Below are 114,007 nucleotides of genomic sequence, written 5' to 3'. Positions count from 1 at the left end.
AACAGGTCATTGAAGTCGCAACCGTACTTTGTTCCGTATCGAAAATCGGAATCTGTCATCGGCTCGCCTCGCCAAAGACGAAGGCGGCGACAAGGCCCGCGCGATCACGCTTGATTCCGAGGCGGCGGATCAGAAAACACGCTTGAAGTTCAGCACGATTTTCGCTAGGAAAATTTGTATCGAGGGCCGGCAAGCAATCGATATTCCAGAACCCCGCCGATGCCCCATGCATCGCGGGGTTCGACCGTTTTGAAGGCATGAAATTTCATTCCTAAAACGCTCCCATGTCGGTAACCGCGTCGCTCCATCGAAAGTTGTCTGTTTAGCATGCCGCTCAACAGCGCATTTGATAGCCTCCGCGAGTCTACACGGCCTCTCGCGCAGACCCTGCCAGCGGCGGCCGTCCGCGCCGGGCGGCAGACGCGTTGCGCACTTCACGCTTCGTATTTTCATAGGGTTCGGCCGCCCGCGCAGCGATCATCTCTTTGATGCTTTCGACGATCACAAGTCGGCGGCCGGCGAGCTTGATGGATCGAAGCTCGCCGCGCGCAATTGCATCAATCACGGAATTTCGGCCGAGGCCTGTCATATAACATGCGTCAGTAAGACTGACTGTCAGACGCTCTTGATCAGAGGTCATTCTCATACGTGTCACCTCTCATTTATGGTGACACACCATTAATCACAGACCCGCTCAATTCACAGCAAATATTTCGGGTTTATTGATCCGATCTTTATGTGGGCGAAGTACAAAACGCCGCCCAAGCGTCCATCAGCGCACGTCGTTTTTCGAGTGCGTCGCCACGCCTATAGGCTTGTTCTGCTTTATCGCCGATGACATGGGCGAGTGCGGCCTCGGCAATTTCGCGCGGAAAATGAGTTTCTTCTCCTGCCCAGTCGCGAAAAGCAGAGCGAAAACCATGCACTGTTGCGCCTTCAATTTTCATCCGGCGCAATGCCATTTCCATGGCCATATTCGAGAGCGGTTTTTGTGCCTTCTGACCCGCAAAGATGAAATCGGATCGTCGCGCCCTGGAGAACTTTTCGACGATGGCGAGTGCCGGTTCTGAAAGGGGCACGCGATGCTCACGCGCCGCCTTCATGCGCGTGGCCGGCACCGTCCACACTTTGGCGACGGTATCGATTTCTGACCATAGCGCGCCAAGCACTTCCCCGCTTCGTGCGGCAGTCAGGATCGTAAATTCCAGGGCCAGCGCCGCCGTAGAATTTTCGGAGACGCGGCGCAATTCGCCCAGGAACTTCGGCACCTCGGCAAAAGCCATTGCCGCGTGATGGCCGCGTGAAAGCTTCGCCGGGCGCGGCAGGATCATCTCGAGATGCCCGGCCCATCGTGCCGGATTTGGCGCGCCTTCAATGATGTGACCAGCTGCTCGGGATGAGTCGATCACTGCTTCGATCCGCCCTCTTAATCGGCTGGCGGTCTCGGGCTTTTGCTGCCAAAGCGGTTGCAAGACCCGCAGCACGTCTTGCGGCGACAGAGAGCGATCGGAGCGGCGCGGCATATTTTTCAAGCGTCATCGCCCATTGCGCGCGATGCTTTTCGTTGCGCCATGCCGGCGACTTCGCGGCGAGCAAAGCGTCTGCGCACTGGCCGAAAGTCAGCTGCGCCGCCTTGGCCAGGCGTTGCGCCTCCCTGCCGTCGAGCGGGTCGATTCCCTTGGCAAGCGATTCGCGCATCGCTTTGGCAAGCTCCCGCGCCGTGGCGAGGCTCACGACGCTGGCGGAACCAAGTCCAGCTTCGCGCTGGCGTCCCCGCCGCGCGTGTACATGAACACCCAGCGCTTGGCGCCGGAGGGCTCGACGCGCAGGTAGAGGTTAGCGCCATCCGAATGACGGCCTACCTGATTCTCGAGCGACGGCTCGAGCCGTCAATCGATTGATTTTGCTAACCACCGATTTTCTTCCGCCGAACTCCTTTGTCCTAGCGGCTATCCTAGTCGAAAACTAGGATTGGCGCAAATGCTGGCAAATGTCGATAAACGACAAAGCCACTCAACTTTCTGATTTCATGTGGAAAAATACGCTGCGCGGACGTTCGCAAACATGCCGTTGGCGGAGGGAGCGGGATTCGAACCCGCGATACGGTTTCCCGCATACACACTTTCCAGGCGTGCGCCTTCAACCACTCGGCCACCCCTCCGCATTTTCGCTAAAAGATTGGACGGATGTCCCTTTTCCTGCTCGGCCTGGACTCTCTAAGAGCTCCCGGCGCCGCAGGCAACGCGAATCCGCGCACTATAGTGTCCCGCGCGGCGAGCGCAACCCGGTGAATGCAGCTTGCATTTGGGCGCCCCCCGCCCTCGATTGCGCCCTTCACCTGATGAGAAGACGCACCAGGAACTTTGGGGCGCCGCGGCCGCCCGATCAGACGAGGTCTGGATATGCGGCTCAAAAAGGCGCATCGACCTGCCCGTGGACGGCCGATTTTGGGCCTTCCTCATGCCCCTTTGCCCTTTTTTGCATCAAGGACCCTGCGATGTCGTGACCTCCCGCTCAAACTGCGCGATGCTCCCGAGCATGTTCAGCATGAGCCTGCTCTATTAATAGAGATTAATAGAGCCGAGGCCTAACGGTGCGCCAAGCCCGGCCTCTCAAGAGCGGGTGTGAAGGATCAATGGGATAGGGCGCGAAGGTGGCGTTATGTGGCGTGAAGTGTGGCGAAAGGGCCTGCGCGGCCCTGAGAGAGGCCACGAGGAAGGCCTTTAAGCCATCGCTCGGGCGCACGCAGGGAGACTCAAGCGCGGGCTGAGAGGCCTGAGTGTTGGATAGTAGCGTAGAGGTCAATGAAGCGAGTCAGCGAGAGGCGTGGTACGGACGATGCTTGGCGTGAGGCCGCAGCCCGATGGCCTTTGGTGCGAAGACATCAATCACCGCCCGCGTTGTTCCCCGCGTTGATCTTGCCCGCGCCTGCGCTCGCGATACCACTGCGCGCGCCCGCACGGTCTATCTTCGCCGCCACCATGATCTTCAAAAAGGACTTAGATTTTTTCAGCAAAAACATTTCTCCTGTGGACGGACTGCTCGCTTTCCCGCGAAATCTTGAGGGAAGCATTACATTAACTTCGATCCGGATCCGTCATGTGGGGTAATGTGTGGCAAAACGGCGTAATCGGCGGCACGCACAAAAACAACAAAAGCAAGTGGTCGCGGAGGAATTGAAAAAGCCTGCGGGTAAGCCGGTAGAGAGGCGAAGGATCCTTCGTATCGTCGGAAAGTTCGTAGGCTGGGTTTTGGCTTTGCTTGGGGCAATTACAACTTTCAACGTGTTTTACCCAAGCGTTTCAGTTGGTCTCGAAGGGCCAGCCAATCCAGACCTCCCGGTAAGTGTTTCAGTCAATATAAAAAATACGACACAAATAAGAATGCCAGTCACTAACGTGAAGGTGTTTCTTGGATTATGTCAAATTAAATTCATGTATAGAGGTTTCGAGAGCTCTGTAAATTCAACCGACTGCGAGACTCATTTGGCGTATTTCGCTGATCGTGAGAAGGACGTGAAGATTTTACATTATGATGAGACTGATAATTTCAGATTCGATGATATAATAAAAAATATTGTTCCACCGGAATCAAGCCTTACATCGGCAATAATATCGGTGAAGGTCTTGTACAACGTGCCTATAATTCCGTATGACTTCCCAACAGAGTTTGGCTTTAAGGGGCGTTTAGAAGCGAACGGAAAGTTGTCCTGGGCTCCTATACCGATGGAGAAATAGTGTCGAAACCTTCCTTGGGTGGGCGTGTCGAAGCCAACCAGCCGCTCGCCATCCGGGCCGCGGTCGAAGCAATAGATAGGATCGCTGACGCGCCTTGAACTCGCCGTGCAAACGAACGCAATGCTTGTCGATCAAGACTGGATCGACGTGTTTCAGGGGCATTCCCTCCGTGTTGGGGTGAGCCTCGACGGCCCGCCCGAATATAACGACGAGTTGCGCGTCGATCACCGCGGCGGCGGCACTTATCAGAGGGTTTGCAAGGGGCTTCAGTTACTCCAGGAGGCCGCCAACGCCAAACGCATCAACTCGGTAGGTGTCTTATGCGTGATTGATCCAAGACGAGACGCCAGAAAAATATACAGACATTTCGTCGATGACTTAAAAATCGAGCATTTCGACTGTCTGTTGCCTGACTTCAACCATGCTCATAAACCGCCCTCTCCGATTTCCGAATATGGCCGGTTCCTCTGCGATCTCTTTGACGAATGGTCCTCGCGCGAGGATGCGGAAGTGGACATTCGCATCCTCATGAATTGACCGAGACGGAAGAGTCCGAAGAGGGATTCCGCTGGGCGGCAGCATGTGGGAGTCTGGCACATGCGCAATGGAATATCGATCACTCTCGGCGAGGCTGACCGGCGGCGGCTCGACGCTCTGGTCGCAGATCGCAACACCCCACAGAAACACGTCTGGCGCGCCCGGATCGTGCTGCTGAGCGCCGACGGTATCGGCACGAGCGCGATCATGACCGAGACTGGCACGGCGAAGACGACCGTCTAGCGCTGGCAGGCGCGCTTCATGGAAGAAGGCGTGGACGGGCTCTTGCGTGACAAGACGCGCCCTCCCGGCCAGACACCCGTTGCGGATGACAAGACCTCTGCCGTAGTCGCCATGACACTGAAGCCGCCACCCTTTGAGGCGACGCACTGGACGGCTCGCGCCATGGCCAAAGTCGCGGGCTTGGCCGTCTCTACGGTTCAGAAGATATGGAGAGCCCATGGTTTGGCTCCGCATCGGTGGCGCCTGTTCAAGCTCTCCAACGATCCCGCCTTCGTCGAAAAACTGCACGATGTCGTCGGGCTCTATGGCAGCCCGCCGGCTCATGCCATGGTCCTCAGCTTCGACGAGAAGTCCCAGATCCAGGCCCTCGATCGCACGCAGCCGGGGCTGCCGCTGAAGAAGGGGCGCGGCGCCACCATGACCCACGACTACAAGCGCAACGGGACGACCACGCTGTTCGCGGCGCTCAATGTCCTGACCGGCGAGGTGTTCGGGCAGAACATGCAACGCCACCGGCATCAGGAGTTCATCCGTTTCCTCAATGCCCTCGAGCGTGACATCCCGGCCGGAAAAATCGTCCACGTCATCCTCGACAACTACGCCGCCCACAAGCACGAGAAGGTGCGCGCCTGGCTCGACCGCCATCCCCGTTGGACGTTCCATTTCACGCCGACCTCCAGCTCATGGCTCAACGCAGTCGAGGGCTTCTTCGCCATCCTGACGCGCCGACGGCTCCAGAACGGCGTCTTCCGATCCGTCGTCGATCTCCAGTCCGCCATCAACCGTTTCATCGGCGAACACAACCAGACCCCCAAGCCATTCGTCTGGCGAGCCGACCCGGAAGCTATCATCGCCGCCCGAAAACGAGGGTTCCAAGCGTTGGAGTCAATCCACTCAGTTCGATAGTCTCACTTCTTGTCGGCGGCCCCAGCTTTCTCGCCAGCCTCGGCCGGTCCACGGCGACGACCTTGACGATAGAAACAGACGGCGCAATTGGCGCTGACGATATTCTGCGCTCGTCTTCGCCAGGCGAAATGTGGCATGGAGGCTCCGTGTCGGATGTTTCATTCGCCGATCTGCTCTCCAGCGAATGGATGCGCTCCCATCGCGCCAGTCGCAGTGCGCCGTCCGAGTGTCGCAAATGCGTATGGGTATCGGCCTGCAATGGCGGATCAATGCTGCACCGCTACGAAGATGAGCGGCGCTACGACAATCGGTCGGTCTATTGCGACGCCTTGCGAATGATATATGTGAAGGTCGCCAACTACCTGATAGAGCGGGGACTTTCGGCCGGCGCCCTGGCGAGAGCTCTGGCTCAATGAGCCCGGCGTCGCGAATCATTCGTGGCTTCGCCAACGAGAGCGGCCGAATAAAGCAACTCACGTCCTGAGCTTGCCGGCGCGTCACCTTGGCGCTTTGCGGCGTGGCGCCGCGCCTATCGCCGCAGCGCGCCGATGTTGGAATCCCCTCTCGTCTGCCCTAAGGTCCAGGCCCCGAATCGACGAGGACACGACCCGAATGGCTGCTGCAATCGACCGCATTTTGAAGACCATCGCCTCCGAAATCGCCGCTCGGCCGGATCAGGTGAAGGTTGCCGTCGATCTGCTCGATGAAGGCGCAACCGTTCCCTTCATCGCCCGCTACCGCAAGGAGGCGACCGGCGGCCTCGACGACACACAGTTGCGCCAGCTCGAGGAACGGCTTGCCTATTTGCGAGAGCTTGAAACGCGCCGCGCCGCCATCCTTGAATCGATCCGCGCTCAGGACAAATTGAGTGAGGAACTCGCAGGGAAAATCGCCGCGGCCGCCACCAAGGCCGAACTTGAGGACATTTATCTGCCCTTCAAGCCGAAACGCCGCACCCGCGCCGAAATTGCCCGCGAGCGCGGTCTTGGCGCGCTCGCCGACCAGATTCTGGCCAATCGCGATTGCGTTCCGGCGGAGCTTGCGCTGGCTTTCCTGACCGGCGACGTGCCGGACGTGAAATCGGCGCTTGAGGGCGCGCGCGATATTGTGGCCGAAGCTTTCGCCGAGAATGCGGATCTCGTCGGGGCCCTGCGCGCCTATCTCAAAAGCAAGGCCATGCTTCGCGCTCGCGTTATTGAGGGCAAGGAGGAAGCTGGGGCAAAATTCTCGGACTACTTCGATCACAGCGAGCGCTGGGCGACGACGCCGAGCCATCGCGCGCTCGCCATGCTGCGCGGCCGAAACGAGGAGACGCTATCGCTCGAAATCGAGATCGACGCGGATAGCGTCGCGCCGGTGAAGCCGGTCGAACAGATGATCGCGCAGCATTATTCAATATCGCTCCAAGGCGGCGCCGCCGACGCATGGCTGTTCGACGTTGTGCGCTTCGCCTGGCGGGTCAAGCTCTCGCTTCACCTGACGCTCGATCTGATGAACGAACTGCGCGAGCGCGCCGAGGCCGAGGCGATCGAAGTGTTCGCCCGCAATCTGAAAGACCTTCTTCTCGCCGCGCCTGCCGGCCCGCGCCCGACCATGGGCCTTGATCCCGGCATCCGCACCGGCGTCAAGGTCGCCGTCGTCGACGCCACGGGCAAGCTGCTCGACACATCGACGATCTATCCGTTTCAGCCGCGCAACGATGTGATGGGCGCCGAGGCGGAACTGGCGCGTCTGATCCGCAAGCATCGCGTTGAACTGATCGCGATCGGCAACGGTACGGCGAGCCGCGAAACCGACCGTCTCGCCGGCGACGTCATCAAGGCCCTGCCCGCGCCGCAGCCGACCAAGATCGTCGTCAGCGAGGCTGGCGCCTCGGTCTATTCCGCCTCGGCCAGAGCCGCAGCGGAGATGCCTGATCTCGACGTGTCCTTGCGCGGGGCGGTCTCGATCGCGCGGCGCTTGCAGGATCCGCTCGCCGAACTCGTCAAGATAGACCCGAAAGCGATCGGGGTCGGCCAATATCAGCATGACGTCAATCAGACCCGCCTTGCCCGCTCGCTCGACGCCGTCGTCGAGGACGCCGTCAACGCGGTCGGCGTCGATCTCAATATGGCCTCGGCGCCGCTGCTGTCGCGCGTATCCGGCCTCACCGCTTCGCTGGCCGACGCCATCATCGTGCATCGCGATCAGAACGGCGCCTTCAAATCAAGGCGCGATCTTCTGGCGGTGCCGCGCCTCGGGCCCCGCGCTTTCGAACTCAGCGCAGGCTTTTTGCGCATCACGAACGGCACGGAGCCGCTCGACGCCTCTTCCGTCCATCCTGAGGCCTATGGTCTTGCACGGAAAATCATCACCTCGTGCGGACGCGATATTCGCTCGCTGATGGGCGATTCGGCGGCCTTGAAATCGCTCGATCCGGCGCGCTTCGTCGATGAGCGTTTCGGCCTTCCGACCGTGCGCGACATTCTGCTCGAACTTGAAAAGCCCGGCCGCGATCCGCGTCCCGAATTCAAAACGGCGACCTTCGCTGAGGGCGTCGATGACATCAGCGCCTTGAAGCCCGGCATGATGCTCGAAGGAACGGTGACCAATGTCGCCAATTTCGGCGCTTTCGTCGATATCGGCGTGCATCAGGACGGGCTCGTGCATGTGTCACAACTCGCCGATCGCTTCATCAAGGACCCGAGCGCCGTCGTCAAAGCCGGCGACGTCGTAAAAGTGCGCGTCGTCGACGTCGATTTGAAGCGTAAGCGCATCGCGCTTTCCATGCGCAAGGATGACGGCTCCGCTTCGGCCATTCCTAGCTCAGCCAGGGGCGCAGGCGGCGATCCGCAAGTACGGGCGCAGCAGCAAAGATCGACGCGGCAGGAAAAGAGCGCGACCCAGAGCGCGCTAGGCGCGGCTCTAAGCGAGGCTTTGAGGCGCAGATAGGCGGCGCGTCCGCGCTGGCCCTATTTCGCGCGATTCATGAATGCTTAATTTTAGAGGTCCTCTCTGGGAACTTCCTGCTCAGAGGGGCGCGAATCAAATGTGCGCAATGACGCAGCGGCGGCAAGGCGCGCCTATATAATTAAAGACACGACATCACCCCGGGGACGGAGCGAATCATTATCGTTTTCGGATCTCAATCGATGCGGATCTCCTCCGCAAAGCGAACTCCACGGAGACGGCGCCATGACCGAGGGTTGTTTCGACCGGCCTTTCGAAGAAGCGTCCGAGGCTTCACCGACAACGCTCGCGCTGGCGACGACCCGCTCCATTGAACTCGCCGCTGTTCCGACTCGGCGCGAGCACGACCTTCTTGGGGAAGCCGAGATCCCGGCCGATGTCTATTGGGGCATTCATACGCTGCGAGCTGTCGAAAATTTTCCCATCACAGGCGTGCCTGTCGGGCATTTTCCTGAACTTGTGCGCGCCCTGGCGCTCGTCAAACAGGCGGCCGCGCGCGCCAACCGGCGTCTTGGCCATTTGGCTTCCGGCAAGGCGGAGGCGATCGACCGGGCCTGCGGCCTCATCATCAAGGACAAACGTTTTCTCGACCAGTTCGTCGTCGACGCCGTGCAAGGGGGAGCCGGCACGTCGACCAATATGAACGCGAACGAGGTCATCGCCAATGTCGCTCTCGAACTGATCGGCCGGCCCCGCGGCGACTATGGCGCGCTCCACCCGATCGACGACGTCAACATGGCCCAGTCCACCAATGACGCCTATCCCAGCGCGTTGCGGCTTGCGGTGATCTTCGCCACCGAATCACTCGTCCACGCGCTGCAGGATCTCGCCTTCGCGTTCAAGGCCAAGGCTGTCGAATTCGGCGACGTGCTGAAGATTGGCCGCACCCAGTTGCAGGACGCCGTGCCGATGACGCTCGGCCAGGAATTCGACGCCTTTCATGTGACGATCAAGGAGGACGTCGATCGTCTGCAGGAGGCCGCCGCGCTGTTTCGCGAGATCAATCTCGGCGCGACGGCGATCGGCACAGGCATCAATACCGATCCGCGCTATGCCTCGCTGGCCGTCGCCGAGCTGGCGCGCCTGTCCGGCCAGCGCCTGACCCTCGCCGCCAATCTCATTGAAGCGACGTCGGACATGGGCGCTTTCGTTCTGTTCTCCGGCGTTCTGAAACGCATCGCGGTGAAGCTGTCGAAGATCTGCAACGATCTGCGCCTTCTATCATCCGGCCCGCGCGCGGGTTTGGGTGAAATCCGCCTGCCGGCGGTGCAGGCTGGTTCGTCCATCATGCCGGGCAAGGTCAATCCGGTCATCCCGGAGGTCGTCAGCCAGGTCGCTTACCTCGTCATTGGTCATGACCTGACCGTGACGATGTGCGCGGAAGGCGGCCAGCTTCAGCTCAACGCCTTCGAGCCGACCATTGGCTATGCGATCCTGACCTCGCTGCGAATGTTGACGGCTGCGATCGAAACCTTGGATCAGCGCTGCGTCGTCGGCATCGAGGCGGATCGCGAACGCTGCCTCGAATTGGTCGAGAACAGCATCGGACTTGTCACCGCGCTCGGGCCGATGCTCGGCTATGAGACGTGTTCACATATTGCGCGGCGGGCGCTGCGCGAGGGGCGCAAGGTCGCCGACATTGTTCTCGAAGAAGGCTTGATGACCGAGGCCCAGCTTGGCGATTTGCTGGGCGTCGAAAATATGACGCAGCCCTCGCCGCGCAAAGCCTCGCCCGTGTTCGAGCCGAAGCATTGAAAACTCACGCCGCGGCGGCAGCGGCTGCGATGAGCGACTTGAGCGGAACGGAGTCGTCGGCGAGGTCCTTTGCGCTCACCTTCGCCCGATCGGCGATCAGCCTTTTCGAGGCCATGAATTCGGCGGGGCGGTTGATCGCGTCGGCGGCGATCACGCGGCCATCCTTCAGATAGAACGCGATGAAGGACGCGCCTTCCGTCGAGCCACGGATGGCGAGTTCGTCATAGCCTTCCGAGATGCCGGCCATTTGCAGCTTGAGGTCATACTGATCGGACCAGAACCACGGCGCCGTCGCGGCCGGAGCCGGCTTGCCAGCGATGACCGCCGCGACCGTCCGCGCCTGCTCGAGCGCGTTCGGCACTGATTCGAGCCGCATCTTGCGCTGCAGAAATCCATGCCGCGCATGGACGGCGCAATCGCCGATTGCGAAAATATCCGGATCGCTGGTGCGCGAGACGTCGTCGACGAGAATGCCGCCGTCGATGACAAGTCCCGCCGCCTCTGCAAGCTCCGTGTTGGGAACGAGGCCGATGCCGACGAGAACGAAATCCGCCGCGACCGAGAGCCCGTCGCCGCATTGCACGGCGCCGACGTTCTCGCCGTCCGGCCCCGGCGTAAATCCGCTGACGGCGACGCCGGTGAGGATCTCGACGCCTGCGGCGCGGTGAAAGCGCTCGTAAAACGCCGAGACCTCCGGCGCCGTCACGCGCGCCAGCACGCGCGGCGCCCCCTCGAGCACAGTGACTCTGAGACCGCGCTTGATGGCGACGGCCGCGAACTCGAGTCCGACATAGCCGCCGCCGACGATGACGAGGCGGCGGCCAGGCTGCAGCTGAGGCTGCAAAAGCTCGACGTCGGCGATCGTGCGCAGATAGAAGATGTTGCGCAGCTTCGCGCCGGGAACGCTCAGCTCGCGCGCCCGGCCGCCAGCGGCGATGACCAGCTTGTCATAGGCGACGCTTTCGCCGCTTTCGAGCCGCAGCCGGCGCGCCTCGCGGTCGATGCCGGCGACGCGCTGGCCGAGGCGCAATTCGACGCCTGCTTTCTCATAGGCGACCGGCGCCTTGTAGATCAGCGCGTCGGCGCCGATCTCGCCGGCGAGATAGGCCTTGGAGAGCGGCGGCCGCATATAGGGCAGATGCTTCTCCTCTCCGAATAAAATGATGCGGCCCTTATGGCCGTTTTGGCGGAGTAGCGTGGCGGCTTCCGCGCCAGCCTGCCCGCCGCCAATGATGGCGACGGTCGATCCCGCGTCGATGTCGGTGGCTTGTGACACGATGGTCTACTCTTTCCTGAAGCAGTCCTGCGCAGCTTTCGAGAACGCAAATGACTCAAAGAGAGGCCTTGACGCAAGATCAAAGTGATCTCCGGCGCTCGCCCCGTAGCGGCGCCGTTGAGGATTTCTAAAGCATGTTTCGAGAAATGACCGGCTCTAAAAAGGCACATCAACCATTGGGTTACAGAAAAGAAAGCATCATCGCTCCAATTTGAAACGATCGAGCGCGAGCAGCGTCTTTGGGTTCTATAGGAGGGCTGCGGCTTTTCAAACGGAGTCTTCACCTTTGCAGGGCCGCTTTTCGCCGGCAAAGCCGGATCAGCGTTCCAACCTCAGGCAAGGTTGCTTGGCCATATTTATGACATGGAACGAAATATCGCGTCTTAAGTTGGATGGATCAACAGGCCGCACGATAAGGTGGCAAGATTCTTGCCGCGTTAAAACCCTAGTTTGGTCAAATTGATGGATCAAAGGTTAATGATCGGGCGATCAAGAAGCAGTGATCATGAATAAGATGTTGAAACAGGGCAGCTTTTTCAGCCAGGGCCCAGCCACCTATCAGAGCCGCTTCGAAATGCCGGAAATGGACTTTTCGGGCGCGGGCCCCATGTGCGCGCAATTCGGCAGCCGTTTGCGCAGGGTGTTCGAGCTTCCGTGCCCTGAAAGCCAGCCGGATCGGTTCCAGATTCTTTTGAACCAGATCGAGGAAAAGCTGGGTTCAAAGCTCTGACCACGCGGCCGGCGGGAGACCCGATTCCCCCGGCTTGAGTCTTTACGACGGTTGCAGTTCAGAAAAAAGGCCGCCCGATCGGGTGGCCTTTTCCGTTTTATCCGCGTCGTCGGACGCCCCTTCTCAGTCCTTGGCGCGCTCGACGTAGGAGCCGTCCTCGGTCTGCACGACAATGCGCGTGCCAGGGGAAATATGTGGCGGCACCATCGCCCGAGCGCCATTCGAGAGCTTCGCCGGCTTATAGGAGGAGGACGCCGTCTGGCCCTTCATCGCCGGCTCGGTCTCGACGACTTCGAGCGTCACGCGCGCCGGCAGCTGGATAGCGACGGCGACCCCGTTGAACATCGAGAGGACGCAGTTCATCCCTTCCTGAAGATAAATTGCCTGGTCGCCGATCACCGCGGGCGGAACGATGACCTGGTCAAAATTCTCGCCATTCATGAAAGTATAGCCGTCGGCGTCCTGATAAAGGTAACTGAAATTGGAATCTTCGACATAGGCGCGCTCGACCTGCTCGGTCGTCTTGTAGCGGTCCGTCGTCTTGACGCCGTCGGAGAGGCGGCGCATGTCGATCTGCGTCGTCGGCGTGCCCTTGCCGGGGTGAAAGCTTTCAGCGGTCAAGACGACATAGAGCTGACCGTCGTCTCTCTCGATAATATTGCCTTTGCGAATCGAACTGGCGATGACTTTCACTGGTTTTCCTTTATACGATCAAACGATGCGAACGCCGGCCTTCGCCGCTGGGGCGTCCGGGTTCTCGAAATTGGAGCCGGATGCGATGGCCTTGCAGGTTTGCTTCAGTGCAACCATGGACGGAGCCATTCGCGGGCGAACTGAAGAAAACTTGGGTCGGCGGTGCGCGTCCGCGCTTGCGCCTATCGCTAGCCATGTTCCGCCGCGCTTTTCAAGCGAAATAGCATGGTGAGCGCGCGATCGCCCTGGTGGCGGCCGGATATCCATGCGGACCGGCGCCCCTTCCTCAAGGCGCGCGTGAGGATGCTCGCTGGCCTGCGGGCGTTTTTCGGCGCGCAATCTTTCGTCGAGGTCGACACCGCCATTTTACAGATCTCGCCGGGCAACGAAGCCCATATCAGCGCCTTCGCCACTCAAATGCAGGATGGGGCGGGAAGGGCGTCGCCTCTCTATCTGCATTCGTCGCCGGAGTTCGCCGCCAAAAAGCTGCTGGCGGCCGGCGAGGAGCGGATATTTACCGTCGCCCACGTGTTCAGAAATCGCGAGCGGGATAGGCTCCACCATCCCGAATTCACGCTCCTCGAATGGTATAGGGCGCACGCGCCCTATCAGCGGCTTATCGAGGACTGCGCCGGGATTCTCGCCGCGACGGCCAAGGCGGCGGGCGCGGATTTATTGACCTATGGGGGCGCGATCGCCGATCCGTTCGAGGAATTGGAGCTCTTGAGCGTGACGGAGGCCTTCGATCGCTACGCCGGGATTGATCTGCTGGCGACGATCGACGGATTGACCCCAAACCGCGAGGCGCTCGCGGCAAACGCGCAAAAATGCGGCGTCCGGGTCGTGCGAGACGACAGCTGGTCGGACATTTTCAGCAAGCTGCTTTCCGTCAAAATAGAGCCTCATCTCGGACACGGTCGTGCGACAATCCTCATGGATTATCCGGCCAGCGAGGCTGCCTTGGCGAATTTACAAGAGGATCAGCGGCTTGCTGAGCGCTTTGAACTTTATGCTTGCGGCGTTGAGCTCGCCAATGGGTTCGGCGAATTGACGGACGCCGACGAGCAGCGGCGCCGCTTTGAGGCGGAGATGGCGGAGCGCCAGCGCATCTATGGCGAGAGCTATCCGATCGACGAGGATTTCCTCGCCGCCCTGGCTGTGATGCCGCCGGCAAGCGGCATCGCGCTCGGCTTTGACAGGCTCGTCATGCTTGCGACCGGCGCGCCCCACATCGAGCAGGTGATCTGGACGCCTGTCGCCGAAGGCGTTTGGGCGAAATGAGCCCGTCGCCTCCGACGCTTCGCAGCGCCGCCGACCTCATCGGCGCTGGCCTCGCGCCCGAGGCGCGCCGGGCGGAGCTTGAGAGCATCGCGAGGTCCTACGCGATCGGCGTGACGCCAGCGGTCGCGGAACTGATCGACCCGAAGGATGCGCGCGATCCCATCGCGCGCCAATTCATTCCCGATCTCGCCGAACTCTTTCCCCGCCCCGAGGAACTCAGCGATCCGATCGGCGATAGCGCCTTCAGCCCGGTTGAAGGCGTCGTTCATCGCTATCCCGACCGTGTGCTTTTGAAGCTTTTGCATATTTGTCCGGTCTATTGCCGCTTCTGCTTCCGTCGCGAGGTCGTCGGACCAGGTAGCCCCACGCATCTTGCGCCGAAAGCCCTCGACGCGGCGCTTGCCTATGTGGCCGCGCAGCCGCGCATCTGGGAGGTAATTCTGACCGGAGGCGATCCGCTCACCTTGTCGCCGCGACGCCTCGCCGACGTCATGAAGCGCCTTGAGGCCATTGAACACGTCAAGATCGTACGCCTGCACACGCGTGTGCCCTGCGTCGATCCTGACGCCGTCAGCGCCGATCTGATCGAAGCCCTGCGGCAATCCGCCAAGACGGTTTATGTCGCCTTGCACGCCAACCATCCGCGCGAATTGACGCCATCGGCCCGCGCGGCCTGCGCGCGCCTCATCGACGCTGGCGTTCCGATGCTGAGCCAGAGCGTGCTGCTCGCAGGAGTGAACGACGACGTCGAGACCCTGAGCGCTCTGATGCGTGGATTTGTCGAGACGCGCGTCAAGCCCTATTATCTGCACCAGCTGGATCTCGCGCCCGGAACGGCGCATTTTCGTGTCGAAATCGAAAAGGGCCGCGAGTTGATGCGCCAGTTGCGCGGCCGCCTTTCCGGCCTATGCCAGCCAGCCTACGTTCTCGACCTGCCCGGAGGTCACGGCAAATCGCCGATCGGCCCCAATTACGTCGATGAAACCAGCGCCAAGCCGGCCTATAAGATCAGTGATTACAAAGGCCGAGCGCATGTTTATCCGCCGGGTTCCGCGAGCCCTGACGCCAGCGTAGCCGCAGAGAGCGCTTGCGATCGCGTGCGGTGATCTCATTTGGCGCATTTGGGTTGCGGCCCGCGCGGCGCGGGTCCTGTTTTGAAAGGAAGCATTATTGAAATATCTCGCTTGCGTTCTCGGCATAATGACGCTGCTGGCGATGACTCCAACGCGAGCGCAGACGCAAGCTCCGCCGCCCGCAGCGCCTGCCCCAGCCAAGGCGGCTCCAGCCCAACCCGCGGCGGCGGCCGCTCCGGCGCCGGACCTCGCGCGCCTCGCCGACACGCTAGACAAGGCGAACGCCGCCCTCAATAATATCTCGACCGCCCTCGACCGCCACAATCAGACCGATAGCGACCTTGCCGGCGCTCGCCAGCAGATCGGCCCGATCGCGGATTCCGTCAACACCGTCACCGAGCGCATCACGCCACGCATCGCCGAGATCAAGGCGAGGCTGGACCAGCTCGGCGCGCCGCCCGACGACAAATCGCCGCCTGAAAATCCAGCCGTCACCGAGGAGCGAACTGCGCAGCAGCAAAGCTTCAGCAACGCTGACGAACTCTTGAAGCGCGCCAAGCTGCTCTCCGTTCGCGCAGACCAGATGAAAACCGACATCTCGGCCAGACGGCGCGCCTTGTTCACGAGATCACTGTTTCAGCGATCAACCAGCATCGCCAACGCCAAACTCTGGACCGACGTCTGGCGCGAGGCGCCCGGAAATATCGAAGACATCGGCTCATTGTTCAGCGATTGGGCGTCAAGGATCAGAGCCCGCTTCGATGGCTGGAGGCTGGCGGCGTTCTGGCTTGGTCTTGGCGCCGTCTTTCTCGCCTACATTCCGCTCGCCGTGCTCGCCAAACGCGTTCTCGCGCGCAGCAGCGCCGTCGAAAAGCCGGACCGCCTGCTGAAAATTCTCGGCGCCTGGTGGATCGCCCTGGTCATCGCCGTTCCGCCCGTCGCGCTGACCTACATCGTCGTTTTCGGGCTCGACGCCGCTGACCTCGCCACCTTGCGCCTGCAAGCGGTCTTCGAGGCGATCGGCAGCGGCGTTCTTCGCATCGCGGTCGCCGCCGGCATCGCCCGCGGCCTGTTTGCGCCGACGCGGCCGAACTGGCGCGTGCCTCCGATCGGCAACAGCGCCGCGGCGCTTCTCGTCGGCGTCGCGACCGCCGTCGCCTCGATCGTTTCGGCGACGCGCCTTTGTGAAGCTTTCAACGACGCCGTGGACGGCTCGCTTTCATTTTCGGTCGCGACGCGCGGCCTTGGCGCGCTGATGGCGGCGATCGCCCTCGCTGTGGGGCTTTGGCGCGTCGGCGCCGATGCGACCGATGCCGACTGCTTCGGCCCCGCGCTCACGAGACGCTGGAACTGGTTCGGCATTTTGCGCGCCGCCGCCATGGTCGCCGCGTTCGTCGTCGCAATCGGCGTCTTTGTCGGCTATCCGACTTTCGCAAGTTTCTTCCTCGACCAGACGCTCTGGACCACCGCCGTCGTCTCCCTTTACTTTATGGCGAGCATATTGATCGAAGAGGCGATCGCGACCGGGTTCAAACCGGCGGCGAAATTCGGGCATTGGCTGATCAACCGCATAGGGCTTCAGCGCGATTCGCTGGAACTGGTCGGCATCCTGCTCTCGGGCGTCCTGCGGCTCACCCTGTTGATCGTCGCGGTCATAGCGGTGCTGGCGCCGTGGGGCTTGCAATCGACCGACGTCCCCTTCGATCTTCGCTCCGCGTTCTTCGGCTTCAAGATCGGCGATGTCGTCATTTCTCCGGCCTCGATCGTCATTGCAGCAGTCATATTCGGGCTCGTCTCGGCGGCGATCCGGGGCTTGCAGGGCTGGCTCGAGTCATCCCTGCTCCCGCACACCACGCTCGACTCCGGACTGCGCAATTCGATCACGACAAGCCTTGGCTACGTAGGATTTATTCTCGCCGCGGGTCTGTCGCTCGGCTATCTCGGCCTCAGCTTCGAAAAACTCGCCATTGTCGCCGGCGCCCTTTCGGTCGGCATCGGCTTCGGGCTGCAGTCGATCGTCAATAATTTCGTCTCGGGGCTGATCCTGCTCTGGGAGCGCGCCGTGCGCGTCGGCGATTGGATTATCGTCGGCGGAGATCAGGGTTTTGTCCGCCGCATCAATGTGCGCTCGACCGAGATCGAGACTGTCGACCGCGCGCAGGTGATCATTCCGAATTCGAGCCTCATCACCGGCGTCGTGAAGAATCTCGTCCGCAATGACAGAAGTGGACGGATCGTCATCGCCGTGACCGTCAACGGCGCCGCTGATCCCGAAAAAGTACGGGAGGTTCTCTTCGCCGCGGCCAGGGGCAATGACCGCGTATTAAAAATTCCCGCGCCGCAAATATTCTTTACGGGCATGTCCGGATCGACCCTCAGCTTCGAACTCGCAGCCTTTGTCGCCGACGTCGAGATCATGACGCGCGTGCGCAGCGACCTCCATTTCGAAATATTCAAACAGTTCAAGGAGCATAAATTTTTCGACGGACCGCCGGTCGACCCTCAAAAGATCCAGATCGTCGGCGCGGAGAAACTCGGATTTCAGGCGCCGGGAAGAAGCGCACAGGATCAGCCTGGCGCGAGCGCGGCGGTCAGCTGAGACGTTATCCTGCGCCGGAGGCGGCCTCATCGGCCATCCGCGCCGCGGCAGCCGCCGCCGCAAGATGGCCGGTCTTGACGAACAGCGTGCATCCGTCCGCCGAAAACAGGCGCTGCACCCGCCCGCCGGGATCGCGGATCCACGTCCCCGCCGGATAGTCTCCCTCGGCGTCGGCGCAGGCGCCAGCGAGAACGACCATCTCTTCGCCGTCGGGGTGGATGGCCCGGTTAAGGGTCGCGCCTTGATCAAGCCGGACAAGGAAGGTCGTGACCCCGGCAAAATGATGCAGCGGTTGAATCGCAAAGCCTTCCGGCGCTTTGCGCCATTCGCCGGACGCCGTGTCGATTTCGACGTGATCGTGATCGTCCTTGTCGAATTGCCAGAGCTTGACGAAAAGCGTGCAGCCTTGCGCGCTGAATGGCGCATGGGAGGAGCCGATCGGGTCTCGAATATAGGCGCCAGCCGCGTGGAGCCCATTTTCATCCTCGAACGCGCCGTCGATGACGTAAACTTCTTCGCCGCCGCCATGCGTATGACCAGGAAAGTCGGTTTCCGGCGCAAAGCGCACGAAGCTCGTCGCCCGGGCGACTTCCCCGCCGATCCGGTCGAGCATCAGCCGCTCCACGCCCTTCTGCGGCGAGGGCGTCCATTGCGCATCGCCACGGCGCACCACAATCCGACGCGTGAAATCAGCGTTAATTCTCATGAACGGAGCCCTGTTTCCTTCGACGCCTATCGAAAATGCTCAATATTTCAATGTTCAGCCTACGGTCTTGCTAGGGAAAAACTGCGGCTTTCCGAACACACCTCCTTAAAATCGCGTCACGATATCGGCGAGCGCCGGCCGCACGCGATCCTCGCGCCTCCAGTCATTGCGGCCGATATGGACGAACCCCGCGATTTTTTCTCCGGCCCCAACGCCAAGCCGAGCCAGAACCTCCTGATTATAGCTATACCATTCGGTCAGCCAGGCGGCGGCGAAGCCAAGCGCATTTGTCGCGACGACGAGGTTCATGCAGACCGCGCCCGCGGATAAAACCTGCTCCCATTCGGGAATCTTCGGGTGAGGCGCCGCGCGCGACACCACCGCGATCACCAGCGGCGCGAGGCTAAGGCGCGTTTGCTCGGCGGCTTTGCGTTCAGCGCCCGCCCCCGGGTTCGCTTGCGCATAGACGTCCGCGATGATGGCTCCGGCGCGCTCGCGCGCATCTCCTTCGAAGACGATGAAGCGCCAGGGCGCGAGCTTGCCATGGTCGGGCGTCCGAGCGGCAATCGTCAGCAGGGTTTCGATCTCTTGGGCGGTGGGTGCGGGACCTGACAAGGTCGCCGGCGGCGCCGAGCGCCGGGTCTTAAGCATTTCGATCAGTTCGTTCATGGCAGGTTCACTGAACTCGGCATAGAAGGGGTGGCGGCGATCAAATCCCGCCGCGCCGACAGACACAAGCGCGCCTCGATGACATCTGGCGATTTTATTTATGGAACAAGCATAATTGACCGGGAGAAGGGAAGGAAATGGAGAGGCCAGCTTCGGGACGCCCTCGGGGCATATGCTGGTCAGATTGAAGCGCGTTCCCAAGTCGAGGGTCACAATACGTTCAAAAATCCGCGATGCTCGGACTTCGCTTCATCCGCTCCTTGAAAACGCCGTATAATTTGGCGAATTGGCACGCTGCCAGCCTCAATGTGCCCAATCACGCAGCAGTTTGCTGAGACGCTGCGAGAACTCGCTTGCCTCTCCATTACGAACCCGCCCATCGGAACTCCATCCTAATGTCGTTTTTCGATACGCTCCCCTACCCTTCAACCACGCTCGGCCGCCATGCGCGCCGAGGGCTTTCCGAAGCGGAGGAGCGGCTTCAGGCGCCGGTCTGGACAGGCCGGGCGAGCTTCTTCGCCGTGATGGCCCTTCTGGCGTTCCTTGGCCTCGCCCTCGCCTGCTGGCTGGTAAGCGGAGCGGTGGTGCCCTGGGATTCCAAGAATCATTTCTATCCGATGTTCCGTTTTCTCGCCGACGCCCTTCATCGCGGCGAGATCCCGCTTTGGAATCCCTATCATTTTGCCGGACACCCGTCCGTAGCCGATCCGCAATCGCTGCTCTTCACGCCAAGCATGGTGCTGTTCGCGCTCATTGCGCCCAACGCTTCGATGCAGCTGTTTGACGGCGTCATACTGGCTCATCTCGCTTTCGGCGGGCTCTGCATGCTGGGACTGTTCCGCCGGCGGCGCTGGAGCCCCGCTGGCGCGGTCCTCGCGGCGCTGATTTTCATGCTTGGCGGCGCGGCCTCGTCGCGACTGCAGCACACTGGAATGATCATTTCCTATTCTTTCTTTCCGGCGGCGCTTTGGTGCCTCGAAATCGCGCTGGAGCGGCGGTCCTATCGGTTCGCCGTTCTGTTCGGCGTCTTCGCGGCGCTGATGACGCTGGGGCGGGATCAGGTCGCCTATTTGCTCTGCATGGTTCTGGCCGGGCGCGTCATTTTCGCCATCGCGCAATCCGGCGCCGCTTTCGCCTATCTTCGCGCGAGACTGGGCGTGCTCGCCCTCGCAGCTTGCGTGATCGGCGCGATTCTCTTCGTTCCGGCCCTGCTGACGATGCAGTTTCTCGGTGATTCCAACCGCCCCGGCATCGCCTTTGGCGTCGCGGCGGCGGGATCGCTCGCCCCCGTCAATCTCATTACGCTCATCGTGCCAAATTTCTTCGGCTCTCTTGATCATCTTTACGATTATTGGGGCCCGGACTACGACACGATGACGCGGGCCGACTGGACCGACCGCGCCGTCGATTATCTCTTCGTCGGCACTTTGCCGATTCTCCTTTTCGTGTGGCATGGGCTTGCAGCCGGTCGGATCTTCGCGCGCGGCATTCGCTTTTTCCTCATTGTCCTGGTCGTGGCGGCCTTGTATTCGCTCGGCCGCTACACGCCGTTCTTCTCGCTTGCTTTCGATTGGATTCCAGGCGTTTCGCTCTATCGCCGGCCGGCCGACGCCACCTTTATCCTCAATATCGCCCTGGCTTTCGGCTCGGGCTATTTGCTGCATCGCTATGTCGTCGACGGTCTGCCGGGCTTTTTCGGCGCACCGCCGCGATGGTTCGGCTGGGCGCTGGCCGCGGCGACCACGCTCGCCGTCGCCGGTCTGATCGGCACTGGCCTCGCCTTTTCCCTCCGCGAAGGCCGGGTCGCGACTTCGATCGGCCAGCTTGGCGTCTCCGCCGCGATCGGCCTCGTTGGAGCGGCGCTTCTGTTCGCCTTGCAGGATCGCCGCAGGCGGGCCCTGGCGGCGGGCTTGTTCGTTCTCATCACCGGGGGCGAGATCGTCTGGCGCAACGCCGCCTCGTCGCTCAACGCCGAGCCGGTCAGCCGCTATAGCGTCTTCGCGACGATGACGCCGGGCGAGGCGGCGGGCGTCGCGCTGCTGCGTCGCGAAATCGCCGCCAAGACGCATGATGGCGAGCATCCGCGCGTCGAGATCCTCGGGCTGCCTGGTCCATGGCAAAACGCCTCGATGGCGCTGAAGCTGGAAAATACCGTCGGCTACAACCCCCTGCGCATCGACGGTTATGAGCGCGCCGTCGGCCCCGGCGACAATGCCGGCGATCCCAATCTGCGCCATTTCCCCGGCACGTTTCGCGGCTACAAATGCCGCCTCGCATCTTTGCTCGGGCTTGAATATCTGGTCCTCGATCGGCCATTGACGCGCTTGCCGCGCCACGTGCCGCGCCCGAAGGCCGCCTTGATCTATTCGAGCGACAATATGTATATTTATAAGCTTGGCAAAGCCGCGCCCCGCGCCTATTTCGCGCCAGACGTCAAAATTGTCGATAGCGAACAGGTGCTGGACGAACACGTCATGCCGGACTTCGACCGCACTCACGAAGCGCTGATCGATCAGGCAAACCTTGATGATCTCCGGCAGGTCCGCGACCGCGTTTCCGACGCAAGCTTCAATGCGCCGCCGGTCGCGACGCCAGATCCGTCGCGTGTGGAGATCACAAATTACTCCGACAATGCGGTAACGCTCGACGTTGACGCCGACAAAGCCGGCATTGTCGTGCTCCACGATCTCTTTTATCCTGGATGGGAGGTTCGCGTCGACGGCAAGCCGCAGCCGATGCTGAAAGCCAATATTCTGTTCCGCGGCGTTGAAGTGCCGGCGGGACGCCACAGCATTGAATTCGCTTTCCGGCCGCTGTCATTTGCAAATCTGTCGGCGGCGTTTTCGACCATCCTGCATAAGACCGAGGAGTAAGGGATCACGTGAAGCCCGATTGGCGCGCCGCGACCGGCGCATGTTTGCGCGCAGCGGGCGCGGATTTGCCTAAGACCACTGCGATGAAAGCGCTCTTGAGCTTTGCCGGCGCCCTGTTCGCCTGCGTTTGGCTCACGACGGCGGCTATGGCGCAAACTCCGAATACGGCCCCGTCGGACGCATCGAAGATTCCGCCCTTGCGCCTGCCCGCGGGCGAAGAAGCGGCGAAGCCACAGGCGGCGCAGGGCAATATTCTGCACCTTAGCGCTTTTCTCGGCGCGACCGACACGCAACCGCTGCGCGCCGGCGTTCACTGGCGCGTCTTTGATGAAAAGGCCGAACTCGACGGGTCCCACACACTCGTCGCCGACTCAACGGACGCGGCGCCGGCGCTCACCCTTCGCGACGGCAATTTCATCGTCCACGCCGCCTTTGGCCTTGCTGGAGCAACAAAAAGAGTCGAGATCAACGGCAAGAGCGTGACCGAGAAACTGGTTCTCAACGCCGGCGCGCTGCGCGTTGTCGGCATGCTCGGCGATGCGCCGATCGCTCCTGCGAAAACGCAAATCTCAATCTATGTTCCGGAGCGAAACAACTCCGAAGCAAAGCTCGTCGCCAATGGAAAATCCGGCGATATGATTGGCTTGCCGGAAGGCAATTATCACGTCGTTTCGACCCTGCTCGACCAGCAAAGCAATGGCTCGGTCAACTCGACCAATTCGGTGATTAGCGCCGATCTGCACGTGCAGCCAGGCAAACTGACTGACGCGACCTTGCGCCATCGCGCGGCGACGATGACGTTGAAGCTCGTCAGCGGTCCAAGCGGCGAAGCGCTCGCCAACACTTCCTTCACGATCCTGACGCCCGGCGGCGACGTCATTCGCGAAATGATCGGGGCCTTCCCCTCGCTGGTTCTCGCGGAAGGCGAATATGTCGCCATCGCAAGGCACGACAGCAACGTCTATCAAACCAATTTCAAGGTCGAATCGACGGTCGACAGAGATGTCGAGGTTTTGGCGAAATAGGGTTGCGCTTGCCGCGGTCTGGAAAAGCTTCGCCGGGGATCGCGCCGACCGCCAGGGTGGGCGGCCCGCACGATCCAATATGAGCGCCAGCCCGCTGCGGTCCGGCTCAGGCCGCTTTCAGATTAGAAATTTCGTGCTGGGCCGCTTTGATCGCGTCCGCCTTGGGGTCCGGCCCAAAAGCGATGCCTTCGGCGCGCAGGATTTCGACGCCGGCAATGCCTATGAAGCCGAAAACGGCGCGCAAATAGCTTTCCTGATGATCGAGCGCCGCCGCAGGGGCGCCTCCCGAGAATACGCCGCCGCGCGACGAGGCGATGATCACTCTCTTAGGCCCGGCCAGCCCCTCGGGGCCTGTCTCGGAATAGCGAAAGGTTTTTCCGGCGATGACCACCCGGTCGATCCAGGCCTTGAGCTGGCTTGGGATTGCGAAATTATACATAGGCGCGCCGATCACCACGATGTCGGAGGCAAGAAATTCGTCCAGAATTTTGGCCCCGAGAGCAACGTCTTGCCGCATCTCAGCGTCGGGCGCCGGAGCTCCTGGCTGTTGCGCAGCGAGGTAAGAACCTGAAAGGTGAGGCGTCGGCTCCGCGGCGAGGTCGCGGTAGATGATCTCAAGGCCGGGGGTGATCTCGCGCAGCTTCGCGACGATATCGGCGGAGAGCTGACGACTGACCGAATAGCCGCCGAGAATGCTGGAATCGATGTGCAGAAGTTTCATGGACCGATGCTCTTTCATAGTATAGGTTTGTAACCAAGGCACTATGCGTACCTGTAAAGAAGGCGCAAGGAGGCACATTTTTGGAACAGAGTCACACGCATGTGCCTAGCGAATGCGCCCGCGTCGCGCCGGTGCTGTCCCGCATCGGCGACAAGTGGAGCGTTCTGGTCGTCATGCTTTTGGGCGATGGTCCGATGCGTTTTAACGAACTGCGCCGACGCGTCGGCGGCATCTCGCAGCGCATGCTGACCCTGACTTTGCGCGGCCTCGAGCGCGACGGCTTTGTGACGCGAACGGTTTTCCCGACCATCCCGCCGCGCGTCGACTATGAATTGACGCCGCTCGGGCATTCCCTGCTGGTTCCGGTGCGCGAACTCGGCGCCTGGGCCGTGCGGAATGTCTCGGTCATCGAAGACGCCCAGCGACGTTTCGATCAGGCGGCGAAAGGCCAAAGCCAATCCTTCGAGCAGGCCGCGCCGATGAGCTTCGCTAAATGAACAATGATCTTCGCTCCGCCATCGTCGCGCCGCGCGCGCGCATATGCGAGGCCAATGCTGCCGGCATCGCGGCGGCTGCGAGCCTTCTGCGCGCGGAAAAACTCGTCGCCTTCCCGACGGAGACGGTCTATGGCCTTGGCGCGGACGCAACCTCAAAGGCCGCCGTCGCGCGCATCTATGCGGCGAAAAGACGTCCATCCTTCAATCCGCTCATAGCCCATGTGTCGAGCCTCGAAGAGGCGAAGGCGCAGGGTGTGTTTTCACGTGAGGCGAACCAACTCGCCGAGCGCTTCTGGCCGGGCCCCTTGACGCTGGTGCTCCCCCTCGCCCCCCATGCGACGGTCTGCGATCTCGCGCGGGCAAGCCAAGCGACGATCGCCCTTCGCATCCCTTCCCATCCGGCGGCGCTCAGCCTCATCGCCGCCGTGGGGCGCCCTCTCGCCGCGCCCTCCGCCAACCGTTCCGGCCGTGTCAGCCCGGTCAGCGCCGCCCATGTTTTTGAGGATCTCTCGGCCGACATCGACCTCATTCTCGACGCGGGGCCCTGCCCGGTCGGCGTCGAATCGACGATCGTCGCGTGTCTCGACGGGCCTCCGCGCCTCCTGCGGCCGGGTGGTCTCTCCCGCGCGCTGATCGAAGAAACCTTGGGCATCGCGCTCGGCGGCGCCAGAAGCGAAGGCGCGACCATCGCGCCGGGATCCCTCTCCTCCCATTACGCGCCGCGCGCGCGCCTTCGTCTTGACGCGTCGGGTGTCGAACATGGCGAAGCCGGGCTCGATTTCGGCGGTCGATTTTCTGCGCAAGACGCTGTACTCGACCTGTCGCCGGGGCGAAATCTCGATGAGGCCGCGGCCAATCTCTTCGGTTTCCTGCGCGAACTCGACGCGATGGGGCCGCCCTCCATCGCCGTTGCGCCGATCCCGCATTTTGGCCTTGGCGAGGCGATCAATGACAGGCTGAAACGCGCGGCCGCGCCAAGACCTTGAACATTGCTTCGATGGCTTGAGCGCCGCACGTAAAATTTGGCGATGGATTCACAGCTTACACAGGTTCGCAACGTGCCGGACGGCCTTACTCAACTGTTACGCTGGTACGCCGACATGGGCGTCGACATCGCGCTCGACGAGGCGCCGCATGATCGGCTGGCGGAAGCGCAAGCTTCGGCTTCGCCGATAGCGCGGGAGCCTGAACGTGTCATACAAAGGGAGGAGCCGCCGCGCCAGCCGCCCGCGTCCGCCACTCCGCCGCGCGCAGCGAGCACGGCCGCATTCGCGGAAGAAGCCGAGCAGGACGCGCGGGCGGCCGCGGCGTCGGCTCAAACCCTTGCGGAACTGCGCGAGCAGCTGCTGCGATTTACAGGATGCGGCCTCAAGACCACGGCGACCCAGCTCGTCTTTGGCGACGGCGAGGCTGGGGCCGAAATTATGTTCGTCGGCGAAGCGCCGGGCGCGGACGAGGATCGGCAGGGCGCGCCTTTCGTCGGCCGCGCCGGTCAATTGCTGAACAAAATGCTGGCTTCAATCGGGCTTGAGCGCAGCCAGGTCTATATCGCCAACATCGTTCCGTGGCGCCCCCCTGGCAATCGAACCCCGACCCCGATCGAGACCGCCGCCTGTCTGCCGTTTATACAGCGGCAGATCGAACTCGTTGGTCCAAAAATCCTCGTCTGCCTCGGCGCCCCCTCGGCGCAGACCCTGCTTGGCTCGAAAGACGGGATCATGCGATTGCGCGGGCGCTGGTTCAACTATGCAGCCGGAAACGCGACGATCAAGGCGATCGCCATGCTTCATCCGGCCTATCTTTTGCGGCAACCGGCGCAGAAGAAACTGGCCTGGCAGGATCTGCGGCTGCTCGCCAGGGAGATCGTCCGGCTGCGCGCGCAGATTTAGGAAACCCCGCTTGAAAACGAACAAAAACATGGCCTTTAGTCATCGCGACGCCGATTGCGCAGCTTAAAGGCGATGGCCGCTATTCAGATATCGCGCGTTTGTTTGTTCCCTGTTGCAACGAATGAACTCAATCGAAACCATTACGAGCGTTTCGAGCGGTCGCCTGGGCCGAAATTGATGTTTACGTTGCATCCCTCATTCGCTTTATCTCATGATTTGAATGCATGATCCGATCCAGAAACGGAATCATGCCTTAGCCGGGAGCCGCTTATGAGATGGGAAGATTTTCGCCGTTCCGATAATGTCGAAGATCGGCGTGGTGAAACCGGATATGCCGGCGGCGGCCCAAGTTTTGGCGGAGGCCAGCTCGGCATCGGCGCCATCGTCGTGCTCGGTCTGATCGGTTGGGCGCTCGGCATCGACCCGCGCCTCCTGATCGGGGGCGCCGAGATGTTGAGCGGAGCGCGCCATGGCGGTCAAACGCAGAGCGCCCCGCCGCCGTCGCGGCAGGCTGGCGCTCCCTCGGACCAAATGGGCCAGTTCGTCGCGGCGGTTCTCGCCGAGAATGAAGATGTCTGGACCGATATCCTGCCGTCCCAGAAAGGGGTCGCCTACGTCAAACCGAAACTCGTGCTCTATAACGGCTCGACGAGATCGGGCTGCGGCGGCGCGAGCGCGTCGATGGGGCCTTTCTATTGTCCCAATGACCAGAAAGTCTATCTGGACACGTCTTTTTTTCGCGACATGAAAGAGAAGCTCGGCGGCGGCGGCGATTTCGCATACGCCTATGTCATCGCGCATGAGATCGGCCACCATGTCCAGAACCTGCTAGGCATCCTGCCGAAGGTTCAGGCGGCGCAGCAGCGCGCTTCGAGTAAAGCCCAGGCGAACGCCATTTCGGTGCGCGTCGAACTCATGGCCGACTGCCTGGCCGGCGTTTGGGCCGCCAATGCGCAAAAAAAATACCAGATCCTCGACCCTGGCGATATCGACAAGGCGGTGAGGACCGCTCAGGCGATTGGCGATGATCGCCTGCAAAAGGCCGCGCAAGGCTATATCGTGCCGGATTCCTTCACGCATGGCTCGGCGGCCCAGCGTGAGCAATGGCTCAACACCGGCCTGAAATCCGGTGAGGTCGACGCCTGTAACACTTTTGCGCGATGACGCCGCGAACGCGCGTCACCCCACGCGGCGTGCATGAGTTCGCAAAGTCGTCGCCGGAGTGACGCATCGCGCCAGGGCGGCCAGCCGGCCGGCCGAAGCCTCAAGACAACGCTGGCGCGAAGCAATGAGACCAACCAATGGCGCGGCGTTTGGAAAGACGCGCTCGATGAATGTCTCCGGCGCGGCGCGCAGCAGCGCAGTCGGGGCGCGGTCGCTGAGGCTGGCCGATCGCGCTTTGATGAAATCGCCCGCCTCTTCGATGAACCCCGCCTGCGGCGCGAAGCCCGATCGCAGCAGGAAAAGGTGCGGCCCACGCGCCGCCTCGATCGCGCGGCGCAACCATTCGGCCTCGTCCGTCGCCTCGATCAAGCCGCAGCCGGCATGATCCGCGATGAAGCCAAGGCCCTGCGCCGCTGGTCCCGCAATGGCGACATCGCCGAGAAGTCCCTCGACGTTCGCCTTCACGAGCGAACTCAAGGTTCGCACAACGCTCTCCGCGGGATCGATGCGGCGCGACGGGTCAGTCATTTCATAAAGGACGATGGTTGAAAGCATGAGCCAGCCTGAAACGCGCGCCCGCAATAATTGATCAGATAGAGTTGGGAATAGTGCAATCGCAGCCTAATCGCAAAGTGTGGCGCGCCGTCGCTGGGAAATGATTGTTTGGCGCGCCCTATCGGTGCTACCCTCTCGGCTCCGGCGGGCGATTGAACGTTTTCATCTCTTTTTGATTTTAGAAGTCATAGCGCATCATACGCGAGCCGACCGGGCAGCCTTTCGTTTGTCTCATCCGCCGGCAATCATGGCGCCGCCCGCCCGCTCGTTAGCATGTGTTTTGCTTGCCATTTAAGGCTTGCGATGATGATTCGGCGACCTGGCATGATGAACGAGTTTGCTCCATGAGCCGCGTGCGCGACCAATTCGAAATTACAGTCGACATTCTGCTTCGCGCCTATTCTATCGGCCTGTTCCCTATGGCTGAGAGCGCCGAGGACGCAAATCTGTTCTGGGTTGATCCAGAGGTCCGGGGCATTTTTCCGCTCGACGGCATCATCGTATCGAGAAGCCTCGCTAAAACGGTTCGTTCGGATGTTTTCGAAGTCCGGGTCGATCATGATTTCGACGCTGTGATCGACGGCTGCGCCGCCTCTTACCCCGATCGTGACAAGACCTGGATCAACCATCGCATCAGGCGTCTTTATCGCCAGCTTTTCGACACCGGGCGCGTACATACGGTCGAGGCCTGGCAGGAGGGCGTTCTCGTCGGCGGCCTTTATGGCGTCCATCTTGGCGGCGCATTCTTCGGTGAAAGCATGTTCCACCGCAAGACCGACGCGTCCAAAGTCGCTCTCGTGCATCTTGCCGCGAGATTGCGTAAAGGCGGCTTCAGCCTCCTCGACGCACAATTCGTAACGCCGCATCTCGCATCGCTCGGGGCGATCGAAGTACCGAAGGAAATCTATCGAAGGCGGCTGGCGGACGCGATGGCGCAACCGGCGGATTTCTGGGCCTGGCCGAAGGGCCGCCGCGTCTTCGGCGCCGAAGCTCTCGAAGTTCTGCTGAACAAAGGCGCGAGCGGCGCGGCGCCGGTCAAGACGCCTCGCGATCAAGCAAACTCTTGAGTCGTTGGCCTTCGCTATCGCTCAAGGGGTGCGCAGCCGGCGGAGCAGCGCGCCGCCGGCTGGCGTTGAGGAAAATCGCCGCCCCTCCGACGAGAAGAATCGCAAAAGGGCCGCCCCAGAGCAGCGCCGTCTCGACCTTGAAGGGCGGCTTCAACAGTATGAAATCGCCATAGCGCCGCACCAGATAGGCGCGGATCTGATCGTCGCTGTCGCCGGCCTTGAGACGTTCGCGAACGAGCAGCCGCAGGTCCTTGGCGAGAGGCGCGCCGGAATCGTCGATCGACTCGTTCTGACAGACCATGCAGCGCAATTGCGTCGAAAGGCTGCGCGCTCGCGCTTCGAGCTTTGCATCGGGCAGGATTTCATCGGGCTCAACCGCCCGCGCCGTCAGCGGGGACAGCGCCACAATTGCGATCAAAGCCCATTTGCGAAGACAAAAGCCCATGTTATTCGGCCGGGAGAGGATTTGCCGCGACGCTTTTGCGGGCGCGGCGGGCGATGCCGACCCGGAAACTCGTGTCGCTCAGCGACAGGCCGCCGCCGAAAGCCATGATGAGGGCGCCGATCCAGATGAAAGCGACCAGCGGCTTCCAGAAGATGCGGGCGTTGACATTGCCGTCAGGCGCGACGTCGGCGATGCTCATATAGACTTGGCCGAGGCCAAGGGTTGCAATCCCCGCTTCTGAACGGCTCGTCTTGCGCGACGGATAACTGCGTGTCGAGGGCTCGATGACGGCTTTGACGACGCCGCCGGAGCGGATGGCCGTCGTGCCGACAAGCTCCGAATAGTTCGGCCCCTGACGGCCCGAAATGCCCTGGTAGGTCAGCTGATAGGGGCCAATTTCGACTGTATCTCCGGGCTTCAGGGCCGTGATGCGTTCAGCGCCCCAGCCGGTGGCGGCTAGGCCAAGCAGAGTGACGCCGATTCCGGCATGGGCGAAAGCCGTGCCGAAGGCCTGCCGCGGCAGGCCAACAACGCGATGGCCGAGTGAACTCAGCGAAGGCCCGCCGGCGAACAGGCGCCGCCCGAGGTCGGCAAAAGAGCCGAAAATGACATAGGCGGCGACGCCGCAGAGAATGACGCTCAACGCCGGCCCGCCGCGTGAGGCCGCAAGAGCCAGCATGACGATGAGGCCGGCGCCAACGGCGTAGGTCAGCCTCTGCGCCGCGGCGAGGAGATCGCCCCGCTTCCAGGCCAATGCCTGGCCAATCGGCATGAGCAGGAACAATGGAATGAACAGTGGAACGAAGGTCAGATTAAAGAAGGGCGCGCCAACCGATATTTTTTCCCCCGTCAGAGCTTCGAGTGCCAGCGGATAGAGAGTCCCGACAAAGACCGTCGCGCAACAGGTGGTAAGAAGGAGATTGTTGAGGACGAGCGCCCCCTCGCGCGAGATCGGAGCGAACAGGCCGCCCTGCTTCAAGCCGCCGGCGCGGGCGGCGAAAAGCGTCAGCGACCCTCCAATGAAAAGCACGAGGATGAGGAGAATGAAAACGCCCCGTGTCGGATCGCTGGCGAATGCGTGCACCGAGGTCAAAACGCCCGAGCGAACGAGGAAAGTGCCGATCAGCGACAGCGAGAAGGCCAAAATGGCGAGGAAGATCGTCCAGATCTTCAAAGCCTCGCGCTTCTCCATGACCAAAGTGCAGTGGAGGAGAGCGGTCGCCGCGAGCCAGGGCATCAGCGAGGCGTTCTCGACCGGGTCCCAAAACCAGAAGCCGCCCCAGCCAAGGGTGTAGTAAGCCCAATAGGAGCCCATGGCGATGCCGAGCGTCAGGCAGATCCAGGCGATCAGCGTCCACGGCCGCACGAAGCGCGCGAACACCGCGTCGATGCGGCCGGAAATCAGCGCCGCCGCGGCAAAGGAATAGGTGATCGAGAGCCCGACATAGCCAAGATAAAGCAAGGGCGGATGAATGGCGAGGCCGGGGTCTTGCAACAGCGGATTGAGGTCGTTGCCTTCGGCCGGCGGCATCGCGAGCCGCGCGAAAGGATTTGACGTCAGCAGAATGAACAGGAGGAACGCCGCGGCGATCCACGACTGAACGCCAAGCACATTGGCGCGCAAATCCTCCGGCATGGTCGATGAAAACAGGGCGACGGCGGCGGCGAAAACCGACAGCACCAGCACCCACAAAAGCATCGAGCCCTCATGATTGCCCCAGACGCCGCTGATTTTATAAATCAGCGGCTTGGCCGAATGCGAATTCTCGACGACGTTCAAAAGCGAGAAGTCAGACGTTACATGGGCGTAGGTCAGGGCGAAAAACGCATAGCCGATGAGCCCGAAACTCATCAACGCCACTGACGGCGCGACCGCCATCAAACGCCGGTCGCCGATCGCTGCGCCCCATATCGGCACGACCGAATTGATGAGCGCCAGCGCCAAAGCGAGGACGAGAGCGTAATGGCCGGTTTCAACGATCATGTCAGCCTCATTTTGCGTTCGCCGCCTGCGCGCCGCCCTTGGCGGGGGCCGCCACAGCGGAGCCGTTCTCCTGCCAGACGCCCTGCTTCTTCAACGCATCGGCGACCTCACGCGGCATATAGCGCTCGTCGTGCTTGGCGAGAACGCTGTCGGCGCGGAAGACATGATCCTGTCCGAGAGCGCCTTCCGCAACGACGCCCTGCCCTTCGCGGAAAAGGTCCGGCAACAAGCCGGTGTAGGTGACCTCGATGTCCTGTTTCATATCGGTCACGACGAAACGAACCGTCTGATCGCCTTCGCGCTGAAGCGAGCCCGCCTTGACGAGGCCGCCAAGCCGCAGCCGCGCCCCGCCCGGGGTCGCCTTTTGTGCGAGTTCAGTCGGCCCATAAAAGAAGACGATGTTGTCGCGCAGGGCGAACATCACAAGGCCCACGGCGACGCCGAGCGTTGCAAGCCCGGACAAAATCAAAGTGAGACGTCGTTGTTTGCGCGTCATGTCAGTCTTCAACCCTCAAGGCCAAGTTCGCGGGCAAGCGTTTCGATGCGGCCCTTCGCGGTCGCGTCGGCCGCCAGATTGCGTTTGGCGTCCATCAAGGCGGAACGGGCCTTGTCGGTTTCATTGAGGACGGCGTAGGCGCGAATAAGGCGCAGCCACCCCTCGACGTCCTGTCCATTTTGTGCAAGCCGCGCGGCGAGCCGGTCAACCATGCTGTGAATGGCGCTCGCCTGGTCTCCCCCCGACATCGCCTCGATCTTGGCGGCGAGGGCTGGGTTGGCGGCGGGACCGCTCGGCGGCTGCGCGGCGGCCACGGCTTGTTCGGGCGCGCCGGTCAAGGCGGCGAGCTGCTGGCGCAGCGAGGGGGCCCAGGGCGCGTCGGCCGGCGCCTCGGCAAGGAGCTTCTCCCAAATCGCCTGCGCGCCTGCCTTATCGCCATTTTGCACGGCGGCGAGGCCAAGATAGAAGCGCGGGCGCGGCAAGGCGGGATCCTTGGCGGTCGCAGCCTCGAAGACCTCCTTGGCGGCCGCCGTCACCTTGCCGTTCGCGGCGGCGACCAGAGCTTCGCCATAACGAGACTGGCGTTCCGGCGTTTCTCCCAGAAGGCGCGAAGCAGCGGCATAGGCTTTGACGGCGTCGTCATAGCGGCCAAGGCGCATATAGACCGGGGCCAGAACGTCATAGCCTCGGCCGTCATTCGGATTTTGCACGAGATGGGCTTCGATCCTCGCGATCGCCGCCAGAATATCCGTGCGCGCCGGCGCTTCCTGTAGCCGCGCGGAGAGCGGCAGATCGGGCAGCCCCGGATGACCGACGAGCCCATAAACGCCGAGCGCCAGGGCGGGCACGAAAATAGCGGCCGCGATCGCGGCAAGGCGGACTTTTTTTCCCGCCGCCGCCGATGGCTGCGGTCCGGAGGCGTCAGCGACAGCGAGCAGGCGCCGGGCGGCCTCGGCCTTGGCGCCTTCGGCGTCGCCGGCGGCGACGAGCCCGCCTTCGGCGTCACGGTCTATTTCGGCGAGCTGCGCCTTATAAAATGCAATGTCGATCGCGCTGCGCGAGAGGCCGCGCGGCGTCCGCGCGAGAGGCCAAAGGACGCTCAGCACCGCAACGCCTGTCAAAAGTGCAAATATCAGCCATATCATAGGCACTCTCTTAGTCATCAGCGGGATGCTTGCAAAGGACCTTTCGCTCACGAACGCGTTGGCGAGGGCGGGTTTGGCGTCGCAGGAAGCCGCAGTTCGGCGCGAAGACCGCCCATGGCGCTTCCAGCAAGGCTCAGATCGCCGCCATACATCGCCGCGAGATCGGCGACGATCGACAGTCCGAGGCCTGATCCCGGCTTCGTTTCATCAAGGCGGCGTCCGCGGGCAAGAGCCGCCTCGCGCATCTCAGGCGCCAGCCCTGGTCCATCATCCTCGATGATGACGCGGAAGAACGAGCGCTCCGCCCCGGTTTGGGCGAACTCGGGAAAGACGGCGACGGCGACGGCGCTTTTCGCCCATTTGCCTCCATTGTCGGCGAGATTGCCGATCATTTCCTCCAGATCCTGACGCTCCCCGAGAAACCGCACTGGCTGCGGCATATCCAGCGCGAAGCTTATCGCGCGCTCGGCGTATATTTTTTCGAACGCGCCGAGGAAGGATCGCACGACCGGCTCGACGTCCGTCGCGCTCGTCACCGCGCCGGCCCGCACCGCCGCGCGCGCGCGGTCGAGATAATAGGCGACCTGGTCGCGCATGATCGCCGCTTGCTCCTCGACCTTCGCGGCGAGTGGGCCGGACGGCGCGGCCGCTTCGTTGATGATGACGCTGAGCGGCGTTTTCAGGGCGTGCGCGAGATTGCCGACCTGAGTGCGCGCGCGCTCGACGACAGCCCGATTGGCGCCGATGAGGAGATTCAACTCGCCCGCGAGCGGCGCTATGTCCGGTGAAAAGGCGCCGGCGATCGTTTCGCTTTCACCGCGGCGAATCGCCGCGACGCCCTCCTGCAGCTGACGCAGGGGAGCAAGGCCATAGCGCAACTGAAGGACGGAGGAGGCGACGAGCGCCAGCCCCAGCAATATGAATGTGACGACGAGATAGATCTCGAAGCGATTGATCGCAGTTTCTATCTCGTCGGTCTTCGCGGCGACCTGGACGAGGTAGACGCCGTCATCGCCGGTGTCGATTGTCCGTTCGACGATTCTGAGGCGCCTGTCGTCCGGTCCCTTGGCGTAGCCTTTGCGAGCGCCGCCCAAGCCTGCGGGAACGCCAATGTCGGCGAGGCGCGGCAGCCGCGCCGCGAACAGCGAGCGCGAACTTCGAATGTCAGGCTTGCCGGCGTCGAGGCGCGTAATCTGCCAGTACCATCCCGACAAAGGCAATGCGAACTCGGGATCGTTTAATTCATCTGGATCTATTCGAGCGTTCTCGCCCGAGACAGCGATGTCGGCGACGAGTGCGCGCAAATAGACGCCAAGGCGCTCATCAAAATTGCGCTCCGCGGCGTGCTCATAAAAAGTCGAAAGAAGGACTCCGGCGGCGAACAGTATGGCGAAGCTCAAAATCGCCGCGGACAGGAACAGCCGCCCGGCAATCGAAATTTTCTGTGTCGTCAGCGTTCTGGCGTCGCCCGCGCTTCGATCCTTTGACGCGAGAGCCATCAGCGGCTGACGGCGGGGTCGGGGCGATCGAGCAGCGCTCCTCCGCTCTTGCCGTCAGGCGTCAGGACATAGCCAAGCCCGCGCACCGTCTGAATGACGTCGACGCCAAGCTTCTTGCGCAGCCGCCCGACAAACACCTCGATCGTATTCGAATCACGATCGAAATCCTGATCGTATAAATGTTCGACAATTTCCGAACGCGAGACGATCCTGCCCTGATGATGCATCAGATAGGCAAGAAGCCGGTACTCGTGAGATGTCAGCTTGACCGGACTGGCGTTGACCAGGACGCGTCCGGCGCGCTCGTCGAAGCTGACCGGCCCGCATGAAAAAACGCTTGACGCATGCCCCGCGGCGCGGCGCATCAGGGCGCGCAGTCGCGCGAGCAGCTCCTCCACATGGAAGGGCTTCGTCACATAGTCGTCGGCGCCGGCGTCAAAGCCCCGCACCTTTTCGCCCCAGCGGTCTCGCGCGGTGAGGATCAGAACAGGCATCGAGCGCCCCGCCTTGCGCCACTCGGTCAAAACCGACACGCCATCTTTGCTGGGCAGACCGAGGTCAAGGACGACGGCGTCATAGGGCTCGGTATCGCCGAGAAACCAACCCTCCTCCCCGTCGAACGCCCGATCGACGGCATAGCCGGCCTGCTGTAGCGCAGAAGCTATCTGACGATTGAGGTCCTTATCGTCTTCGACTACGAGCAGACGCATGGAGAGTGTCCGGCGGTTTGATCAGTCAATCTTCGTGCTTTTTTTCGTTTTTGGTTTCGATAATCTGACCGGTCTTCGCGTCGACATATGTGCGAATGATCCGTCCGTCGCGACGCAACAGGCTGATCTCGTATACGAAAGCATCGCTCCAGCGACAAAGTTTCGCGCCGAGCGCTTCGGCCTGCAGGCGCGCCGCTGCTTTTTGCATGGCGCGGAAAGGTTCGGAAAGGTCATTGGCGACGATCTTTTCGCGTGTCTCCCCCGTCGAAAAACATCGGCGCCCCTCCAAAGGCTGCGCCAGAGCGGCGACGCAAAAACCAACGCAGGTCAGCTGAACAAGGGAAGAGATCAAAACGCCCATGCAACCCTGCTACGGCAACGACGCTGAACGTCGGATGAATAGGAAAGCCCCGCGGCCGTCTCTCCCGCGCAAGCCCTCGCCAGCGCGACGCGGATCGCGGGAGTTTCAGCCTTCCTGCCGCAATAGCGGCAAAACCGGATTTCGAAGCGCGAACTTTCGCAATGTTGTCCTCGCGGCGGCCCTTAAGCAAGCATAATGGAAATGAAACGCGCACCGCTCAAAGGGCTTTTTCCAGGTCGCGCCACATTTGCCGCCCCTTACATCTTGCGGCCCGATATGAAAAAACCCTTCGCATCCGAATCTATTTCACGTCGGGCGCAAGCCCTGATCTCCACGACGACGATAAAAGGCGGCGACAAATGACTGCGGGCTCCTCATCGGCATTCTTCGTATCGGCCAGCTGGCTGGCCGAGCATCTCGACGCGCCGGATCTCGCGATCATCGACGGCAGCTTCTTCATGCCGGCTGAAAATCGCGACGCGAAGGAAGAGTTTCGCGCAAGCCATATCCCCGGCGCCGTGTTTTTCGACATCGACGCCATCGCCGACCATTCGACCAGCCTTCCCCATATGCTGCCCTCGCCAAAGGACTTCGCCGAAGCGGCTGGCAAGCTCGGCCTTGGCGACGGCATGCGTTTCGTCGTTTATGACAGCTCGAGCCTCGTCGGCGCAGCGCGTGTCTGGTGGACGCTGCGCCTCTATGGCGCAAAGAATGTGAAGATTCTGGAAGGCGGTTTTCAGCAGTGGCGAGACGAAGGGCGTCCGCTTCAATCCGGCTGGCCTGAACCCGCCCCGCGCGTCTTCACGCCGAAATTTGATGCTTCAGCAGTCGCCGCCGCGAAAGATGTCCTCAGCGCGAGCGAAACAGGGTCGGCGCAGATCGTCGACGCCCGCAGCGCGGCGCGCTTTACAGGCGAAGCGCCCGAGCCTCGTCCGGGATTACGCTCCGGACATATTCCGAAGAGCAGCAACGTGCCCTGGAGCCTTGTCGCCGCGGAGGGGCGGATCAAGGCGCCGGAGACGGTCGAAGCCGCCTTCACTCAAGCCGGCGTCGACCTCGCCCGGCCGGTCATCACGACCTGCGGCTCAGGAGTGACGGCCTCAATCCTCTTGCTCGCTCTCGAAACGATCGGCAAGAAAGACATTCGTCTCTACGACGGGTCCTGGAGCGAATGGGGCGGCAGCCCCGATCTGCCCGTCGCCACCGGGAAAGCGGCGCCCTAAAGCTTTTTGCTCCCCGACGCGGAAACGCGCCGGGCGGCTTCGTCGAAACTCATAAGCTTGCCGCGAACTTGACGAGCGAAGGGAAATCGCTGGACGCTCAGCCAAAAGGGCTTGACGCCACAAAACACTGAGCTACCATCAGTTTAAGCGCGATGAGTCTGAAACCTTGAGGGGTTTACAGCGTTCGCAGCGTAAGTGGAGCGTCCGGCGACCGCCGGATGTGGCATCGATCCGCGCAGGCACGCGCCAGCGTTTTTCAGGATCGAGCCAGCTGGCCCTGAGAGGCTTCCACATTCCCCTCCCTTCTTGGGGGGCTGCCATCTTCACAGTCGATGCTTAAGCTCGCCGCAAAGTCGTGGCGAGAGAGCCTCCGCGTGGAAGGGGAACATTCCGCATCTCGAGACATTAGGAGTGACACACATGTGTGACTATTCGCTTGAAATGTACGCCTCCCGGCCTGCTCGCGAGTCCGAGAAATATGTGACAACCCGCTTCCCTTCAGGAAGCATCGGCCTCGCCGCGCCAGGCGACTGCACGACCGCCGTCTGCGTCCAATATGACACCCACCTCAACCTCGAAGGAATTTCGAGCGACCTGCAGACCCGTCTCGGCGTGCAGCCGGCTGAACATGTGGTATTCGCCCGGCTTGAGCACGGCGCATATCGGGATGGAGTGAAATTCGGCAACGGAAAAGAGATCTCGTTGCAGCTTCTTGGCTCGGGCGTTGGCGTGACGCTGGTCGACATGCACGTCGCTCCGAAAGCCGAAGCCCCCGCGCAGAAGCACGACGTATTGGAGCCGGCCGAATAATAAAGCCGCTTCTTGACGACGACCCGCTCCGTGTCCTCTCGGAGCGGGTTTCCTTTGCCGCCGCTTGACGGATCATATCGCGCCGACAGCTTATTTTCTGTGCAGAGACGCGATTTTTTGAGCTTTCAAAGCCCTAATGGCGTCGCACGGCGATCTGTTTTCAGCGCTCCCGGCGCTGCAGCCGCCTCCCGAACTCCCCCCATCACCGCCATCCAGCCTCGGTCAAGCCCGCCAAACACATCGGCGCGCCGCCGCAGCCGCTTTTTGGCCCGACGATTGCTTAATCAAACCTGTTGCGAAAACGACAAAAAAGGCGTCTCGGACGACGATTTTCTAGGATCGGATGGCATTTTTGCCCCGCAGGTGGTAAGTGCCGCTGACTTCTCCCTGAGTTCATCGAACAATGCGACGTAAGAAACGCCAATGAAGAAGATCGAGGCGATCATAAAGCCTTTCAAGCTCGACGAAGTGAAAGAGGCGCTCCACGAAGCCGGCGTGGCCGGCATCACCGTGATCGAAGCCAAGGGCTTTGGGCGGCAAAAAGGCCATACCGAACTGTATCGGGGCGCGGAATATATCGTCGATTTCCTGCCCAAAGTTAAAATCGAAGTCGTCGTCGCCGACGGCATCGTCGACGGCGCTGTCGAAGCGATCCGCAAGGCGGCGCAGACCGGCCGCATTGGCGACGGCAAGATTTTTATTTCAAACATCGAAGGCGCGATCCGCATCCGCACCGGCGAAACGGGACCGGACGCCATCTGATGTCCGGCTTTCGCTTGGGGCCCGGCGCCGCCGCGCCTTCGCAAATCCAATACGCTTTCTAATCAGATCGAGAGGCTTTGAAATGACGAAGACCGCCAAAGACGTGCTTAAGGAAATCAAGGACAATGACGTTAAATACGTCGATTTCCGCTTCACGGACCCGCGCGGCAAGTGGCAGCATGTGACGTTCGACATCACCCTCATCGATGAAGAGATCTTCGAGGAAGGGACGATGTTTGACGGGTCCTCGATCGCGGGCTGGAAAGCGATCAACGAATCCGACATGCTGCTTATGCCCGACCCCTCGACCGCGGTGATGGATCCCTTCTTCGCAGCGCCCACGATGGTCATCGTTTGCGACATTCTGGAGCCGGGCAGCGGCGAGCCCTATAGCCGCGATCCGCGCGGCATCGCCAAAAAGGCTGAGGCTTTCGTCGCGTCCTCCGGCATCGGCGACGCAGTCTATGTCGGCCCTGAGGCCGAGTTCTTCGTATTCGACGACGTGCGCTTCCGCGCCGACCCCTACAACACGGGTTTCGTGCTCGACTCGGCGGAACTTCCCTCGAACTCCGACACCCCCTATGAAGGCGGCAACCTCGGTCACCGCATCCGCACCAAAGGCGGCTATTTCCCGGTGCCTCCGCAGGACGCCTCGCAGGACATGCGCGGCGAAATGCTCGCCGCCATGGCCTCGATGGGCGCCAAGGTCGAAAAGCATCACCACGAAGTCGCTTCCGCCCAGCACGAACTTGGACTGAAGTTCGGCCCGCTCACCAAAATGGCGGATGATCTCCAAGTCTATAAATATTGCATCCATCAGGTCGCGCAGAGCTACGGCAAGACCGCGACCTTCATGCCGAAGCCGATTTTCGGCGACAACGGCTCTGGAATGCATGTTCATCAATCAATCTGGAAGGCTGGCAAGCCGCTGTTCGCCGGCGACAAATACGCCGACCTCAGCCAGGAATGCCTCTGGTATATCGGCGGCATCATCCGGCACGCCCGCGCCCTGAACGCCTTCACCAACCCGTCGACCAACTCCTACAAGCGTCTGGTTCCCGGCTATGAGGCTCCCGTCCTGCTCGCCTATTCGGCGCGCAATCGCTCGGCCTCCTGCCGCATTCCGACGGCGTCGAACCCGAAAGCGAAACGCGTCGAGGTGCGCTTCCCCGACCCGATGGCAAACCCCTATCTCGCCTTCGCCGCGATGCTCATGGCGGGCATCGACGGCATCATCAACAAGATCGATCCCGGCCCGGCGATGGACAAGGACCTTTACGATCTGCCGCCGAAGGAATTGAAGAAGATCCCGACCGTCTGCGGCTCGCTGCGCGACGCGCTCACCAATCTCGACAAGGACCGCGCCTTCCTCAAGGCCGGCGGCGTCTTCGATGATGACTTCATCGATAGCTATATCGAACTGAAGATGATCGACGTGATGCGCTTCGAAATGACGCCGCATCCGGTCGAATTCGACATGTATTATTCCTACTGAAAAGCTCTCTCCGGGGCGAAGCATGGGCGGCCTTCAGGCCGCCCTTTTTCGTCCGCCAGACGCTCCCGCTGGCGCCGCCGGAACAAGTTTTTTACCCCGCATCGCGGCGCTATCCCCTTAAATATGTTTCTGTTCCGTTCCCTTTCCGCCGCGTTCATGTCATAAGGACCCCAACGTTGAGGGACAGACGAATTCATGGCCAATCATGGTGATCTTTTCGGCGGCGCGGCCCGCAAGCAGGCTCCCGCCCGGCGCGAGGCCAAAAGCGTAGCGCCCGCCGCCAAAGCCGAGGCGCTCACCCGGGAGCCGAGCCGTGGGACTCCAGGAGAGTCCGGCTACACCGCCGCCTCCATCGAAGTGCTGGAAGGGCTGGAGCCGGTGCGCCGGCGCCCTGGCATGTATATCGGCGGGACGGACGAAGCCGCGCTCCACCATCTGTTCGCGGAGGTTCTCGATAACGCCATGGACGAGGCCGTCGCTGGCCACGCCTCTTTTATCGACGTCAATTATGAAGCCTCGGGTTTCCTCAGCGTCACCGATAATGGCCGCGGCGTCCCGATCGACCCGCATCCGAAATTTCCGAAGAAATCGGCGCTCGAAGTCATCATGACGACGCTCCATGCGGGCGGGAAATTCGATTCTGGCGCCTATCAGACCTCCGGCGGCCTGCATGGCGTCGGCGTCTCCGTCGTCAACGCGCTCTCCGAACAGGTCGAGGTCGAAGTCGCGCGAGGCCAGATGCTCTACCGGCAAAGTTTTGCGCGGGGCGTTCCGACGAGCAAGCTGGAGCAGGTCGGCAAGGCGCCGAACCGGCGCGGGACGCGCGTGCGCTTCAAGCCAGATGATCAGATTTTCGGCAAAGGCGTCCATTTCAAGCCGGGCCGCCTGTTCAAAATGGCGCGAGCCAAAGCCTATTTGTTCGGAGGCGTCGAAATCCGCTGGCATTGCGCTCCAGAATGGCGCGATGCGAATACGAACGTCCCGGCCGAGGCGGTCTTTCACTTCCCTGGCGGCCTCAAGGACTTTCTCGCGCAGGACATCGAAGGCAAGGAGCTCGTTATCGAGCCGATTTTCACGGGCAAGATCGAAAAGCCCGGTGGTCATGGATCGCTCGAATGGGCGTTGTCATGGCTCAGCCTCGACGATGGCTTCGTGCATTCCTATTGCAATACGATTCCGACCCCGGACGGCGGCACGCATGAAGCGGGGCTGCGCACGGCTTTGCTGCGCGGCCTCAAGGATCACGCCGAACGGATCGGCCAGGGCAAGCGCGCGGCATCGATTATCAGCGACGACATTATGACGTCCTGCGCCGCGATCATCTCGGTTTTCATTCGGGAGCCCGAGTTTCAAGGCCAGAACAAAGGCCGCCTGATGACGACGGAGGCCTCACGCATTGTCGAATCCGCGGTCCGCGACGCTTTCGACCATTGGCTCGCCGCGGCGCCGTCGCACGCCCTCAAACTGCTGGACTGGACCGTCGAGCGCGCCGAAGACCGTTTACGCCGCCGCGCGGAAAAGGACGTCGCGCGCAAAACCGCGAGCCGCAAGTTACGGCTGCCGGGAAAGCTCGCAGACTGCTCGAATAACTCGGCGCAAGGCTCTGAAATCTTTATTGTCGAAGGCGATTCAGCAGGAGGATCAGCCAAACAGGCGCGCGACCGGGCCAATCAGGCGGTCCTGCCCTTGCGGGGCAAGATCTTGAACGTCGCCAGCGCCACGCGCGACAAATTGGCCGCCAATCAGCAATTGAGCGATCTGATCCAGGCGCTCGGATGCGGCCTCGGCGCCCATTACAAGGACGAGGACCTACGCTACGAGAAGATCATCATCATGACGGACGCCGACGTCGATGGGGCGCATATCGCCTCGCTGCTGATTACCTTCTTCTACCGGCAGACGCCGAAGTTGATCGAAGGGGGCCATCTCTATCTGGCCGTGCCCCCGCTTTACCGCCTGACTCAGGGCGCGCGTCATGTCTATGCGCGCGACGACGCCCACAAGGATCAATTGATCGCCCGGACACTGACTGGACGCGGCAAGGTAGAAGTCAGTCGTTTCAAAGGCTTGGGGGAAATGCTTCCCGCGCAGCTTAAAGAGACGACGATGAATCCCAAGAGCCGCGGTCTGCTACGCGTGGTCGTGCTGCCCGAGGATCGGGAGGGCACGTCGGATTCCGTTGAGCGCCTGATGGGCAATAAGCCCGAGGCGCGTTTCGCCTTCATCCAGGAGCGCGCCGCTTTCGCCAATGCGGCGGAGCTGGTGGTCGTGTAGCCGCAGGTTCGATCAGCATCCGGCGCCGAGGCAGTTTGGACCGCGAAGCTTCGGCGTCGTTGAAAAAATCGGATGGGAAACATCGGACCGCTCGGCCCAACGCATGTCTGATGCCGGAAGTCCCCTGCCGTCCCGCCGCTGGACCCGGGCTCGGCCTATCAAACTCAGAACCTGAAACGCCGCCGCGCGCAAAAATGCCGGCGAAGGTGGCCGGCGGCAAGTAGCGTTTCGAGGAGGCCACTCCTACTACTTGCGCGCCGGCCGACCCTACGGACCCAGGAGATGCGGCGGACCTGAGCACTCCGTAGGGTAACTTCCAGTCAAGTCGCCAAATGCGCGTGATGCGCAGGGACGCGGGTGGACATTTTCTTGCAGGAACCCCTCCCGCGCCGCACCCGATTTTCTCGAGCTCAGCGTCTGAACGTTAGCGCGCAGGGCCGACTCAATGCAACGACTTGTTGCGGCCGATTTCTCTCTTTCGTTAACGGGACGATTCTGGCGCGGCTCATGACGAACGGACGACGCGAAGACCCGTCATCCGTTCTAGGCGCACCGGCGCCGCCGCATCGATGAAGACACGGTTGCGGCCCGACTGTTTTGATCGGTAAAGCGCTTTGTCCGCGCGGCGCAACAAATCCGCCGCGTCCTGGGCGCTCTCCGCCAAGCCGATGGAAATCGTCACCGAAAGGGGCCGCTCCCTGGCTTCGACTGGAATCCCTTGGCTTTCGACGCCGGCGCGCACACGCTCGGCGACCCTGGCTGCGACGTCGAGACGCGTCTCAGGCATCAATATGACGAACTCATCGCCGCTGAGCCGGCAGAAAAGATCGGCGCTGCGGATCAAACCCTTGATCCGCGCGGCCAAATTTTGCAGGAGTTGGTCGCCGGCCTCGTGTCCATGCACGTCATTCACGGTCTTGAAGTGATCGATGTCGAACATCATCAAGGTAAGCGGCTTCGCCTTGCGCTTTGCTTCCTCAAGGAGAGCGGCGAGAGCGCCGTCGAGATAGCGCCGGTTGTGAAGGCCCGTCAGAGCGTCGACCACCGCCATTTCGATCGAGGCCTCGACATTCTGGCGCAAGCCGTCCGCGTAGCGTTTGCGGCGCAGCTGGGTGCGCACGCGGGCGATGAGCTCGTTGCGGTCGATCGGGCGCAGCAGATAATCATTCACGCCAAGGTCGAGACAGCGCAGGATTTTGGCGCGGTCCTCCGGTTCGGCGATAGCTAGAATCGGGATATGCCGGGTCGCCTCGACTGAGCGAATCTGGCTGCAGAGCCGGAGCCCGTCATAGGCGTTGAGGCTGAGGCTGACGATAAAGAGATCATAGCGCCCAGCGGCGCCTTCGACGAGCGCCTCCAGCGCGTCCGGCTCGAGTTCGACGTCGTGCAGAGCGCGCAGTGCGCCCGTGACCGTCTCGCTCGACGAACGGCGGTCGTCGACGACAAGAATGCGCCCCCCGGAGCCATTCTCGTTCATCACAGAGGCGAGCGGATTGTTAATTCCAAGTTGCGCCGCGCGCATCGCGCGGGTGCGCAATTCGTCGAGAGCGAGCCTCAGACGGGCGAGCGAGCGCACGCGCGCGAGAAGCGCGATCTCGTCGATCGGCTTGGTCAGAAAGTCGTCCGCGCCGGCCTCAAGGCCTGTCAGCCGGTCGGAAGTCTGATCGAGAGCCGTCACCATGACAACCGGAATGTGCGCCGTTGCCGGATCAGCCTTGAGGCGGCGGCAGACCTCAAATCCATTCATTCCCGGCATCATGACGTCGAGCAGAACGATATCGCAATCTCCCTTGGAGCAGACCGAAAGCGCCTCCGGGCCGTTTGTGCAGGTCACGACGTCGAAATATTCGGCCGTGAGCCGCGCCTCGAGCAGCTTGAGATTGGGGAGAATATCGTCGACGACCAATACGCGTGCGGTCATATGGCTCCCCTTCGAGCATGCGGCCGGCAAAGGCGGGGGCGCCGCAAGCAACGGCGCGACAATTATTGTTCGTGCAGGTAACTGCGCACGGTTTCGAGAAATTTGACGATCGAGATCGGCTTTGAGAGATAGGCTTCGCATCCGCCCTGCCGGATCTTGTCCTCGTCCCCCTTCATCGCGAAAGCGGTGATGGCGATGACCGGAATATGGCGCAATCCCTCATCCTCCTTCAGCCGGCGCGTGACCTCCAACCCCGAAACCTCCGGCAGCTGGATATCCATCAAGATCAGGTCCGGCATATGCTGGCGGGCGAGTCCGACGGCCTCGACGCCGCTGCGCGTTTGCACCGTGCGGTAGCCGTGCGCTTCAAGGAGGTCGTTGAACAGCTTCATGTTCAGCTCATTATCTTCTACGATCAGGATAGTTTTTTCCATCGAAGACCCACTTCCACCCTTGCAGAGGGCGGACCGCCCTGGCTTTCGAGCCATCCGATCATAACTGCAAGGCTTAACGGATAGAAATTGACGAAAGGGAAATCGCCAATATGCAAAATGGCGGTAATCGGTCGAATCCCGGCAAGGCCGCCGGTCCGCGGGAAGCCGCCAAGGAGAGCGCCGAGGCGCTCGCCATTGAGGTTTTGGGCTATATCGCGGCCGATCCGGCGGCGCTCGAACGTTTCATGAGCCTCTCGGGGCTCGAAATTGGCAATCTTCGCGCCGCCGCCGCCGAACCTGGATTTTTTGTCGGCGTTCTCGATTTTCTGGCGTCCAATGAGGCGTTGTTGCTGGCCTTCGCGGCCAATGCGGGCCGCGATCCCGCCGCGGTCCTCAGGGCGCGGCATCTCCTCGCTCCCCCTGAGGAGATGATCTAGGGCGCGAAATCATGCGAGGCCGCTGGTGAGGCGCGCGCGGTCATGCGGCGCGGAAAAATCGATTCTTGGGCCAACGGGAACGATCCCGGTCGGATTGATCTGTAAATGGCTCTGATAATAATGCCCTTTGATGTGGTCCGGGTGAAAAGTCGCGGCGATGCCGTCAGTCTGATAAAGGTCGCGGACATAGCCGAAAAGGTTTGCATAATCGGCGATGCGCCGGACGTTGCATTTGAAGTGGCCGACATAGACGATGTCGAAGCGCAGCAGGGTCGTCAGCAGCCTGATGTCGGCTTCGGTGATGCGGTCGCCGCAGAGATAACGGCAGTCCGCGAGCCGGGCGTCGAGAAAATCCAGCGTGTCGAACAAGGGTCCGATCGCTTCCTCATAGGCCGCTTGGGTCGTTGCAAAGCCGGCCCTGTAGACGCCATTGTTGACCGTCGGATAAATGCGCGCGTTGAGCGCGTCGATTTCGCCGCGCAGATCCTCCGGGTAAAAATCGCCGGCTTTCGCCCCCACGCCGTCGAAGGCGGAATTGAACATACGGATGATTTCGGAGGATTCGGTCGAGACGATCGTCTGCTTTTCCTTGTCCCAAAGGACTGGCGCCGTGACGCGGCCGGAATAATGGGGCGCGGCGGCGCGATAGACCTCGTACAGAAAGCTGGCGTGATGGATCGGATCGCCGATGACGCCCTCGCCCGGAGCAAAGGTGATGCCGTTCTCCCGCATCAGCCAGTTGACGATCGACAGTCCGATCATCGGCGCGAGGCCTTTCAGCTCGCGGAAAATCAATGTCCGATGCGCCCAGGGACAAAAATAGGCGGCGTAAAGATGATAGCGGCCGGGCTCCGCCTTGAAGCCGCCCTCCCCGCTCTGCCCCGGCGCGCCATCCGGCGTCACCCAATTGCGGAACTTGGCGGCGTCGCGCTCGAAGCGCCCGCCCGTGCTCTGCGTGTCATACCATTGGTCGCGCCATACGCCGTCGACGAGCAGTCCCATCATTCACCTTTTTGATTTGGAGGATGCGCGATAGGGTCGCGGCCGCGGCTAGAGCTGCGCCCGCGGCTTGCGATGAAGGATGGCTGAGCTTACACATCGATCGCGTCCGAGCCGAGCCTGACGCGGGAGATTTTTGCATGATTTGGCCGCTCAATCCAAAATCAAAACGTCAGCCGACAACCGAACTGCTGGCGCTCGCGCCGCCTGCGAGCGCCGAAGCGCAGCCGCGGCCGGCGCCACGCGGCGAACCCCTGCTGCGTCTGCGCCGGAACCGCAAAGCCGATTGGGCGCGTCGTCTCGTACGCGAGAATGTTTTGACCCCCGCCGATCTGATCTGGCCGATCTTCGTTTGCGAAGGCGTCAATCTGCGCGAGCCGATTTCCTCTCTGCCAGGAGTCGACAGGCTTTCGATCGACGCGGCCGTCGATTCCGCGCGCGAGGCGCAGGCCTTGGGAATTCCAGCGCTCGCGCTTTTTCCCTATACCGATCCGGCGCTGCGCGACGAGACCGGCAGCGAGGCGCTGAATCCCGAAAACCTTGTCTGCCGCGCCGTGCGGGCGATCAAGGAAACGACGCCGGATCTTGGCCTTATCACCGATGTCGCGCTGGATCCCTATACCAGCCACGGCCATGACGGGCTAATGGCCGGCGAGGAAATTCTGAACGATGAGACGGTCGAGGTGCTGGCGCAGCAGGCGCTGAATCAGGCCCGCGCGGGCGCCGACATGATTGCGCCGTCCGACATGATGGATGGCCGCGTCAGGGCGATCAGGGCGGCGCTCGACGCCGAAGGTTTTCACTCCGTGCAGATATTGGCCTATGCGGCCAAATACGCGTCGGCTTTCTATGGCCCATTCCGCGACGCCATCGGCACCAGGGCGACGCTCATCGGCGACAAGCGCACCTATCAGATGGACCCCGCGAATTCGAACGAGGCGCTGCGCGAGGTCGCGCAGGATATACTGGAAGGCGCCGACATCGTGATGGTGAAGCCGGGCCTGCCCTATCTCGACATCATCTGCCGGGTGAAAGACAAATTCGGCCTGCCGACCTTCGCCTATCAGGTGTCCGGCGAATACGCGATGATTCAAGCAGCGGTGAACAATGGCTGGCTTGACGGCGACAAAGCGATGATGGAAAGCCTGCTCGCCTTCAAACGGGCCGGCGCCGACGCTGTTTTAACCTATTTCGCCCCACGCGCCGCGAAGCTGCTGCGGGGCGGATGAGGCAACTCTTGGCCGCCGCCCGAAAGCCCTCATGATGAGGAGCGCCGGAGGCGAGGCCCGCGTCGGCGGAAGGGCTCCCCCATTCAGCTTTTTTGGAATTTCATGCAACCCGCGGGTCGCCGAGACGATGCTTAGAGTTTTCATCCCTGTCGCCTATGGATTTCTAGGCCTTGCTTTTCTTGCGGCCGCCGACTTCGGATATTCCGAAGGAGCTTGCGGAGGCCCCTACACCGGTCAAGATGGCGCGAGCTATACATGCGGGACAAACCGCAAACCCAATTGCCAGCAAGGCACTGGACGATGCCAATGCCTCGAAAGGAAGGAATGTCCCGGCGGCAAACAGGATGAGGAATGGTAGGCGAGCCTGCGGCAGTGAAGACGGGCGCCGGCGAGCGTCGGCGCCGCTAAAAAGCCGTTGTTTGGATGGGCGGCGTCAGCCGACGCCTGGCGCGCTTTTCGATCGAATGGAGTCATTCGATCGATCAGAAATCGCTCCAGATTCAAAAGCTTGAGCATATTCTTGTCGATCAGGTCGAACCGATCTGATCGGAATATGCTCTGGAGCGTCCACAACATCTTCCACATCGCCCGCAGACGATGTGGATAGCGGGCGCGAATCGAGTTGTTTTTTGCGCCGGGCCAATATGCGTGGCATGCAAGTAGGCCAGCCGCATGGTGAAGGCTTTGAAGTGATTCGCAAGAAAGACTGAATGTCAGCCATCGACAATCTGATCAGCAAGTCCGGCGCGCGGCAGGGCGCCGAGGCGCCGGGCTACCGGCTCGCCCCGCATAATCTCGAGGCCGAGCAGGCGTTGCTCGGCGCGATCCTCGTCAATAATGACGCCTTCGATCGCGTCTCCGACTTTCTGAAGCCCGCGCATTTTTCCGAGGATGTGCACAGGCGCATTTTCGACGTCGCGGGGCAATTGATCCGGGCCGGCAAGCTCGCCTCGCCGATAACGCTCAAAACCTTCCTCGGCGACCATGATCTTGGCGGCATGAGCGTGCCGCAATATCTCGCACGCCTCGCCGCCGAGGCGACAACGGTCATCAACGCAGAGGATTACGGGCGCACGATCCATGATCTGGCGATCCGCCGCGATCTCATCCTGATTGGCGAGGACATCGTCAACGCGGCCTATGACGCGCCCGTCGCCGCTTCGCCGCGCGAGCAGATCGAGGAGGCCGAGCGCAAGCTGTATTCGGTCGCTGAGACCGGCCGATATGAGGGCGGCTTCCAGCGTTTTTCCGACGCTTTGACGATCGCCGTCGACATGGCGGCGAAAGCCTTTGAGCGCGACGGGCATCTTTCCGGCATATCGACCGGGCTTGTCGATCTCGACCACAAAATGGGCGGCTTGCAGGCCTCCGATCTCATCATCGTCGCCGGACGGCCGGGCATGGGCAAGACGGCGCTTGCGACCAACATCGCCTTCAACATAGCCAAGGCCTATGAATTTCAGACGCGCCCCGACGGCACGCCCGAGACGATCAATGGCGGCATCGTCGGCTTTTTCTCGCTTGAAATGTCGGCCGAGCAGCTGGCGACGCGCGTCATCGCTGAACAGGCCGCCGTGGCGTCTTACAAGATCCGGCGTGGCGACATCAGCGAATCCGAATTCCATCGCATCGCGGACGCCGCGCGGCTTATGCAGTCGATCCCTTTTTACATCGACCAGACCGGCGGCTTGTCGATCGCGCAATTGACCGCGCGGGCGCGCCGCTTGAAACGCCAACGCGGCCTCGACGTTCTGGTCATCGACTATCTGCAATTGCTCGGCGGCTCGAAAAGCAGGGGTGACAGCCGCGTGCAGGAGGTGACCGAAATCACCACCGGCCTCAAGGCTCTGGCCAAGGAGATGAACGTGCCGGTGATCGCCCTTTCGCAATTATCGCGTCAGGTCGAATCGCGCGACGACAAGCGCCCGCAACTCTCCGACCTTCGCGAATCGGGTTCGATCGAGCAGGACGCCGACGTCGTGATGTTCGTTTATCGCGAGGAATATTATCTGAATAACAAGCAGCCGCGCGAAGGCACCGAGGAATTCATCAAGTGGCAGACCGACATGGAGAACGTCCACGGCAAGGCCGAGGTCATCATCGGCAAGCAGCGCCACGGCCCGACCGGAACCGTCGAGCTTGCTTTTGAAGCGGAAATGACGCGCTTCTCCAATCTCGCCCGCGAAGACGCCTTGCCCGACCATATCTGAGCGGCGCGCGATTTCCGCCCGCTTGTGGACTACCGGTCCAACATATTGGAAATGAAAGAGACTCTGTGATCTCCATATTGAGACAGGCGCGCTGATGGCGAAGCCGCACGCCTCATTCGTCTGTCAGAACTGCGGCGCCGTCACAGGGCGCTGGCAAGGCCGCTGCGAGGCCTGTGGAGAATGGAACACGATCACGGAAGAAAGCGCCGCGACCGGCATTGGCGCGCAGGCGGCGATTGGCATGCGCAAGGGCCGGGTTTTCGAGCTTTCAGGCCTGATCGAGACGGACCGCCCGGCGCCGCCGCGCATCTTGACCGGCATCGGCGAACTCGACCGCGTGACGGGAGGCGGCTTTGTCTCCGGCTCCGTGCTTCTGCTCGGCGGCGAGCCCGGCATCGGCAAATCGACGCTGCTCATTCAGGCCTGCGCGGCGCTGGCCGCCAAGGGTCAGCGCGTCGTCTATATTTCGGGCGAAGAGGCTGTCGACCAGGTGCGTCTGCGGGCGCAGCGCCTTGGCCTTGCGAAAAGTCCGGTCGAACTCGCCGCCGAAACCAGCGTCGAAGACATCATTGCAACGCTGAGCCGCGGCAAGCGCCCTTCCCTCGTCGTCATCGATTCGATCCAGACCATGTGGACGAGCCTCGTTGAATCGACGCCGGGCACGGTGAGCCAGGTGCGCGGCGCGGCTCAGGCGCTGATCCGCTTCGCCAAGACGACCGGTGCGGCGGTGATCCTTGTCGGGCATGTCACCAAGGACGGCCAGATCGCCGGCCCGCGCGTGGTCGAACACATGGTCGACGCCGTTCTTTCCTTCGAAGGCGAAGGCGGCCGCGATCTTCGCCTGCTGCGCGCGGTCAAGAACCGCTTCGGCCCGACTGATGAGATTGGCGTCTTCGAGATGACTGGACGCGGCCTCGCGGAAGTCGCCAACCCCTCCGCCCTTTTTCTCTCAGCGCGGGACGCCGCGGCGCCCGGAGCCGCCGTCTTCGCGGGGATGGAAGGCTCGCGCCCCCTGCTTGTCGAATTTCAGGCGCTGGTGGCGCAAAGCTCCCTCGGCACGCCGCGGCGCGCCGTCGTCGGCTGGGACGCCTCGCGCCTTGCCATGATCGTCGCCGTTCTCGAAACGCACGCCGGCGTGAAACTCAGCCAATATGACATTTACCTCACCGTCGCGGGCGGATTGCGGGTTGGCGAACCGGCCGCCGACCTTGCCGCGGCGGCCGCCCTGGTTTCATCCTTGAGCAACATAGCGCTGTCCGCCGATTCGGTTTTCTTCGGCGAAATCGCGCTCTCGGGCGCGATCCGGCCGGTGGCGCATGGACTCGCGCGGCTGAAAGAGGCGGCAAAACTCGGCTTTTGCCGCGCCACCATTCCGCATGGGCCAAGCGAGCGCGGCGAGGCCGTTTCAAAAGATCTGGCCGTGCGCGGGTGCAAGCACATCTCGGGACTGGCGGCGGAAATCGGCGCCGGCAAGCGCGAGGCGGCGCGCCAGCGCGACTGACCTCCGATAACGCTGGCGGAGGGCCTCGCCTTCGCGCCTTCTCTTTGCGGGGTGACTGGGGCCGATCGGCTCGCTATAAGAAATTCGCGACGCTTTCGGCGCTATCGTGGTCTTTTGCTCGTTTTGGCGCCGGTCTACCCGGCAACGTCAGTCGATAGCAGCGGCGCTCCGCGCGCCCGCGGCATCAAACATGGGATTTGGGCGCAAGGGGCCAAACAACAATGCCATCCTATCTCGATCTGGGCTTGATCGTCGTCATCCTGATTTCCGCCTTTCTCGCCATGCTGCGGGGCTTCACCCGCGAGGTGCTGGCCATCGCCTCATGGGGCGCTGCGGCGTTGGCCGCGGTCTACCTGCATCCGCTGGTGCTGCCTTATGTGAAACCATACATCGCCAAGGACGTGATCGCGCTCGCCGTTTCCGCCGCGGGCGTTTTCTTCGTGACCCTGATCGTGGTCTCGCTGATCACCATCAAGTTTTCGGACGCCATTCTCGATTCGAAAGTCGGCGCGCTCGATCGCTCGCTTGGCTTCGTCTTCGGAGCGGTGCGCGGTCTTCTCCTTTGCGTCATCGCCTTCATCTTCTTCAACTGGCTCGTTCCTGAAAAGACGCAGCCCGAATGGGTCAGAACAGCGCGCATGCGGCCCTTGCTGCAAGTCACCGGCGATCAACTCATGGCGATGCTGCCCGACGATCCCGAGGGCCTGCTCGCCAAGCTGAAGCAGCCGAAGGCCGTCCCGAACGAAGAGGCGGCGCCCGACAGCGACGTCGCGCCAACCGCGCCGCTTCCGACTCCGAAGCCTCCGAGCGGGAAAAAGACCTGAGCCTCGCGGCGCGAGCATGTTTGGCGCGCGCCAAGGCGAAGCCGCTATGCACAGGAAAGAATCCGCTTCTCTCAAGAGAAAACGCCGGGGGTGCGACAATCATCGCTCCCGCGGAGGGTCGACGAATGGCGTGAGTTGCATTATGTAACTTTTGTGGCGTCGGCGCGGCTCGAGTCTGTGAGACATGGCTCAACGTTCAGAAACACGCCAGCAATAGCTTGAACGCCAAGCTGCTCGTCGAGAGCGGCAGGAGACGGTTATGGATGACGCAGCCCATTCTGGTTCGAGCAGCTGGACGGATCTAGACCTCGAAGCCGATCGGCTCCGCGAGGAATGTGGCGTCTTTGGCATCTTCGGCCATCCGGACGCCGCCGCCGTCACCGCGCTCGGACTGCACGCCTTGCAGCATCGCGGCCAGGAAGCGGCGGGCATCGTCTCTTTTGACGGGCAGCGCTACAATTCTGAGCGCCGCCTCGGCCTCGTTGGCGATCATTTCTCCAAAGCCTCGACCATCGCCCGCCTGCCGGGCGAGGCTGCGATTGGCCATGTGCGCTATTCGACGACCGGCGAGACCATTCTGCGCAATGTGCAGCCGCTCTTCGCCGAATTGAATTCCGGCGGCTTCGCGGTCGCCCACAACGGCAATCTCACCAACGGACTGACCCTCCGGCGTGATCTCGTCCAGACCGGCGCCATCTATCAGTCGACATCCGACACCGAAGTCATTTTGCATCTGATGGCGCGCAGCCGCCGGCTGCGCATCGTCGAGCGCTTCATCGAAGCCCTGCGCGCGCTCGAAGGATCCTACGCGCTCGTCGCTCTCTCGAATACAATGCTGATCGGCGCTCGCGATCCGCTCGGCATCCGCCCTCTGGTTCTCGGCGAACTCGACGGCAACTATATTCTCGCCTCGGAAACCTGCGCTCTCGACATTATCGGCGCCCGCTTCGTGCGCGATATCGAAAATGGCGAGATCGTCGTCATTTCGAAAGAAGGCATTGAAAGCCTGCGCCCCTTCCCGCCGCGCCCGATGCGCCCCTGCATTTTCGAATACATCTATTTCGCCCGTCCAGATTCAATCGTGCATGGCCGGCCGGTCTACAATGTGCGCAAGGCGATGGGCGCCGAACTCGCGCGCGAATCGGGCGTAGAGGCCGACGTCGTGGTGCCGGTGCCGGATTCAGGCGTGCCCGCCGCGATCGGCTATGCGCAATCCTCCGGCATTCCCTTTGAACTCGGCATCATCCGCAACCATTATGTCGGGCGCACCTTCATCCAGCCGACCCAGACCGTGCGCGAACTGGGCGTGCGCCTCAAGCACAGCGCCAACCGCGCCGTCGTCGAAGGCAAGCGCATTGTGCTGATCGACGATTCGATCGTACGGGGCACGACTTCCGTCAAGATCGTGCAGATGATGCGCGACGCCGGCGCCAAAGAAGTGCATTTCAGAATTTCATCGCCGCCGATCACTCACCCCGACTATTACGGCATTGATACGCCGGTGCGTGAAAACCTCCTCGCCGCGACCCATACGCTGGAGGAAATGCGCGATTACATCGGCTGCGATTCGCTGGCTTTCCTCTCAGTCGACGGCACTTACCGCGCGATGGGGGAAGAAGGCCGCGATCCGCTGCGGCCGCAATTCACCGACCATTGCTTCACCGGCGATTATCCGACCCACCTTACCGATCTCACCGGTGAGACGAAAAGCCAGCTTTCTCTCCTCGCCGAAGCCAGTTAGATCCCTTTGATCTAAAACCTCAGCAAACCTTCGGTCCTGCGCTTCAAGTCCCGGCTTCCGCTCGCCTCGGAAGCGCGCTAGAGGTTCCTCCGCAAGCCATCCATCGTCGAGCGCAAAGCCTTCCATGCCTGTTTCCCTTCAAGGCCGTATCGCCCTCGTCACCGGGGCGTCCCGTGGCGTCGGCCGCGCCCTCGCGCTCGAACTCGCCAGAGCCGGCGCGCATATCATCGCGCTCGCCCGCACCCAGGGCGCGCTCGAGGATCTCGACGACGCCATCCGCGCCGAAGGGAGCGAAGCGACGCTCACGCCCTGCGACATCACGGATTTCGACGCGCTCGACCGTCTCGGGCGGGCGATTTATGACCGCTGGGGCAAGCTCGATATTCTCGTCGGCAACGCGGGCGTTCTGGGTTCAATAACGCCCCTCGGCCACATCGAGCCGAAAGAATGGGACGAAGTTTTGGCGGTCAATGTCACCGCCAACTGGCGGCTCATCCGGTCGCTCGACCCGCTGCTGCGCGCGTCGGACGCGGGCCGCGCGGTCTTCCTGACTTCCAGCGTCGCCCATGCTGCTGATTTCCGGCCCTATTGGGGCGCCTATGCCGTCTCGAAAGCCGCGCTCAATGCTTTGGTGCGAACATACGCCGTCGAAACCATGAACATCACCGCGATCAAGGTCATGGCCGTCAATCCGGGGCCGTTGCGCACGCGCATGCGCGCAAAGGCGATGCCGGGCGAAGACCCGATGACTTTGCGCACGCCGGAAGATTTCGCGCCGAAAGTCGCCGCCCTTTGTTCGCCGGACTGGACCGAGACCGGCAAGCTCTATGACTTTCCGCAAGATCGCGTGCTGAGTTTTACGGCGCCTGCGTAAGGGCGACGGTTTATGGAGACACTGCGGGTGCGCTCTGGCGCTCAATTGATCCCGGCGGCTTGCTTCGCCCTCCTGATTCTCCTCGGAGCGGCGCGCGGGGACGGCCAACCTCCCCCGGCCTGGACAGACAGCTTCGGCGCCCGCCTCGAAGCTCTCGCTCTGCTGCAAACCCTCAACGCGGATTTGCTCAGCCATGACAGCGCGACGCTGACCCTCGATCGCTGGTGCGAAACGCATCATTTGGCCTCGCCCGCCCATATTGTCGCCGAGCGGATGACGGGCGTCGAAAAGCCGCCGACGCGGGAGCAGCGTCAACTCCTCGGCGTCGGCGAGGCCGAGCCTATCCGTTATCGGAGGGTGCGGCTCGCCTGCGGCGATCATGTCCTGTCCGAAGCCGACAATTGGTATGTGCCCGCAAGGCTGACGCCTGAAATGAACCATGCGCTCGAGACGACCGACATCGCCTTCGGGCGCGCCGTGCAACCGTTGCACTTTCAGCGCCGGACGCTCTCGGCGAAACTGCTCTGGTCTCCGCTGCCGCAAGGCTGGGAGATGGCGGCCACGGCGCCGGATTCAGGCGGATCGCCGCTGAAAATTCCAGCTGCCGTGCTTGAACATCGCGCCGTGCTGACGCTGCCCGACGGCGCGCCATTTAGCGAAGTGGTCGAGACCTACACTAGCGAAATCCTCGCTTTCCCTCAGCCGCCCCAGCCCTGAACCAGACCCTCTGCGACATGATTAATGAGAGCCTGAGCCGCTGCGCCTGCGCCATGCGCGCCTTGCGAAATTTTTGGGAAGCGAACCGCATACGCCGTTCAATGACGCCGTTCTGTTGACGCTCGCCGGATTGGGGCGCCCGCCGACGAGCGCTTTTTCGCTCAAGGGAGAGCCTCAAGCCTGATCGTGACGAGAGCCTCCGGCTCGGCGCTGAATCCGGCAGAAAATTCGAAAGCGCCGGGCTCGAAACAGGGTTGGGAATCCGCGCCGGGAAAGCCCAGTTCGCGAGCGGCCAGCGAAAAATAAACCAATCCTTTTTCGTCCGCGCACAATGCGATCTTGGCGAATCCCTTAAGTTCGAGCAGGGGCCGGGCGATCGATGCAAGCACGTCGCGTGCGAACAGAAACACCGTCGCCTCGCCACTTTGTGGTCCCTCATTGACGATCTCGACGGTGAATTCGACCGTCTCGTCGAAACGGAAGCTTTGCCTTTTTGCGCGCAGATCGCTGATCGCAAAACAGCTATAGGACAGGCCGTGTCCGAAATAAAATTGCGGCCGAACTGAAATGTCGAGATATTTGCTCGTGTAAGAATCATTCGGGGCGAAAGGACGTCCCGTCGGGCGCGGGCCGAGAAAAATCGGAATTTGCCCGACGGCGCGGGGCCAGGTGACGGGCAGGCGGCCGACGGGGTTGAAGCGCCCCGTCAGCACATCGGCGATCGCGTTTCCAGCTTCGACACCCAGAAACCACGTCGCAAGGACCGCAGCGGCTCGCTCGAAGAGCCAGGGAACCGTCAGGGGCCGCCCGCTGGATAAAAGTGCGACGACGGGCTTGCCGAGATCAAGCGCCGCCTTCGCCAATTCCATCTGGCGCCCAGGCAGCCCAAGATCGGCGCGCGAGGCCGCCTCTCCGCTCATCGCGGCGGCTTCGCCAACGCATAGCACGATGACGTCGGCGTCGCGGCAAAGCTCCAAAGCGCCAATGATTCCTGAATCATCCTCCCCCTCGATGCCGACGCCGGCCGCGAACCGTATCTCAACATCAGGCAGCGCGGCGGCCAGACCTTCGAGAATGGCCACGGGCTTCTCCCGATCGCCCGCCGCCGCCCACGGCCCATCCATTTCCCGTCTTGCGTCGGCGAGCGGACCTATGACCGAGATTTTTTCCAAAGATGGCGGAAGCGGCAGCGCGCCCTTATTCGTCAGAAGCACGATCGCGCGCCGCGCGGCCTCGCGCGCCAGAGGCCCCGGCGCGGGGCTCGGAGTTTCGGCTTTGCGTTGGCGGCAAGCAGCGTCGAAAAGCCCAAGGCGCTGCTTCAGCGTCAACACGCGGCGCACGCTGGCGTCGATCTCCTCCATCGAGACGCGCCCCTCGGCGATGGCTCGCGGAAGACCTTTGTGATAAGCCCCGCTCATCATGTCGATGTCGACGCCCGCGACCAGCGCCAGCGCGGCCGCGTCCACGAGATCGGCGGCAACGCCATGGCGCATCAATTCGGCAAGCGCGTTGTAATCGCTAATGATTACACCGTCGAAACGTTGTTTTCCGCGCAGCCAGCCGCGCAGCAAGGGGCGATGCGCCGTCATGGGAATGCCGGCAAGATCCATGAAGGCCGGCATCACGGCGGCGCAGCCGGCGGCGACCGTCGCCGCGAAAGGCGGGAGATACGCCTCATGCAGCGTGCGCTCGGAAATGTCGACCGAGGCATAATCGCGGCCCGCCAGCGCCGCACCATAAGCGCAAAAATGCTTCACCGTTGCGGCGACGGCCCCAGGCTCCTCAAGATTCGCGCCCTGAAAACCAAAAACTTTGGCTTTGCCGAATTCCGCCGCGACAAGTGGATCTTCCCCTGCCCCTTCGGCGATGCGGCCCCAGCGCGGATCACGCGCGACATCGAGCATCGGCGCAAAAACCAGCGAAATCCCGTCTTGCGCGGCCTCCGCCGCCGAGGCGCGCGCCGTCGCGGCCCAAAGCGCGGGGTCGAAGGCCGCGGCTTCCGCGAGCGGAATGGGAAAGATGGTGCGGTGGCCGTGCAGGACGTCAAAACCGACAAGGAGCGGGATTCCGAGCCTCGTCTCCTCGATGGCCATTTTTTGAACAGCCGAAATGACCTCGGCGCCCCAGAGATTGAGGAGGCTCCCGACGCGCCCGGCGCGAATGTCGGCCGTTACGTCTCCGCCGAGAAGCGGACCAGTTACAGCATAGCCTCCGGCAGCCATGCTAAGCTGACCAACCTTTTCTTCGAGGGTCATCGCCGCGAGAAGTTTTGATATCCTGTCGATAGCCGGTCCCCGCGCCGCCCTGGTGAACGAACGCTGGCCGGGGCGCCGGTCAGCGCGATCGTGCTAAACTTTTAAAAACCGCTTACGAACCGGGAGCATTTTCGATCCTGATTGATGAAAAAGCGAGGGCCGGGGCGTAGCTTTGCAATATCGAAGGCGCCGGAACGCACAGCCAACTTCGCATTCGGCCACCACTCTGTGAATTTGCATAATCATATCAAGGGGTGCTTTTTAGCAGCCAGCCGCCACTGAAAATCGCGATTTGATGACCAGACCAGCAAATATGCCGCCCGCGACCGAAACCCGTGAGCACGGGTTCGACGCCCAGCTTCTGATGATGATGCGGGCCCTGTGGGCGTCGCCCGAGCGCAATCAATTCCTGCTTCTCGCCTTTGCGCTCTGCGTTGTTGTCGGCGCCACGGCTTTTGGCCAGATCAAGCTGAACGCATGGAACCATCCCTTTTATGATGCGCTCGCGCGCAAGGACCTTTCCGGTTTCCTGCAGCAGCTCTGGGTTTTCGCGATGATCGCCAGCGGCCTTCTGATTTTGAACGTCGCCCAGATCTGGCTCAATCAGATCACCAAACTGAAATTGCGCGCGCGGCTGACACGCGAGCTCATTGATCTCTGGCTCGGGCCGAGGCGGGCGTTCCGGCTCGCAAACGCCGGTGAAATTGGGGTCAATCCGGATCAGCGCATTCACGAGGACGCGCGCCATCTCGTCGAGCTGACCACCGATCTTGGCATCGGCCTGCTGCAGTCGACGCTTCTGCTTGCCAGCTTCATCGGCGTCTTGTGGATTTTGTCGGACGGCATCGGGTTCAATCTTTTCGGCCTCCATATCGCAGTCCCCGGCTATATGGTCTGGTCCGCGCTCATTTACGCGGGCGCGGCGTCCTGGATGAGCTGGCGTGTCGGAAATCCGTTGATCCAGCTCAACGCAGAGCGTTATGGGCGCGAGGCAGAGCTGCGTTTTGCTCTTGTGCGCGTCAATGAACGCAACGACGCCATCGCTTTCTACGGCGGCGAGGAGGATGAAAAGCAACGTCTGCACAATGAGTTGCAGCCTGTCCTTGACATCATGCGCCGGCTCGTGACCGGCGTCACGCGGCTGACCTGGATCACCGCCGGCTACGGATGGTTCGCAATTGTCGCGCCGATCGTCGTCGCGGCGCCGGGATTTTTCAGCGGCGATCTCACGCTCGGCGGCCTGATGATGGTGGTCGGCGCCTTCAATCAGGTGCAGCAGGCGCTGCGCTGGTTCGTCGACAATTTCAGCGCCATCGCGGACTGGCAGGCGACCTTGATGCGCGTCGCCACCTTTCGGCAGGCGCTCGTCGACATAGATCGGCTCGGCAATAGCGCCGGCCGCATCGAGATCGTACCCTCGACAGAGGAGAAGCTGCAGTTCGACGATCTGCGCGTGGCGTCGCCCGAGACCTGCACCAGGCTAAGCGAGCGCCATGTCACGATCAAACCGGGAGAGCGCATCTTGATCATCGCCAGACCCGGCGCGGGAAGGAGTAATTTCTTCAGTGCGATCGCCGGTCTCTGGCCGTGGGGCTCCGGGCGCATTTCGCTGCCGGTCGGACAGGCCATGATGTTCCTGTCAAACCGCCCCTATCTCCCGCCGGGAACCTTGCGAGCGGCCATCGCCTATCCCTCGCCCGCCAAAAATTTCGAGGAGGGCGCCTTCGCCGCGGCGCTGCAGCGGATCGGTCTCGCCCGTTTGTTGCCGGATCTCGATCATTCGCACCGGTGGGAACGTGAGCTCGGCAGCGATGAACAGCAAAGTCTTCAGTTCGCCCGTCTCCTGCTCCACAAACCGCGCTGGGTTCTGATCAACGAGGCGCTCGACGCGCTCGACGAGGACACGCGCGCCATCGTGCTTGACCTTTTTTCGTCGGAACTGGCCGGGACGGCAGTCCTCAACATCGGCAGGCCCGACACGCAAAAGGGATTCTTCTCGCGCGTCCTGCACCTCATCGAAGACCCACATGGAGAAACGCTTGCGTCCCACCTCAGTCCGGGCGTTGCGGCGACGCCCACGTGCGACGCTGGGGCGAACGCCAATGTCATTGATTAGCGCTTTGCGTTTTCACCCTATTTCCTTGACGCAACTTCAACCAAAAATGCTCTCATCATCTGAACCCGTGGCGGCAAACGGGCCTTGATCGTGGAGACGCCCTTGACCCGCCCGCAATCTTCGAACCTCTCAGACGAGGCGCTGCTTGATCTCGTGCAAAGGCAGACCTTCCGCTTTTTCTGGGAAGGCGCTCATCCCCTCAGTTTTCTTGCGCGCGACCGCACCGGGCTGAACGCCGACGCCAGCGACGATCTGATCTCGATCGGAGGATCCGGCTTCGGCGTCATGGCGATCATCGTCGCCGTCGCGCGCGGCTGGATCGAACGCGAAGCAGCGGTTGCAAGACTTAACGCGATGATCGCTTTTCTGGAACGGACGCCCTCCTATCATGGTCTGTTTCCGCATTTCATGAATGGGCGCACCGGGGCGACCATTCCCTTCGGCCGCAAGGATGACGGCGCCGACATCGTCGAGACGGCCTTTCTCTTTCAGGGCCTTTTGTGCGCGCGGCAATTTTTCGACGGAGATGGTGCGGACGAGAAAAGCCTTCGCGATCACATCACCTGGATGTGGAGCGATGCTGAATGGAACTGGCACACGCGTGACGGACGCAAAGCGCTGACATGGCATTGGAGCCCGAACAATGGCTTTGCCCTCGACGCGGAAATCAGGGGCTGGAACGAATGTCTCATCGCTTATGTCCTCGCCGCCGCCTCGCCGCGCCACACCATCGATCCGGCCGCCTATCACGGCGGTTTCGCTCAGAGCCGCGTCTTCATCAACCGGCGCAGCTTCTATGATCTCGAGCTACCGCTTGGTCCCGATTTCGGCGGACCGTTGTTCTTCGCGCATTATTCGTTCTGCGGGCTCGACCCGCGCGGCCTTCGTGATGATTACGCCGATTACTGGCGACAGAATGTCCAGCATACGCTGATCAATTACGAACACTGCGTGCGCAACCCAAACGGCCACAAGGGCTATGGCCCCTCATCGTGGGGATTGACTGCGAGCGACGACCCGTCGGGCTATATGGCGCACGCGCCCGACAACGACAATGGAGTGATTTCACCGACAGCGGCGCTCTCGAGTTTTGCCTACGCCCCGCAGCAATCGATGCGCGCCATGCGCCATTTTCACGACGATCTTGGCGAAGGGATCTGGGGACGTTTCGGCTTCGTCGACGCCTTCAGCGAGACGCATGGCTGGCGCGCCGAGACCTATCTCGCCATCGATCAGGGCCCCATCGTCGTGATGATCGAGAATTTCCGCAGCGGCCTGATGTGGCGTTTGTTCATGGGCGATCTCGATGTCCAAAGAGGCCTGCGCCGTCTTGGCTTCCAATCGCCGCATATCTGCGCCTGACATGCAAGCTTTCGCGCAAGAGCCCTGGCGGCAGGAATTGACGGGATGGATGGAGCGCCAATATCCCCTTTCGGCGAAAGCCATGATGAGCGCCATATCAGCGGTTCAGCTCGTCAAGGAGCGGCGCGGATTCGGCCGCTTTATTCGCCCTGCGAGAGGATCTATTCTGGCCTCGCCCGTCATGGCCGCCTATGATCCAGACCCGGACTATTTCTTTCACTGGCTGCGCGATTCGGCGGTCATCGTCGACGCCCTGCGCAGCCTGATCGAGAGCGGCGAAGTCACCGAGCTTGAGGGCCTTGGCCATTTCAGGGATTTCCTGCGCTTCAGCCTTACGCTCTCGACGCTCGACGGACGCGACTTCCTGAAAGGCGCCGGCGATTTCCGGGCGAAGGTCGAGCCTTTCTTTCTGCAATATGTGCGCCCAGACAGCGAGTTTATCGCGCTTACCGGCGACAGCGTTCTCGGCGAGCCGAGGTTCGATCCAGACGGCGCTTTCGACATTCTGAAATGGTCGCGCCCCCAGCACGATGGGCCGGCGTTGCGCGCGCTTTCCGTCACCAGGTTTTGCGCCTCGGTTGCCGCGAAAGACGCAGAGGCGCTCGCTCTTGCAAAGCAGCTCCTGTCGCGCGATCTCGATTTCACTTTGAAGCGGTGGCGCCAGCCATCCTTCGACATATGGGAGGAGGAACTCGGCCGCCACTACTACACCCAGCTCGTGCAATGCGAGGCCCTCGAACAGGGCGGCCTCTGGATCGCGGCGGCGGGAGAAACAGGGCTCGGCCGCGCATACCGCGCCGAGGCGCACGCGATCGCCGTCAGCATGGATGATTTTTGGAGCGAGGAGCAGGGATTCCACCGCAGCCGCATCGGCGCCAACGCCAACGCGGCTCGCCACGAGAAGGATCTCGACATAGCGACCTTGCTCGCCGTGATCCATTCCGGGCGCAAGCAGGGGAGCCACAGCGTTTTGGACTCGCGCGTCATCGCCACCGTGATGCAACTGGAAGATCTTTTCGCCGGCCTCTACAAGATCAATCAGCCGCCGATACAAAATCGCGCGCCCGCGATGGGGCGTTATCGGGGCGACGCCTATTACGGCGGCGGCGCCTATTATTTTTCAACGCTAGGCGCCGCCGAATTCTACTTTCGCGCGGCCGGGGCGGCGGCGGACGCCGACATTCTCGAATGGGGTCGACGCGGCTCCGACATTTGCCGGCGGCTCGGGATCCGTCATTTTGATGACGCGCATCATTCAACTCTGGTCAAGACGCTGTTTCGGCGGGGAGATATGTTCATGGCGACGGTAGCGGCCTTCACGCCTTCGAGCGGCGACCTCTCCGAACAGTTCGACCAGACGACCGGCGCCCAGACTTCGGCGAAGTCTCTCGCCTGGAGCCATGCCGCTTTTATCAGCGCCTATGCGACCAGAGGCGAGGCTCTGCGCAAGCTCGAGCGGACGGAGCCCTCGGCATGATCGAAAAGCTCGAGTTCCTGCTCGCCCTCTCGCGCGAGCGCAATTTCAGCCGCGCCGCGGAAAGCTGCGGCGTCACTCAGCCGACGCTGTCGGCCGGCATCAAGCAGCTCGAAGATACGCTGGGCGTGTTGCTCGTCAATCGCAGTTCGCGCTTTCATGGAATGACGGCGGACGGCGAGCGCGTGCTCGAATGGGCGAAGCGCATCGTCAGCGACGCGCGGGCGATGCGCCAGGAAATGCGCGCGCCGAGGACATCGCTCACCGGCCATCTCACGATCGCCGCGGTGCCGACCGCGCTCGGCATGGTCCAAAGGCTCACCCTGCCCTTCCTGCAAAAGCACCCCGCCGTTCGCTTCACCATTCTGTCGGAGACCTCGCGCCAAATTCTCTCGATGCTCGATGATCTTCAGATCGACGCGGGGCTCACCTATCTCGACAATGAGCCGCTCGGACAGATCCGCACGGCGCCGCTCTACTATGAGCGCTATCGATTGCTGACCTCCGCGCATCGTCCGCTCGGCGACCGCTCCTCCGTCACCTGGAAAGAAGTCGCGCAGATCCCTCTCTGCCTGTTGACGCCCGACATGCAAAATCGCCGCATCATCGACCGCATGCTGGGAAGCGTCGAGCCGCCTGGCCCGCCAATGCTCGAATCAAATTCGATGGTGGTCCTTGCCGCCCATGTGCGCACCGGGGAATGGGCCAGCATCATTCCGGAAACCTTCGCCGACGTGCTCGGCCTCAGCGAACCATTGCGTTCCATTCCCATTGTCGAACCGCAGGAGGTGCAAAGGATCGGACTGGTGCTGCCGCGCCGCGAGCCGATGCCGCCGCTTTCGCGCGCCCTGCTCGCCGAAGCCAATCGTCTGGCGCTGCCCGAAGGCGTCGATATTTAATCCGATCAACGGCTGAAAGGCCGCGTTTGCGATTTTGCAATACGCAGGCGTGTATGAGAGCATAATCGCCAAATCGAATGCTCCGCTGGCTATTGATCAGCGGCGCGCCCTGCAAGGACCTGATGCGTGCTGGACAAACCTGACGCCGCCGATATCGGATTCAAAGAGCACGTCCTGCGCTCGCGCGTGCTGGCCGAGGTCCACGCCCGTCCTTTCGAGGCGATGGCCGGCTGCAAGCGCATTTTGCATTTCGCCTTCATGACCAATCACGAAGAGGCGGAGAAAGCGCAGGCGGCGTTGGCTCAATTCTGCGTCGAGCGCGCGGCGCAGGCGCCCCTGCCTGGCGCCAAGCATCATCGCGTCGAACTCGCCCCGACGGTGCTGCGCTGGGAGCGGCACGGCGAATTCGTCACTTATACCTGGGAGTTTCCACAGGAGGTTGGCGCCGGCGCCGGCGACGCTGAGAAGACGGCGTTCCGGCCCGATGCGGGCGAGCTCTCGCGCGTCATGCGCATGCTGCCGCAGCCAGGGCCGCTCCTCGTCGCCATTGATCTCGACGTGCTGCCGGAAGCCAAGATCGGCGACAGCTGGCGGCGTCTTTTCGGGCAAAGCGAATTGGCCGCGTCGGAAGTCTCCCACGGCGCGGCGATCGTCGCGACTGACTTTCATGCCGACGTCTTCGGCTTCGTCCGCATTCTCATCCTGGATCGCAAGCTCACCGAGGTCGAGGCGGGAGCGCTGGCGCAACGGCTGCTCGAACTCGAAACCTATCGCACGCTTGCGCTGCTCGGCCTGCCGCGCGCGCAGGATCTTGCCCCTGAGATCAGCCACATCGAGGCCGAACTGCCGCAATTGATCGGGCGTATGCGCGACAGCGAAGGTCTGGACGTGAGCCGGCAATTGCTGAACCGGCTCAACGCGCTTGCCGCCGAACTCGAAACCGCCGCCGCGCAGAGCCTTTATCGCTTCGGCGCGACGAGAGCCTATTATGATTTGCTAAACCTGCGTCTTGAATCGATTGGCGAACGGGCCCTGCCTGACGTGCCGACGCTGGCCGCGTTCCTCGCCCGCCGCCTCACTCCTGCGATCCGAACCTGCGCGGCCATCGAGGCTCGCCAGGACAATCTGTCGCAAAAGCTCGTGCGCGCAGCGCAATTGCTGCGAACGCGCGTCGAAGTCGAACTGGAAAGCCAAAATCAGGATCTGTTGCGGAACATGAACGAGCGCGTGCGCATGCAACTGCGTCTGCAGCAGACCGTCGAAGGGCTGTCCGTCGCGGCCATTACCTATTACATCTCCTCGATCGCGCATCTCATTCTCGAAGGCGTCCATCAGCAGGAGCACGCGCTGGACCCGGCGCTTGCGACCGCAATCATCGTGCCGTTCGTCGCCGTCCTGGTCTGGTGGAACGTCCGGCGCCTGCGCGGACGCCATCCCGTCGATTGACCTTGCCGCCGGGTCAGCCTTCGTCAACGGTCACGCTGACGCTATCATGGTTGATCGCGCCGCTCCTTGCTGGCATATCGCGAAGGTCGACGCGTCTTTGAGCTGTGCGACGATGCAGCCTGATCAGCCGGCCTGCCCGGGAATCGCATTCTGCTCTTTGAGCCCTTGTTTGACGCATGATGCGGGTCCGGAAGCCGGCAACTTTTTCGGCATCATGCTTGAGCGCGGAATGCGGGATTTGACGCGCGCCCGAACGGGGCGAGGCAGGAGAGCATAAGTGCAACACGCAGTTCCGCTCATCACGACGGTCGCCGCCGCCTTTGGCGTCGCACTTATCTTCGGATTTTTTGCCGCGAAGCTGAAGCTGCCCGCACTGGTCGGCTATCTTCTGGCGGGCGTCATCATTGGTCCTTTTTCGCCCGGCTTCGTGGCCAATGGCGAGATCGCCTCCCAACTCGCCGAAATCGGCGTGATGCTTTTGATGTTCGGCGTCGGGCTGCATTTTTCCCTCGAAGACCTGTGGGACGTGCGCAAAGTCGCGCTGCCCGGGGCGATTTTGCAGATTGCCGTGGCGACGGCTTTGGGCGCCGCCCTCGCCCTCTACTGGGGATGGGGCCTTGGAGGCGCTTTGGTGTTCGGCCTTGCCCTTTCCGTCGCCAGCACGGTCGTGCTGCTGAAGGCGCTGGAGAACCGCGGCGTCCTCGATACGACGAACGGGCGCATCGCCGTCGGCTGGCTGATCGTCGAGGATCTCGCCATGGTGCTTGTCCTCGTACTGTTGCCGCCGCTGTCCGGCGTTCTCGGCGGCCACGCCGCCGTTGGCGCCGGCCCGGATCTCTGGTGGACGCTCGAGATTACCGTCGCGAAGATCGCCGGCTTCGTAACGGTGATGCTGGTGGTGGGCCGCCGCGTCTTCCCCTGGCTTTTGTGGCAGGTCGCGCGTACTGGCTCGCGCGAGCTCTTCACGCTTTGCGTCGTCGCCGCGGCGGTCAGCCTTGCCTATGGCGCAGCCGAGTTATTCGGCGTTTCTTTTGCCCTTGGCGCATTTTTCGCCGGCATGGTCATCCGAGAATCCGAATTCAGCCACCGCGCCGCCGAGGAATCGCTCCCCTTGCGCGACGCCTTCTCGGTGTTGTTCTTTGTTTCGGTCGGCATGCTGTTCGACCCCAGGGTATTGATCGACCAGCCTTTGCGCATCCTCGCGGTGGTCGGCATCATCATTGTCGGCAAGTCGCTCGCGGCGGCGGCCCTCGTCTTGATGTTCCGCTATCCGCTCAACACGGCCCTGACGGTTTCGGCGAGCCTCGCGCAGATCGGCGAATTTTCTTTCATTCTGGCGGGTCTCGGCATGAAGCTTGGCCTTCTGCCGCATGAGGGACAAAATCTCATCCTGGCCGGCGCCCTGATTTCGATTACGCTGAACTCGCTGGTATTTGAGGCGCTGGAGCCGATCCAGCGCTGGATCAAATCGAAATCGGAGCTCGCCCGCTTTGTCGAGAGGCCCGACGATCCTCTGGCCGAACTTCCCATGTCGACCGAGGATAAATATCTCGCCAAGCAATGCATCATCGTCGGCTATGGGCGAGTCGGGCGGCGAATTGGCGCGGCCTTGGCCGAAGCCGGAATTCCATTCGTAGTGGTCGAGCAAAATCGTGAAATCGTCGAGCATTGCCGCGAAATGGGGATTCCCGCCGTCTCCGGCGACGCCGCTGATATGGCGGTGCTGATCCAGGCCCATATCGCCAAGGCGAGCGTGCTCGTCATCGCAACGCCCGACTCGCTCGATATCCGGCAAATGCTCGCCATCGCCGCCAAGGTCAATCCGGCAATCGAGACCGTCGTGCGCACCCACAACGAGGAGGAAGCGACGCTGTTGCGGCAAGAACAGGCCGCGACGATCTTCCTCGGCGAGCAGGAACTCGCAAAAAGCATGACGCGCTATGTGCTCGAGCGCTTTGGCCGCGCCAAGACGTAACTTTTCACGCCGACGCCCGTTGATAGGAGCAGTGCTGGCGCCGAACGGGTTTTTTGCTAGAGTTCGGCATCGCAGTCCGCCCAAGCGGACACAGGTCGGGGGGAAGCGCTTTTGCCGGGCATCGACAACACCGGGCTCGCAGATCTGATCGTCGCGGTCGCGGGCGAAGATCGCAACGCCTTTCGGGCGCTTTACGATCAGACATCAGCGAAACTTTTCGCGATCATCTTGCGTATCATCCGCAACAGATCTCTGGCGGAAGATATTTTACAAGACGTCTATCTCAGGGTCTGGCGCAACGCAGGCGCCTACGCGCCGGAGTCCGGATCGCCTCTCGCCTGGCTGAGCTCAATCGCGCGCAACCGAACGATTGACATATTGCGTCAAAAGAGCCTGACGGCGGCTCCAGTCGGCGGGGACGATGGCGATTGGTGGGAAAAGATCGCTGGCCCGCGCAATGTCGAGGCTGATCTCATGGACGTTGCGGCGCTCCGCCATTGCCTCGGCGAGATCGAGGAGCCGAGCCGCAGCTGCGTTCTCCTGGCTTACTATGAAGGCTATTCGCGCGACGAACTTGCGGTTCGTTTCGGCAAGCCGGTGAGCACAATCAAGACCTGGCTGCACCGCAGCCTCACGGCCTTAAAGGCGTGTCTGGAACCGACATCATGACCGAGGAACGCGAGATCCTGGCTGCGGAATATGTGCTCGGCACGCTGCACGCGGATGAGCGGACGTTGTTTACCAGCGTCCTCGTACACGATGCGGACACAAGGTCCGCCGTCGCCGCGTGGGAGCAGCGTCTCGCTCCGCTGAGCGTCGCCGTGGCCGAAGTGGCTCCCTCGCCGGGCGTCTGGGAACGGATCGAGGGCGCGCTGCCTTCGCCGCGGCCATTCGGCGTCCTTGAGGTCGGCCGCGCCGACGACTCATCGGCTCCGCCGACCGCGCTTCGCCGTTCGCTCAATCGCTGGCGCGCCGCGGCGCTCGCGGCGGGCGCTCTCGCCGCCGGACTTGCTGTCTTCATTCTCGATCGCCAATTGATGCATCCCGCCGTGCAGCCGACCTATGTCGCGGTCGTCAACCGCGGCGGCGACCTGCCGGCGCTGGTCGTTCGCGTCGATCTCGCCAACGGAAGCGTCTATGTGCGCCCCGTCTCCACACAAACGCCATCCGGGAAAAGCCTCGAGCTTTGGTATATCGGGGCGGGCAAGGCGCCAAAATCCATGGGGCTCGTCGGCGGAATTGCGATCAAAATGCCGCTTCCGGCGGGCCTTTCGCTGGACAAGGCGAGCTTCGCCGTGACAGTCGAGCCTGAGGGCGGCTCTCCCAGCGGCGATCCGACCGGCCCCGTCGTTTACTCTGGTCAACTGATCAAGGAATGACGCTTCTGCAACGGCGCGATTGATTTTGATGCGCCAGAGCCACCTTGATGGCCGAGAGTCGAGCCCTTATGCCTGAAGCGTCAGCGACCAACGCCCCCGAACTCAGCGTTTCGGAACTCTCCAGCGCCTTGAAGCGAACCATCGAGGATCGCTTTGGTTTCGTGCGTCTGCGCGGCGAAATTTCCAATTATCGCGGGCCGCATTCCTCGGGCCATGCCTATTTCTGCCTCAAGGACGCCTCCGCCCGCATCGACGCCGTGATCTGGAAAGGCGTTTTTTCACGCCTGCGGGTCAAACCGCAGGAGGGTCTCGAAGTCGTCGCGACCGGCAAGATTACGACCTTTCCGGGCAAATCGAGCTATCAGATCATCATCGAGGCGATCGAGCCGGCTGGCGTCGGCGCGCTCATGGCGCTGTTCGAGGAGCGCCGCCGCAAGCTCGCGGCCGAAGGCCTGTTCGACGAGGCGCGCAAGCGCGCTCTGCCCTTTTTGCCGCTGCGGATCGGCGTCGTGACTTCGCCGACCGGCGCCGTCATCCGTGATATTCTTCACCGCATCGCCGATCGCTTCCCGCGCCATGTGCTGGTCTGGCCGGTGCGCGTGCAGGGCGAGACCTCCGCGGCGGAAATCGCGGCGGCGATAACGGGCTTCAGCGCCCTGCCCGCCGATGGCTCATTGGCAAGACCCGACGTGCTCATCGTGGCGCGGGGCGGCGGCTCGCTTGAGGATCTTTGGAGCTTTAACGAGGAGATCGTCGTTCGCGCGGCGGCGGCCAGCCTCATCCCCCTGATCTCCGCCATCGGTCACGAAACGGACTGGACGCTGATCGACCACGTCGCGGATCTTCGCGCGCCGACGCCGACCGGCGCCGCCGAAAAGGCGGTGCCCGTGCGGCTGGAGCTCATCGCTGCCCTCGCCGATCTCGAGCGCCGGCATGCCGGCGCGATGGCGCGGTTCATCGAGCGGCGCCGCGCCGAAGCGCGCGCGCTTTTCCGCGCCCTGCCGCAAGCCGAAGAGATCCTCGCTTTGCCGCGCCAGAGGCTCGATCATGCCTCCCGGCGCCTTTCGGGCGCGGTGCTTCGCACGCATGACCGTCAACGCATCGCGCTCGGAAAGCTGTCCCAGCGCCTCGCGCGGCAATCGCCGCAGGCCCGCCTTAGCCGAGCTGGCGAGCGCCTTTCAGCGTTGGAGCAGCGTATGCGCCGCGCTCTTGCGACCGGCGCCGAACGGCGCGGCGAAAGGATCAGAGCTCTCGGCAGCCGGCTGGTCAATGCCCGTATTTCCAGCGTTCGCATGGAGCAGGAAAGAGCAGCGGCGGCGCGGCGCCGGCTGGACGCGCTGGCCGGGCGCATGGCGCATGCATTTAGCGGAGGAATCGCCTGGCGGCGGGCGGAGCTTAGACGCTTCGACCAGTTACTCGTCAGCCTCGGATACAAGAACGTTCTTGCGCGCGGTTTTGCCTTGGTTCGGGACGCCGAGAACAAGCCGCTGCGTCTGGCGGCCGGGATCGCCGATGGCGCGCTCCTCGACATAGAATTCGCGGACGGCCGCAAAAGCGCGATCGCCGGGCCGCCCCAGGAGGCACGCCAGGCGACAGGCCCCGCAAAATCCAGCCGCGGCACGGCGCCGGACAACAAAAAAAACCGGAAAGAGCGTGGACAGGGCTCACTGTTTTAGGGCGTTTCATCGGCTGAGTTTATCCTGCCGCGCCAGACTCACCCGACAGGGATCTGCGTCAGCCAGGCGCGCAAGGAATTGCGGTCGAGCGCGCCCGCCCGCTGGGCCAGAACGGCTCCGTGGCGAAACACCATCAGCGTGGGAATGCTCCTGATATTATAGCGCGCGGCAAGCGCCTGTTCCGCTTCGGTATCGACCTTGAGGAAGCGAAAGTTCGGTTCGAGTTCCAGCGCGACCTGCTCATAGGCGGGCGCCATCATCTTGCATGGGCCGCACCAATCCGCCCAGAAATCGACCACCACCGGGACGTCGCTACGGTCAATCTGTTTGTCAAATGCTGCGCCGCCCGTGGCAAATGGATGCCCTTCAAAGAGCGGCTTGCCGCAGCGCCCGCATTTGCCCTGTTTCGGGTCGCGGTCGCCGGGCACGCGATTGACGGCCTGGCAATGCGCGCAGACGATGTTCCTGGCGGTGGCGCCCATCTCCTGAAACTCCATTCACAATTCGGATCGAGGACGACGCTCCACGCAATTCACGCAAAAACCAGCGGCATCGGCTCCAGAGCGATCCTGTCGATGCCGCGTCGGCGCAGCGCCTCGCGCAGTTTTGGCCCGGGCTCCGTGGCGCCCGTGAAAAGCGCCAGCGCCGGATTTGCAGGAGGCTCGCCCGTGTCGAGCCTGAACCCCAGATCTTCGAGAACGTGGTCCGTCCGGCGGGCGATGGCTGGGGCCGGGTCGATCCATGTCACAGGCCACGGCGCAAGCCGCTCAAACTGTTCGATCAACAAAGGATAATGGGTGCAGGCGAGCGCGATGCTATCCGTGCGCTGTCCGCCGTCCTCGATGAAAGCCGGCGCGATCTCCCGCAGGATAGCCTTGTCGGAGGGCGCCTCGCCCTGCATAAAAGCTTCCGCGAGGCTCGCGAGGGCGCTCGATCCAATCAGCGTGACGCTGCAATCGGCGGCATAGGTGCGCACGAGGTCGTGTGTGTAATCGCGCGCGACCGTGCCCGGCGTCGCCAGCACGGAAATTACCTTCGAGCGCGATTGATACGCCGCGGGTTTGATCGCCGGGACAGTGCCGACGAAGGGCAGCGTGGGAAACGCTGAGCGCAAATGCGGCAGCACCAAAGTCGAGGCCGTATTGCAGGCGATGACGGCGACGTCCGGCGCGTAAGTTTCGATCAGCCGCCCGATGACGCTGAGAACGCGCGGCGCCAGCGCCGATTCCGGCAAGGCGCCATAGGGAAAGCCCGCCTCGTCCGCCGCGTAGACGAACTCCGCGTCCGGACGCAAGCGCGCCACCTCGACGAAGACGGTAAGGCCCCCAAGGCCAGAATCGAACACAAGAATTCGCGGCGCGCGGGACATGAATGGAACCGGTGCGATGTTCAGGCCTTTCCTAACTTATTCTGGCGGCGGGAGCGACCCGCAAAGCCAGGCTATGGCCGAAAATGCAGGCGCGAATGGTTAAGACATCCTTGATCGGAATGAAACAAGACACAAAGATGGCGGACGTCGTAGAAACATGCGTTCCGGCCCGGCTCGACCGCTTGCGTTGGAATAAATTCCACACCTTCGTCGTCGTCGCGCTCGGCGTCACATGGGTGCTGGACGGGCTGGAAGTGACGCTCGCAGGCTCGGTTTCGGGCGCTCTCGTAGCCAGCCCCCGCCTGCATTTTTCCGAGGCCGACGTGGGTCTCGCCTCGAGCATCTACCTCATCGGCGCGGTGACGGGCGCGCTTTTGTTCGGCTGGATGACCGACCGGCTCGGCCGCCGATTATTGTTTTTCGTGACCCTCGGACTCTATCTCGTCTCGGCCGCGGCGACCGCGCTCAGCTGGAATCTTGCGAGCTTCTGTCTGTTCCGGCTTTTGACGGGCGCCGGCATCGGCGGCGAATATAGCGCCGTCAATTCGACCATTCAGGAGATGATTCCCGCGCGCTATCGCGGCCGGACGGACCTTGCCATAAACGGCTCGTTCTGGATCGGCGGCGCGCTCGGGGCGGCAAGCTCTATTGTTCTGCTCGATCCCGCCATCATCAACCCTGAAATCGGCTGGCGCCTCGCCTTCCTGATCGGGTCGGCGCTGGGTCTCGTCATCCTGTTGCTGCGCGCATGGATTCCCGAAAGCCCGCGCTGGCTCGTGATTCATGGGCAGGCGGAGGAAGCCGAACGCATCACCGGCGACATTGAGACGAAGGCCAGACGCGCGCCTGAGAGCAGCGCCGATACGAAGCCGATGCGCATACGCCCGCGCAAGTTTACGCCGCTGAAAGAGGTATTCCACACGCTTTTCGTCACCTATCGCCAGCGCGCGCTCGTCGGCCTCACGCTGATGGCGGCGCAGGCTTTTTTCTATAATGCGATTTTTTTCACCTATGCGCTGGTTCTCACCAGATTCTACGGCGTCGAATCGCATCATGTCGGCTGGTACATTCTCCCTTTCGCTCTTGGCAATGTGCTGGGTCCGCTGATTCTCGGTCCGCTGTTCGATTCGATTGGCCGCAGGCCGATGATCGCGCTCACCTACGCCCTCTCGGGGCTTCTCCTCGCCGCCAGCGGCTGGCTGTTCGCGCATGACCTTATCGATGCGACGCAGCAGACGATCGCCTGGATGACGATCTTCTTCTTTGCATCAGCGGCGGCCGGCGCCGCCTACCTGACTGTGTCCGAGACCTTTCCGGTCGAAATCAGGGCGCTCGCCATCGCCGTCTTTTACGCAATGGGAACCGCAATCGGGGGCGCCGGCGCGCCCTATCTGCTCGGCGCGCTGATCGCCACCGGCTCACGCGGCAGCGTTTTCATCGGCTATCTTATTGGGGCCGCCTTGATGCTGATCGCCGCCATCGTCCAATGGTTTTTCGGCGTCGCGGCGGAAGGCAAGCCTCTCGAAAGCGTCGCTCAGCCTTTATCTTCATCCTCCGATTGAGTCTGCGCCGTCTTTGCGGCCTTCTCAGCGCGCGGCCCTTCGACAAGCCGGACGAACATGCCGCGCAGCGTGCTGACATCCTGTTGGCTCAGACTCAAGCGATGAAAGATATTCCGCAAGTTGCGCCGCATCACGGGCGCCTTGCCGATCGGACGGAAGAATCCCGCGCGCTCAAGTTCGCCTTCGATATAGGCGAAGAAGGAGAGCACCATTTCGCGCGGGGCCGCGGGCGAGCGGGCATCCGCGACAAACGGCGCCTTCGCCTCCGTTGAGGCGCGCATCCATTCATAGCCGACGAGAAGCACCGCCTGTGCGAGATTGAGCGAGGCATAGGCGGGGTTCACCGGAAAGGTGATGATCATATCGGCCACAGCAACTTCGTCGTTGGAGAGGCCGGTTCGTTCCGGCCCGAACAGCACGCCCCTTTTCTCCCCCGCCGCGATGGCTCGAGCCGCCTCCGGCATCGCCTCAAAAGGCGTGAGGACGGGCTTGTGTTGCCCCCGTTCCCGCGCTGTCGTCGCATAGACGAAATTGAGGTCGGCGACGGCCTCTTCCAGCGTGTCGAAGAGCTTCGCGCCCTCGAGCAGATGCACGGCGCCCGCAGCGGCGGCGTTGGCGCCTTTCTTCAAGGCTCCCGTGCGCGGCCAGCCTTCGCGCGGCGAAACGAGGCGCAGATCAGAGAGGCCGAAATTCGCCATCGCCCGGGCGCACATGCCGATGTTCACGGCGAGCTGCGGGCGCACCAATATAACCGCGGGTCCGCCCTCGGCGCTTTTCTTGGTTCGATCTGTTCCAGCGCCGGTCATCGTGCGTCATGCCTTGAAGTGTTCGACTTGCGAAAGGCCGGTGTTGCCTCAATGGACGCACAAAGGCAATCGCCGGCTCAAGGCGCCCTGCAGCCGTGGAGAAAATCCGAGGGCGAAATCCGCAGCTCATAAGAACGCTCGGCCAGGGTTCTTTGCAGAACTTTGAAGACGCCGGCCGTCGCGGCTTCAGCCGCGCGCAGGAGGTCAGCCCCGTTGGCGAGATGAGCGACGAACAGCCCGGCGAAAAGATCGCCCGCGCCGTTCGGTTTGATCGGAAGCCGCTGCGTCGCGATGCGATGAAGAGCGCCGTGATCGTAGACGATGGTCTCGATGTGGCCGGCTGGCGTATCGATCAGCGTGCATCCCGTCACGACAAGGCGCATCGGCCCGCGCTGGCTGAAGCCCGCCGCGGCGACGTGCAAATCCATGATGCTGCGCGCAGGCGCTTGCGTCAGAAGTTCAAGCTCGAACTGATTCGGCGTAATGATCGAGGCCGCTGGCGCAAGGCGGTCGCGAATAATCTCGATAATCTCCTCGGCGACGAAAACGCCAGGCCCGTCATCCCCGATTACCGGGTCACAGACGTAAAGGAGATCGGGATTTCGCGCCTTAGCCCGGCCGACGAATTCCGCGACGACGGCGCCGACGCGGGCGGAGCCGAGATAGCCGGTGAGCATTGCTTTGGAAGCCTCAACGAGCCCGCGCTCCTCGACCCCGCGCAGAAGGTCGTCGACGAGAGCGGCGTCGAGCACGCGCCCGCGCATCGTTGGATAGAGGGGGTGGTTCGAGAGCAACGTCGTTGGAACGGCGGCGACCGTCAGCCCCAGCGTCTGCATCGGAAAAACCGCCGCGCTGTTGCCGACATGACCATGGACGACCTGGCTCTGGATAGCGATGACATGCGGCCCCAGCCCGATAGAGCCCGGTGGCTCCCGCCTCGCTTCAGAGCTCTCCACGTCCATATCCCGTAATTTATCGTCGTCCGCTCTTATAGAGAGATTTGTCGCGATGGGCGAGCGCGCGCCGGATGTTCAGCGTCACGCGAGCGCCCTCAACCGCATGTCGGGCCGGCCAAAACTCTTGCGATAGTCAGCCGGCGTCACGCCGACATGACGCACGAAAGCCCGCCGCAGGGTGTCGGCGCTGGCGAAGCCGCAATGGGCGGCGACCTGCTTTGGCGCCTCGGCCCCTGATTCAAGGAGGCGCCGCGCAGCGTCGACCCGGGCGATTTCCACATAGGCCGCTGGGGTCATGCCGACCTCCGATCTAAACAGCCGCGCGAAATGGCGCGCGCTGACGCCTGCGCGCGCGGCAAGGTTTTCGACCGCGTGATCGCCGGACGGGTTTGCGGCGATCCAACGTTGCACCTCCTGTAGAGCGGAGCGGCCGGACGGCGCCGCCTCGCCCCGGCGGCTGAACTGCATCTGGCCGCCGGGGCGCTTGAAATACATGACGAGCTGACTGGCGATCTTCATTGCCAGATCGCGGCCGAAATCCTCTTCGACAAGCGCCAAGGCGAGATCCATGCCGGCCGTGACGCCGGCCGCCGTTCGCAGCGGTCCGTCCGCCAGATAGATGGCGTCCTCCTCGACGAGAATCGCCGGATAGCCGGAAGCCAACTTTTTCGCCGCGGCCCAATGCGTCGTGACGCGGCGCCCATCGAGAAGCCCAGCGGCGGCGAGCAGGAAAGCGCCAGTGCAGACGGAGCCATATCGGCGCGCTGCGAGCGCCTCGCTCCGCACCCATTCGAGCGTTGAAAGTTCGAATCGAGCCTCAGCCAATCCGGGTGCGCCGGCGATCAGCAGCGTATCCGAAGGCGCGGCCGGCTGGCCGACGACGAGGTCGGCAAGAACCTGAATTCCGGACGAACTGCGGATCGGTCCGTCGATGCTGGCGACCACGCGTAAACGGTAAGCCTCGCGGCCGGACTGCGCATTCGCCTCCGCAAAAACGTCGAGGGGCCCCGAGACGTCGAGCAATTGCACCCCGGGCATCGCAAGGATCGACACCAGCTTCATCGAAAATCGCCCCGCCCATGGCCGACAGGATCGCAATATGGCAGAATTCATCGTATTACGTCAATTGATGCCATCAAGCCCCTCCGCTTCAATGGACGGAACGGCGCGCACTGATCCACTGAAGGACAAAGCCCGCCGCCCATTAGACATCAGGAGGATGACATGTCGCTAGAGATCGCAGGCGTTAAGCTGCCTGACAGTAAACTTGCCCGGGAGATCACCGAACTGGTGCGGGACACCGAGTCCCCGTTGCTCTTTCACCATTCCTCGCGGGTCTTTTTCTTCGGCGCTCTCTCCGGCAATCGCAGAGGGCTGAAATATGATCCGGAATTACTTTATGCGGGCGCAATGTTTCACGATATGGGCCTGACTCACGCCCATAGCAGCGCAACCGAGCGTTTCGAAGTGGATGGCGCCAACACCGCGCGCGATTTTCTGCGCCGTCACGGCATTTCACAAAACGATATCGACATCGTCTGGACGGCGATCGCGCTGCACACCACGCCAGGGATTCCGCAACATATGAAGCCCGAAATCGCGCTCCTCACAGCGGGCGTCGAGATGGATGTGCTGGGGCTCGACTATGCGGGATTCAAAGATAGGGAACGCCAGGAAATCGTCGCCGCTCATCCGCGCGGCGACCATTTCAAGCAGGGCATCATCAACACGTTTTATGATGGAATCAAACACAAGCCGGAGACGACCTTCGGCAACGTCAAGGCGGACGTCATCGAATTCAAAGATCCGAGCTTCAGGCGCGGCAATTTCTGCAGCGTGATTTTGAATTCTGCGTGGCCGAGCTGACCCTCCAGACCGGCCGATCTACGACCAGAGCGCCTCGCCATTCTCTACGGATGATGCGGGGCGTTCGCAGTCTTGTCCCGACCAGCAAGACTCATTCGGCGCAGATATACTGAAGAATGGTGCGGGCGGTCGGAATCGAACCGACACTCTGTCACCAGAACCGGATTTTGAGTCCGGCGCGTCTACCAGTTCCGCCACGCCCGCAAAAGCCGACGCTTTCGATTCGATCGAACAAGCCGTCAGCGTTTCTAATCCCTCTCCGTTAGCGGATTGCGCTGAGCCTCGCAACCTCGCGCAGCGCTTTTTTGGCCGCGCCTCGGTCAGCAAGCATTTTCCCCCGGCCCATTCATAGAGGTGTCGCTCCGCACAGATCGCAAGCCACACAGGAGGCACTCTGGCGGTCTCGCGCTGGAACATTTTGCTCTTCTGACCACGGCATTTCGTTCATCGCTCAAAAATGCTCCGGCCATGCCGCGAAAGGAAATGGAGCCATGAAGAACGTCACGGTTGTAATCGTAACGACATTCGCGCTGGTGACGACGGCCATGGCCGTCGAGATCGCGCGGCGCCAGGCCTCGGTGGCGGATGTCGTCAGAGCGTCGGATGCGCTTAACGCGAGCGCCGAGGCGAGTGCTGCCGAGGCCCAGCACGCAGCTCCAGCGGCCGCGCCCCAAACCCTCGGCGCCACGGACGCCGCCATGACGGAGTCGGCCCTCCCAACGCCGTCGGCGGAGGCTGTCGCGCCCGAGCAGGCGCCCATGCGCGACGCCTCGCCTCTGACGCCCCTCACTATCTCCACCGCCTCTGAAAAAGACCCCGGAGCGAAAACCACGCTTTTCACGATACCGCAAGGACCGGCCCCAGCCCTCGCAGCCGATGCTCCGCAAACAAAGTCCGGCGGCGAGAACGGAACGGCGAATGACGCCAAAGCGGCGATTGTCAAGCCGAGCGTCGCGAAGCCGGCGTCCCGGAAGTCCGCCACGGAAAAAGCGGGGATCGACAGGCCCGCGTCCCTGCCGTCGGCGCCGCCAAGCGACAGAGCTCATCGCGTCGCGACAGCCCGCTCCGAACGCGATGCAGAGCAACCGGCGCGCGAGCGCCATGCGGCGCCCCGCTCTTTCCGTTATGCGAGATGGCAGGGCGGCGACAGCGCACATCTGCGGGCGGGCCCCGACGCCTATGGATTTTCAGGGAGCTTTGGCGGCTGCGTGTATCGTGGGGTGGTTTCGGTGACCGGCTATCGCATAGAAAGGTCATGCTAGAGCACGCTGGCCCAGCGCGACGCCGATTGCTCTTTCCCTTGTTATTTCACCACATGATGTTCGCGAATATGCTTGCGCTGTCATGTTCGAAGCTGGCCTGACGGAACGCCGTGTAAAGAATTCTACTGGGCGCTCCAGGCCGCGAGCGCGTCATCGATCGCGCGCTCACCGGCCGGTCCCTTCTCAAACGTCAATTTGGCGATTTTGCCGTTGCTCAGCAGCATCGGCACGTCGATCCATCCGCGCGACTTCAAAAGGTCGAGATTGGTCGCTTCCGATGGGCCGCGGTTCAACCCCACGAGAAAGGAATTATCCGTGATCGCGACAGGGACGCCGCTAAGGGCGTCGCCGGTGGCCGTGTCCTCGCGCCGCATCTGCGGCACGCTGATCTGCTGGACCCCGCCAAGAGGGCTGTCGGCGGGTTCAGTGAATTGAATTTTCATTGTGTGCGAGGCTGGCAGGCTGCTGTCGAAGTTCTTTTGGAGGGTCATCTCCGCCTGCAGCTTCTCCTCGGGAATGTCGATTTCAGCGTGGACCGCCATGCTGAGCGGATCGCCCGGCCCATTGCTGACATTGTCGACCTTCCAGACCACCGCTCCAAGGTAAGTCTTCACTTTTGACTGCTCGTCGGGCGCCTCGACAAGAAGCGCGGCGCGGCGTGAAACGGGAGCCGTCGCATCGGGCGAAGGGCCCTGATCCTTTGTCGCGGAAGCGTCCGCCGCCGCGCGCGTGGATGACGAAGCCGGAGCTCCAGCCGGCGACTGCGAGCCGACGCCGATGCGGTCGACGATCTTTCCATTTGAGCTTGCCTCGGGCGAGATGACCGGCGCGGCGGCCTTCTGGCGCAGATCTTCCGGCCGGTCTTTGAGCTCATAGGCGGCGATCGCAATGAGAAAAACGAGCAAGCCTAAAATAAAGCCAAAAATCCACAAACGCGGCGGCGCGGCGCTTTCGCGCGGCGGCTGCGGCGCAAAGGGGCGCTGCGTGTCCGCTCTCGGCTTCGCTAACGCTGACGGAAGCTGACGCGCCCCGGGGCGCTCCGGCGCAACGCCCGATTCGTCGTCGCCAACAGGCTCAAATGCGCCTGCGCCGTTCTCATAGAACGCGGCCGCGTCAGAGGCGCCGCCGTCAGATGACTTAGGCGGCTGAAAGTCGCGGTCGTCAGACCGGCGAGGCTCAAAGTCGTCCCGCTCGATTTCAGGAAACCGCGGCGCTGCCGGCGCCCCATCGGCTGGCGCCCGCGTTTGAGCCGGCGCCTCCGGCGGCTCGCCAGGCGCGGTGTCGGTTTTGGACGGAGGGACCGGAAAGGCCGGCGAACGAAGCGCCGACGCAGGCCCTGCCGTGCGCCGGGCAGAAAACCCCTCTAGCCTTGCCGCCGGTGGGAAAAACGGCGGCTTGTCGCGGCGCACCTTGAAGAACATCGGCGGGCGCGGCGCCGCCAGCGTTGACGATGGTGCGGTCGTCTGCGGGGGTTCGGGGCTCGCTTCCGAAGCCGCCGCGTCGGACGGCGGCGGCGCGATGAAGCCCGATGAAGCCGGAGACTGCGGCGTCTCAGCGACAGGGAGCGCCTCTTGGGGCGAAGCGTCCTCCGTCGCCGGAGCGGCCTCGAGGCCTGACGGCGGCGAAACGGGAGCCGCTTCGCTTGGCTCGGACGGCGCCGCTACGTCGGCTGCGGGAAGCGCAGGCGCTATGGCCTCGGGCTCGGGCGGAGGCGCGAATTCTGTTTCGAGCCGCGCCACGGCGATTTCGAGAGCTGCGCTTTCACGGTCGATTTCAGCTTCCGGAATCGGCGGCTCAAGACGTCGCAATTGCCCGAGCAAAGCGTTGCGGGCGCGATCATAGATGGCGCTCCGCGCATCCGGCGTTGGATCAGGCAGGCCTGCGACGGCCTTGGCGAGGAGCGGATAATAGTCAGCCATGTCCCGTTCAGACCATTCCAGCGCTTAGCCGTCAATCCATAAGCCGCTTATATCACGAGCGGAAAATCGATCCACACCGTCGCCGCTTCCTCAATCCCGGAAAGGATTATGCACGAGAATTGTGTCGGCGCGCTCCGGGCTTGTCGATAAAAGCGCCACCGGAGCCTCGATCAGCTCTTCGATGCGCCGCACATATTTGATCGCCTGCGCCGGCAGTTCGGCCCAGGAGCGCGCCCCTGACGTCACGCCGTCCCAGCCTTCCATCGTCTCGTAGATCGGCTCGACGCGCGCCTGCGCCGCCTGGCTCGCCGGAAAGCGGCTGACGCGCTCGCCGTCGAGATGGTAGCCGACGCAGACCTTGATTTCGGGAAAGCCGTCCAGAATGTCGAGCTTGGTGAGAGCGATGCCGTCAATGCCGGAAGTCTTGACCGTTTGCCGCACCAGCACCGCGTCGAACCAGCCGCAGCGTCTGCGCCGGCCCGTATTTGTGCCGAATTCACGGCCCCTGTCGCCGATGCGCTCGCCGACCTCGTCCAGAAGCTCGGTTGGAAAAGGCCCGCCGCCGACGCGCGTCGTATAGGCTTTGGCGATGCCGAGCACATAACCGATCGCCTTGGGCCCAAGGCCCGAGCCCGTGGCTGCATTGGCGGCGACGGTGTTCGACGAGGTCACGAAAGGATAGGTGCCGTGATCGACGTCGAGCAGCGCGCCCTGCGCGCCTTCAAAGAGGATGCGCTTGCCGTCGCGCCGCGCGGTTTCGAGCAAATCCCATGTGGCGTCCATATAGGGGAGGATTTTCGGCGCGACGCTGGCGAGTTCCTCCCTGATCGCGGCGACGCTGACGGGCTCAAGCCCCAGCCCGCGCCGGAGCGGATCGTGGTGCGCGAGCAGGCGTTCAATTTTTTCACCAAGCGACTGCGGCTCGGAAAGATCCATGAGCCGGATGGCGCGGCGCCCGACCTTATCCTCATAGGCGGGCCCGATGCCGCGCTTGGTCGTGCCGATCTTGAGGCCGCCAGACGAAGCGGATTCGCGGTGCGCGTCGAGTTCGCGATGCAGCGCCAGAATCAAGGTGACATTATCGGCGATCTTCAGATTATCCGGCGAAACGGCGACGCCCTGTCCTTCGAGCTTGGCGATCTCGTCGACAAGATGATGCGGATCAAGCACGACGCCATTACCGATCACCGAGAGCTTGCCGGGGCGCACGATGCCGGAGGGCAACAGCGCGAGCTTATAAACCTGACCGTCGATAACCAGCGTGTGGCCGGCATTGTGGCCGCCCTGGAAACGCACCACAATATCGGCCTCGACCGACAGCCAGTCGACGATCTTGCCCTTGCCCTCGTCGCCCCATTGGGCGCCGACCACCACCACATTCGCCATTGATCCGGTTCGCTCTTAAATGATAATGCGCCGCTTGAGGGCTTGGCCTGGGGCCGGTTCGATCCGAAGTCGCAACCAGGCGCGAAGGCGTTCAAAAACAATCCCGGCGCTTGCGCCGGGCTGCTCCGGCGTACACAATCGCCGCGCGTGAGTAAAGCCGCCCGCGCGAGGGCCGTGCAACATAGGCGCGCGCTCTTGTCAGGCGCGAGGCGCTTTGCTATAGGGCGCTTTCTCCCGTCACGATCGACCTGCCGCGGGCCGCGATAGCGCTTCCGCCGACATTTGGCCGGCTCGCGTCGACAGGCCGATGGCCATAAAGCTTGCTAGCAGTCCAAGGATTTTCGATGAAAGCCGATATTCATCCGCAATACCATCTGATCAAGGTCGTGATGACCGATGGAACCGAGTTCATGACCCGCTCGACCTATGGCGAGGCGGGCGCGACCCTGAACCTCGACATCGACCCCAAGACGCATCCGGCCTGGACCGGCGGTTCGGCGCAATTGCTCGATCGCGGCGGACGTCTGTCGCGCTTCAATTCGCGCTTTGGCGGCCTGAACTTCGGCAAGAAGTGAGCGCGGCGGCGAAAGTCGCCGAACTCACCGCCGACGAGGTTTGCGCGCTGCTCGGACTTGAGCCGAACGCGACCTGCGGCTTCGTGCGCGAGACCTATCGGAGCGCTCTGCCGATCGCCGCGGGCGGCCTTCCTGCGCCTTTCGACGGCGGGCGTCCGCTTGGCTCCGGCCTCTATTTTCTCGTCGCCCCGACGGCGCCGGTCAAGCTGCATCGCATCCGCAACGATCAGCTCTATCACTATTATCTCGGCGACCCGCTCGAGGTTCTGCTGCTCCGCGACGACGGCGCGGCTGAACGCATCGTCGTCGGCCCCGATCTTCGCGCCGGTCACCATGTGCAGCTGCTGATCCCCGGCTCGACCTTTCATACCGCCCGCGTCCTCGGGGAGCGGCGCTGGTTCCTCGGCGGGAGCACCGAATGGCCGGGGGTCACGCCCGCCGACGTTGAAATCGGCGACGCCGAGGCGCTCGCGGCGCTTTATCCCGCCTGCGCCAGCGATCTGCGCGCCTTCGTATGAGCGGAACGCATCCTTCTCTTTAAACCTTTGTTTTGACGCATGATGCGCGTCCGGAAAGTCTACACCTTTCCGGTGTCATAGCGTTTCGTTTGGAAACGCCGCGCGCAAAAGCGCGATCTGGCCTTCCACCGGGCTCGGCGTCAGAGCGAGGGCCTGGACAGTTTCCGAGCGATAGATCAGCCCATCCAGATGGCGGATGCGCGCCTGAACGCGAAGCGACATTTCGACGAGTTCGCAGAGGCGCCGCGGCAGCTCCGACAGAAGGTCCTCTGTCGAAACGGCGTCCTGCCGCGACAGATGGATGCGGCGTTTTTCGCTCGACGCCTCGGCGCGGGTCAATTCTCCTTCATTGACGGCGCGCTGGAGCAACAGCCACGACGCAATCTGCATCAACCGCGTCGTCAGCCGCATGCTTTCAACCGCATAGGCGAGCGCGGCGGGGCGCGGCAAGGCGCTCGCCTCCTCGCGACCGGCGCCGTCGAGATAAGCGGCGGCGTCGCCGACGAGATCCATTCCTTCCTTGAAGAGGCTCAGGAACTGGTCCGAGCCGACCAGCTTCTCGCCGAAGGACACCGCATTGACCGTTTTGATAAGCGACGTTTGCAACATTCTCGCGCCTGTTCCAAATTCTTGAAGCGTCAGCCCGGCTATGGATTTCCGAAAAGCTACGTCTTTCTGAGGATTATGACTCGTTTCCGCTGCGTCTCCTTAAGAGACCCGCAGCGGCGATGAGGCATAGTAGCGGAGAATTCCCGGCGCGGGGGCTTTACCTTTCGTTAGGCTTAACGCGCCGCCCTTCGCCGCGCAGGGCGAAGGCTTGGCGCATGTTTGGCCGCCTAGCCTTCGCCTGAGGTCAAGCGATTTTCCCCCGCGCCAGCCAAGGACGAACATGACGCACTCCCAGCAGCGACCGATGGTCTTCGTCGCGACGCCCTGTTTTGGCGGGCTCGTTTCCCAGCACTACATGCAATCGATTCTCAGCCTGATGCAATTTGCCGGACCCGCCGGCTTCGACGCGGCGCTCGCGTTGCTCGGCCATGATTCGCTGATCACACGCAGCCGCAACACGCTCGTCAGCCAATTCCTGGAGACGCCCGCCGCAACGCACCTTCTGTTCATCGACGCCGACATCAGCTTCGATGCGGAACAGATCTTTCACATGCTTAACTTCGACCAGGATTTCGTCGCGGGCATCTACCCTTTGAAAGTGATCGACTGGAGCAACGCGGCCATCCGGCGCGCCGCCACCAGGGACGAGAGCTTTCAATCCGCGCCGCTCCTCTATGTCGGCTCGCTCTGCGCGGGGAAGGAACTCGAACGCCGCGGCCGTTTCGCAACTGCGATCTATTGCGGCGGCGGCTTCATGCTGCTGAAGCGTCACGTCATCGAACGGATGATCGAGGCGTATCCCGAAACGCGTTACGCCAGCGTGCATGCCTATTCCAACGCCGGCAAAGGCGCCAGCTATGCCCTCTTCGACTGCATGATAGACCGTGAGACCAACGCCTATGTCAGCGAGGATTTCGGATTCTGTCAGAGATGGCGCGACATCGGCGGCAAAATCTGGCTCGATACCGAGGGCAAACTCACCCATGTCGGATCGTACAGTTTTCAGGGCGACCCTCAGCCGCGCTATCTGGCCGCCCCCGTTGCGGAGCGGCGCGACGCGATCGAACGCATCGAAATGATTTGAATTCGCCGCGCGCAGGTTTTGCCCGACTGCGCCGCAAAACGATGGCGTGGACCGCGCCGCCCTCGCGAGAGGAAATCGGCGGAGCGTGCTGATTTCTTTGGTAGAGTTCTGAATTTTTCAGAGTTCTGAATTTGCGCGATTGCGAACTGAGGCGGACAAGTCTCTAACATTCTCCCTCAAGGGGTTTGCCCGCGCAACCTCAAGCTCGTCTGTCGGCATTTTGTCGAAAAAGCGCCGGCTGAGGCGAACCGTGGCCGCGCCTCGCGGCCACCGCCGGCCAAATGTCCAGCGATAAGCCGCTCACCCAGTCTGCAACGCGACAATATTCCCGGAACATTTTGAGCGTCAGGCGTCGAGAATGATTAAGCCGCCAGGAATTCCATTTACCTAACCCTAATTCTGCGGGCCATCTGTGACTTTTGCTGAAATACGTCAGTCAGCACCGCAATATAAATAGCTCTTCGCCAGCGATTTTTAAGCTTTGCATTCCAAGCGAGACTTTACAAAGCGGGCGCAAACTCGACATAAGGCGCCATGAGGAAGCTAAAGGGACGAGGCGATTTTTCAAACTCTCGCGCCGAGCCTGCACTCGGGATCGAAGCAGACTATGCCGCCGATGTTCCGGAGCCTTTCAACGCGGTGAAAGCACATTTTGATTATGGTCAAGATGTTTGATCCGTTCTAGAAGTCTCAACGACTTGACCTGAGGGCGGGTCTCGGCTGGGGCGCCGGGGCGTGCCCTGGGCCGGTTAACGGGCATTTGAACGCCGCGCCTGCTTCAGCATTTCCGGAGCTGGGCGGCATGGTGATTATTCCGGTTATGGGCGGATGAAATGAACATCAACAAAATCGGGGTGGTCGGCGCAGGGCAAATGGGCTCCGGGATCGCCCAGGTCTGCGCTCTCGCCGGCATGGACGTTGTCCTTAACGACATTTCGGAGGAGCGCGTCACGGCGGCCCTCTCGGTGATCGGATCGGGTCTCGCGAAACAGGTGGAGCGGCACCAGATCGACGAGGCGGCTCGAGACGCGGCTCTGGCGCGCATACATCCCGGGATCGATTACGAGGCCTTTCGCGACTGCGACCTCGTCATTGAGGCGGCTTCCGAGAACGAGGAAGTCAAACGCAGAATCTTCACCAAGCTCTGCGCCTCGCTGCCCCCGGAAGCACTGCTCGCAACGAATACGTCCTCGATCTCCATTACGCGGCTCGCGTCGGCCACGGACCGGCCGGAGCGCTTCATCGGCATACATTTCATGAACCCCGTCCCGCGCATGCAGCTCGTCGAGCTGATCCGGGGCATCGTCACCGAAAATGAGACGTTCGAGGCGGCCAAAGAGCTGATTACCCGCCTCGGGAAGACCTTTACGGTATCGGAGGATTTCCCTGCCTTCATCGTCAATCGCATCCTGCTGCCGATGATCAACGAGGCGATCTACACGCTCTATGAAGGGGTTGGATCGGTCGAGGCGATTGATACAGCCATGCGGCTTGGCGCCAATCATCCGATGGGGCCGCTTCAGCTCGCCGATTTCATCGGGCTCGACACCGTGCTGTCGGTGATGCAAGTCCTGCATGAGGGACTTGCCGACACCAAATATCGTCCATGTCCCCTGCTCGTAAAATACGTCGAAGCCGGCTGGCTCGGCCGAAAGACGCAGCGCGGCTTTTATGATTACCGCAGCGGAACGCCCATCCCGACTCGCTGATGCGCCGAGTAAGGCGCTTCTCCACCCGATTTGGGCCGCTCCTTCACCGTTGATTGATGCATACGCGGCCGCGCTCGGACGCTTCCGCCTTCACAGGGCCGTCATCCGCAACCTACACTATAGTGGCGAATCGCCGCTTTGCTCCGGGCCGAAATCGAATTGACGTGGTAAGCCATAGAAGCTAAAGCGAAAACGCTGAAGGAGAGGCGCCGGAGTTGACGGTCCATTTCCATCCCACTGCTTCGCCGGAAGCGTGTCCGGCCCTTGTGCTCAATGCCGACTTCCGGCCTTTGAGTTACTATCCCTTATCGCTATGGTCATGGCAGGACGCCATCAAGGCGGTTTTTCTGGACCGTGTGAATATCGTCTCGAGTTACGATAAGGCAGTCCGAAGTCCGAGCTTCGAAATGCAGCTCCCTTCGGTCGTTTCTCTCAAGACCTATATAAAGCCTTCGCGACACCCTGCCTTCACACGGTTCAACGTCTTCCTTCGCGACCGATTCAGCTGCCAATACTGTGGCTCTCGCCATGATCTGACCTTTGATCATGTGATTCCCCGCTCAAAGGGCGGGATGACGACCTGGGAAAACGTCGTCGCGGCCTGTTCCACCTGCAATCTGCGCAAAAGCGACCGGCTTCCAGGCGAAGTGCATATGTGGCCAAGCCACAAGCCCTACCAGCCGACCGTCAACGATCTGCATCAGAATGGCCGGCTTTTCCCGCCGAATTATCTGCATGAAAGCTGGATGGATTACCTTTATTGGGATTCTGTGCTGGAGCCTTAGCTCAATTCCTTCGCAAGCCGCCGCATGAAGGCGATTCCGGCTTCCATTTGCGCGACCTCGATAAATTCATCCGGCTGATGGGCCTGATCGATCGAGCCCGGCCCGCAGACCACGGTCGGCGCTCCGGCCGCCTGAAACTGCCCCGCTTCCGTCGCGAAAGGCACGCTGATCGTGCGATTGGAATGGGCGAGCTTCAGCGCCAAAGTTTCAGCATGGGAGCCAGGCTCGGGACTGAGGCCTGGAACCTCGACCTCGGAACAGGTTTCGATGAAGGCGTCCTTGGCGTGCCGCCGCAGTTTTGGCTGCGCAACGCGGGCGATATAGCTTTCGAGATGGGCCAGCGCCAGATTTTGCGGAACATGCGGCAGGCTGCGAAATTCCCAGTCGAAGGCGCATTCCTTGGCGAGAATGTTGCGCGCCGTGCCGCCATGAATGACGCCGACCTCGATCGTAGAGGCCGGCGGATCAAATCGTCCCGAGGGGTCGCCCTGAGCCGCGAGCTGGTCATTGAAGCGATAAAGTTCCGTCACCAGATCGCAGGCAGCCTCGACCGCGTTGGCCCCGAGGTTGGGCTTTGACGAATGCGCCTCATGCCCATGCACAATGGTGCGATAGGTGACGATCGCCTTGTGGGCGTCGGCGACCTGCATCAGCGTCGGCTCGCCGACGAGCACGGCTCCCGGCCGCGGCAGATCGACGCCGAAGCGCGCAATCGTGTCGAGCGGCCCGCGGCAGGTCGTTTCTTCGTCATAGCTGAGCAGAATGTGGACCGGACGCGACAGAGAGGCCTGCTGAAACTCCGGGATCATCGCAAGGCAGATTGCGTCGAAACCCTTCATATCGCAGGCGCCGCGGCCAAACAGGCGGCCATTTTCCCGGCGCAGCCTGAATGGATCGCTGGTCCAGCTCTGGCCTGCGACCGGCACCACATCGGTATGGCCGGATAAAACCACGCCGCCGTCGACCTTCGGCCCGATCGTCAAGAAAAGCGCCGCCTTGTCGCCAATCTCATTTGGAACCTTGACGTAATCGACGCCGCAATCCTTGAGATAGGCTTCGACAGCCGCGATCAGCGCGAGATTCGACTTCGAACTTTCAGTATCGAAGCCAATAAGATGCTCCAGCATCTCGATCGACGCCGCGAGCCGCGCATCGCCGTCGCCGGTTGAGGAAGCATGATGCGAAGACATGAAACGGCCGCTCCTTGGTTCATGAAGCGGATCGGGCCCGCGCCCCGCTCAATTCAGAACGCGTCGCACGAAAGGGGAATCCAGCGAGAAAACCGGGATTTCCGCCTCGAAGACGACGCCGTTCTCATCCACCATGCTATAGGCCCCCGTCATGATGCCCGAGGGGGTCGTCAGATTGGAGCCGGACGTATAGCGGAAGGTTTCCCCAGGCTTCAAAATCGGCTGCTCGCCGACGACTCCGGGTCCCTGCACCTCGGCGAGCTTGCCATTCCCATCGGTGATTTTCCAGTGCCGCGCCGTGAGTTGCACGGTCTTGTCGCCCTGGTTTGCGATCTCGACCGTATAGGCCCAGAAGAATGTCGCCTGCTCCGCGTTCGAGCGCTCGGGAATGAACTCTGGCAGAACGGTGATTTGTATGTCGTGCGTGACGGTGCTGTACATGGTCGCGATCTGATCTGCGCTCTCAACGTCCGGGCCGGAAGATTGGGGCGTCGTGGCAAGCCTAACACAGCTTTCCGGTCAGGAAAACGTCGCCGCGGATCGCCGTTCGCCTCTGCCTATTCGGCGGCGAGGCCGCGCCGGTCGAGCGCGCTCAACGCCGCCGACAGATCCTCAATCAGATCGTCGGCGTCCTCGAGCCCAACCGAGAGGCGCACGAGCCCTTCGGTCACGCCGAGCCCCGCGCGCGCCTCGGGCGTCAGCCGCTGATGCGTCGTCGTCGCCGGATGAGTGACGAGGCTCTTAGCGTCGCCAAGGTTGCTCGAGATCTTGATAACCTCGAGCCCCCTCGCGAAGGCGAAGGCCGCGGGCTTACCGCCGGCGATCTCGAAAGCGACAAGCGTGCCGCCGCCTGACATCTGCTTTTTGACGATGTCGGCATGCGGGTGATCCGAGCGGCCGGGATAACGGACGAAGCTGACGTGAGGATGGGCGGCGAGAAAATCCGCGATCCGCGCGGCGCTCTGCATCTGCTGCCGCACCCGCAAAGACAAGGTTTCGAGCGCCTTCAGAAGCACCCAGGCGTTAAAGGGGGACAGCGCCGGGCCAGTCTGGCGCAAGAACTGCTGCAAATCGCCTTCAATCAGGTCTTTGCGGCCAAGAATGACGCCGCCGAGGCATCGCCCGCCTCCATCGATATGTTTGGTGGCGGAATATACGACGAGATCGGCCTCCAGCGTCAGAGGTTTTTGCAGGATCGGCGTCGCAAACACATTGTCGACGACAACCAGCGCGCCATTCTCATGCGCGATAGTGGAGATCGCCGCGATGTCGTAGACGTCGAGACAGGGGTTTGTCGGGCTCTCCAGAAAGAGAACCTTCGTTTCGGGACGGATCGCGGCGCGCCACTCGTCGAGGTTTGCCCCGTCGACCAGGGTCGAGGCGACGCCATAGCGCGGCAGCAGATCCTCGGCAATGTAGCGGCAGGCCCCAAAAAGCGCCCTGGCCGCAACCACATGATCGCCTGCCTTAACCTGCGACATCAACGAGGCGGTCACGGCCGCCATCCCGGTCGCCGTGGCGCGCGCAGCCTCCGCGCCTTCGAGCAGAGCCATGCGCTCCTCGAACATCGCGACCGTCGGATTGCCGTAACGTGAATAAACGAAGCCCGGATCGTCGCCCTTGAAGCGCGCCTCGCACGCCTCCATCGAATCAAAGACATAGCCTTGCGTGAGATAAAGCGCCTCGGAGGTCTCGCCAAAGGGCGAGCGCGTTCCGCCGCCGTGAACGAGCAGCGTCGCAGGGCGCAAGGCTCTGGAGCCGTGTTTCGACAGAGGATCGCCCATTTCATCTCCACGTCTTGATCTGCAACTCGTAATTCAAGGTTGATTACGCGCCTATTTCTTATATCTCAAGCTGCTTGAGCTCTCCTCTGGCCTCTTGCGCGCCCCTGCGCTCTAAGGCTTTTCGAGCCCTGCCCTTGGTCCTCGATGCAGGTTTTTAATGCAAACGCCTTTCCCGAAATCGGACCAGGATGACTTCGGCCCTCATTTCGGGTTGCTCTCGCGTCAGAAGATTGAGCTGATGCTGAGGCGCTCTATGATTCTTCCGCAGGAAGACGTCGAGGAGAGCCAGTTGCAGCCCGCGAGCCTTGATCTGCGCCTCGGCTCGCGCGCCTACCGGGTCAGAGCAAGCTTTTTGCCCGGCAAAGAGCGCACGGTCATGGATCAGCTGCGCGCGCTTGTGCGCGACGAGGACGCGATCAGCCTCGAACATGGCGCCGTTCTCGAGCGCGGCTGCGTCTATGTCATTCCCCTCCTCGAACATCTTAAGCTGCCGGACAGCATCTCGGCGCTCGCCAATCCGAAAAGCTCGACCGGCCGGCTCGATATTTTCACCCGCCTCATCACCGATCGCTCGGAAGTCTTCGACCGCGTCGCGCGCGCCTATGAAGGGCCGCTTTACGCCGAGGTCTCGCCACGCAGTTTTTCGGTGCGCGTGCGGAAGGGCTCGAAGCTCAATCAAATCCGTTTTCGCCGGCTGAATTCGCAGCAGTTTGAGATCACTGACTTCAGCATCGGCGATAGGGAGTTGCGCGAGCATCATAAAGACGCGGCCCTTGTTGACGGCGATCTCAATCTTCGCGAGGGGCTGATCGTGCGCGTGGCGCTCAGCGCCAGGGCGCATGGCGACGTCATCGGCTATCGCGCACAAAAACATGCCGACATTCTCGACGTCGACCGGGTCGGCGCCTATAAGCTCGACGATTATTGGGACAAGGTTTTTGCCCGCGGCGACAATCGCCTGATTCTCGATCCCGGCGAATTCTATATTCTCGCCTCGCACGAGCGGCTGCACATTCCGCGCGACCTTGCCGCCGAAATGGTGCCGATAGACCCGGCGATGGGCGAATTCCGCGTCCATTACGCCGGATTTTTCGACCCAGGCTTTGGCGCCGCCCCCGATAAGCGGCCCGGCGCGCGCGCCGTTCTCGAAGTGCGCAGCCACGAGGTGCCCTTCATTCTCGAAGACGGGCAGATCATCGGGCGGCTCGTCTATGAGAAAATGGCCGAGCCGCCGCAGATTCTCTATGGCGAAGGCGACGTCTCGAATTACCAGGGCCAGGGCCTGAAGCTTTCGAAGCATTTTGTAATGGGATGAGAGCGAAAGGCGGCTAAAAACCCCTGGCTTGATCGAAATGTCGCCAAAAACTTATAATGAAGCAGAGCTCAACAGCTCAAGGAGCATTCATGGCCAGCGTTCCCCAGGTCTCGACCTATGCGATCGATCGATATCATTTTGTCTCGCAATGGCTGCACTGGATCACCGCGCTTCTCGTCTTGGCGATCTTGCCCATCGCCTGGGTGATGGTCGTGCTGCCGCACGAAAGCCCGTGGGTCGGAACGCTGGTCATGTTTCACAAATCAATCGGCGTCACGATTTTCGCGCTCATCCTTTTCCGTATTTTCTGGCGCGCGCTAAACCCCGCTCCGCCGCTGCCCTGGACGCTCGAGCCCTGGGAAGCGATCGCCGCGAAACTCTCGCATGTGCTGCTTTACGTCGTTTTCCTCGTCATGCCGGTGAGTGGCTATATTTTGTCCGCGGCGAGCAACCATCCCGTCAATTATTTCAATCTTTTCACTCTACCGCCTTTGCCTGAGAACAAGCCGCTGGCGAAGATCGCCGATGCGGTCCATGTCTGGACGCAATGGGCGGTTTACGCGCTCGTCGCCATTCATATTCTCGGGACGGCCTACCACATCATCGTCAAGCGGGACGGGGTTCTCGACCGGATGCTGCCAAAGCAGGTCAACGCGGATTAAGGAACGCTACTAAAGTAATCTTCGAGTAAAGTCGCGTAAATGCCTGTGAGAGTGCGTATATCCTTGACTGGGGCGCACTCGTCAATCATATGCATCGTCGCGCCGGCGAGGCCGAACTCGACAACGGGGCAATAGGCGCGGATGAAGCGCGCGTCCGACGTGCCGCCGCTCGTCGACAAAGACGGCCGGCGTCCCGTGTGCTTTTCAATGGCGGCGCAAACGAGATCGGTGAAACGATCGGGCGGCGTGAGGAAAGCCAGCGCGTTGCACGGTTCAAAGCGCATGAGGTAGTCGGCGCCGCTCCTCGCCGCCTCAATTCTTGCGTGGAGCTCGGCGCTCAGCGTCTCCGGCGTCCAAAGGTCGTTGAACCTGATGTTAAATCTGGCCCGCGCTTCGGCCGGGATGACGTTGAAGGCCGGATTGCCCACATCGACGCTGACGATTTCAAGGTTCGAAGCGTCGAAATGCGCCGTGCCGGAATCGAGCGGGGCGGCAATCAGCGCCCCGATGAGGCGCACGATATGCGGGACCGGATTGATGGCGCGCTGCGGATAGGCGACATGGCCCTGCCGGCCCTTGACGGTCAAGGTTCCGTTGAGCGAGCCACGCCGTCCGATCTTGATCATCTGCCCCAGCGCGTCCGGATTGGTCGGCTCCCCAACGAGGCAATGATCGAACCGCTCGCCGCGCTCATACGCCCAGCGCAGCAGCTTTTCGGTTCCATTGATCGCCGGGCCTTCCTCGTCGCCCGTGATAAGAAGGCTGATCGAGCCCCTGCCCGCTCCGCCCCGTTCCGCGAAAGCACAGGCGGCGGCGGCGAAGGCTGCGATCGCGCCTTTCATGTCGGCGACGCCGCGGCCGAAAATCGCGCCGTCGGCGAGTTCGGCGCTGAAGGGATCGAAGCGCCAGCTGGCGGCGGCGCCAGGCGGCACGACGTCGGTATGGCCCGCAAAAACAAAATGCGGGGAACCCTCGCCAAAGCGCGCGTAAAGATTGGCGACGTCCGGCGTGCCTTCTTGCGAAAAAACAATCGGATGGGTCTTAAAGCCGGCCGCGCGCAGGCGCTTCTCCAGCACGCCCTGCGCGCCGGCGTCCTCAGGCGTGATCGAGGGGCATTGGACGAGGGCGCGGCAGAGATCGATCGCTGAGGCTGCTATATCCGACATTTTTCTTCCGAAGCCTTCTTTCGCCGCCCTTCGCGGCTGAAACCTGATTGTTCCGCCGGCCGCCAGACGTTTCTATCGCATGGGCGCCGCATCTGCCAAAGAGGCCGATTTTCGGCAATATCCTTCTACAAAGTCGGAGCGAGCGATCCTATTTTCAGTTGTCGAAACGATGAAAATAGAGCATGTGCTGCGGGCGCTCGGCAGCGACGACGCCGGATCTCATGCGCGCCCGGCGCGCGGACGGCTAAGAGCCAAGGCGACGGCGCGGCATGATATCCGCCGAAATCAAAGGGATTCTACGGAGGCGGCGGGGCAAAAGCCGGCGCGGCCGCGAATGGAAATTGATCGATGCGAAAACTGGTTGGCGGAAAGCTTCATGGCATCCGCGTCACAGAATCGAACCTCGAATATCATGGCTCGATCACGCTTGATCCGGACCATTGCGAAGCCGCTGGCATTCTGCCGCTCGAATTCGTCGACGTCTGGAACAAGAATTCCGGCGCCCGAATCTCGACCTACGTCATTTTGGGCCAGCGCGGCTCGCGTTGCTGCATCCTCAACGGCGCGGCGGCCCGCACCTGCCAGCCCGGCGACGAACTGATCATTTGCAGCTCCGTTTATCTGGACGGCGCCGGCATCACCGAGCTGAGCCCTTCGATCCTGACTTTCGACGCCTCAAATAACGTCATCGAGCGGCTGCGCTATAAGGTCAGCCGGGACGAGGCCGGCGGCTATCAATTCGCCATTCTCGACGAGGAAGGCGCGCGACTGGGCGTGCCTTTGAAATCCGGCCTACGTCAGAAGCGGGCGAGCTGAAGCGTTCGACACGCGCCAGATGATCCAGCTTTTGCTGGATTGAAGAAAGAAACGCGTCCAGATTGCGCTCCAAAGTCTGAATCCGTCTCTCCTCAATAAGTTAGGGCAGGTTGTCGCCCAAAAACCGGCGAGAACGCCACGGTCTAAACCTTGACACTCTCGGCGCGGGTCTCCTATATATCGGACACCGTGTTCGCAATATCGAACGATTGGCAAGCCTTTGACCATCGTCGTGTCAAATAAGACCAGCGGCCTTCGCGAGGTTGACGCGCCGCACAGTCTCGTCGCCCATTTCGGGGCCGATCATCCGTTGCAGATGGACGCAGGCGGCTGTCTCGACCAGTGGACGATCGCTTACCAGACCTATGGCGAACTGAACGCCGACAAGTCCAACGCCATCCTCGTCTGCCACGCGCTCACGGGCGACCAGCATGTCGCCAATGAGCACCCCATCACCGGCAAGCCTGGCTGGTGGAGCAGCATGGTCGGTCCCGGCCGGCCGATCGATACGGATCGCTATTTCGTCATCTGCTCCAATGTCATCGGCGGCTGCATGGGCACCACTGGCCCGGCTTCGCTCAATCCCGCGACCGGCCGCCCCTATGGCCTCGATCTGCCAATCGTGACGATCCGGGACATGGTGCGGGCGCAAGCGATGCTGATTGACCATCTCGGCATTGAGACTTTGTTTTGCGTCGTCGGCGGCTCGATGGGCGGCATGCAGGTGCTCCAGTGGGTCGCAAGCTATCCCGAGCGCCTTTTCTCCGCCATGCCGATCGCAACCGCGGCCAAGCATTCCTCGCAAAACATCGCCTTCCACGAGGTCGGACGCCAAGCGGTCATGGCCGATCCCGATTGGCGCAACGGACGCTATCTCGAGGAGGGCGTCATCCCGACGAAAGGTCTCGCCGTCGCCAGAATGGCCGCCCACATCACCTATTTGTCGGACGAGGCCCTGCAGAGCAAATTCGGCCGCAAGCTGCAGGATCGCGAGGCGCGCGCCTTCACTTTCGACGCCGAATTCGAGATTGAAAATTATCTACGCTACCAGGGATTGAGCTTCGTCGATCGTTTCGACCCGAACTCCTATCTCTATGTGACCCGCGCCTGCGATTATTTTGATCTCGCCGCCGACTATAACGGCTCGCTGGCGCAGGCTTTCCGGGGAGTCAAGGCGCGCTTTTGCGTTGTCTCCTTTACGTCCGACTGGCTGTATCCGACGTCGGCCTCACGCGCCATCGTGCACGCGCTGAACGCCGGCGGCGCTTCGGTTTCATTCGTCGATATCGAAACCGATCGCGGCCACGACGCCTTTTTGCTCAATATCCCCGAATTCATCGCGACATCGCGCGGCTTTCTCGATTCCGCCGCGCGGGCGCGGGGATTGCCGCCGGCCAAGCCACGGGCCGAGCCTTGAGCCTTGGCCCAAACGCCGCAGCGGCCGCGCCGCCGCGTGAATCGACGGCGCGCGTCGACCTGCTTCTGGTCGCCTCGATGGTGGAGGCGAATAGCCGCGTTCTCGACGTCGGCTGCGGCGACGGCGCGCTTTTGCGCCTGCTGGCCGAAGAAAAGGGCGTCGACGCGCGCGGCATCGAATTATCGCAGCGGGGCGTCAATGATTGTGTCGCGCAGGGGCTTTCAGTCATTCAGGGCGACGCCGACACGGACCTTGCCGCCTATCCCGACGACGCCTTCGACTATGTGATCCTGTCGCAGACGCTACAGGCCACTCGGCGACCGCGAGAAGTGGTCGAAGGGATGCTGCGGATCGGGCGCCGCGCAATCGTCTCGTTTCCGAATTTCGGCCATTGGCGCATTCGCGCGCAGATCGCGTTAGGCGGCCATATGCCTTTGACGCGGAACCTTCCGACCATCTGGTACGAGACGCCGAACATCCATTTCTGCACAATTCAGGATTTCATCGATCTCGTTCACGCCATAGGCGCGCGAATCGAGCGCGGCGTCGCGCTCGACCGTTTCGGCAGGCCTTTGGCCTATAGCGCGCCCTGGATCTGGAACCTGTTCGGCGAGCAAGGCGTGTTTTTGCTATCTCGCAAGGAATGAGGCAGGCCGCGCCGCGCCCGCCCCAAGCGCCGACAAAAACAGCGAAGCCTATTTCTTCTCCGCTTTCGCCCGTTCGATCGATTCAGAAACCAGCTTACGCGCCTCCTCAGCATCGCCCCAGCGCTCGATCTTGACCCATTTGTTCGGTTCAAGGTCCTTGTAATGGGCGAAGAAATGCTCGATCTGCTGCAAAGTGATCTCAGGCAGATCCGTGTAGTTTTCGACTTTCGCGTAACGCTGGGTCAGTTTCGCGGACGGAACGGCCAAGATCTTTTCGTCCTGTCCGGCCTCATCGCGCATGATCAGCACGCCGACGACCTTGACGCTCATCACAGCTCCGGGGACGATCGCGCGGGTGTTGGCGACAATGACGTCGCATGGATCGCCGTCCTCGGAGAGGGTGTGCGGAATGAACCCGTAGTTTCCGGGGTAACGCATGGATGTGTAAAGGAACCTGTCGACGATCAGGGCGCCGGCCGCCTTATCCAGTTCATATTTGATCGGCTCGCCCCCGATCGGGACTTCGATCACGACATTGATTTCACCAGGCGGATTCTTGCCGATCGAAATTGCGTCGAGGCGCATGGACGTCTCCTAAGTTTCCCAAGTCACGATCGTCTTCTGGCGATCATGGTTTCTACCTCTTTTGTCCAAAGCCCGAACGCCGCGCCAGGAACGTTTGATGCTCCACGGATCCGCCACGCTACGTCATTTTTCCCTGGAGTGAAGAAAGTTGGCATGACGCGACGCCAGACAGCAAAGACGTCAATGAGATCAGCTGGATCAGCGAAAACGACGTTCCCGCAAGAGTGACGGAGAGGATAATCGAGCCAAAGGCCTGAGATTGTTTCAAGCCCGGTTCCCGGGCCTTATGCTCCAAGCTCCGGCGTCCTTCAAGTCCAACCTAAGCATTATCCCAAATGCCGCGACGGACCCTCTGCGCGAAACAGGAACCAGCGAGTCACGCCGGCGATGCGCCGGCACGATGCTTCGGCGTCGGATCGGCAGCGCTCCTTATCTCTCTGTATCTCTCTGTTTCGACGCATGATCTTGTTCCCAACGTCGTCTGCAATCTTTGTGGACCCAGCCCGTGAGCAGAATGCGTTCAGGCAGAATTGCATTCCTCTCTTTAAGCCTTTGTTTTACCGCATGATGTCGGCCCGAAAAGTCGCGTTTCAACTGAAAGCGAAGGCGTGCCGCGCCCGGATCTCTGAGCCGAAACGCTCATTGGCCTGACGCACGTTCAATCCGCCGAGCCTCTTATAGAATTGCACGGCCCGCTCGTTGTCGGCGAGGGCCCATACGAGGAAGGATGGATAGCCGTGCTCGGCGAGATCCTTGCGCGCCGTCTCGAACAGGCGCTTGCCGAAACCAAGGCCCTGAAACTCCGGCGCCACATAGAGCTCAAAGACCTCACCGCCATAGCGCAGCGACGGCACCCTGTTGCGCCCATAGCTGGCATAGCCGCCAATCGTCTCGTCAAAATCGAGAACAAGCAGCCGCGATCCCCGAACGATCGCCGAATGCCACCAGCGCGGTCCGCGCCGCGCGATCATGCGCTCAAGCTCCCGACCGGGGATGATTCCCCGATAGGCGTCCCGCCAAGCGGCGTCATGCACGTCGGCGATGCCCTGGGCGTCCCCTTCACGCGCGTTTCTGATGGTGATGACTGCCTCGATCATAAGGCAATGTTAAAACCGCTTGCCCCACGCCCGCAAGACCTTCTTGGAGCCGCATGCAATAATCGGGCGCGCGGATTCAAAAACCGCGCCGGCGCTCGACAAGCGCCGCCTTCAGCCGCTCCGCAGAGCCGCCGCCGAAGCCGCATCTTCGCCATCGTAATCAAGAGCCCTCTCGGTCATCGGCGCCGCCGGCCGCTGCGTCCGGTAAATGCCTTTGATCAGGATGATGAAAGCGATGATCGCACAATCTATCAATGTCACCCACCAGATCTGGGCCGTGGCGACGCCGAGAAAGGACAGAGTGAGGACGGCGACGAAACCTGCCAGAACGGAGGGAGCGACGATCGCCGGACTCCTGGCGGCCAATCGGAAGATTCGCGCCGTCAGAAACGCGAACGCGGCGGCGCCGATCACGCCGAGATCATACCAAATGACGAACAGGAGGCTTTTCGGCGTCAACGGGGGCAAATAGCCAAGGCTGAGGCCGTGATTGGCTGTATCAAAGCCATGCCCGGTGATAAGGCGGGGCCATTCCGAAATGATCAGATCGCGCCAGATCAACATGGATTGCGAAGCGGCGCCCGGATCGCGGCCAGTCCAGTGAAAGATCGGGGCATAGATCAAGGGCAGCATTGGCGCGAACAGAACCAGGCCCGCGAAGATGAAGCCGAGAATGCGGGCGAGCGCGCCCGGATTCGACATTGCGAGAGCAAAGACGAAGGCCGCCGCACCCATCGCCGCGAGGCCGATCTGAGCAAATCCAACAAGCGCCACTGCGGCGGCGAGCATGGCCAGTCCCGCCGCGAAAATCCAGTGTTCCCGCAAGGACAGGGCCCCGAGAGCCGGCCAGACCAGAACGATCAAGGTGATCATCGAGCGCTCAAACAGCGAATCGTCGAATTCCGAAGCGCCGACGAACCAGTCCGGGGCGCGCCATCGAAGGACCAGCATCGCGAGGGCGCTCAGCGTGGCGCCGACAGGCAAAAGATAAAGATCGACCGCTCTCGTCCGCGCCGGCAGAAATGCGGCGACGAGGGCGACGAGAAAGGTCGTCCCGACGATCTGCGCGAAGCGCTGCGCCGCCTCCCCTGGGAACGGGGTCCAAGCGAGGGAAAGGCCCGCCCAGAAAGTCAGAAAAAGCGCCGTGAGGCCCGCCGGAGAAAGCAGCGCGGTTCGCAAGTGACGCGGCCCATGGTCCGGCGCGCCGACGACGGCGCCGATCAAGATCAGAATGGCGCCGATCGGCATCAGCACGTAGATCGCGCCGCGCGCAACCACGCCGACGCAGGGCAGCGCCACCATCAAAATCGTCAATCCGAGCCGAATGAGCAGCTTTGCGGCGTCGGCGGCGGGCGTTTCAGTATGGTGGGAGGCGACGGACATGGCCCACTTCGGTCAAAGGGGCGCAGATAATCTGCCCCGCACATTCATCTTAGCGTCCAAAATCTTCCGGCGCTGTGGATCTTGCGCAACAGTTTATAGCCGAATTGCAAAAAGGAAGCAGAAGCCAAACGCCTCGCCGGGCGCGCTCCCATCGCGCAATCTGGAAAGAATTTTAGGATCACGCTCCAAAACATCTGTTGGCGCGCGACGCCATTTCCACGCGATCCGCCGTCCTTGTATTTCATCGCCCGGTGAGAGGACTGAGAGCGCCGCCGCAAATGCGCCACGCCGTTTCGCCAAGGTCCATCCGGGATCAAGAATCCCAAAGGGTCGATCAGTCCATAAAAAGGGGGCCAATGCGGCTCCCAAAGGAGATTTCCGATGAAAAGGCAATTTATCTTCGCGGCGGCCCTTGTCGGGGCGCTCGCGTTGCCGCTGGCGGCCGAAGCTCAAGGCGTCGTGCGTGGCGCGGAGCAAGGCGCGGCGACAGGGCATCGCGCGGCGGGTCCCGTCGGTGGCGTTGTTGGCGGCGCGGTGGGCGGCGCGGTCGGAGGGGTCGCGGGCGGCGTCAAAGGCGTGCTCGGCATTCCGCAGCACACCGGCCGGTATCACCACCATCACCGGCGCTATCGGCATTACCGGCATTACCGGCATTAGAGCTGTTTGTTGGCGGCAAATCGCACATTGCGCTGCTTTGGGTCATGCGCCCGCCTTCCAGTGCGGTTAAGCACTCAGATTTCGTAAACACCGCATTAAGGATAGGGGCGCAGGCTCTTCCGACGCGGTCGCTCCCGCCAGGCGGATGGGGGGTTTCTGCTCTTAAAATGGACGCAAAGCCTATGAAACTTCTTCGCAAAGCTTTCGCCAATGACACAAGGACGATCGCCGCCCTGGCGCTGCTTGGTCTCGTGATGATGGCTCTTTTCAGACCTTAAGCGTCTGACGCGTCAGTTTTGTTAGCTCGATGCGCTAAATGGTCCGGTCGCGGTCCTCGGCCGGCAAGCATCAGCGGCACGGGACTTGCTTGTAACGGGAAAATGATGTCGGGAGGTCGGCGTCCAGAAAGACTGGAAAGCAGTGATGACCAAGATCTTGATTCTCGTTTGTTCCTTGTCGACCCCTGTCGAAGAGTGTTCGCCCATGAACGCCATCAGCGCGTCGCGCGGGCCAGATGTTGGCAACGCCATGATGTGCGGCCTTTGGGGCCAGAGCCAGCTCGCGCAGTCTGCGATCGGTCCCCAGGGCGAAGAATATGAAAAAATCGTCTGTTCCGTCGGCGGCGCCGGCTGACCGTCGATCATGACTCAGCTCAATCTTTATCGACGCGAGGAGGATCGCGCCCGGCGCGCGGGCGCGATCGCACGGCGGGACAGGCCTTGCCTCAAAAGCGCCAGCCTGTCTTGAGCGCCGCGCCGACTTTCCATGTGCTGAAGCTCGAAATAGAGAAGCTTGACGAGGCCCTCTCGTAGGACGTCTGAAAATCGAGAGCCGGCTGGCCGAAAAGCCGCGCGTTTCCCTCAGCGCCGAACCACGAAGCCGGCAGCACGAATTCGAGCGTGGCGATAGGTTCGACCAGCCAGTCCGCGCGCGAAACGCCGCCGTTCGAATCAAACCAGCGGCGGAGTGTTTCCACGCCGAGGCTGACGTTCCATTGCTCGTCAATGACGTAGGATAGCGATGGAATAACATAGAGAGCGTAAGATGACGGCGTTGGATCTCTGAACCTTCGCTGAGCAAAAAACGTCAATCCGAAGGACCAGGCGGTCGAGGCGCGGGTGTTGCCGGCGGCGGGGATGGCCTGGAAGTTTGCATCGAAATTGAAGATCTTGTTGAAGCCAAGGTTGAGATCCTGACGCGTCGCGATTTCCTGCGCGAAAGTTGGGGCAAGATCCATCCTCGGCGCATAGACGAGATAGGGAGAAAAGCCCTGATCATTGTTGGGGTCGATCGCCTGCAGGCGGAGCGTCCCGGCGAGCTTGTCAAGATCTGGACCGCTCGACCCGGTGAATCGATCTGATTCGGCGCGCAGATTGGCCGACAATCTTAAAGGCAGATCGAAAACCGGCGCCGCCCAGGAGAGCGATCCGACCGGGCTGATCGCGGCCGTCGAGACGCTTCCGACCGAGGCCGATTCGGGGTTCGAATTGAAATAGACAGGCGTCAGAACATTGAATGTGAAACGTGGCGAGGGCGCCTGCTCCTCAAGGCCCGGACTGGTTGCGAAGATGTTCGTCTGCGGCGCTGGAGTCAGCGCGCTGGGAGTCGCCAAAAGCGCGTCGATCAGCGCCGCATCGGCGTCGTCCCTCGCATCACTGGCGGCTGCCTGAGCCGCGAGCCGCTGTGTCGCGCCAAGCAGCAAGATGGCCGAAAGGGCTATGAGCCCAGGGCGCGGGCGGATTCCACGAAGCCGTCGCCCTTGTCCCCTGCCCCCGAATCCCATTGCGCGATCTCCGACGATCGCCCCGCCGATGCCGGTCATCGCGACGAGGCGTCATAGCGAGCCTTTGCGACCCAATCTTGTCGCCGTTGCGACATGGCAGCGCGAAGGAGCAGAGAAAAGAGACGAATCTGCTGGCGTCGAAGCGGGCGAAAGCGATCTGCGGCAGGGATCCAGATCCCTGCCGCAGACCAACGAACCGACAATCTTTATGGAGGGGGGCCAGGAGAAAATTGTCGGGTCGATGGCTTATGAGGCGATGCCTGCGGCTGCTGGAGGGGCGCGGCTCTTCCATGCAATGGTTTTGCTTTTCCTGAACTATGTCGGATTTCTGCTGGTTTGGATTGAGCTTGAAGTCTCAATCCTGTGCGCGATGTCCCAATCTGTCCTGCGCTCGAATTCATGATCCGCGCCGGTGAGGGTCGCCGCGTTCAGTCAACGCTATGCCGTGCGTCTTCGACGCATGAAACGCAGAGCCATTGTGCAGCTGAAGGAAGCTGATAAAGTTTTCCAGAATCTCTGACACTCGTCGTTTGGCGACGCCAGCCAAACCAACAGGCAGCGCGAGATGCCTCCGAGGTTTCGTGAATGTCTTTGAGCCTTTCGCGTATCTGTGATTTCGCTCGTTCTGCGTCCCGCGCTGACGCTGGACGGTCGTTTTGAGCGCGTTGAGGGCAGAAGCCGGCGTCCGGCGGGCGGGGGCCGCCACGGCGCGCGGCCCGATTTTTTTCGCCTTTTGGCTGATGATCTCCGGGCGCGACCTCGCTAATCTCCCTGTCGGCGCCGCCGCAGCCGCAGCCGCAACCTGGACAAGTCTGCGCCTGTTGCCTCCTGGAGAGTCGCGGCTGCGGCCGTTGGCGCTCGCAGCGCTTATCCTGCGGTTCGCGCGACAGTCTGTGGTCTCCGGCGTCGAGGTCGCCTGGCGCGCGCTCGACCCAAGGCTGCCGCTGCGTCCGGGATTTGTCGCCTACCCTTTGCGGCTGCCGCCTGGCGGCGCCCGGAGCGCCTTTTGCGCGTTCAGCAGTCTTCTGCCCGGAACCTTGCCGACCGGAATCGACGACGCTGGAGTTCTGCTCGTCCATTGCCTTGATGTTGAGCAACCCGTCGCTGCAAATCTAGCCGCGGAAGAATCGTTATTCATGCGGGCGCTCGGGCATGAGTGATTTTCTCCTCGCCGCCGCCGGCTTCGTTCTATTCACCGTCGCGATAGGCCTCGTGCGGATTCTCGGCGGCCCCGGCAACGCCGACCGAATGATGGCGGCGCAGCTTCTCGGCACGGGCGGCGTCGCCTCGCTTCTGCTCGTCGCCGCGGCGACCCGCGCGCGCGGCGTCGAGGACGTCGCCTTGGGCCTCGCCCTGCTCGCCGCTTTCGCGTCGGTCGCTTTTGTCGGCGGCGGCGCGCCGGCCGAGCCGGACGACACGCAACGGACGACAGGCAGATGAGCCTCGTTCTCGACATCTTCAGCACCGTCGCGATCTGCGCCGGCGCCTTCTTTTTCTTCGCCGGCGCCATCGGACTGCTGCGCTTTCCGGACGCGTTGAGCCGGCTGCACGCGCTGACCAAGGCCGATAATCTCGGTCTCGGCCTCGTTGTGCTCGGCCTGCTGCCCCGCGCGGACAATCTGCTTGGAGCGCTGAAACTCATCGCCATCTGGGCGCTCGTGCAATTGGCCGGAGCGACCACAGCGCAACTCATCGCGCGCGGGATACGGCGCAAGGGTCCTGTCGCATGAGCGTGCTTCAGGCTCTCGATGTCGGGCTCGGAGCCCTGGTTCTCGCCGTCGCGGTCTGGACCATCCTCGCGCGTGAGGCTTTCGCGGCGGTCGTCGGCTATGTCGCCTATGGATTGCTGCTCTCGATCGTCTGGGTTCGCCTGTTCGCGGTCGATGTGGCGCTGACGGAGGCTGCGATCGGCAGCGGCGTCACCGGCGTTCTGCTGATCGGCGCCGCGGCGCGCCTGCGCGAGGCCGAAAGATCAACCGTTGAGGAGCAACTCAGCGCGCCCTGGCGCATCCTTGCCGGAATCCTTTGCGCCGTTGTGGCGGCGGCGCTCGCAGCTGTTGTGCTTCTTTTGCCCGATCCGGCGCCGACCCTGGCTCCGGCCGCGGCTGAGCACCTCGCCGCGACCGGCCTTGGCAACCCGATCACCGCTGTCTTGATCGCCTATCGCTCGTTCGACACCATGCTCGAGAAGGTGGTGCTGGTCCTCGCCGTCATCGGCGTATGGTCGCTCGCGCCTGACCACTTGTGGGGCGGCGCCCCCGGCGCCCCACGTGCGGGGCGGCCTGAGGGCGCGCTCGCTTTCCTCGCTCAAATGTTGGCGCCGCTCGGCGTGCTCATCGGCATTCATATCTTCTGGGTCGGCGCGGACGAGCCGGGCGGCGCTTTCCAGGGCGGAGCCATTCTCGCCGCCATGTGGATGATCGTCATCATGGCAAGGCTCGTCGAAGCCCCGCAGATCAATTCCCTCTGGCTGCGCATGACGCTCATTGCCGGGCCGATGGTCTTTATGGCGATCGGCGCCGCGGGCGTTCTGGCTGCGGGAAGCTTTCTTGCCTACCCTTCAGGCTTCGCCAAGCCGCTTATCCTTTTCATCGAGGCGTTCATGACGCTGACCATCGCGGCGATTCTTCCCATGCTCGTCGCGGGTCCGCCAACGCGGGCGCCACGCCCATGACCGCTGCGACGCTGGCGGGGCTGATCGGCGCGGCGCTGGTCGGTCTTGGCCTTTACGGCCTCATCGTCAAGCCGCAGCCGCTGCGCAAGATCCTTGCCTTCAATCTGCTCGGCAGCGGCGTGTTTCTGATGTTCGGCATCATGGCCCGCAAGGGCGCGGCCGCCGGATTTCCCGCGGACCCCGTGCCTCAGGCAATGGTCATCACAGGCATCGTCGTCGCTTTTTCCGCAAGCGCGCTCGCCATCGCTTTGTTGCTCCGGCTGTTTCAGGAAACCGGGCGGACGTCGCTGCGACCAACAGCTCCGCCGCCAAAGCCTCCCGCCGACGGAGGCGATACGTGATACACGCCACAACCGGCGGCCTCCTGCTGGTCCTTGCGATCGTCTTACCGGTCGCGGGCGTGCTTTTGTCGTTTCTGCTCGGCGGGCGAAACGCCGAACGCATCGCCCTCGCCCTCATGCCGCTTTCACTAGGCGTCGCCATCGCCATCGCGTTCGCCGTTTTCCGCGCGCAGAGGCCGATTGTCTACGTTCTTGGCGGTTGGAGTCCGCCGCTTGGGATCGCCTTGCGGGCCGATGGATTCTCGGCCGTGATGTTGGTGACGGCGGCGTTGGTGATCGCGGCCGCGGGACTTTTCGCGCGCGCCAATTTCCGCACGCCCGAGGGCGTTCCCGAGGCGCGCGCGCCGCTGGCGTTCTGGACGCTGCTGCAGGCGCTTCTGGCGGCGCTGAACATTGTTTTCGTCGGCGGCGATCTCTTCAATCTTTATGTCGCTCTGGAGCTGTTGACCTTCGCCGCCGTGCCGCTTGTTTGCCTCGACGGGCGGCCGGAAACGCTTGTCGCGGCGTTGCGCTATCTGCTCTTCGCCCTGTTTGGGTCCGTGCTCTATCTGCTTGGCGCCGCTCTGCTCTACGGCGCTTACGGCACGCTCGACATCCTGCTTCTGTCGGGCCGGATTCAATCCGAGCCCGCCGTCTGGGTCGCGGCCGGGCTGATGACGGCGGGCCTTCTCGCCAAAACCGCTCTCTTCCCGCTGCATTTATGGCTGCCGCCAGCTCACGCCAACGCGCCCGCGGCGGCGAGCGCCGTACTGTCGGCATTGGTCGTCAAGGCGTCATTTTTTCTGATCGTGCGGCTCTGGTTCGACGTGCTGCCGGCCGTTCCCAACGAGACGGCAATGGCGATCCTCGCCTCGCTTGGCTCGGCGGCGATTCTGTTCGGCAGCGTGCTCGCCCTGCGGCAGGCGCGGCTCAAACTCCTCGTCGCCTATTCGACCGTCGCGCAGATCGGCTATCTGTTCCTGATGTTTCCGCTCGCCGCCGGCAGCGCGCATCCCTGGGCCGCGGTCGCCTGGAGCGGCGGCTTGATGCAGACCCTCTCGCATGCTTTCGCCAAGGCCGCGATGTTTCTCGCTGCGGGCCTTGTCGCCGAATGCCTCGGCCATGACCGCATCAAAGAGCTCGGCGGTCTTGGCCGGGCGATGCCGATGACCGTGTTTGCGTTCGGTCTTGGCGGCCTGTCCCTGATGGGATTGCCCCCGAGCGGCGGCTTTGCGGCAAAATGGCTTCTGCTCAAAGCCTCTGTCGAGGCCGGCCAATGGATCTGGGCTATTGTAATATTGGCGGGCGGCCTTCTCGCCGGCGGTTACATTTATCGCGCCCTCGCCCCGGCGCTGGCGAATGGACGCCCGCTTCTGAAGGCGCGCCCGCGGCGCGGCCGCGAAGCCATCGCGCTGGCGCTGGCTGTTGTCGGGGCGCTTCTCGGCTTCGCGCCGCCGGCTTTCTTCGAGCTGCTGCAAATCGGCCGGCTGCCTTTGGGAGGGCTCCCATGATCGGCGGCGCGATAGGCCAAGGGATGCTTGTCGGAACGCTGGCGGCGCCGCTAATTCTGCTCGTCGCCTGCCTGTCCGGCAGGCTGCGCCGCCATGCGCTGGCGCTGGCGCCTTTCGCTCCGCTCCCGGCGCTCGCCGCTGCGCTGCTGGCGATCGGCGGCCCGCCATTGACGTTCGCGCTACCAGCGCTCCGGCTCGGTCTCCTGCTCGATGCGCCGGGCGCAATGCTGCTCGCCGTCGCAGCCCTGCTCTGGATCGGCGGCGGCGTCTACGCATTCCGGGATTTGCGCGGTAAACCAAAAGCCGAACTCTTTGCTGTCGGTTGGCTCCTGACGCTGACCGGCAGCCTCGGCGTCTTCATCGCCGCCGACCTTCTCACCTTCTATTTTGTTTACGCGCTCGTCAGCATCCCGGCCTTTGTATTGGTCGCGCATGATGACGACGCCGCCGCCGCGCGGGCGGGGGGCGTTTACATGGCGTTCACCGTGCTTGGCGAGACCTTTTTGCTGATGGGCTTCGTTCTGCTGGCGGCGGGCGAGCCGAGCGGCAGCCTTGCAATCCGTGACGTCATGGCGGCGCTGCCGGGTTCGCCCTGGCGCGATGCGGCGCTGGCGCTCACCGTCCTGGCGTTCGGGCTGAAAATCGCGCTCGTTCCCATGCATGGCTGGATGCCTCTTGCCTATTCGGCGGCGCCCATTCCGGCAGCTGCGGTTCTGAGCGGCGCCGCCGTGAAAGCCGGCGTCATTGGCATGATCCGCTTTTTGCCGTTGGGCGCCGCTCTGCCCGGCTGGGGCGAGACGCTGGCGGCAATCGGGCTGTTTTCCGCTTTCTATGGCGTCGCCATCGGCGTCACGCAGCAAAATCCGAAGACGGTTCTCGCCTATTCCAGCATCAGCCAGATGGGCGTGATCGCCGCCGTGCTCGGCATGGGGCTTGCCGCCGGCGACCGGAGCGCGGCGCTCGACGCCGCTTTCTATGGCGCCCATCATGTGATTGTGAAAGGGGCGCTTTTCCTCGCCGTCGGCGTCGCGGCGGCGTCGTCCCGCCGCCGCCTGTGGCTGACGTTGGCGCCGGCTTTGGTGCTGGCGCTGAGTCTGGGGGGATTGCCCTTGACAGGCGGCGCGCTGGCGAAACTCGCGGTCAAGACGCAACTGGGAGACGGCCCTGTTGGCGCGCTCGCAGCATTTTCGGCGGCGGGCACCACGCTTTTGATGCTGCATTTCCTGCGCCGTCTCGCCGACGAGGCCTCGCGGGAGGCCGAAGCAGCGGCGCCGGCCGGGCTCATCGCACCCTGGCTCGCAATGGCGCTGGCGGCCGTGCTGGTTCCCTGGCTGCTCTATCCGCGGATGGGCGGCCACGTCGCCGATGCGCTGACCCCTTACGCGCTTTGGGAAGGGCTGTGGCCGGTTCTCATCGGCGCTGCGCTCGCCCTCCTGTTGCAGCGCTGGGGCGACCGCCTGCCCCGCCCGCCCGCGGGGGACATTGTCGGCATCGGCGAGGACGCCTTCCGCAAAAGCTTCGTCATTGGCGCGGCTTTGGAGCGGGCGGACGGCGAAATCAGGCAGTGGCCCGCCGCCGCCGTCTCGCTTCTCGTTCTGGCCATCGTTTTCGGCGCCGCGATGATGATCCGGCTCTGACAGATTGACCGACTATTGATCCGTCGCGGTTCCCACTGTTTCGTCGACGACATCGCCGAGGTGCTTCAGCTGATCGTCATAGGCGCGCCGGGAATTCGGATCGACGACAGCGATCGGGGCGCTGAGCGCAACGCCGGCGACGCCGCCAACCGTCTGGCCGACGCCCATGGCGAAGCCGCCGACGCGCTCGCCGAGCGTCGCCTCCGAGCCGGACAGCGTCTGGCCGGCGATCAACCTTTTGCCAATGAGTTGGACGATCTCAGGATTCTCGGCGAATTTGGAGTGATTGAGAGAGCCGGCGACCGAAAGGGCGCTGAGGTCGATCACGTCGATCCCCGATTTCTCCAGCGCCGAGTGATAGGGCTCCGCCATTGGATCGATCTGTCCCAGCCTGTCGACATCGCCGGCGAGGCGGCGCGAGACGCGCAGCGCGGCGTCATTTCGCGACGCGAATACGGTCAGGCGTGGACGCGGTTGCCCGATGTCGCGCCATTGCGTCGCAAAAACATCGACGTCGACATCCGGCGACGCAAGAATGACGTTTCGCACCTTCGCCGCCACGCGGCCGTCGCGGATCGACATTTGGCGCAACGCCTCCATGACGAGCCAGGAGCCCATGGAATGCGCCATGACGGTGATTTCGCCGACGCTCGGGTCCTTCGCGACGTTTCGTAGCATTTCTTCGAGCGCGTCGCGGGAAGCGTTCGTGCTCTCCCGGTCATAGACATATTGGAAAATATTTCCGCGCGACGGCCAGGTGAACAGGATCGGGGCGGCGTCCGCGCCGGAATCGTGCGCGATTTGCGCCAACTGATAGACGGCGTCGTCAAAATGATTGTTGAACCCGTGCACAAAGACGAGCACGCGACGGTTGCGTGGCAGATGCTGTTTCAACCAGGCTTGCGGTTGCCGGCCATCCGTGAGCGGCGTCACCTTGAGCGTCGCGAAATCGGTCTCGGGATTAGGCGGCAGGCTTGTCGGCCACTGGATTTGACCGACTCGCCGCCGGTCGTCCGGCGGAATGGAGACAGTGATGTCCGTCAGCGCAACCCTGGTTTCGCGTTCGCCCGAGAAAAGAATGCCAGGGTCCTTTGAAGGCGCCCGCGTCGTCGCGACGAGAAGATCAACCCGCGCGGCATTCGGCACGGTGGCCTCGATGGGGGCCAGCACGCCGGCCGGCCGACCGCACCCCGCTAAAACGCCGCAGACCAAAATGAGAGCTGCAAAGCGCATGGATCCCTCTGCGTCAATATCGAACTCAAGCTCTGTCATAGCTCAAAATTCTTGAGCGTCCCATAACGCTTCGCGCCAAAGCCCAACTGCGCGCTGCGTCCCCTGGCTTGGCGCTGCGTCCAAAAACCGATCGGGCGCGTCATTTCCGTCTATCGCAGCGGGCGGCGTCATGTTTTGTGTTCCGCGTCATGCGATAGCGTGAGTCGCCGCGGCGAAAATCAGGCGCCGAACCGGCCTTTGGCGATCGGGAGGGATAAGAAAGCGTGCGTGCTCGGCTGATGAAGATCGCGAAGCGGGGCGCGATGGCTCTCGCTTTGATCGCCGTGACGTTGCTCGGCGCCCGTATTTACGCCTCGCAGCGCGGGGCGCCTCTCGAGCTCTGGCACACTTACGCGCCGCACGAGCTGACGGCCGAGGCGATCGACCACGCGAGCTGGACGGATTATCTCAGCGCCGAGGATAAAATCTTCGCGGACGTCCGGCGGGAAGTGACGGATAAACTCGATGCTGACGAGCGTATCCCGGTCAATCGCTATTTCGCAGGCAGTCCCGTCTATCCGGAAGGTTTTGCGCAGGACTGGAACCGCTCCTATGAGCTGGAGCCCGAGGGCGCGCCGCTCGGCGCCGTCGTGCTGCTGCACGGACTGACGGATTCGCCCTATAGTCTGCGCCACATAGCGAGAACCTATCGCGACCATGGCTTCGTATCGGTCGCCATCCGCCTGCCGGCGCACGGCACGGTTCCGAGCGCCCTCACCGACGTCGAATGGCAGGACTGGATGGCGGCGACGCGGCTTGCGGTCAGGGAAGCGCGACGGCGGATCGGTCCGACGCTGCCGCTGCATCTCGTCGGCTTCTCGAACGGCGGGGCGCTCGCGCTGAAATATGCCCTCGACGCCATCGAGGATCCGCGCCTGACGCGCCCGGATCGCATTGTGCTTATTTCCCCGATGGTCGGCATCACGCGATTTGCGCGCTTCGCCGGATGGGCGGCGCTGCCGTCCGTGCTTCCAGCCTTTGCAAAGGCGGCGTGGCTCAGCGTGCTGCCGGAGTTCAATCCGTTCAAATACAATTCTTTTCCGGTGAATGGAGCGCGGCAATCCTATTTGCTGACGCACGTGCTGCAGCAGGAGATCACCCGCCTCGCGCGGGAAAAGCGGCTCGATCGGCTCGCGCCGCTTCTGACCTTTCAGTCGGTCGTCGATTTCACTGTCTCGACGCGCGCAATCATATCGTCGCTTTACGCGCAGCTTCCATCGAACGGAAGCGAACTCGTGCTGTTTGATCTGAACCGGAGCGCCAAATTTGGCCAACTTTTGCGGACCGCGTCGGAGACGGCCTTGTCGCGTCTCCTGCCGCAGCCGCCGCGGCTGTTCAGAACGGCGATCATCGCCAATGCGAACGCAGATAGCAGCGAGGCCGTTGAACGCGTCACCGAGGCCGGCGCGGTCAGCGAAGCCTCACGCCCGCTCGGGCTTTTCTATCCGCCCGGCGTCTATTCTCTGTCGCATGTCGCCCTGCCATTTCCGATCAGCGATTCACTTTATGGATTGCAGCCGGATCCAACAGAAAACTTCGGTCTCAACCTTGGCGCTATCGCCCCGCGCGGCGAGCGCGGGACTCTCATCATCAGCCTGGATTCAATTCTGCGTATGTCATCCAACCCCTTCTTTCCCTACATGATCGCAAGGATCGAAGAAGGCCTTCACCTGGGAGCGGCAAAAGAGCCGGTCAAGGCGGCGGCGCCGCCTTGATGCGCTGTCGCAACGCCTCCCTGGGATGTGCCGCGCCTCAGGATGAAGCGCCGCCCGCCGGGACTTCAGCCGGAGCCGGAGCCGCGGCGGCGGCGGCCGTGGCGCTGGCGAGAGCGTTGCGAAGCATCTGCTCTTTGGTTTCATCGAACGACGTCTTCAGCACGACGCCGCCATAGTCCTTGATCTGCGCGATGACCTTGTCCCCGGTCATATCCTCTATGAGCACGAACAGAGCGGCGTTGCCGGGCTGGATGCTTTCCGCGAGTTGCTTCATGAAATCATCATTGATGCCGACGTCCGTGAGCGCGCCGCCAAGAGCGCCGCCCGCGGCTCCCAAAGCCGCGCCGAGAAGCGGATTGAGGAAGAGAATCCCGACGAGGAGGCCCCAGAAGCTGCCGGAAACAGCGCCGGCGGCTGTTGTATTGACGACCTGGTGCAGCTTGATCTGGCCATCGGGGGATTTGGTGGCGATGACGGCGTCCCCGAGCTTGATCAGATATTCCTTTTGCAGCTCGAAGAGGCGCTTGCGCACTTCCTCGGCTTTCTCCTCAGTTGGATAGACAATGACGACGAGATCGGACATCGGAAATCACCCTGGATGCGCATGTGCCGGAACGGCGAGGCAACATGCGCCGCCACTTTCTTTTTTTCAAGCCGGTCGCCTTGCGCATCGAATGGGGGAATGAAACATGGACAATAATGTCGTTCGCATCGCATGCGCGTTGATCATCGCATTTCTGATCGTGGAGGCGCTTTATTTCGCCCCCGCCGTTTTTGAACCGGTCGCTTTTGCGCTCTTCGCCATCGCGCTGGTTTGGCCCCTGCAAAAGGCGCTGCAAAGGTGGATCCCGCGCGGCCTCGCGCTGATCGTAACGGTTCTTGTGACGGTGATCATCGTCGTCAAGCTCGCCTCGATCGTCGTGTGGGGCGGCGGTCTCATCGCACAATGGCTCAGCCAGAACTTCGACCGCTTTCAAAGCCTTTACGTGGCGGGAACGCAGTGGCTCGAATTGCATGATATTTTCATCGTCGCAATGGTCGCCGAGCGCTTCAATGTGATCTGGCTTTTGCGCGTCTTTCAGGAGATCGCCGTCCGCGTCAACACACTGGTGGCCTTCTCTCTTCTCGTGTTCATCTTCATGGCGATGGGTCTTCTCGAAGCCGAGGAATTCGCCCAGAATCTGCAATCGCTCGGAAATGAGACCAATGGCGCAAGGCTCCTCGCCGCCATCGCCAAAATTGCAAAAAAATTCCGCCGCTACATGCTGGTGCGCACCATAGCGAGCATTTTGACCGGGCTTGTGGTTTGGGGATTCTGTCTTGCCGTCGGCCTTGAACCGGCCGCCGCCTGGGGCGTGATCGCATTCGCGCTGAACTACATCCCCTTCATCGGGCCGCTGATCGCAACGCTGCTCCCGGCTCTGTTCGCATTCGCTCAAACCGGATCATGGGAAACGGCTCTTTTCGTCCTCGCGACGCTAAGCGTAGTCCAGTTCCTCATCGGCAGTTATTTCGAACCGCTGTTTACGGCGAAGACCCTCGCCATCTCGCCCTTTCTCGTCGTTTTTTCGGTGTTCTTCTGGGGCTTCATCTGGGGCCTGCCAGGAACCTTCATCGGCGTTCCGATCGCAATTGCGTGTCTCACCGTCTGTGAGCAATTTCCAAGCAGCCGCTGGATCGCAATCCTGCTTTCGGGGCGAGCCCCTGACGATAAGCCCGCGCCGCCCGAAACATCGATCCCCAGCCGCTAATTTGGGACGGGGCGCATAGGATTGAAATTCTACGCTCTTCGTCGCCGCGCCCCAACCTGCTTAACCTGCCCCGCCGGCCATAAGCCTTTCATGATCGTGCGGCGGCGAACGCCTTTGGGCGCCTGCGTCACAGCGACTGAGGTTTCAATCATTAGAAATCGAACCCGATGCTCGCTCGGCCTTCTCTTTTGCGCAGACTTAGCGGCGTTCGCTGGTTTCTCCCCTCCTCGGGGGCGGCGCAGACTTCCGCCCTTGGGCGGTACGCGAGCCGTCCGCGTCACAGCAAAAAAGCGTGACGCTCTGGCTTGAGTGACTTATATCGGGAGCGAGATGGCTTGTCCCGATGGCTCCCACAAGGTCAGACGTCAATGGAAGCGGCCCAACCCAAAATCACACGCGATCCAATCCTTGTCGATCTCGCGTTGCAGGGTGGCGGCGCGCATGGCGCTTTCTCCTGGGGCGTGCTCGATCGTTTGCTGGAGGAGCCGTGGCTCGAAATTGACGGCATTTCGGGAACGTCGGCCGGCGCCATGAACGCGGCGGTGCTGGTTCACGGCTATCAAAAGGGCGGCCCCGAGGGCGCACGCGAGGCGCTCGAGGCCTTCTGGCGGCGCGTCTCGGACGCGGCGCGCTTCAGCCCATTCCAGCGCGGGCCGATCGATGTGCTGCTTGGCCGCTGGACGCTGGACTCTTCGCCGATTTATGTTGCAATGGATCTGATGTCGCGGCTGTTTTCGCCCTACGATCTCAATCCGAGGGGCTCGAACCCCTTGCGTGACATTCTGGCCGATCTTATCGATTTTGAGGTGCTGGCGCAGTCGCCGATCCACCTCTTCGTCACCGCCACCAATGTTCGCACGGGCCGAGGCAAGGTCTTCAAGAATAGCGCCATTACCCCCGATGTGCTGCTCGCCTCGGCGTGTCTGCCGACCATGTTCCAGGCCGTCGAGATCGATGGCGAGGCTTATTGGGACGGCGGCTATTCCGGCAACCCTACGCTCTCCACTCTGGTGCGGGAGTGCAAATCGCACGACACCATTTTGATACCGATCAATCCGGTCGAGCGCAAAGGCGTGCCGCGCACCGCCGCGGAAATCTTGAACCGTCTCAATGAGGTGTCATTCAACGCCGTTACGCTGAAGGAGCTGCGCATGATGGCGCTGTTGCGGAAAGTCGCGGATCCGGGCGACGGCGAAGGCGCGCTTTGGGCCAGCATGCGCATTCACCTCGTCAGGAACGACATCATGACCGAGCTTGGGGCATCCTCGAAGCTCAATGCCGAATGGGCCTTTTTTTCGATGCTGCGCGATGAAGGACGAAAATCCGCCCAGAACTTTCTGGAGGCCCATGCGCTGGATCTTGGACGTCGCTCTACCTTCGACCTGGACGTTCTTCTCGAAGGAATTTAACGCATGGGACTTCTCGGCATCCTGGTCGCTCTCGGCCTCCTCATCTGGTTGGCTTATCGGGGCTGGAGCGTGCTTTTGCTCGCCCCCGCCGCCGCTGTGCTCGCGGCCGGATTGGCCGGGGAGCCGCTGCTCGCCCATTGGACGCAAACCTTCATGGGGAGCGCAGCGCGCTTCATCATGCAGTTCTTCCCGATTTTTCTTCTCGGCGCGCTGTTCGGCAAGCTTATGGAGGACAGCGGCTCGGTCACTGCGATCGCGAACTTCATGACCTTGCGGCTTGGACCACAGCGCGCCGTGCTGGCCGTCGTGCTCGCGGGCGCGCTCGTCACCTATGGCGGCGTCAGCCTCTTCGTCGCATTTTTCGTGCTGGCGCCAATGGCGCATGCGCTGTTTCGCACCGCGGCGATCCCCAAACGCTTGATGCCGGCGGCGATCGCGCTCGGCACATCCACCTTCACCATGTCGGCGCTGCCGGGAACGCCGGCGATCCAGAACGCCATTCCGATGCCGTTTTTCGGAACCACCCCCTTCGCCGCGCCGGGCCTTGGCGTTATCGCATCAGTCATCATGCTCGGCTTCGGGCTCTGGTGGCTCGGGCGCGCGGAGGCCAAGGCGCGCACCAAGGGCGAAGGCTACGGGGAGGACGCCGCCACAGGCGCCGCCGCGGAGCATGCGGCCGAGGATCTGACCGTCCGCGAGCGCGCCACGACCTCGGGCTCCTTTGATCCCGCCGAGATCAAGCATGGCGATCGGAGCGTCGGCGGGCCGCCGATCGGCTTGGCTGTTTTGCCGCTGATCATCGTGGTTGGCGTCAATTTATTGATGTCGCTATTTATCCTGCCTCGGCTCGACGCGTCCTATCTCGCCGACGAAGCCTGGGGTGGGACGTCGCTGGCCGCCGTAGGCGGCGTCTGGGCCGTCGTGACGGCGCTCTTTGCCGCGATCGTCGTGCTGATCGCCGTCAACTACCGGCGCCTGCCGACGCTGCGCGCAACCATGGACGCCGGCGCCAATGCGTCCGCCCTCCCCGTCCTCAGCGTCGCCAGCCTCGTCGGCTTCGGCTCGGTCGTGGCGGCGCTGCCGGCCTTCGCCATAGTGCGCGACTGGGTGCTCGGCATCGAGGGTGGTCCTCTGGTGTCGCTCGCGGTGGCGACGAATGTGCTTGCGTCTCTCACCGGTTCGGCCTCGGGCG

At 62.2% G+C, this 114,007-nt stretch carries 103 protein-coding genes, 2 tRNA genes and 2 pseudogenes (2 of these 107 running past the window's edge); 67 read left to right on the top strand and 40 right to left on the bottom strand.

The genetic code is table 11. From position 1 onward, the window contains the following. The 4 genes and pseudogenes from SIN04_RS06200 to SIN04_RS06180 all read right to left on the bottom strand — a co-directional run. Positions 1-59, bottom strand: the start of a protein-coding gene (locus tag SIN04_RS06200; protein WP_134487350.1) for a hypothetical protein. Its footprint begins 274 nt before the window's first position; only the first 59 of its 333 coding nucleotides appear in the window; it begins with the start codon at positions 57-59; its stop codon lies off the left edge, out of view. A 675-nt stretch (positions 60-734) separates the two neighbouring features. Beyond that, positions 735-1,914 (bottom strand): annotated as a pseudogene (locus tag SIN04_RS06195) (tyrosine-type recombinase/integrase). Between the two features lie 157 nt (positions 1,915-2,071). Next, positions 2,072-2,161, bottom strand: a tRNA-Ser gene (locus tag SIN04_RS06185). Positions 2,162-2,884: 723 nt separating this feature from the next. Then, positions 2,885-3,016, bottom strand: a complete 132-nt coding sequence (locus SIN04_RS06180; protein ID WP_280178129.1) for a hypothetical protein — start codon at positions 3,014-3,016, stop codon at positions 2,885-2,887. A gap of 145 nt (positions 3,017-3,161) precedes the next feature. Here SIN04_RS06180 and SIN04_RS06175 point away from each other — a divergent pair, with 145 nt between their 5' ends. The 6 genes and pseudogenes from SIN04_RS06175 (at position 3,162) to SIN04_RS06150 (ending at position 10,127) form a co-directional block, all read left to right on the top strand. Next, positions 3,162-3,737, top strand: coding sequence for a hypothetical protein (locus SIN04_RS06175; RefSeq protein ID WP_134487347.1), 576 nt, complete (start codon positions 3,162-3,164; stop codon positions 3,735-3,737). 120 nt (positions 3,738-3,857) lie between these two features. After that, positions 3,858-4,274 carry a hypothetical protein gene (locus tag SIN04_RS06170; protein WP_134487344.1) on the top strand — a complete coding sequence of 139 codons (417 nt, stop codon included), beginning with the start codon at positions 3,858-3,860 and terminating at the stop codon, positions 4,272-4,274. Positions 4,275-4,334: 60 nt separating this feature from the next. Beyond that, a pseudogene (locus tag SIN04_RS06165) lies at positions 4,335-5,423 on the top strand (IS630 family transposase). Positions 5,424-5,485: 62 nt separating this feature from the next. Next, a complete protein-coding gene (locus SIN04_RS06160; RefSeq protein WP_134487340.1) occupies positions 5,486-5,839 on the top strand; it encodes a hypothetical protein in 354 nt (117 codons plus the stop codon). Positions 5,840-6,035: 196 nt separating this feature from the next. Continuing rightward, on the top strand, positions 6,036-8,354 hold the full coding sequence (locus SIN04_RS06155) for a Tex family protein (protein ID WP_134487337.1): 2,319 nt from the start codon (positions 6,036-6,038) through the stop codon (positions 8,352-8,354). A gap of 243 nt (positions 8,355-8,597) precedes the next feature. Next, positions 8,598-10,127 carry an aspartate ammonia-lyase gene (locus tag SIN04_RS06150; protein WP_134487334.1) on the top strand — a complete coding sequence of 510 codons (1,530 nt, stop codon included), beginning with the start codon at positions 8,598-8,600 and terminating at the stop codon, positions 10,125-10,127. 4 nt (positions 10,128-10,131) lie between these two features. Here SIN04_RS06150 and SIN04_RS06145 read toward each other — a convergent pair whose 3' ends face one another. Continuing rightward, positions 10,132-11,403: an NAD(P)/FAD-dependent oxidoreductase gene (locus tag SIN04_RS06145; RefSeq protein ID WP_134487331.1), complete on the bottom strand. Its 1,272-nt coding sequence runs from the start codon at positions 11,401-11,403 to the stop codon at positions 10,132-10,134. A 505-nt stretch (positions 11,404-11,908) separates the two neighbouring features. On the opposite strand from SIN04_RS06145, the gene SIN04_RS06140 reads away from it, so the two are divergent. Next, positions 11,909-12,133 (top strand): hypothetical protein, encoded by a 225-nt coding sequence (locus tag SIN04_RS06140; RefSeq protein WP_341264298.1) that lies wholly within the window; start codon positions 11,909-11,911, stop codon positions 12,131-12,133. Between the two features lie 123 nt (positions 12,134-12,256). Here the strand turns inward: SIN04_RS06140 and efp are convergent, their stop codons facing one another. Next, complete coding sequence (efp, locus tag SIN04_RS06135) at positions 12,257-12,826, bottom strand: elongation factor P (RefSeq protein WP_134487325.1); 570 nt, start codon at positions 12,824-12,826, stop codon at positions 12,257-12,259. A 225-nt stretch (positions 12,827-13,051) separates the two neighbouring features. On the opposite strand from efp, the gene epmA reads away from it, so the two are divergent. The 3 genes from epmA to SIN04_RS06120 all read left to right on the top strand — a co-directional run bounded on the left by epmA (position 13,052) and on the right by SIN04_RS06120 (position 17,779). Continuing rightward, positions 13,052-14,107, top strand: a complete 1,056-nt coding sequence (gene epmA, locus SIN04_RS06130) for an EF-P lysine aminoacylase EpmA (RefSeq protein WP_134487322.1) — start codon at positions 13,052-13,054, stop codon at positions 14,105-14,107. Then, positions 14,104-15,213 carry a lysine-2,3-aminomutase-like protein gene (locus SIN04_RS06125; RefSeq protein WP_134487319.1) on the top strand — a complete coding sequence of 370 codons (1,110 nt, stop codon included), beginning with the start codon at positions 14,104-14,106 and terminating at the stop codon, positions 15,211-15,213. Before epmA ends, SIN04_RS06125 begins: the two co-directional genes overlap by 4 nt. Before the next feature lie 64 nt (positions 15,214-15,277). Next, positions 15,278-17,779 (top strand): DUF3772 domain-containing protein, encoded by a 2,502-nt coding sequence (locus SIN04_RS06120; RefSeq protein WP_134487316.1) that lies wholly within the window; start codon positions 15,278-15,280, stop codon positions 17,777-17,779. A 4-nt stretch (positions 17,780-17,783) separates the two neighbouring features. On the opposite strand, the gene SIN04_RS06115 is transcribed toward SIN04_RS06120, so the two are convergent. After that, the gene (locus SIN04_RS06115) at positions 17,784-18,485 is read right to left on the bottom strand and encodes a cupin domain-containing protein (protein WP_134487313.1); all 702 of its coding nucleotides are present in this window, start codon (positions 18,483-18,485) and stop codon (positions 17,784-17,786) included. Positions 18,486-18,590: 105 nt separating this feature from the next. After that, on the bottom strand, positions 18,591-19,154 hold the full coding sequence (locus tag SIN04_RS06110) for a nitroreductase family protein (RefSeq protein WP_134492322.1): 564 nt from the start codon (positions 19,152-19,154) through the stop codon (positions 18,591-18,593). 395 nt (positions 19,155-19,549) lie between these two features. On the opposite strand from SIN04_RS06110, the gene SIN04_RS06105 reads away from it, so the two are divergent. Both SIN04_RS06105 and SIN04_RS06100 read left to right on the top strand, forming a co-directional pair. After that, positions 19,550-22,027 carry a YfhO family protein gene (locus SIN04_RS06105; RefSeq protein ID WP_341264297.1) on the top strand — a complete coding sequence of 826 codons (2,478 nt, stop codon included), beginning with the start codon at positions 19,550-19,552 and terminating at the stop codon, positions 22,025-22,027. Between the two features lie 83 nt (positions 22,028-22,110). Then, complete coding sequence (locus tag SIN04_RS06100) at positions 22,111-23,052, top strand: hypothetical protein (RefSeq protein ID WP_134487308.1); 942 nt, start codon at positions 22,111-22,113, stop codon at positions 23,050-23,052. Positions 23,053-23,158: 106 nt separating this feature from the next. Here SIN04_RS06100 and SIN04_RS06095 read toward each other — a convergent pair whose 3' ends face one another. Beyond that, positions 23,159-23,773: an FMN-dependent NADH-azoreductase gene (locus tag SIN04_RS06095; protein WP_341264296.1), complete on the bottom strand. Its 615-nt coding sequence runs from the start codon at positions 23,771-23,773 to the stop codon at positions 23,159-23,161. An 80-nt stretch (positions 23,774-23,853) separates the two neighbouring features. On the opposite strand from SIN04_RS06095, the gene SIN04_RS06090 reads away from it, so the two are divergent. The 4 genes from SIN04_RS06090 (at position 23,854) to ypfJ (ending at position 27,323) form a co-directional block, all read left to right on the top strand. Further along, positions 23,854-24,270, top strand: coding sequence for a winged helix-turn-helix transcriptional regulator (locus SIN04_RS06090; RefSeq protein WP_134487305.1), 417 nt, complete (start codon positions 23,854-23,856; stop codon positions 24,268-24,270). Beyond that, complete coding sequence (locus SIN04_RS06085; protein ID WP_134487302.1) at positions 24,267-25,256, top strand: L-threonylcarbamoyladenylate synthase; 990 nt, start codon at positions 24,267-24,269, stop codon at positions 25,254-25,256. The genes SIN04_RS06090 and SIN04_RS06085 overlap by 4 nt, the downstream gene beginning before the upstream one ends. A gap of 42 nt (positions 25,257-25,298) precedes the next feature. Beyond that, positions 25,299-26,159 carry a uracil-DNA glycosylase gene (locus SIN04_RS06080; RefSeq protein ID WP_134487299.1) on the top strand — a complete coding sequence of 287 codons (861 nt, stop codon included), beginning with the start codon at positions 25,299-25,301 and terminating at the stop codon, positions 26,157-26,159. Between the two features lie 270 nt (positions 26,160-26,429). Continuing rightward, entirely contained in the window at positions 26,430-27,323 is an 894-nt protein-coding gene (gene ypfJ / locus SIN04_RS06075) for a KPN_02809 family neutral zinc metallopeptidase (RefSeq protein ID WP_134487296.1), read from the top strand. Positions 27,324-27,338: 15 nt separating this feature from the next. On the opposite strand, the gene SIN04_RS06070 is transcribed toward ypfJ, so the two are convergent. Beyond that, a complete protein-coding gene (locus SIN04_RS06070) occupies positions 27,339-27,878 on the bottom strand; it encodes a transposase (protein WP_134487293.1) in 540 nt (179 codons plus the stop codon). A 344-nt stretch (positions 27,879-28,222) separates the two neighbouring features. Between SIN04_RS06070 and aat the strand changes: the two genes are divergently transcribed. After that, complete coding sequence (gene aat / locus SIN04_RS06065) at positions 28,223-28,945, top strand: leucyl/phenylalanyl-tRNA--protein transferase (protein WP_134487290.1); 723 nt, start codon at positions 28,223-28,225, stop codon at positions 28,943-28,945. On the opposite strand, the gene SIN04_RS06060 is transcribed toward aat, so the two are convergent. From SIN04_RS06060 to SIN04_RS06030, 7 genes are all read right to left on the bottom strand, one after another. After that, complete coding sequence (locus tag SIN04_RS06060) at positions 28,914-29,390, bottom strand: cytochrome c-type biogenesis protein (protein ID WP_134487287.1); 477 nt, start codon at positions 29,388-29,390, stop codon at positions 28,914-28,916. The two genes, aat and SIN04_RS06060, sit on opposite strands and share 32 nt — an antisense overlap. 1 nt (position 29,391) lies before the next feature. After that, positions 29,392-31,374 carry a heme lyase CcmF/NrfE family subunit gene (locus SIN04_RS06055; protein WP_341264295.1) on the bottom strand — a complete coding sequence of 661 codons (1,983 nt, stop codon included), beginning with the start codon at positions 31,372-31,374 and terminating at the stop codon, positions 29,392-29,394. A 7-nt stretch (positions 31,375-31,381) separates the two neighbouring features. Then, positions 31,382-31,870 (bottom strand): cytochrome c maturation protein CcmE, encoded by a 489-nt coding sequence (gene ccmE, locus SIN04_RS06050; RefSeq protein WP_134487281.1) that lies wholly within the window; start codon positions 31,868-31,870, stop codon positions 31,382-31,384. Between the two features lie 8 nt (positions 31,871-31,878). Beyond that, a complete protein-coding gene (gene ccmI, locus SIN04_RS06045; RefSeq protein WP_423135998.1) occupies positions 31,879-32,976 on the bottom strand; it encodes a c-type cytochrome biogenesis protein CcmI in 1,098 nt (365 codons plus the stop codon). An 86-nt stretch (positions 32,977-33,062) separates the two neighbouring features. Next, complete coding sequence (locus SIN04_RS06040; RefSeq protein WP_134487275.1) at positions 33,063-34,514, bottom strand: sensor histidine kinase; 1,452 nt, start codon at positions 34,512-34,514, stop codon at positions 33,063-33,065. Beyond that, complete coding sequence (locus SIN04_RS06035; RefSeq protein WP_134487272.1) at positions 34,514-35,224, bottom strand: response regulator transcription factor; 711 nt, start codon at positions 35,222-35,224, stop codon at positions 34,514-34,516. The genes SIN04_RS06040 and SIN04_RS06035 overlap by 1 nt, the downstream gene beginning before the upstream one ends. A gap of 25 nt (positions 35,225-35,249) precedes the next feature. Next, on the bottom strand, positions 35,250-35,585 hold the full coding sequence (locus SIN04_RS06030; RefSeq protein ID WP_134487269.1) for a PepSY domain-containing protein: 336 nt from the start codon (positions 35,583-35,585) through the stop codon (positions 35,250-35,252). 195 nt (positions 35,586-35,780) lie between these two features. On the opposite strand from SIN04_RS06030, the gene SIN04_RS06025 reads away from it, so the two are divergent. From SIN04_RS06025 to parE, 6 genes are all read left to right on the top strand, one after another. Next, a complete protein-coding gene (locus SIN04_RS06025; RefSeq protein ID WP_166795857.1) occupies positions 35,781-35,948 on the top strand; it encodes a hypothetical protein in 168 nt (55 codons plus the stop codon). Then, positions 35,945-36,808: a 3-mercaptopyruvate sulfurtransferase gene (gene sseA, locus SIN04_RS06020; protein WP_134487266.1), complete on the top strand. Its 864-nt coding sequence runs from the start codon at positions 35,945-35,947 to the stop codon at positions 36,806-36,808. The genes SIN04_RS06025 and sseA overlap by 4 nt, the downstream gene beginning before the upstream one ends. Before the next feature lie 420 nt (positions 36,809-37,228). Then, positions 37,229-37,618, top strand: coding sequence for a hypothetical protein (locus tag SIN04_RS06015; RefSeq protein WP_134487263.1), 390 nt, complete (start codon positions 37,229-37,231; stop codon positions 37,616-37,618). Between the two features lie 423 nt (positions 37,619-38,041). Beyond that, entirely contained in the window at positions 38,042-38,380 is a 339-nt protein-coding gene (locus tag SIN04_RS06010; RefSeq protein ID WP_134487260.1) for a P-II family nitrogen regulator, read from the top strand. 82 nt (positions 38,381-38,462) lie between these two features. Continuing rightward, on the top strand, positions 38,463-39,875 hold the full coding sequence (glnA, locus tag SIN04_RS06005) for a type I glutamate--ammonia ligase (protein ID WP_134487256.1): 1,413 nt from the start codon (positions 38,463-38,465) through the stop codon (positions 39,873-39,875). 195 nt (positions 39,876-40,070) lie between these two features. Continuing rightward, entirely contained in the window at positions 40,071-42,149 is a 2,079-nt protein-coding gene (gene parE, locus SIN04_RS06000; RefSeq protein ID WP_341264294.1) for a DNA topoisomerase IV subunit B, read from the top strand. 505 nt (positions 42,150-42,654) lie between these two features. On the opposite strand, the gene SIN04_RS05995 is transcribed toward parE, so the two are convergent. Together SIN04_RS05995 and SIN04_RS05990 are read right to left on the bottom strand one after the other, a co-directional pair. Then, a complete protein-coding gene (locus tag SIN04_RS05995) occupies positions 42,655-44,070 on the bottom strand; it encodes a PleD family two-component system response regulator (RefSeq protein ID WP_134487250.1) in 1,416 nt (471 codons plus the stop codon). Positions 44,071-44,132: 62 nt separating this feature from the next. Next, positions 44,133-44,504: a response regulator gene (locus SIN04_RS05990; protein WP_134487247.1), complete on the bottom strand. Its 372-nt coding sequence runs from the start codon at positions 44,502-44,504 to the stop codon at positions 44,133-44,135. 110 nt (positions 44,505-44,614) lie between these two features. On the opposite strand from SIN04_RS05990, the gene SIN04_RS05985 reads away from it, so the two are divergent. Further along, on the top strand, positions 44,615-44,941 hold the full coding sequence (locus SIN04_RS05985) for a DUF3572 domain-containing protein (protein WP_341264293.1): 327 nt from the start codon (positions 44,615-44,617) through the stop codon (positions 44,939-44,941). Positions 44,942-44,950: 9 nt separating this feature from the next. Here SIN04_RS05985 and SIN04_RS05980 read toward each other — a convergent pair whose 3' ends face one another. Continuing rightward, positions 44,951-45,943: a glutathione S-transferase family protein gene (locus SIN04_RS05980; RefSeq protein WP_134487244.1), complete on the bottom strand. Its 993-nt coding sequence runs from the start codon at positions 45,941-45,943 to the stop codon at positions 44,951-44,953. Between the two features lie 137 nt (positions 45,944-46,080). On the opposite strand from SIN04_RS05980, the gene hemB reads away from it, so the two are divergent. The 7 genes from hemB (at position 46,081) to SIN04_RS05945 (ending at position 55,036) form a co-directional block, all read left to right on the top strand. Further along, a complete protein-coding gene (hemB, locus tag SIN04_RS05975) occupies positions 46,081-47,169 on the top strand; it encodes a porphobilinogen synthase (RefSeq protein ID WP_134487241.1) in 1,089 nt (362 codons plus the stop codon). Positions 47,170-47,879: 710 nt separating this feature from the next. Beyond that, positions 47,880-49,379 (top strand): replicative DNA helicase, encoded by a 1,500-nt coding sequence (locus SIN04_RS05970; protein WP_134487238.1) that lies wholly within the window; start codon positions 47,880-47,882, stop codon positions 49,377-49,379. A 94-nt stretch (positions 49,380-49,473) separates the two neighbouring features. Then, the gene (radA, locus tag SIN04_RS05965; protein ID WP_134487236.1) at positions 49,474-50,880 is read left to right on the top strand and encodes a DNA repair protein RadA; all 1,407 of its coding nucleotides are present in this window, start codon (positions 49,474-49,476) and stop codon (positions 50,878-50,880) included. Positions 50,881-51,101: 221 nt separating this feature from the next. Beyond that, on the top strand, positions 51,102-51,704 hold the full coding sequence (locus SIN04_RS05960; protein ID WP_134487233.1) for a CvpA family protein: 603 nt from the start codon (positions 51,102-51,104) through the stop codon (positions 51,702-51,704). A 259-nt stretch (positions 51,705-51,963) separates the two neighbouring features. Next, positions 51,964-53,445 (top strand): amidophosphoribosyltransferase, encoded by a 1,482-nt coding sequence (gene purF, locus SIN04_RS05955; protein ID WP_341264292.1) that lies wholly within the window; start codon positions 51,964-51,966, stop codon positions 53,443-53,445. A gap of 124 nt (positions 53,446-53,569) precedes the next feature. Next, positions 53,570-54,319, top strand: coding sequence for an SDR family NAD(P)-dependent oxidoreductase (locus tag SIN04_RS05950; RefSeq protein WP_134487230.1), 750 nt, complete (start codon positions 53,570-53,572; stop codon positions 54,317-54,319). Between the two features lie 12 nt (positions 54,320-54,331). Beyond that, entirely contained in the window at positions 54,332-55,036 is a 705-nt protein-coding gene (locus SIN04_RS05945) for a hypothetical protein (protein WP_244605695.1), read from the top strand. Between the two features lie 161 nt (positions 55,037-55,197). Here the strand turns inward: SIN04_RS05945 and SIN04_RS05940 are convergent, their stop codons facing one another. Beyond that, positions 55,198-57,291, bottom strand: coding sequence for a glycoside hydrolase family 3 N-terminal domain-containing protein (locus SIN04_RS05940; protein WP_341264291.1), 2,094 nt, complete (start codon positions 57,289-57,291; stop codon positions 55,198-55,200). A 295-nt stretch (positions 57,292-57,586) separates the two neighbouring features. On the opposite strand from SIN04_RS05940, the gene SIN04_RS05935 reads away from it, so the two are divergent. From SIN04_RS05935 to xseA, 9 genes are all read left to right on the top strand, one after another. Then, positions 57,587-59,407, top strand: a complete 1,821-nt coding sequence (locus SIN04_RS05935; protein ID WP_134487227.1) for an ABC transporter ATP-binding protein/permease — start codon at positions 57,587-57,589, stop codon at positions 59,405-59,407. 102 nt (positions 59,408-59,509) lie between these two features. Next, positions 59,510-60,769, top strand: a complete 1,260-nt coding sequence (locus SIN04_RS05930) for a glucoamylase family protein (protein ID WP_134487224.1) — start codon at positions 59,510-59,512, stop codon at positions 60,767-60,769. A gap of 1 nt (position 60,770) precedes the next feature. Next, on the top strand, positions 60,771-62,246 hold the full coding sequence (locus SIN04_RS05925) for a glycoside hydrolase family 15 protein (protein WP_134487221.1): 1,476 nt from the start codon (positions 60,771-60,773) through the stop codon (positions 62,244-62,246). Beyond that, a complete protein-coding gene (locus SIN04_RS05920; RefSeq protein WP_134487218.1) occupies positions 62,243-63,142 on the top strand; it encodes a LysR family transcriptional regulator in 900 nt (299 codons plus the stop codon). The genes SIN04_RS05925 and SIN04_RS05920 overlap by 4 nt, the downstream gene beginning before the upstream one ends. 126 nt (positions 63,143-63,268) lie before the next feature. Beyond that, a complete protein-coding gene (locus SIN04_RS05915; protein ID WP_244605692.1) occupies positions 63,269-64,588 on the top strand; it encodes a DUF3422 family protein in 1,320 nt (439 codons plus the stop codon). Between the two features lie 277 nt (positions 64,589-64,865). After that, the gene (gene ybaL, locus SIN04_RS05910; RefSeq protein ID WP_341264290.1) at positions 64,866-66,563 is read left to right on the top strand and encodes a YbaL family putative K(+) efflux transporter; all 1,698 of its coding nucleotides are present in this window, start codon (positions 64,866-64,868) and stop codon (positions 66,561-66,563) included. A 111-nt stretch (positions 66,564-66,674) separates the two neighbouring features. Continuing rightward, positions 66,675-67,232, top strand: coding sequence for a sigma-70 family RNA polymerase sigma factor (locus SIN04_RS05905; RefSeq protein ID WP_244605691.1), 558 nt, complete (start codon positions 66,675-66,677; stop codon positions 67,230-67,232). Continuing rightward, positions 67,229-67,942, top strand: coding sequence for an anti-sigma factor (locus tag SIN04_RS05900; RefSeq protein WP_134487215.1), 714 nt, complete (start codon positions 67,229-67,231; stop codon positions 67,940-67,942). The genes SIN04_RS05905 and SIN04_RS05900 overlap by 4 nt, the downstream gene beginning before the upstream one ends. A 68-nt stretch (positions 67,943-68,010) precedes the next feature. Further along, positions 68,011-69,618, top strand: coding sequence for an exodeoxyribonuclease VII large subunit (gene xseA / locus SIN04_RS05895; protein ID WP_134487212.1), 1,608 nt, complete (start codon positions 68,011-68,013; stop codon positions 69,616-69,618). Positions 69,619-69,656: 38 nt separating this feature from the next. Here xseA and trxC read toward each other — a convergent pair whose 3' ends face one another. Together trxC and murI are read right to left on the bottom strand one after the other, a co-directional pair. Further along, on the bottom strand, positions 69,657-70,100 hold the full coding sequence (gene trxC, locus SIN04_RS05890) for a thioredoxin TrxC (protein ID WP_134487209.1): 444 nt from the start codon (positions 70,098-70,100) through the stop codon (positions 69,657-69,659). A gap of 50 nt (positions 70,101-70,150) precedes the next feature. Then, the gene (gene murI, locus SIN04_RS05885; RefSeq protein WP_134487206.1) at positions 70,151-70,987 is read right to left on the bottom strand and encodes a glutamate racemase; all 837 of its coding nucleotides are present in this window, start codon (positions 70,985-70,987) and stop codon (positions 70,151-70,153) included. A 137-nt stretch (positions 70,988-71,124) separates the two neighbouring features. Between murI and SIN04_RS05880 the strand changes: the two genes are divergently transcribed. After that, positions 71,125-72,549, top strand: coding sequence for an MFS transporter (locus SIN04_RS05880; RefSeq protein WP_134487202.1), 1,425 nt, complete (start codon positions 71,125-71,127; stop codon positions 72,547-72,549). Here the strand turns inward: SIN04_RS05880 and SIN04_RS05875 are convergent. The 3 genes from SIN04_RS05875 to SIN04_RS05865 form a co-directional block, all read right to left on the bottom strand. Beyond that, positions 72,522-73,355, bottom strand: a complete 834-nt coding sequence (locus tag SIN04_RS05875; RefSeq protein WP_134487198.1) for an RNA methyltransferase — start codon at positions 73,353-73,355, stop codon at positions 72,522-72,524. The genes SIN04_RS05880 and SIN04_RS05875 overlap by 28 nt on opposite strands. 77 nt (positions 73,356-73,432) lie before the next feature. Further along, positions 73,433-74,311, bottom strand: coding sequence for a pyridoxal kinase (pdxY, locus tag SIN04_RS05870; RefSeq protein WP_244605690.1), 879 nt, complete (start codon positions 74,309-74,311; stop codon positions 73,433-73,435). An 81-nt stretch (positions 74,312-74,392) separates the two neighbouring features. Then, on the bottom strand, positions 74,393-75,373 hold the full coding sequence (locus SIN04_RS05865; RefSeq protein WP_341264289.1) for a GlxA family transcriptional regulator: 981 nt from the start codon (positions 75,371-75,373) through the stop codon (positions 74,393-74,395). A gap of 162 nt (positions 75,374-75,535) precedes the next feature. On the opposite strand from SIN04_RS05865, the gene SIN04_RS05860 reads away from it, so the two are divergent. Beyond that, positions 75,536-76,177, top strand: a complete 642-nt coding sequence (locus SIN04_RS05860) for an HD domain-containing protein (protein ID WP_134487192.1) — start codon at positions 75,536-75,538, stop codon at positions 76,175-76,177. Positions 76,178-76,294: 117 nt separating this feature from the next. Here SIN04_RS05860 and SIN04_RS05855 read toward each other — a convergent pair. Continuing rightward, positions 76,295-76,381, bottom strand: a tRNA-Leu gene (locus SIN04_RS05855). A gap of 287 nt (positions 76,382-76,668) precedes the next feature. Here SIN04_RS05855 and SIN04_RS05850 point away from each other — a divergent pair. Beyond that, a complete protein-coding gene (locus tag SIN04_RS05850) occupies positions 76,669-77,439 on the top strand; it encodes a hypothetical protein (RefSeq protein ID WP_134487189.1) in 771 nt (256 codons plus the stop codon). A 122-nt stretch (positions 77,440-77,561) separates the two neighbouring features. Here SIN04_RS05850 and SIN04_RS05845 read toward each other — a convergent pair whose 3' ends face one another. Together SIN04_RS05845 and SIN04_RS05840 are read right to left on the bottom strand one after the other, a co-directional pair. Continuing rightward, the gene (locus tag SIN04_RS05845) at positions 77,562-79,358 is read right to left on the bottom strand and encodes a hypothetical protein (RefSeq protein ID WP_134487187.1); all 1,797 of its coding nucleotides are present in this window, start codon (positions 79,356-79,358) and stop codon (positions 77,562-77,564) included. 90 nt (positions 79,359-79,448) lie between these two features. Then, entirely contained in the window at positions 79,449-80,744 is a 1,296-nt protein-coding gene (locus SIN04_RS05840) for an adenylosuccinate synthase (RefSeq protein ID WP_134487184.1), read from the bottom strand. A gap of 344 nt (positions 80,745-81,088) precedes the next feature. Between SIN04_RS05840 and rpmE the strand changes: the two genes are divergently transcribed. Both rpmE and SIN04_RS05830 read left to right on the top strand, forming a co-directional pair. Beyond that, positions 81,089-81,319 (top strand): 50S ribosomal protein L31, encoded by a 231-nt coding sequence (gene rpmE / locus SIN04_RS05835; RefSeq protein ID WP_134487181.1) that lies wholly within the window; start codon positions 81,089-81,091, stop codon positions 81,317-81,319. Continuing rightward, on the top strand, positions 81,316-81,837 hold the full coding sequence (locus tag SIN04_RS05830) for a cupin domain-containing protein (protein WP_134487178.1): 522 nt from the start codon (positions 81,316-81,318) through the stop codon (positions 81,835-81,837). Before rpmE ends, SIN04_RS05830 begins: the two co-directional genes overlap by 4 nt. 75 nt (positions 81,838-81,912) lie before the next feature. Here the strand turns inward: SIN04_RS05830 and SIN04_RS05825 are convergent, their stop codons facing one another. After that, a complete protein-coding gene (locus tag SIN04_RS05825) occupies positions 81,913-82,446 on the bottom strand; it encodes a DUF1465 family protein (protein WP_134487175.1) in 534 nt (177 codons plus the stop codon). Between the two features lie 280 nt (positions 82,447-82,726). Here SIN04_RS05825 and SIN04_RS05820 point away from each other — a divergent pair, with 280 nt between their 5' ends. The 3 genes from SIN04_RS05820 to SIN04_RS05810 all read left to right on the top strand — a co-directional run bounded on the left by SIN04_RS05820 (position 82,727) and on the right by SIN04_RS05810 (position 86,024). Then, complete coding sequence (locus SIN04_RS05820; protein WP_166795856.1) at positions 82,727-83,530, top strand: hypothetical protein; 804 nt, start codon at positions 82,727-82,729, stop codon at positions 83,528-83,530. A gap of 833 nt (positions 83,531-84,363) precedes the next feature. Beyond that, on the top strand, positions 84,364-85,239 hold the full coding sequence (locus SIN04_RS05815) for a 3-hydroxybutyryl-CoA dehydrogenase (RefSeq protein WP_134487172.1): 876 nt from the start codon (positions 84,364-84,366) through the stop codon (positions 85,237-85,239). Positions 85,240-85,454: 215 nt separating this feature from the next. Further along, entirely contained in the window at positions 85,455-86,024 is a 570-nt protein-coding gene (locus SIN04_RS05810; protein ID WP_134487169.1) for an HNH endonuclease, read from the top strand. Here the strand turns inward: SIN04_RS05810 and argE are convergent. The 3 genes from argE to SIN04_RS05795 all read right to left on the bottom strand — a co-directional run bounded on the left by argE (position 86,021) and on the right by SIN04_RS05795 (position 88,998). Further along, complete coding sequence (gene argE / locus SIN04_RS05805) at positions 86,021-87,214, bottom strand: acetylornithine deacetylase (RefSeq protein ID WP_134487166.1); 1,194 nt, start codon at positions 87,212-87,214, stop codon at positions 86,021-86,023. The two genes, SIN04_RS05810 and argE, sit on opposite strands and share 4 nt — an antisense overlap. A 48-nt stretch (positions 87,215-87,262) precedes the next feature. Beyond that, positions 87,263-87,655, bottom strand: coding sequence for a Co2+/Mg2+ efflux protein ApaG (gene apaG, locus SIN04_RS05800; RefSeq protein WP_134487163.1), 393 nt, complete (start codon positions 87,653-87,655; stop codon positions 87,263-87,265). Between the two features lie 116 nt (positions 87,656-87,771). After that, on the bottom strand, positions 87,772-88,998 hold the full coding sequence (locus tag SIN04_RS05795) for an O-succinylhomoserine sulfhydrylase (protein ID WP_134487160.1): 1,227 nt from the start codon (positions 88,996-88,998) through the stop codon (positions 87,772-87,774). Positions 88,999-89,155: 157 nt separating this feature from the next. Here SIN04_RS05795 and SIN04_RS05790 point away from each other — a divergent pair, with 157 nt between their 5' ends. After that, positions 89,156-90,313, top strand: coding sequence for a 2'-deoxycytidine 5'-triphosphate deaminase (locus SIN04_RS05790; protein ID WP_341264288.1), 1,158 nt, complete (start codon positions 89,156-89,158; stop codon positions 90,311-90,313). Between the two features lie 89 nt (positions 90,314-90,402). Continuing rightward, on the top strand, positions 90,403-90,975 hold the full coding sequence (locus tag SIN04_RS05785; protein WP_134487154.1) for a cytochrome b: 573 nt from the start codon (positions 90,403-90,405) through the stop codon (positions 90,973-90,975). On the opposite strand, the gene dapE is transcribed toward SIN04_RS05785, so the two are convergent. Continuing rightward, positions 90,972-92,141: a succinyl-diaminopimelate desuccinylase gene (dapE, locus tag SIN04_RS05780; protein WP_134487151.1), complete on the bottom strand. Its 1,170-nt coding sequence runs from the start codon at positions 92,139-92,141 to the stop codon at positions 90,972-90,974. The two genes, SIN04_RS05785 and dapE, sit on opposite strands and share 4 nt — an antisense overlap. A gap of 348 nt (positions 92,142-92,489) precedes the next feature. Here dapE and panD point away from each other — a divergent pair, with 348 nt between their 5' ends. From panD to metW, 3 genes are all read left to right on the top strand, one after another. Further along, positions 92,490-92,957, top strand: a complete 468-nt coding sequence (gene panD / locus SIN04_RS05775; protein WP_134487148.1) for an aspartate 1-decarboxylase — start codon at positions 92,490-92,492, stop codon at positions 92,955-92,957. Between the two features lie 220 nt (positions 92,958-93,177). Continuing rightward, entirely contained in the window at positions 93,178-94,374 is a 1,197-nt protein-coding gene (gene metX, locus SIN04_RS05770) for a homoserine O-acetyltransferase MetX (RefSeq protein WP_134487145.1), read from the top strand. Between the two features lie 77 nt (positions 94,375-94,451). Then, complete coding sequence (metW, locus tag SIN04_RS05765; protein ID WP_244605935.1) at positions 94,452-95,021, top strand: methionine biosynthesis protein MetW; 570 nt, start codon at positions 94,452-94,454, stop codon at positions 95,019-95,021. Between the two features lie 48 nt (positions 95,022-95,069). Here metW and ppa read toward each other — a convergent pair whose 3' ends face one another. The 3 genes from ppa to SIN04_RS05750 form a co-directional block, all read right to left on the bottom strand. After that, entirely contained in the window at positions 95,070-95,606 is a 537-nt protein-coding gene (gene ppa, locus SIN04_RS05760; protein WP_134487139.1) for an inorganic diphosphatase, read from the bottom strand. A gap of 590 nt (positions 95,607-96,196) precedes the next feature. Beyond that, complete coding sequence (locus SIN04_RS05755; protein ID WP_134487136.1) at positions 96,197-96,703, bottom strand: GNAT family N-acetyltransferase; 507 nt, start codon at positions 96,701-96,703, stop codon at positions 96,197-96,199. Positions 96,704-96,814: 111 nt separating this feature from the next. Further along, a complete protein-coding gene (locus tag SIN04_RS05750) occupies positions 96,815-98,086 on the bottom strand; it encodes a hypothetical protein (RefSeq protein ID WP_134487133.1) in 1,272 nt (423 codons plus the stop codon). Positions 98,087-98,467: 381 nt separating this feature from the next. Here SIN04_RS05750 and SIN04_RS05745 point away from each other — a divergent pair, with 381 nt between their 5' ends. Further along, positions 98,468-98,743 (top strand): hypothetical protein, encoded by a 276-nt coding sequence (locus tag SIN04_RS05745; protein WP_134487130.1) that lies wholly within the window; start codon positions 98,468-98,470, stop codon positions 98,741-98,743. Positions 98,744-99,166: 423 nt separating this feature from the next. Continuing rightward, positions 99,167-99,376 carry a hypothetical protein gene (locus SIN04_RS05740; protein ID WP_134487127.1) on the top strand — a complete coding sequence of 70 codons (210 nt, stop codon included), beginning with the start codon at positions 99,167-99,169 and terminating at the stop codon, positions 99,374-99,376. 91 nt (positions 99,377-99,467) lie between these two features. On the opposite strand, the gene SIN04_RS05735 is transcribed toward SIN04_RS05740, so the two are convergent. Beyond that, complete coding sequence (locus SIN04_RS05735) at positions 99,468-100,565, bottom strand: hypothetical protein (protein WP_341264287.1); 1,098 nt, start codon at positions 100,563-100,565, stop codon at positions 99,468-99,470. On the opposite strand from SIN04_RS05735, the gene SIN04_RS05730 reads away from it, so the two are divergent. The 8 genes from SIN04_RS05730 (at position 100,555) to SIN04_RS05695 (ending at position 106,668) form a co-directional block, all read left to right on the top strand. Then, positions 100,555-100,929, top strand: a complete 375-nt coding sequence (locus tag SIN04_RS05730; protein WP_134487124.1) for a hypothetical protein — start codon at positions 100,555-100,557, stop codon at positions 100,927-100,929. The two genes, SIN04_RS05735 and SIN04_RS05730, sit on opposite strands and share 11 nt — an antisense overlap. A gap of 253 nt (positions 100,930-101,182) precedes the next feature. After that, positions 101,183-101,686, top strand: coding sequence for a Na+/H+ antiporter subunit E (locus tag SIN04_RS05725; RefSeq protein WP_341264286.1), 504 nt, complete (start codon positions 101,183-101,185; stop codon positions 101,684-101,686). Further along, a complete protein-coding gene (locus SIN04_RS05720; protein ID WP_134487121.1) occupies positions 101,679-101,966 on the top strand; it encodes a monovalent cation/H+ antiporter complex subunit F in 288 nt (95 codons plus the stop codon). Before SIN04_RS05725 ends, SIN04_RS05720 begins: the two co-directional genes overlap by 8 nt. After that, entirely contained in the window at positions 101,963-102,256 is a 294-nt protein-coding gene (locus SIN04_RS05715) for a monovalent cation/H(+) antiporter subunit G (protein ID WP_134487118.1), read from the top strand. The genes SIN04_RS05720 and SIN04_RS05715 overlap by 4 nt, the downstream gene beginning before the upstream one ends. After that, positions 102,253-103,200, top strand: a complete 948-nt coding sequence (locus SIN04_RS05710; RefSeq protein ID WP_341264285.1) for a hydrogenase subunit MbhD domain-containing protein — start codon at positions 102,253-102,255, stop codon at positions 103,198-103,200. The genes SIN04_RS05715 and SIN04_RS05710 overlap by 4 nt, the downstream gene beginning before the upstream one ends. Further along, positions 103,197-103,541, top strand: a complete 345-nt coding sequence (locus tag SIN04_RS05705; RefSeq protein WP_134487112.1) for an NADH-quinone oxidoreductase subunit K — start codon at positions 103,197-103,199, stop codon at positions 103,539-103,541. Before SIN04_RS05710 ends, SIN04_RS05705 begins: the two co-directional genes overlap by 4 nt. After that, positions 103,538-105,031 carry a complex I subunit 5 family protein gene (locus tag SIN04_RS05700; RefSeq protein WP_134487110.1) on the top strand — a complete coding sequence of 498 codons (1,494 nt, stop codon included), beginning with the start codon at positions 103,538-103,540 and terminating at the stop codon, positions 105,029-105,031. The genes SIN04_RS05705 and SIN04_RS05700 overlap by 4 nt, the downstream gene beginning before the upstream one ends. Then, a complete protein-coding gene (locus tag SIN04_RS05695) occupies positions 105,028-106,668 on the top strand; it encodes a complex I subunit 5 family protein (protein WP_341264284.1) in 1,641 nt (546 codons plus the stop codon). The genes SIN04_RS05700 and SIN04_RS05695 overlap by 4 nt, the downstream gene beginning before the upstream one ends. Before the next feature lie 12 nt (positions 106,669-106,680). Here the strand turns inward: SIN04_RS05695 and SIN04_RS05690 are convergent, their stop codons facing one another. Further along, on the bottom strand, positions 106,681-107,940 hold the full coding sequence (locus tag SIN04_RS05690) for an alpha/beta hydrolase (RefSeq protein ID WP_423135997.1): 1,260 nt from the start codon (positions 107,938-107,940) through the stop codon (positions 106,681-106,683). Between the two features lie 224 nt (positions 107,941-108,164). Between SIN04_RS05690 and SIN04_RS05685 the strand changes: the two genes are divergently transcribed. Then, on the top strand, positions 108,165-109,655 hold the full coding sequence (locus tag SIN04_RS05685; RefSeq protein ID WP_423135996.1) for an alpha/beta hydrolase: 1,491 nt from the start codon (positions 108,165-108,167) through the stop codon (positions 109,653-109,655). A 37-nt stretch (positions 109,656-109,692) separates the two neighbouring features. Here SIN04_RS05685 and SIN04_RS05680 read toward each other — a convergent pair whose 3' ends face one another. Beyond that, complete coding sequence (locus tag SIN04_RS05680) at positions 109,693-110,238, bottom strand: DUF1269 domain-containing protein (protein WP_134487101.1); 546 nt, start codon at positions 110,236-110,238, stop codon at positions 109,693-109,695. Positions 110,239-110,344: 106 nt separating this feature from the next. Between SIN04_RS05680 and SIN04_RS05675 the strand changes: the two genes are divergently transcribed. The 3 genes from SIN04_RS05675 to SIN04_RS05665 all read left to right on the top strand — a co-directional run. Continuing rightward, entirely contained in the window at positions 110,345-111,406 is a 1,062-nt protein-coding gene (locus SIN04_RS05675) for an AI-2E family transporter (RefSeq protein ID WP_134487098.1), read from the top strand. A gap of 368 nt (positions 111,407-111,774) precedes the next feature. Then, positions 111,775-112,815, top strand: coding sequence for a patatin-like phospholipase family protein (locus tag SIN04_RS05670; protein WP_134487095.1), 1,041 nt, complete (start codon positions 111,775-111,777; stop codon positions 112,813-112,815). Between the two features lie 3 nt (positions 112,816-112,818). Beyond that, a protein-coding gene (locus tag SIN04_RS05665; protein ID WP_134487092.1) for a GntP family permease crosses the window boundary here: on the top strand, positions 112,819-114,007 show its 5' portion. It continues 272 nt past the right edge of the window; only the first 1,189 of its 1,461 coding nucleotides appear in the window; it begins with the start codon at positions 112,819-112,821; its stop codon lies beyond the right edge, outside the window.

It is taken from the genome of Methylocella tundrae, assembly GCF_038024855.1.
Taxonomy (GTDB): Bacteria; Pseudomonadota; Alphaproteobacteria; order Rhizobiales; family Beijerinckiaceae; genus Methylocapsa; species Methylocapsa tundrae.
This window is presented reverse-complemented; position numbering and strand designations above follow the sequence as displayed.

What these genes read in the sequence shown, in the direction of transcription:
- SIN04_RS06125 (WP_134487319.1), top strand. Translation starts at nt 14,104, where the DNA reads ATGAGCCCGTCGCCTCCGACGCTTCGCAGCGCCGCCGACCTCATCGGC.
- SIN04_RS05875 (WP_134487198.1), bottom strand. Translation starts at nt 73,355, where the DNA reads ATGACCGGCGCTGGAACAGATCGAACCAAGAAAAGCGCCGAGGGCGGA.
- SIN04_RS05950 (WP_134487230.1), top strand. Translation starts at nt 53,570, where the DNA reads ATGCCTGTTTCCCTTCAAGGCCGTATCGCCCTCGTCACCGGGGCGTCC.
- dapE (WP_134487151.1), bottom strand. Translation starts at nt 92,141, where the DNA reads ATGTCGGATATAGCAGCCTCAGCGATCGATCTCTGCCGCGCCCTCGTC.
- SIN04_RS05960 (WP_134487233.1), top strand. Translation starts at nt 51,102, where the DNA reads ATGCCATCCTATCTCGATCTGGGCTTGATCGTCGTCATCCTGATTTCC.
- SIN04_RS05820 (WP_166795856.1), top strand. Translation starts at nt 82,727, where the DNA reads ATGACGCACTCCCAGCAGCGACCGATGGTCTTCGTCGCGACGCCCTGT.
- SIN04_RS06110 (WP_134492322.1), bottom strand. Translation starts at nt 19,154, where the DNA reads ATGAACGAACTGATCGAAATGCTTAAGACCCGGCGCTCGGCGCCGCCG.
- aat (WP_134487290.1), top strand. Translation starts at nt 28,223, where the DNA reads ATGAGCCGCGTGCGCGACCAATTCGAAATTACAGTCGACATTCTGCTT.
- rpmE (WP_134487181.1), top strand. Translation starts at nt 81,089, where the DNA reads ATGAAAGCCGATATTCATCCGCAATACCATCTGATCAAGGTCGTGATG.
- SIN04_RS06105 (WP_341264297.1), top strand. Translation starts at nt 19,550, where the DNA reads ATGTCGTTTTTCGATACGCTCCCCTACCCTTCAACCACGCTCGGCCGC.
- parE (WP_341264294.1), top strand. Translation starts at nt 40,071, where the DNA reads ATGGCCAATCATGGTGATCTTTTCGGCGGCGCGGCCCGCAAGCAGGCT.
- SIN04_RS06085 (WP_134487302.1), top strand. Translation starts at nt 24,267, where the DNA reads ATGAACAATGATCTTCGCTCCGCCATCGTCGCGCCGCGCGCGCGCATA.
- SIN04_RS06140 (WP_341264298.1), top strand. Translation starts at nt 11,909, where the DNA reads ATGAATAAGATGTTGAAACAGGGCAGCTTTTTCAGCCAGGGCCCAGCC.
- SIN04_RS05995 (WP_134487250.1), bottom strand. Translation starts at nt 44,070, where the DNA reads ATGACCGCACGCGTATTGGTCGTCGACGATATTCTCCCCAATCTCAAG.
- SIN04_RS06080 (WP_134487299.1), top strand. Translation starts at nt 25,299, where the DNA reads ATGGATTCACAGCTTACACAGGTTCGCAACGTGCCGGACGGCCTTACT.
- epmA (WP_134487322.1), top strand. Translation starts at nt 13,052, where the DNA reads ATGGTGAGCGCGCGATCGCCCTGGTGGCGGCCGGATATCCATGCGGAC.
- SIN04_RS05690 (WP_423135997.1), bottom strand. Translation starts at nt 107,940, where the DNA reads ATGACAGAGCTTGAGTTCGATATTGACGCAGAGGGATCCATGCGCTTT.
- murI (WP_134487206.1), bottom strand. Translation starts at nt 70,987, where the DNA reads ATGTCCCGCGCGCCGCGAATTCTTGTGTTCGATTCTGGCCTTGGGGGC.
- SIN04_RS05825 (WP_134487175.1), bottom strand. Translation starts at nt 82,446, where the DNA reads ATGTTGCAAACGTCGCTTATCAAAACGGTCAATGCGGTGTCCTTCGGC.
- SIN04_RS05900 (WP_134487215.1), top strand. Translation starts at nt 67,229, where the DNA reads ATGACCGAGGAACGCGAGATCCTGGCTGCGGAATATGTGCTCGGCACG.
- SIN04_RS05990 (WP_134487247.1), bottom strand. Translation starts at nt 44,504, where the DNA reads ATGGAAAAAACTATCCTGATCGTAGAAGATAATGAGCTGAACATGAAG.
- SIN04_RS06055 (WP_341264295.1), bottom strand. Translation starts at nt 31,374, where the DNA reads ATGATCGTTGAAACCGGCCATTACGCTCTCGTCCTCGCTTTGGCGCTG.
- SIN04_RS05920 (WP_134487218.1), top strand. Translation starts at nt 62,243, where the DNA reads ATGATCGAAAAGCTCGAGTTCCTGCTCGCCCTCTCGCGCGAGCGCAAT.
- SIN04_RS05980 (WP_134487244.1), bottom strand. Translation starts at nt 45,943, where the DNA reads ATGGGACTGCTCGTCGACGGCGTATGGCGCGACCAATGGTATGACACG.
- SIN04_RS06170 (WP_134487344.1), top strand. Translation starts at nt 3,858, where the DNA reads ATGCTTGTCGATCAAGACTGGATCGACGTGTTTCAGGGGCATTCCCTC.
- glnA (WP_134487256.1), top strand. Translation starts at nt 38,463, where the DNA reads ATGACGAAGACCGCCAAAGACGTGCTTAAGGAAATCAAGGACAATGAC.
- SIN04_RS05730 (WP_134487124.1), top strand. Translation starts at nt 100,555, where the DNA reads ATGCCGGTCATCGCGACGAGGCGTCATAGCGAGCCTTTGCGACCCAAT.
- SIN04_RS06010 (WP_134487260.1), top strand. Translation starts at nt 38,042, where the DNA reads ATGAAGAAGATCGAGGCGATCATAAAGCCTTTCAAGCTCGACGAAGTG.
- SIN04_RS05880 (WP_134487202.1), top strand. Translation starts at nt 71,125, where the DNA reads ATGGCGGACGTCGTAGAAACATGCGTTCCGGCCCGGCTCGACCGCTTG.
- panD (WP_134487148.1), top strand. Translation starts at nt 92,490, where the DNA reads ATGCGAAAACTGGTTGGCGGAAAGCTTCATGGCATCCGCGTCACAGAA.
- ppa (WP_134487139.1), bottom strand. Translation starts at nt 95,606, where the DNA reads ATGCGCCTCGACGCAATTTCGATCGGCAAGAATCCGCCTGGTGAAATC.
- xseA (WP_134487212.1), top strand. Translation starts at nt 68,011, where the DNA reads ATGCCTGAAGCGTCAGCGACCAACGCCCCCGAACTCAGCGTTTCGGAA.
- SIN04_RS06035 (WP_134487272.1), bottom strand. Translation starts at nt 35,224, where the DNA reads ATGCGTCTGCTCGTAGTCGAAGACGATAAGGACCTCAATCGTCAGATA.
- SIN04_RS06040 (WP_134487275.1), bottom strand. Translation starts at nt 34,514, where the DNA reads ATGGCTCTCGCGTCAAAGGATCGAAGCGCGGGCGACGCCAGAACGCTG.
- SIN04_RS05695 (WP_341264284.1), top strand. Translation starts at nt 105,028, where the DNA reads ATGATCGGCGGCGCGATAGGCCAAGGGATGCTTGTCGGAACGCTGGCG.
- SIN04_RS06015 (WP_134487263.1), top strand. Translation starts at nt 37,229, where the DNA reads ATGTGTGACTATTCGCTTGAAATGTACGCCTCCCGGCCTGCTCGCGAG.
- SIN04_RS05860 (WP_134487192.1), top strand. Translation starts at nt 75,536, where the DNA reads ATGTCGCTAGAGATCGCAGGCGTTAAGCTGCCTGACAGTAAACTTGCC.
- SIN04_RS06025 (WP_166795857.1), top strand. Translation starts at nt 35,781, where the DNA reads ATGGAAATGAAACGCGCACCGCTCAAAGGGCTTTTTCCAGGTCGCGCC.
- sseA (WP_134487266.1), top strand. Translation starts at nt 35,945, where the DNA reads ATGACTGCGGGCTCCTCATCGGCATTCTTCGTATCGGCCAGCTGGCTG.
- SIN04_RS05850 (WP_134487189.1), top strand. Translation starts at nt 76,669, where the DNA reads ATGAAGAACGTCACGGTTGTAATCGTAACGACATTCGCGCTGGTGACG.
- SIN04_RS05790 (WP_341264288.1), top strand. Translation starts at nt 89,156, where the DNA reads ATGCAAACGCCTTTCCCGAAATCGGACCAGGATGACTTCGGCCCTCAT.
- SIN04_RS05680 (WP_134487101.1), bottom strand. Translation starts at nt 110,238, where the DNA reads ATGTCCGATCTCGTCGTCATTGTCTATCCAACTGAGGAGAAAGCCGAG.
- SIN04_RS06150 (WP_134487334.1), top strand. Translation starts at nt 8,598, where the DNA reads ATGACCGAGGGTTGTTTCGACCGGCCTTTCGAAGAAGCGTCCGAGGCT.
- SIN04_RS05935 (WP_134487227.1), top strand. Translation starts at nt 57,587, where the DNA reads ATGACCAGACCAGCAAATATGCCGCCCGCGACCGAAACCCGTGAGCAC.
- SIN04_RS06095 (WP_341264296.1), bottom strand. Translation starts at nt 23,773, where the DNA reads ATGAAACTTCTGCACATCGATTCCAGCATTCTCGGCGGCTATTCGGTC.
- SIN04_RS05745 (WP_134487130.1), top strand. Translation starts at nt 98,468, where the DNA reads ATGAAAAGGCAATTTATCTTCGCGGCGGCCCTTGTCGGGGCGCTCGCG.
- SIN04_RS05740 (WP_134487127.1), top strand. Translation starts at nt 99,167, where the DNA reads ATGACCAAGATCTTGATTCTCGTTTGTTCCTTGTCGACCCCTGTCGAA.
- SIN04_RS05840 (WP_134487184.1), bottom strand. Translation starts at nt 80,744, where the DNA reads ATGGCGAATGTGGTGGTGGTCGGCGCCCAATGGGGCGACGAGGGCAAG.
- metW (WP_244605935.1), top strand. Translation starts at nt 94,452, where the DNA reads ATGGTGGAGGCGAATAGCCGCGTTCTCGACGTCGGCTGCGGCGACGGC.
- argE (WP_134487166.1), bottom strand. Translation starts at nt 87,214, where the DNA reads ATGTCTTCGCATCATGCTTCCTCAACCGGCGACGGCGATGCGCGGCTC.
- SIN04_RS05705 (WP_134487112.1), top strand. Translation starts at nt 103,197, where the DNA reads ATGACCGCTGCGACGCTGGCGGGGCTGATCGGCGCGGCGCTGGTCGGT.
- SIN04_RS05670 (WP_134487095.1), top strand. Translation starts at nt 111,775, where the DNA reads ATGGAAGCGGCCCAACCCAAAATCACACGCGATCCAATCCTTGTCGAT.
- SIN04_RS06030 (WP_134487269.1), bottom strand. Translation starts at nt 35,585, where the DNA reads ATGGGCGTTTTGATCTCTTCCCTTGTTCAGCTGACCTGCGTTGGTTTT.
- SIN04_RS05865 (WP_341264289.1), bottom strand. Translation starts at nt 75,373, where the DNA reads ATGAAGCTGGTGTCGATCCTTGCGATGCCCGGGGTGCAATTGCTCGAC.
- SIN04_RS05815 (WP_134487172.1), top strand. Translation starts at nt 84,364, where the DNA reads ATGAACATCAACAAAATCGGGGTGGTCGGCGCAGGGCAAATGGGCTCC.
- SIN04_RS05945 (WP_244605695.1), top strand. Translation starts at nt 54,332, where the DNA reads ATGGAGACACTGCGGGTGCGCTCTGGCGCTCAATTGATCCCGGCGGCT.
- SIN04_RS06115 (WP_134487313.1), bottom strand. Translation starts at nt 18,485, where the DNA reads ATGAGAATTAACGCTGATTTCACGCGTCGGATTGTGGTGCGCCGTGGC.
- SIN04_RS05715 (WP_134487118.1), top strand. Translation starts at nt 101,963, where the DNA reads ATGAGCCTCGTTCTCGACATCTTCAGCACCGTCGCGATCTGCGCCGGC.
- SIN04_RS05755 (WP_134487136.1), bottom strand. Translation starts at nt 96,703, where the DNA reads ATGATCGAGGCAGTCATCACCATCAGAAACGCGCGTGAAGGGGACGCC.
- SIN04_RS06070 (WP_134487293.1), bottom strand. Translation starts at nt 27,878, where the DNA reads ATGCTTTCAACCATCGTCCTTTATGAAATGACTGACCCGTCGCGCCGC.
- SIN04_RS05925 (WP_134487221.1), top strand. Translation starts at nt 60,771, where the DNA reads ATGCAAGCTTTCGCGCAAGAGCCCTGGCGGCAGGAATTGACGGGATGG.
- purF (WP_341264292.1), top strand. Translation starts at nt 51,964, where the DNA reads ATGGATGACGCAGCCCATTCTGGTTCGAGCAGCTGGACGGATCTAGAC.
- SIN04_RS05750 (WP_134487133.1), bottom strand. Translation starts at nt 98,086, where the DNA reads ATGTCCGTCGCCTCCCACCATACTGAAACGCCCGCCGCCGACGCCGCA.
- SIN04_RS05675 (WP_134487098.1), top strand. Translation starts at nt 110,345, where the DNA reads ATGGACAATAATGTCGTTCGCATCGCATGCGCGTTGATCATCGCATTT.
- SIN04_RS05845 (WP_134487187.1), bottom strand. Translation starts at nt 79,358, where the DNA reads ATGGCTGACTATTATCCGCTCCTCGCCAAGGCCGTCGCAGGCCTGCCT.
- apaG (WP_134487163.1), bottom strand. Translation starts at nt 87,655, where the DNA reads ATGTACAGCACCGTCACGCACGACATACAAATCACCGTTCTGCCAGAG.
- trxC (WP_134487209.1), bottom strand. Translation starts at nt 70,100, where the DNA reads ATGGGCGCCACCGCCAGGAACATCGTCTGCGCGCATTGCCAGGCCGTC.
- SIN04_RS06100 (WP_134487308.1), top strand. Translation starts at nt 22,111, where the DNA reads ATGAAAGCGCTCTTGAGCTTTGCCGGCGCCCTGTTCGCCTGCGTTTGG.
- hemB (WP_134487241.1), top strand. Translation starts at nt 46,081, where the DNA reads ATGATTTGGCCGCTCAATCCAAAATCAAAACGTCAGCCGACAACCGAA.
- SIN04_RS05735 (WP_341264287.1), bottom strand. Translation starts at nt 100,565, where the DNA reads ATGACCGGCATCGGCGGGGCGATCGTCGGAGATCGCGCAATGGGATTC.
- SIN04_RS05720 (WP_134487121.1), top strand. Translation starts at nt 101,679, where the DNA reads ATGAGTGATTTTCTCCTCGCCGCCGCCGGCTTCGTTCTATTCACCGTC.
- ypfJ (WP_134487296.1), top strand. Translation starts at nt 26,430, where the DNA reads ATGAGATGGGAAGATTTTCGCCGTTCCGATAATGTCGAAGATCGGCGT.
- SIN04_RS05970 (WP_134487238.1), top strand. Translation starts at nt 47,880, where the DNA reads ATGTCAGCCATCGACAATCTGATCAGCAAGTCCGGCGCGCGGCAGGGC.
- SIN04_RS06060 (WP_134487287.1), bottom strand. Translation starts at nt 29,390, where the DNA reads ATGGGCTTTTGTCTTCGCAAATGGGCTTTGATCGCAATTGTGGCGCTG.
- SIN04_RS05785 (WP_134487154.1), top strand. Translation starts at nt 90,403, where the DNA reads ATGGCCAGCGTTCCCCAGGTCTCGACCTATGCGATCGATCGATATCAT.
- SIN04_RS05795 (WP_134487160.1), bottom strand. Translation starts at nt 88,998, where the DNA reads ATGGGCGATCCTCTGTCGAAACACGGCTCCAGAGCCTTGCGCCCTGCG.
- SIN04_RS06155 (WP_134487337.1), top strand. Translation starts at nt 6,036, where the DNA reads ATGGCTGCTGCAATCGACCGCATTTTGAAGACCATCGCCTCCGAAATC.
- SIN04_RS05940 (WP_341264291.1), bottom strand. Translation starts at nt 57,291, where the DNA reads ATGACCCTCGAAGAAAAGGTTGGTCAGCTTAGCATGGCTGCCGGAGGC.
- SIN04_RS05985 (WP_341264293.1), top strand. Translation starts at nt 44,615, where the DNA reads ATGCAAAATGGCGGTAATCGGTCGAATCCCGGCAAGGCCGCCGGTCCG.
- SIN04_RS05710 (WP_341264285.1), top strand. Translation starts at nt 102,253, where the DNA reads ATGAGCGTGCTTCAGGCTCTCGATGTCGGGCTCGGAGCCCTGGTTCTC.
- radA (WP_134487236.1), top strand. Translation starts at nt 49,474, where the DNA reads ATGGCGAAGCCGCACGCCTCATTCGTCTGTCAGAACTGCGGCGCCGTC.
- ccmE (WP_134487281.1), bottom strand. Translation starts at nt 31,870, where the DNA reads ATGACGCGCAAACAACGACGTCTCACTTTGATTTTGTCCGGGCTTGCA.